At 70.0% G+C, this 85652-nt stretch carries 77 protein-coding genes; 40 read left to right on the top strand and 37 right to left on the bottom strand.

Annotated elements, in window-relative coordinates; genetic code table 11:
- Both ACXJLU_RS09150 and ACXJLU_RS09145 read right to left on the bottom strand, forming a co-directional pair.
- Positions 1-2419 (bottom strand): RHS repeat domain-containing protein (locus ACXJLU_RS09150; RefSeq protein WP_489742079.1); only part of this gene is annotated, 2419 nt, incomplete at its 3' end.
- 213 nt (positions 2420-2632) lie between these two features.
- The gene (locus ACXJLU_RS09145; protein WP_457330108.1) at positions 2633-3631 is read right to left on the bottom strand and encodes an SLAC1 anion channel family protein; all 999 of its coding nucleotides are present in this window, start codon (positions 3629-3631) and stop codon (positions 2633-2635) included.
- 108 nt (positions 3632-3739) lie between these two features.
- On the opposite strand from ACXJLU_RS09145, the gene ACXJLU_RS09140 reads away from it, so the two are divergent.
- Complete coding sequence (locus ACXJLU_RS09140; protein ID WP_457330106.1) at positions 3740-4690, top strand: GlxA family transcriptional regulator; 951 nt, start codon at positions 3740-3742, stop codon at positions 4688-4690.
- Between the two features lie 81 nt (positions 4691-4771).
- Here ACXJLU_RS09140 and ACXJLU_RS09135 read toward each other — a convergent pair whose 3' ends face one another.
- Positions 4772-6283 (bottom strand): glycosyltransferase family 39 protein, encoded by a 1512-nt coding sequence (locus ACXJLU_RS09135; protein ID WP_457330104.1) that lies wholly within the window; start codon positions 6281-6283, stop codon positions 4772-4774.
- Between the two features lie 169 nt (positions 6284-6452).
- Between ACXJLU_RS09135 and ACXJLU_RS09130 the strand changes: the two genes are divergently transcribed.
- Entirely contained in the window at positions 6453-8141 is a 1689-nt protein-coding gene (locus tag ACXJLU_RS09130; RefSeq protein ID WP_457330102.1) for an AMP-binding protein, read from the top strand.
- An 11-nt stretch (positions 8142-8152) separates the two neighbouring features.
- On the opposite strand, the gene ACXJLU_RS09125 is transcribed toward ACXJLU_RS09130, so the two are convergent.
- On the bottom strand, positions 8153-8380 hold the full coding sequence (locus tag ACXJLU_RS09125) for a hypothetical protein (protein WP_457330100.1): 228 nt from the start codon (positions 8378-8380) through the stop codon (positions 8153-8155).
- Complete coding sequence (locus ACXJLU_RS09120; RefSeq protein ID WP_457330098.1) at positions 8367-9959, bottom strand: anti-phage dCTP deaminase; 1593 nt, start codon at positions 9957-9959, stop codon at positions 8367-8369. The genes ACXJLU_RS09125 and ACXJLU_RS09120 overlap by 14 nt, the downstream gene beginning before the upstream one ends.
- 220 nt (positions 9960-10179) lie before the next feature.
- Here ACXJLU_RS09120 and ACXJLU_RS09115 point away from each other — a divergent pair, with 220 nt between their 5' ends.
- From ACXJLU_RS09115 to ACXJLU_RS09085, 7 genes are all read left to right on the top strand, one after another.
- Complete coding sequence (locus tag ACXJLU_RS09115; protein WP_457330096.1) at positions 10180-10695, top strand: hypothetical protein; 516 nt, start codon at positions 10180-10182, stop codon at positions 10693-10695.
- 1 nt (position 10696) lies between these two features.
- Positions 10697-11428 (top strand): hypothetical protein, encoded by a 732-nt coding sequence (locus tag ACXJLU_RS09110; RefSeq protein ID WP_457330094.1) that lies wholly within the window; start codon positions 10697-10699, stop codon positions 11426-11428.
- Positions 11429-11430: 2 nt separating this feature from the next.
- A complete protein-coding gene (locus ACXJLU_RS09105; protein WP_457330092.1) occupies positions 11431-12168 on the top strand; it encodes a hypothetical protein in 738 nt (245 codons plus the stop codon).
- Between the two features lie 43 nt (positions 12169-12211).
- Positions 12212-12622 (top strand): PDZ domain-containing protein, encoded by a 411-nt coding sequence (locus tag ACXJLU_RS09100; RefSeq protein WP_457330091.1) that lies wholly within the window; start codon positions 12212-12214, stop codon positions 12620-12622.
- On the top strand, positions 12619-12843 hold the full coding sequence (locus tag ACXJLU_RS09095) for a DUF167 domain-containing protein (protein WP_457330090.1): 225 nt from the start codon (positions 12619-12621) through the stop codon (positions 12841-12843). The genes ACXJLU_RS09100 and ACXJLU_RS09095 overlap by 4 nt, the downstream gene beginning before the upstream one ends.
- 70 nt (positions 12844-12913) lie before the next feature.
- Positions 12914-15298 (top strand): glycoside hydrolase family 3 N-terminal domain-containing protein, encoded by a 2385-nt coding sequence (locus ACXJLU_RS09090; protein ID WP_457330089.1) that lies wholly within the window; start codon positions 12914-12916, stop codon positions 15296-15298.
- Positions 15299-15349: 51 nt separating this feature from the next.
- Complete coding sequence (locus tag ACXJLU_RS09085) at positions 15350-15925, top strand: GNAT family N-acetyltransferase (RefSeq protein ID WP_073465774.1); 576 nt, start codon at positions 15350-15352, stop codon at positions 15923-15925.
- A gap of 45 nt (positions 15926-15970) precedes the next feature.
- On the opposite strand, the gene ACXJLU_RS09080 is transcribed toward ACXJLU_RS09085, so the two are convergent.
- Positions 15971-17674, bottom strand: a complete 1704-nt coding sequence (locus tag ACXJLU_RS09080) for a SulP family inorganic anion transporter (protein ID WP_457330088.1) — start codon at positions 17672-17674, stop codon at positions 15971-15973.
- Between the two features lie 112 nt (positions 17675-17786).
- Here ACXJLU_RS09080 and ACXJLU_RS09075 point away from each other — a divergent pair, with 112 nt between their 5' ends.
- From ACXJLU_RS09075 to ACXJLU_RS09065, 3 genes are read left to right on the top strand one after another with little or no spacing between them, the layout of a single operon-like run.
- Positions 17787-18071, top strand: coding sequence for a hypothetical protein (locus ACXJLU_RS09075; protein WP_457330087.1), 285 nt, complete (start codon positions 17787-17789; stop codon positions 18069-18071).
- A 47-nt stretch (positions 18072-18118) separates the two neighbouring features.
- Entirely contained in the window at positions 18119-19108 is a 990-nt protein-coding gene (locus tag ACXJLU_RS09070) for a glycosyltransferase family 2 protein (protein ID WP_457330086.1), read from the top strand.
- The gene (locus ACXJLU_RS09065; RefSeq protein ID WP_457330085.1) at positions 19105-19941 is read left to right on the top strand and encodes a ChbG/HpnK family deacetylase; all 837 of its coding nucleotides are present in this window, start codon (positions 19105-19107) and stop codon (positions 19939-19941) included. Before ACXJLU_RS09070 ends, ACXJLU_RS09065 begins: the two co-directional genes overlap by 4 nt.
- Here the strand turns inward: ACXJLU_RS09065 and ACXJLU_RS09060 are convergent.
- Together ACXJLU_RS09060 and ACXJLU_RS09055 are read right to left on the bottom strand one after the other, a co-directional pair.
- On the bottom strand, positions 19934-20320 hold the full coding sequence (locus tag ACXJLU_RS09060) for a GtrA family protein (protein ID WP_457330084.1): 387 nt from the start codon (positions 20318-20320) through the stop codon (positions 19934-19936). The two genes, ACXJLU_RS09065 and ACXJLU_RS09060, sit on opposite strands and share 8 nt — an antisense overlap.
- A gap of 25 nt (positions 20321-20345) precedes the next feature.
- Positions 20346-21347: a Bug family tripartite tricarboxylate transporter substrate binding protein gene (locus tag ACXJLU_RS09055; RefSeq protein WP_457330083.1), complete on the bottom strand. Its 1002-nt coding sequence runs from the start codon at positions 21345-21347 to the stop codon at positions 20346-20348.
- A 156-nt stretch (positions 21348-21503) separates the two neighbouring features.
- Here ACXJLU_RS09055 and ACXJLU_RS09050 point away from each other — a divergent pair, with 156 nt between their 5' ends.
- A complete protein-coding gene (locus ACXJLU_RS09050; protein ID WP_457330082.1) occupies positions 21504-24029 on the top strand; it encodes a PAS domain S-box protein in 2526 nt (841 codons plus the stop codon).
- On the opposite strand, the gene ACXJLU_RS09045 is transcribed toward ACXJLU_RS09050, so the two are convergent.
- The 7 genes from ACXJLU_RS09045 to ACXJLU_RS09015 all read right to left on the bottom strand — a co-directional run bounded on the left by ACXJLU_RS09045 (position 24022) and on the right by ACXJLU_RS09015 (position 32224).
- Positions 24022-26142, bottom strand: a complete 2121-nt coding sequence (locus tag ACXJLU_RS09045; RefSeq protein ID WP_457330081.1) for a diguanylate cyclase domain-containing protein — start codon at positions 26140-26142, stop codon at positions 24022-24024. The genes ACXJLU_RS09050 and ACXJLU_RS09045 overlap by 8 nt on opposite strands.
- The gene (locus ACXJLU_RS09040) at positions 26139-28229 is read right to left on the bottom strand and encodes a GGDEF domain-containing protein (RefSeq protein WP_457330080.1); all 2091 of its coding nucleotides are present in this window, start codon (positions 28227-28229) and stop codon (positions 26139-26141) included. The genes ACXJLU_RS09045 and ACXJLU_RS09040 overlap by 4 nt, the downstream gene beginning before the upstream one ends.
- A 114-nt stretch (positions 28230-28343) precedes the next feature.
- Entirely contained in the window at positions 28344-29627 is a 1284-nt protein-coding gene (locus tag ACXJLU_RS09035) for a solute carrier family 23 protein (protein WP_457330079.1), read from the bottom strand.
- Between the two features lie 233 nt (positions 29628-29860).
- Entirely contained in the window at positions 29861-30037 is a 177-nt protein-coding gene (locus tag ACXJLU_RS09030; protein WP_159445420.1) for a hypothetical protein, read from the bottom strand.
- Between the two features lie 11 nt (positions 30038-30048).
- Positions 30049-30285: a hypothetical protein gene (locus tag ACXJLU_RS09025; RefSeq protein WP_047508562.1), complete on the bottom strand. Its 237-nt coding sequence runs from the start codon at positions 30283-30285 to the stop codon at positions 30049-30051.
- A 276-nt stretch (positions 30286-30561) separates the two neighbouring features.
- Complete coding sequence (locus ACXJLU_RS09020; RefSeq protein ID WP_457330078.1) at positions 30562-31437, bottom strand: alpha/beta fold hydrolase; 876 nt, start codon at positions 31435-31437, stop codon at positions 30562-30564.
- Positions 31438-31621: 184 nt separating this feature from the next.
- A complete protein-coding gene (locus ACXJLU_RS09015) occupies positions 31622-32224 on the bottom strand; it encodes a TetR/AcrR family transcriptional regulator (RefSeq protein WP_457330077.1) in 603 nt (200 codons plus the stop codon).
- Positions 32225-32351: 127 nt separating this feature from the next.
- On the opposite strand from ACXJLU_RS09015, the gene ACXJLU_RS09010 reads away from it, so the two are divergent.
- Positions 32352-34193, top strand: a complete 1842-nt coding sequence (locus ACXJLU_RS09010; protein WP_457330076.1) for a sensor histidine kinase — start codon at positions 32352-32354, stop codon at positions 34191-34193.
- A gap of 19 nt (positions 34194-34212) precedes the next feature.
- On the opposite strand, the gene ACXJLU_RS09005 is transcribed toward ACXJLU_RS09010, so the two are convergent.
- Genes ACXJLU_RS09005 through ACXJLU_RS08995 form a run of 3 tightly spaced genes read right to left on the bottom strand, consistent with a single transcriptional unit; the run spans position 34213 to position 37915 of the window.
- Positions 34213-35937, bottom strand: a complete 1725-nt coding sequence (locus ACXJLU_RS09005; RefSeq protein ID WP_457330075.1) for an ABC transporter ATP-binding protein — start codon at positions 35935-35937, stop codon at positions 34213-34215.
- Entirely contained in the window at positions 35934-36980 is a 1047-nt protein-coding gene (locus ACXJLU_RS09000) for an ABC transporter permease (protein WP_457330074.1), read from the bottom strand. Before ACXJLU_RS09000 ends, ACXJLU_RS09005 begins: the two co-directional genes overlap by 4 nt.
- Positions 36977-37915, bottom strand: coding sequence for an ABC transporter permease (locus ACXJLU_RS08995; RefSeq protein WP_073465795.1), 939 nt, complete (start codon positions 37913-37915; stop codon positions 36977-36979). Before ACXJLU_RS08995 ends, ACXJLU_RS09000 begins: the two co-directional genes overlap by 4 nt.
- Positions 37916-38223: 308 nt before the next feature.
- On the opposite strand from ACXJLU_RS08995, the gene ACXJLU_RS08990 reads away from it, so the two are divergent.
- From ACXJLU_RS08990 to ACXJLU_RS08975, 4 genes are read left to right on the top strand one after another with little or no spacing between them, the layout of a single operon-like run.
- Complete coding sequence (locus ACXJLU_RS08990) at positions 38224-40056, top strand: ABC transporter substrate-binding protein (protein WP_457330073.1); 1833 nt, start codon at positions 38224-38226, stop codon at positions 40054-40056.
- Complete coding sequence (locus ACXJLU_RS08985; RefSeq protein WP_457330072.1) at positions 40053-41888, top strand: ABC transporter substrate-binding protein; 1836 nt, start codon at positions 40053-40055, stop codon at positions 41886-41888. The genes ACXJLU_RS08990 and ACXJLU_RS08985 overlap by 4 nt, the downstream gene beginning before the upstream one ends.
- A gap of 19 nt (positions 41889-41907) precedes the next feature.
- The gene (locus ACXJLU_RS08980) at positions 41908-43683 is read left to right on the top strand and encodes an ABC transporter substrate-binding protein (RefSeq protein ID WP_457330071.1); all 1776 of its coding nucleotides are present in this window, start codon (positions 41908-41910) and stop codon (positions 43681-43683) included.
- 9 nt (positions 43684-43692) lie between these two features.
- Positions 43693-45735: an acetoacetate--CoA ligase gene (locus ACXJLU_RS08975; RefSeq protein ID WP_457330070.1), complete on the top strand. Its 2043-nt coding sequence runs from the start codon at positions 43693-43695 to the stop codon at positions 45733-45735.
- On the opposite strand, the gene ACXJLU_RS08970 is transcribed toward ACXJLU_RS08975, so the two are convergent.
- A complete protein-coding gene (locus ACXJLU_RS08970) occupies positions 45716-46204 on the bottom strand; it encodes a flavin reductase family protein (RefSeq protein WP_457330069.1) in 489 nt (162 codons plus the stop codon). The two genes, ACXJLU_RS08975 and ACXJLU_RS08970, sit on opposite strands and share 20 nt — an antisense overlap.
- Positions 46205-46318: 114 nt before the next feature.
- Between ACXJLU_RS08970 and ACXJLU_RS08965 the strand changes: the two genes are divergently transcribed.
- From ACXJLU_RS08965 to ACXJLU_RS08940, 6 genes are read left to right on the top strand one after another with little or no spacing between them, the layout of a single operon-like run.
- Positions 46319-47188, top strand: a complete 870-nt coding sequence (locus ACXJLU_RS08965) for a M14 family zinc carboxypeptidase (protein ID WP_457330068.1) — start codon at positions 46319-46321, stop codon at positions 47186-47188.
- Between the two features lie 21 nt (positions 47189-47209).
- Entirely contained in the window at positions 47210-47797 is a 588-nt protein-coding gene (locus ACXJLU_RS08960; RefSeq protein ID WP_457330067.1) for a DinB family protein, read from the top strand.
- Positions 47798-47834: 37 nt separating this feature from the next.
- The gene (locus ACXJLU_RS08955) at positions 47835-48368 is read left to right on the top strand and encodes a sigma-70 family RNA polymerase sigma factor (RefSeq protein WP_457330066.1); all 534 of its coding nucleotides are present in this window, start codon (positions 47835-47837) and stop codon (positions 48366-48368) included.
- A 14-nt stretch (positions 48369-48382) separates the two neighbouring features.
- Positions 48383-49246, top strand: coding sequence for an anti-sigma factor family protein (locus ACXJLU_RS08950; protein ID WP_457330065.1), 864 nt, complete (start codon positions 48383-48385; stop codon positions 49244-49246).
- A gap of 44 nt (positions 49247-49290) precedes the next feature.
- Complete coding sequence (locus tag ACXJLU_RS08945) at positions 49291-50892, top strand: AmpG family muropeptide MFS transporter (RefSeq protein ID WP_457330064.1); 1602 nt, start codon at positions 49291-49293, stop codon at positions 50890-50892.
- 40 nt (positions 50893-50932) lie between these two features.
- A complete protein-coding gene (locus ACXJLU_RS08940) occupies positions 50933-51823 on the top strand; it encodes a M48 family metallopeptidase (protein ID WP_457330063.1) in 891 nt (296 codons plus the stop codon).
- 3 nt (positions 51824-51826) lie between these two features.
- Here the strand turns inward: ACXJLU_RS08940 and ACXJLU_RS08935 are convergent, their stop codons facing one another.
- The 6 genes from ACXJLU_RS08935 to ACXJLU_RS08910 form a co-directional block, all read right to left on the bottom strand.
- Positions 51827-52441, bottom strand: coding sequence for a Crp/Fnr family transcriptional regulator (locus ACXJLU_RS08935; protein ID WP_235581127.1), 615 nt, complete (start codon positions 52439-52441; stop codon positions 51827-51829).
- A gap of 172 nt (positions 52442-52613) precedes the next feature.
- A complete protein-coding gene (locus tag ACXJLU_RS08930; RefSeq protein ID WP_457330062.1) occupies positions 52614-53342 on the bottom strand; it encodes a helix-turn-helix transcriptional regulator in 729 nt (242 codons plus the stop codon).
- A gap of 108 nt (positions 53343-53450) precedes the next feature.
- Positions 53451-54137, bottom strand: coding sequence for an alpha/beta hydrolase (locus ACXJLU_RS08925; protein WP_457330061.1), 687 nt, complete (start codon positions 54135-54137; stop codon positions 53451-53453).
- A gap of 35 nt (positions 54138-54172) precedes the next feature.
- The gene (locus ACXJLU_RS08920) at positions 54173-54835 is read right to left on the bottom strand and encodes a hypothetical protein (protein WP_457330060.1); all 663 of its coding nucleotides are present in this window, start codon (positions 54833-54835) and stop codon (positions 54173-54175) included.
- A 274-nt stretch (positions 54836-55109) separates the two neighbouring features.
- Positions 55110-55337 (bottom strand): DUF6364 family protein, encoded by a 228-nt coding sequence (locus ACXJLU_RS08915; protein ID WP_457330059.1) that lies wholly within the window; start codon positions 55335-55337, stop codon positions 55110-55112.
- Positions 55338-55430: 93 nt separating this feature from the next.
- Entirely contained in the window at positions 55431-56216 is a 786-nt protein-coding gene (locus tag ACXJLU_RS08910) for an exodeoxyribonuclease III (protein ID WP_457330058.1), read from the bottom strand.
- A 12-nt stretch (positions 56217-56228) separates the two neighbouring features.
- Here ACXJLU_RS08910 and pyrE point away from each other — a divergent pair, with 12 nt between their 5' ends.
- Both pyrE and ACXJLU_RS08900 read left to right on the top strand, forming a co-directional pair.
- Positions 56229-56900 (top strand): orotate phosphoribosyltransferase, encoded by a 672-nt coding sequence (gene pyrE, locus ACXJLU_RS08905; RefSeq protein WP_457330057.1) that lies wholly within the window; start codon positions 56229-56231, stop codon positions 56898-56900.
- A gap of 51 nt (positions 56901-56951) precedes the next feature.
- Entirely contained in the window at positions 56952-57617 is a 666-nt protein-coding gene (locus ACXJLU_RS08900) for a DUF4124 domain-containing protein (protein ID WP_457330109.1), read from the top strand.
- A 7-nt stretch (positions 57618-57624) separates the two neighbouring features.
- Here ACXJLU_RS08900 and gatB read toward each other — a convergent pair whose 3' ends face one another.
- Genes gatB through gatC form a run of 3 tightly spaced genes read right to left on the bottom strand, consistent with a single transcriptional unit; the run spans position 57625 to position 60859 of the window.
- Positions 57625-59073: an Asp-tRNA(Asn)/Glu-tRNA(Gln) amidotransferase subunit GatB gene (gatB, locus tag ACXJLU_RS08895; protein ID WP_457330056.1), complete on the bottom strand. Its 1449-nt coding sequence runs from the start codon at positions 59071-59073 to the stop codon at positions 57625-57627.
- Between the two features lie 2 nt (positions 59074-59075).
- Positions 59076-60560, bottom strand: coding sequence for an Asp-tRNA(Asn)/Glu-tRNA(Gln) amidotransferase subunit GatA (gene gatA / locus ACXJLU_RS08890; RefSeq protein WP_457330055.1), 1485 nt, complete (start codon positions 60558-60560; stop codon positions 59076-59078).
- Positions 60557-60859: an Asp-tRNA(Asn)/Glu-tRNA(Gln) amidotransferase subunit GatC gene (gatC, locus tag ACXJLU_RS08885; RefSeq protein WP_073465815.1), complete on the bottom strand. Its 303-nt coding sequence runs from the start codon at positions 60857-60859 to the stop codon at positions 60557-60559. The genes gatA and gatC overlap by 4 nt, the downstream gene beginning before the upstream one ends.
- A gap of 225 nt (positions 60860-61084) precedes the next feature.
- On the opposite strand from gatC, the gene ACXJLU_RS08880 reads away from it, so the two are divergent.
- From ACXJLU_RS08880 to ACXJLU_RS08855, 6 genes are all read left to right on the top strand, one after another.
- On the top strand, positions 61085-62128 hold the full coding sequence (locus ACXJLU_RS08880) for a rod shape-determining protein (RefSeq protein ID WP_073465816.1): 1044 nt from the start codon (positions 61085-61087) through the stop codon (positions 62126-62128).
- Between the two features lie 74 nt (positions 62129-62202).
- Positions 62203-63132, top strand: a complete 930-nt coding sequence (gene mreC / locus ACXJLU_RS08875; protein WP_457330054.1) for a rod shape-determining protein MreC — start codon at positions 62203-62205, stop codon at positions 63130-63132.
- Positions 63129-63647, top strand: coding sequence for a rod shape-determining protein MreD (gene mreD, locus ACXJLU_RS08870; protein WP_073465818.1), 519 nt, complete (start codon positions 63129-63131; stop codon positions 63645-63647). Before mreC ends, mreD begins: the two co-directional genes overlap by 4 nt.
- Positions 63648-63662: 15 nt before the next feature.
- Positions 63663-65792, top strand: a complete 2130-nt coding sequence (mrdA, locus tag ACXJLU_RS08865) for a penicillin-binding protein 2 (RefSeq protein WP_457330053.1) — start codon at positions 63663-63665, stop codon at positions 65790-65792.
- Positions 65789-66943, top strand: a complete 1155-nt coding sequence (gene rodA / locus ACXJLU_RS08860; RefSeq protein ID WP_457330052.1) for a rod shape-determining protein RodA — start codon at positions 65789-65791, stop codon at positions 66941-66943. Before mrdA ends, rodA begins: the two co-directional genes overlap by 4 nt.
- Before the next feature lie 30 nt (positions 66944-66973).
- A complete protein-coding gene (locus ACXJLU_RS08855) occupies positions 66974-67879 on the top strand; it encodes an AraC family transcriptional regulator (RefSeq protein ID WP_457330051.1) in 906 nt (301 codons plus the stop codon).
- A gap of 3 nt (positions 67880-67882) precedes the next feature.
- On the opposite strand, the gene ACXJLU_RS08850 is transcribed toward ACXJLU_RS08855, so the two are convergent.
- The 4 genes from ACXJLU_RS08850 to ACXJLU_RS08835 all read right to left on the bottom strand — a co-directional run bounded on the left by ACXJLU_RS08850 (position 67883) and on the right by ACXJLU_RS08835 (position 72755).
- Positions 67883-69289 (bottom strand): MATE family efflux transporter, encoded by a 1407-nt coding sequence (locus tag ACXJLU_RS08850; protein ID WP_457330050.1) that lies wholly within the window; start codon positions 69287-69289, stop codon positions 67883-67885.
- Positions 69290-69378: 89 nt separating this feature from the next.
- On the bottom strand, positions 69379-70467 hold the full coding sequence (locus ACXJLU_RS08845) for a patatin-like phospholipase family protein (RefSeq protein WP_457330049.1): 1089 nt from the start codon (positions 70465-70467) through the stop codon (positions 69379-69381).
- A gap of 31 nt (positions 70468-70498) precedes the next feature.
- Positions 70499-72070 (bottom strand): sensor histidine kinase, encoded by a 1572-nt coding sequence (locus ACXJLU_RS08840; protein ID WP_457330048.1) that lies wholly within the window; start codon positions 72068-72070, stop codon positions 70499-70501.
- 13 nt (positions 72071-72083) lie between these two features.
- Entirely contained in the window at positions 72084-72755 is a 672-nt protein-coding gene (locus tag ACXJLU_RS08835; RefSeq protein ID WP_047508488.1) for a response regulator, read from the bottom strand.
- 116 nt (positions 72756-72871) lie between these two features.
- On the opposite strand from ACXJLU_RS08835, the gene recA reads away from it, so the two are divergent.
- Both recA and ACXJLU_RS08825 read left to right on the top strand, forming a co-directional pair.
- The gene (gene recA, locus ACXJLU_RS08830) at positions 72872-74008 is read left to right on the top strand and encodes a recombinase RecA (protein ID WP_457330047.1); all 1137 of its coding nucleotides are present in this window, start codon (positions 72872-72874) and stop codon (positions 74006-74008) included.
- A gap of 33 nt (positions 74009-74041) precedes the next feature.
- Positions 74042-74569, top strand: a complete 528-nt coding sequence (locus ACXJLU_RS08825; RefSeq protein ID WP_457330046.1) for a RecX family transcriptional regulator — start codon at positions 74042-74044, stop codon at positions 74567-74569.
- A gap of 31 nt (positions 74570-74600) precedes the next feature.
- Here ACXJLU_RS08825 and ACXJLU_RS08820 read toward each other — a convergent pair whose 3' ends face one another.
- Positions 74601-74732: a hypothetical protein gene (locus ACXJLU_RS08820; RefSeq protein ID WP_457330045.1), complete on the bottom strand. Its 132-nt coding sequence runs from the start codon at positions 74730-74732 to the stop codon at positions 74601-74603.
- A gap of 125 nt (positions 74733-74857) precedes the next feature.
- Between ACXJLU_RS08820 and sugE the strand changes: the two genes are divergently transcribed.
- Positions 74858-75178: a quaternary ammonium compound efflux SMR transporter SugE gene (gene sugE, locus ACXJLU_RS08815; protein ID WP_457330044.1), complete on the top strand. Its 321-nt coding sequence runs from the start codon at positions 74858-74860 to the stop codon at positions 75176-75178.
- An 11-nt stretch (positions 75179-75189) separates the two neighbouring features.
- Here sugE and ACXJLU_RS08810 read toward each other — a convergent pair whose 3' ends face one another.
- The gene (locus ACXJLU_RS08810; RefSeq protein ID WP_457330043.1) at positions 75190-75870 is read right to left on the bottom strand and encodes a helix-turn-helix transcriptional regulator; all 681 of its coding nucleotides are present in this window, start codon (positions 75868-75870) and stop codon (positions 75190-75192) included.
- 140 nt (positions 75871-76010) lie between these two features.
- Between ACXJLU_RS08810 and ACXJLU_RS08805 the strand changes: the two genes are divergently transcribed.
- Complete coding sequence (locus ACXJLU_RS08805) at positions 76011-76697, top strand: response regulator (protein WP_457330042.1); 687 nt, start codon at positions 76011-76013, stop codon at positions 76695-76697.
- On the opposite strand, the gene ACXJLU_RS08800 is transcribed toward ACXJLU_RS08805, so the two are convergent.
- Both ACXJLU_RS08800 and ACXJLU_RS08795 read right to left on the bottom strand, forming a co-directional pair.
- Entirely contained in the window at positions 76654-78981 is a 2328-nt protein-coding gene (locus tag ACXJLU_RS08800) for a hybrid sensor histidine kinase/response regulator (protein ID WP_457330041.1), read from the bottom strand. The two genes, ACXJLU_RS08805 and ACXJLU_RS08800, sit on opposite strands and share 44 nt — an antisense overlap.
- A complete protein-coding gene (locus ACXJLU_RS08795; protein WP_457330040.1) occupies positions 78982-79962 on the bottom strand; it encodes an ABC transporter substrate binding protein in 981 nt (326 codons plus the stop codon).
- 70 nt (positions 79963-80032) lie between these two features.
- Here ACXJLU_RS08795 and ACXJLU_RS08790 point away from each other — a divergent pair, with 70 nt between their 5' ends.
- Positions 80033-80539 carry a hypothetical protein gene (locus ACXJLU_RS08790; RefSeq protein ID WP_457330039.1) on the top strand — a complete coding sequence of 169 codons (507 nt, stop codon included), beginning with the start codon at positions 80033-80035 and terminating at the stop codon, positions 80537-80539.
- 22 nt (positions 80540-80561) lie between these two features.
- Positions 80562-81266: a phosphatase PAP2 family protein gene (locus ACXJLU_RS08785; protein ID WP_457330038.1), complete on the top strand. Its 705-nt coding sequence runs from the start codon at positions 80562-80564 to the stop codon at positions 81264-81266.
- A 13-nt stretch (positions 81267-81279) separates the two neighbouring features.
- Here the strand turns inward: ACXJLU_RS08785 and serA are convergent, their stop codons facing one another.
- Positions 81280-82512: a phosphoglycerate dehydrogenase gene (gene serA, locus ACXJLU_RS08780; protein ID WP_457330037.1), complete on the bottom strand. Its 1233-nt coding sequence runs from the start codon at positions 82510-82512 to the stop codon at positions 81280-81282.
- A gap of 123 nt (positions 82513-82635) precedes the next feature.
- Between serA and ACXJLU_RS08775 the strand changes: the two genes are divergently transcribed.
- Positions 82636-84834 (top strand): helicase-related protein, encoded by a 2199-nt coding sequence (locus ACXJLU_RS08775; RefSeq protein ID WP_235002340.1) that lies wholly within the window; start codon positions 82636-82638, stop codon positions 84832-84834.
- Positions 84835-85121: 287 nt separating this feature from the next.
- Positions 85122-85652 (top strand): ProQ/FINO family protein (locus tag ACXJLU_RS08770; RefSeq protein WP_457330036.1); only part of this gene is annotated, 531 nt, incomplete at its 3' end.

Here is an 85652-nt window from a genome sequence, read left to right as displayed (position 1 = left end):
TGCGGTTGCCGCTGTCGTCCGACACCGCCTTCTGTCGGTGGGCGTCGTCGTACTCGTAGGCGATCCAGCTGCCGTCGTGCTGCGTCACCAGGATCAGCTGGCCGACCGGGTCATAGCCATACGTGGTCGTCTCACCGCCCACCGTCGTGGTCAGCAGGCGCTGGCGCAGGTCGTAGGTGTTCACGGTGACCACGCCGTCCGGGTCAGTGCTCTGCAGCAGTTGGCCTGCCCGGGTGTACTTGTCGTACGTGGTCACCTTGCCGGCGGCATCGGTCGTCGTTGCCACGTCGCCCTTGGTGTGGTTGTCGTCCGTGTCGGCGAAGTAGGACGAGCTCGTCGTCAAGGTGACGCCGCCGCGCGTGGTCTTGGTCGTCAACACTTGGCCGGACTCGTTGTACGTCCAGGTGGAGACGCGGATCGCTACACCGGCTTGCAGAGTCGCACCGAACCCGAGGTGCCCATCCGCATCGGTCGTCGCCTGCACCGCCTGCTTGCACAGCACCGCGATCGGCTTGCCGTCCAGCAACGTGGCCGCTGTCTGCGCGCAACCCGCGATGGCGTTGCCATTGAGCGGATCCGGCTGGCCGTTGTAGACGCTCGTCGTGATCTGGTTGGGTTCGGCCACCTTGATCGGCAGGCTCCAGTCCGGGTGCCACTGCGTGCTGGTCTTGCGCGCTCCACTCGGCAGCGCCGCGTTCGCTGGCGTCACCGCCGCGCAGGCCTGGCCCTGGCTCACGCCCGAGACCGATGCCACCTGCAGATTGCGCGTCAGGTCGTTCAGGTAGCAACTGCGCGTGCCGTTGAAATCATCCCGCCGCGCGATGTTCCCGTTCGCGTCATGGCCCACGCTGCTGGTGCTGGCCATGCAGCCCGCACCGGCCGGCTGGCTTCGCGTCAGCTCGCCCGGCCGGCCGTTGACCAGCCCTGCGCCCACTTCCACCGTGCTGCCGTTCGGCTGCGTGATCACCGTGCCCTCCGGCGGCGTCCACTGGTGGTCTCGCCGCACCGTGCCCAGCGCGCTGTCATAGGTTTCCGTCACCATCCACTGCGGCGGCGTCGTGTAGGCAATGTGGTGGTGATACGCGCCACCAGCCCATTGCGTGTCGTTGGCCCGCCCGCGGTCATCGTAGGCATAGGTGGCCAGCCGGTGGCCGTTCTCGTCGATGATCCCCGTGATCGCCCACGGCAGGTCGCCGCGCTCGTGCAGGTACTGACGCGTGCCGATCGGTCCGTTGATCTGCGCCAGCTGCCCTTGGTTGTCGTAGGAGAACGTCCAGCTCTGCCCCGCCACATCCACCACCTGCTTGATGCGTGAAGAAGCGTCGTACTGGAACTGGATCGCATGGCCTTGCGCGTCCGACACCTTGAGGATCAGCTCCGCCCTCGGCGCGATCACCGCCGGCGTGTCCGCGCTGCTGTACTCGTACGCCAGCCGAGAGCCATCGGCCCGCGTGACCGTCTGCAGGTTGCCGTGGCTGTCGTAGAGCTCCTGCGCGTTCGCGGCCGCATCGATGCACAGCCAGCCCGCACCCGACGGGAACAGCCGGTCTCGCACCTCCGCAGCAGCGGCCGCGTAGTTCCCAGCGCCGTCTCTCATGAAACTGATCCAGTCGCCATTCCCACGCGACGCCTGCACCGCCTGCGTCAACCCGTTGGCGTCCGTCTGGCGCTGCACGCGCTTGTGCAGGCTGCTGCCCCACAGCGGGCCGAACGAGGCCGCCTCGCTCATGTCGAACATCAAGTTCGGGTCATCGACCGGGAGTTGCCGGCGCGTGTCGTAGTGCGCCGTCAGGCTCAACGGCCCGCCCAGCAACGGCTCATTCAGAATCTTGGCGCCCGTCAGCGGGTAGATCGGCTGGCCTGCGGGGCACGCATTCGGGGGTCCACCCCCGAGGTAGCGATCGATCGGTGGTCGGCAGGCATGCTTCGCCTTGGACCAGATGAACTCCGGAGGGCAGTAGCACTGGCCGTCTGTGCCGACGGTGGGCAGGTTCTGGTTCAGGCTGTCGGTGCAACCGCCTTGGCCCAGACCCCACTCGCCGCTGCCGCCGTCCACCACCWGGCCGTTCGAGTTCTGCACCACCGTGATGGTGCCGGTGATGCTGAAGGAGGCCGAGGTCCCGCCTGCCGTGTCAGCGGGAATCGGCAGCTTTGGTATGCACACATCGAAGCGCGCCGTAGTAGCCACGTTGGAGTGCGCCCGCGCATACAGCGGGCATGCCCCCACCAATGCGCCCGCCACATCCGTCACGTTGGTCAGCGTGTTGCCGCTACCCATGCCGTCGGATTGGATGAACCAATCCAGAGGGTGCTTCGACGCCGGGTTGCACGGCGTCGTCCCACATTGCGCCATCGCCAACGCCGGCATCAGGCACGCACACGCCAGCAACGCCAGCAGGCGCCACATCTGTGAACTCATTCACGTCCTCCCTGACCGTTCCGTGGGAACCGCCCCTATGCAACGGCCGGGCGGCTTTCAGCGCGTCATCGCAGCTTCTACTGCTGGCTGCATCGATGTCGCGGCCGGCGGATTACACGTGAAAGCCGTGAAGGCAACAAGACGTGCCGGTTGGTCATCGCATTGATGTGGCGCCTGGTTGACACTTGTTCACAGTCGGAAGTTGCCCGTTCCTCAGCCGGCGAGCAGCCTGCCGTCGATCGCGATGCGCACGGTGCGCACCGTCAGCACGGCCAGCACGACCGTCAGGAACGCGAGCAGCGCGATCGCGATCGCCTGCAGCGGCCATGCGGCATGCACCGCGGCATAGTGCAGCGCCGCGTTGCTCAGCGCCGCCAGCGGGAAGCCGATGGCCCACCACGCCGGCGCGAACGGCACGTCGCGGCGGAACACCTTCGGCGCCAGCACGACGAAGATGAACAGCGCGAAGTAGAAGAGCATCGACGCGAAGCGGTCGACCGCGCCGCTCATCGCGGTGTACGCGAGGAAGCCGACCGCGAACGGCCCGATCAGCACCATCAGCGACGGCACCATCGCGCTCGCCAGCGGATCGTGGTGGACCAGCCGCGACAGCACCATCACCAGCAACACCAGCGCGAGCACCGTGCCGAGGGCCATCGCGGCCCAGTTGACCTCGGCCGCCCACGGCATCGGCATCTGCGCGCCGGTGACCGCGATGTCCAGCGTCGCGACGCCGGGGATCACCCAGGCGGGCACCGCGAACTTCGCATCGATGCCGCCGCGCAGCAGGCGCGACACCACCACGCCGCTCAGCGCGAAGGTGGCCACGGTGCCCAGTGACCACACCGCGATCGCCAGGGTGCTGCAGTACGGCTGCAGCACCGCCGACAGCAGCAGCACCGCGATCACGATGGTGCCGAAGAAGTTGCCGGCCACCGGGTGGCGGAACTCGGCGACCACCGCGTCCGGATGCAGCGCGAGCTTCGCCAGGTACGCGGCCGCCAGTACGCCGAACACGGCCAGCGCGAAGGCACCGATCGCTTCGCCGACGAGCGGTGGCGCACCAAACTGGCCGGCCGCCTGGCGCCACGCGAGCGCGAGGCCCGACAAGCCCATCACCGAGGCGAACAGGTTGACCGGCAGGTGGCGCACGCTGGGCGCGCTGCGAAGCGGGATGGCGGGCGGATGAAGGGTCGTCGACGAGCTGGTCATGTGGGCTCCGATGGCTGGAATTGCCGGACCCAGAAGTTTCGGCCACACTGCGGCCGGGCGTGCCGGCGATGCCAGCCGAATCCAGCCAAACATGCGAGAGCCTCCGCCATGCGCATCGGAATCCTTGTCTTTCCCGGCGTCCAGCTGCTGGACGTCGCCGGCCCGGCCGACGTCTTCGTCGAGGCGGCGCGCCAGCTCGGCGACCTGCGGGCCTACCAGGTGCAGGTGATCGGCACCGAAGCCGGCGCGCTGCGTTCCGGCAGCGGCCCGCGCCTGCAGGTCGACGCGACGGTCGCCAGCCACCGCGGCCGCCTCGACACCTTGCTGGTGGCCGGCGGCCCGGACGTGGCGTCGATCACCGGGCGCGACGACGTGCAGCGCTGGCTGCAGCGGCAGGCGAAGGTCGTGCGGCGCATCGGCTCGGTGTGCAGCGGCGCCTTCGTGCTCGCGGCCGCCGGCCTGCTGCAGGGCCGGCGCGTCGCGACGCACTGGAACTCCGTCGACCGCCTCGCCGCCGAGAACCCCGGCGCCAGGGTCGAGCCCGACGCGATCTACGTGAAGGACGGCCCGCTGTACACCTCGGCCGGCGTGACGGCCGGCATGGACCTGGCGCTCGCGATGGTCGAGGAAGACCACGGGCGCGAACTGGCGTTGCGCGTCGCGCGCGAACTGGTGATGTTCCTGAAGCGGCCCGGTGGCCAGAGCCAGTTCAGTGCGCACCTGGCGGCCCAGACCGCCGAGAAGTCGGGGATCCGTGCGTTGCAGGACCACGTGCTCGCGAACCTGCGCGGCGACCTGTCGGTGCCGGCGCTGGCGGCGCGTGCCGGCATGAGCGAGCGCAACTTCGCGCGCGTCTTCAAGGACGAGGCGGGCATGACGCCGGCCGAGTTCGTCGAGGTGGCGCGCATCGACGAGGCACGCCGGCGTCTCGAGGCGAGCGACCTGCCGCTGAAGCGCCTGGCCGACGCGGTGGGCTATGCGAATGCCGATGCGCTGCGGCGCGCGTTCTCGCGGCGCGTGGGCGTCGCGCCGCGCGACTACCGGCGGCAGTTCACTTGATGGGGGGCCGAGCGCCGGGCCGCCCCAAGCCGGCCCGCATCCCCCCGGGGGATCGGGCGATGTACTCATCGACCGAGGGGCTCACTTGCCACAGGCCGGGTCGAGCGGCGGCACGATGGTCCACAGGATGTCGTAGGTCGAGGTCGCCGATCCACCGGGCATGAACGGCAGCGTCTGCAGCGGCGGCGTGCCGGCCGGCGCTTCATCGGCGCTGTGGAAGAGCTGCACCGAGCCGGCCTCGCGCATCGCGGCGAGGTCGACCCACGGCGATTTCAGCGGGTCGCCCGATTCCAGCACCGGCGGGTTGCCGCCGGCGTACACCGACACCATGCCGCCCTCGTAGGTCGGCCCGACCACGAAGCGCAGTGGGCAGGTCGTCGTCTGCCGCCACGCGGTCAGCACGGTGTCGGCCAGGTGCTGCGCCGGGTAGAACTGGTCGGGGCGGCCACGGCCGGCCAGCGTCGACGGGTCGATCACCGAGCGCGCATAGGCGGCCATCAACGCCAGGTGGATCGCCAGCGCCAGCACGCACAGCCGCTGCAGCGTGGCCGTGCCGATGCGCGCGCGCAGCAGCCAGGCGAGCCACAGGCTGATGAACTGCACGCTCTGGAAGCCCCAGTGGTCCTGCAGCCGCACGCCGAACACGAGGCACATCACCACCAGCACCGCGAGCGGGAAGCCGAGCAGCCCGAACAGCCACGCGCGGCGCACGCGCTGCGGCACCGCATCGTCATGCTTGGCGGCCACCGGCGCCGCACGCTGCCAGGCCAGCAGTGCGAGCATCGCCACCAGCACCGGCAACAGCATGCGCAGGTGCACCGCGCTGAACGACAGCAGCTTGTGCACGCGCCCGGCGGCGTCGAGCTGCAGCGCGGTCGTCGATGCGTAGCGCAGCGTCGAGAACTGGTGGTGGAACACCCAGGCGATGTGCGGCGCGAACAGCGCGAGCGAGATCAGCACCGCCAGCGCGAGGCCGATGCGCGCGCGCGTGGTGGCCAGCATGCCGCTCAGGCCCAGCGCGAGGATCAGCCCGGCCAGCCCGACCGCCGACTGGTACTTCGACAACAGCGCGAGACCCGCCAGCACGCCGAGCGCGATCCACCATCCCCAGCCGGCGCGTGGCGCGGCGGCACGCAGCGCGACCCAGGCCGCGGCGGCCAGCAACACCATCATCACCGTGTTGTGGTTGAACAGCTGGCCCTTCCAGCTGAACGCAAAATGCAGCCCCCACAGTACGATGGCCACGCCGGCGAGCCGCTCGCCCAGCAGGCGCCGCGCGACGAGGAAGGTGAACACGGCGGTGCCGGCGACGCACAGCGCGGCCAGCACGTAGGGCCACAGCGGCCAGAAGCCGAACAGGCGGATCGCCGCCGCCAGCATCCAGGTCGGCAGCGGCGGGTGCTTGTGGTAGCCGCCCTCGAAGCTGTGCGACCAGGTGAACTGCTCGAAGTGGTCGCCGGGCTGTCCGGGGTTCAGCAGCGCGCCGAACAGCGCCCAGCCGACGCCGAAGGCCAGCGCGAACAGCAAGGCCGGCGACAGCGGCCAGCGCGAAGCGGCCTGCGGCCGATCGGAGACGGAAGACGAGAGGGCCATGGGTGGGGGAGCCGGGCTGCCGACAGGGCGCCGCAGTTTAATCCCCGCCCCTTCGCTCCCCCGCGCCCGCGGGCGATGCGGGTGCGATCGGTAGTGACCCTCTAGGCGCCGGCGCCGCGCTGCCCCTATCGTCGGCGACCGGCGCCACCGCGCCGATGCTGGAGTCGTCATGCCAGAACCCATCCTGCCGGAACACCTGGCACTGCAGCGCCTGTACCACTGGGAGCGCAGCGCGCCGGACCGCGTCTGCTTCACGCAGCCGCAGGGCGGCGGGGTGCTGCGCGAGTTCACCTGGTCGCAGGTGATGGCCGAAGTGCGGCGCATCGCCGCCCACCTGCGCGAGCGCGGCGTGCGCGACGGCGCGAAGGTGGCACTGCTGTCGAAGAACTGCGCGCACTGGCTGATGGCCGACTGGGCGATCTGGATGGCCGGCGGCGTCTCGGTGCCGCTGTACCCGACGCTCTCGGCGGCGACGATCCGGCAGATCCTGCTGCACAGCGAGGCGCAGCTGCTGTTCGTCGGCAAGCTCGACGGCTGGGAGGCGATGCGCGCCGGCATCCCCGACGGGCTGCCGTGCATCGGCATGCCGCTCGCGCCGGCGAACGTCTACCCGCAGTGGGACGAGCTCGTCGCCCGCACCGCACCGCTGGCCGGCGAGCCGGTGCGCGAGGCCGGCGAGCTGGCGACCCTCATCTACACCTCCGGCACCACCGGCATGCCGAAGGGCGTGATGCAGAGCTTCGGTGCGTTCGCGTGGTCCATCCGCGCGGGGCTGAAGCGGCTCGATGCGATCGACCCCGGCACCCGCATGCTGAGCTACCTGCCGCTGGCCCACGTGGCCGAGCGCGCGCTGGTGGAGCACGGGCAGCTGGTGACCGGCATGCACCTGTTCTTCGCCGAGAGCCTGGAGACCTTCGCGACGGACCTGCAGCGCGCGCGGCCGACGGTGTTCTTCTCGGTGCCGCGGCTGTGGGTCAAGTTCCAGCAGGGTGTGCACGCGAAGATGCCGCCGGCAAAGCTGCAGCGGCTGCTGAAGATCCCGCTGGTCGGCGCACTGGTGCGGCGCAAGATCCTGCGCGCGCTCGGGCTCGACCAGTGCCGCATCGCCGCCTGCGGTGCGGCCCCGCTGCCACCGGAGCTGCGCACCTGGTACCAGGGGCTGGGTGTGGCGATCCTCGATGCCTACGGCATGACCGAGAACTGCGGCGTCTCGCACGCGACGCACCCCGGCCGCGCGAGCCCCGGCACGGTCGGGCCGCCGTACGACGGCGTCGAGTGCCGCATCGCGCCGGCGAACGGCGAGATCCAGATGCGCAGCCCCGGGCTGATGATGGGCTACTACAAGGCGCCCGGGCTGACGCGCGAGGCGATGACCGACGACGGCTGGCTGCACACCGGCGACAAGGGCGAGATCGACGCGCAGGGCAACCTGCGCATCACCGGCCGCGTGAAGGACCTGTTCAAGACTAGCAAGGGCAAGTACGTGTCGCCGGCGCCGATCGAGGACCAGCTGGTGATGCATCCGGCGGTCGAGGCCTGCTGCGTGATCGGCGCGAACCTGGGCCAGCCGATGGGCATCCTGATGCTGTCGCCGGCGGCGGCGCAGGGGGCGGGCAACCCGCTGTCGCGGCAGGAGCTGGAGGTCTCGTTCGAGGCCCACTTGCGCCACGTCAACGAAGGGCTGGACCCGCACGAGCAGCTCGACTGCCTGGTCACGGTGAGCGAGCCGTGGACCGTCGACAACGGCTTCATCACGCCGACCTTCAAGGTCAAGCGCAACCGGATCGAGGAGGCGTACGGGACGCTGTTCGAGGGCTGGTCGCGGGCGGGGCGTGCGGTGCTGTGGCACGCGGGCTGACGCCTCGGCGGTCAGCCGTACGACGAATCCTCGAAGTCGCGACCGGTGGACGCGCGACGCACGTCGATGTGCCGGATGGACTCTCGAATAGCGTCGTAGACGGCGCTCATGCGCTGATCGTGCCTTGCAGCGCGCACCGCACCGAGATTGACGACATCGGCCGATGCGGGTTCGTTCGAATTCGCGCGATCGAACGGGGATGCAGAGAAATTGAGGGGGAGCTGCTCAGGTGTCTTCATGTGCTGCTCCTGCTGGGGAAGGGGCTTGAGAAACCAGCCTGCGCTGGACGAGAGATTCTACGACCAGCGCTTCCAGCGCGGGCAACGCCTCCAGGCTCTTCTCGAGCTTCGGCGTAGCGACATCGGGCCTGACGCGGATCACCTTGCCATTCTTCTTGCGCGAATCCGGCCGCATGCGGAACAGGCTCAGATAGCGGCTGGGCGCCACGCCGTCATAGGGGATCAAGCGAACCTTCGATGCGTCCTGTTCATGTTCACTCAACGCATCGCCATGCAGCTTGATGGCCAAGCTCTTCTGGTAGGGCTCGATGTAGTAGATCTCCCGGATTCCAGCCGCGATGATGTGGCGAGCACATGAATGGCAGGGATAGGTCGTGATGTAGATGCGGCCATCCCGCACCCGGTCGCCCTTCTGTCGCAGCGCCGTCAGGATGGCATGCATCTCCGCGTGGATCGATCTGGAAAACTCGATCAACCCCCGCAGCTTCTTGTTCGTCAGTACTGCGGTGACGGCCTGATCACGCTTTTCCGCAGGGATCAACCCATCGAGCGATGCGATGACATGCTCTGCCAGCAGTGATTTTTCCTCGTCGTTGTAGCACTTGCCGCCGTGATTCCAGCAACGCTTGTCCTGGTCGCCGTTCGGGTCGGCGGCGAGATCGGTCACGTAGAGGTCGCCGAATGCCTTCGGCACATCATTCCAGCCGACGGCCAGAACCTCGCCTGTGGCGTCGGTGACCGCAGCGCCCACTTGCCTCGACAGGCAGGCGGAGTTTCCTGCTGCGGAAGCGGCGGCGTACATGGCGGCTTCCGATCGCGTCGGCGTGATGACTTGCGTGCCGAGGATGAGGTTCAGGAATCGCTCAACTCGCGCACGCAACTGAGTCTCGGTCTGCGAGTCCATTCGCAAGAAGAAGTCGCATTGGGGAAAGGTCTCGGCAACGGTTTGCCCACCCGCCAGCTCTTCACCTGAATCGCGATCCATCAATGCGGCAACAGCAGGGCCGTCGAGTCCATGCGAGCGCAATGCTTCCTCGCGCTGCCATAGCGGTGCGAAGACACCAACGACATACAGCGCCTCGCGGTACACGGTGCGCAGCAACTCCAGCTCTTCCTGGTTCTTGATCGAGTCGATGATGTGGCACACCCGACGGGGCACGTACTGGCCGCTCGTGGGATCTTTTCCCTCCAACTCCCTGTCGATCCGGATTTCATGGACGGCGAGTTCTGCCAACACGCCATGCCCGTACCTTTGCCGCATCTCGTCGCCGAGGCTGATCAGGGCGTGCCTGCGACGGTCTGGTCTTTGATCGATGGACCTGCTGGCTTTCTTCGCGTGGTCCTCGATGAAGCTGCTCAGCTTGATGACCTTGCAGGACGCGTAACCGAATGCCGTCTTGAGCATGTCCTGCAGTTTTGCGGCGACTTCATGGACAGGTGAGCCGATGGGGCCGCACAGGGCGATGACGAGTTCGCGGGTGTGAGTCGACGCCAACAGGTCCGAGGTGGCTGTGCCTTCGAACAGTTCTGCCGAGCGAGCGTGCTTCGGAGAGGCGAGTACGGGGCGAGGTTTGTTCATGTCCCTGAATTCCAGATTCACAGCGGGCGGGCGATGCACTGCTACTTCGGAACTGCCATGGAGCGTCGCCGACGCTGCAATGCGGCGAATTCTGTGCCTCGCCTGCGAGCCCGCCAAGAGGGGAATCGTCAACCACCGTCAACGGCATCCATCATCTGGAGGATGCCGGCTTTGTAGCGCTTGCTTTGGATCGTGCCGTTCCCCACTAGACTGCCACCCCATGACCAAACTCGCCTTGACCTGCCTCGCGCTCGCCCTCACCGCCTGCGCCTCCAACGTTCCCCGCCAGACGGTCACGCAGGCCGGCGAGGCGATGGTCACGCCGCTGAACGACCTGAACCTGATCCGCACCGACATCCCGGTGCCGCTGCAGGCCGCCCAGAAGGCGCCGTACGCGGTGCCGTCGCCGGCCGGCTGCACGGCGCTGGTCGCCGAGGTGCAATCGCTCGACGCGGTGCTCGGCCCCGACCTCGACACGCCGCCGTCGGCCACCAACCCGAGCCTGATCGAGCGCGGTGCCGGCACCGCCAGCGGCATGGCGGTCGGCAACCTGCGCAGCGCCGCCGAAGGCGTGGTGCCGTTCCGCGGCTGGATCCGCAAGCTCAGCGGGGCCGAGCGCTATTCGCGCGATGTGGCCGCCGCCATTGCCGCCGGCACCGTGCGGCGTGCATTCCTGAAGGGCCTGGGCGCCGGCGCATCGTGCGAGATCCCAGTCACGCCGCGCGCCGCGAGCTGAGGTGGCGCGCCTCCACCCCGCCTGGCGAGCCGGGCTGCTCGCCGCGTCGATCGCCATCGCTGGATGCGCCGGTGCCCCCGTCGAGCGCGGCGCGGGCGAATACCAGGCCGCGACACTGCGTCCGTTGACATCTGGAACCCAGGTCGCGCTGCTGCCGGTCAAGGTGCCGCCCACCGACGTCGCGGCCGGCGACCATTTGGTGCTGCAGCAACTGGAGGCCCAGCTGCGCGCCGCCGGCCTGCAGGTCGTGTCGGTGGACGCGGCGCGCTTCGAGGCGATGTGGGCGAACGAGGTGCGTGCCGTCGGTGGCCTGTACGACCCGGCGAGCGGCGCGCTGCGCACCGGTGCCTACGGCACGGCGCTGTCGCAGATGGCACGCCACGTGGCGCGCGAAACGCACGCTGCGATCGTCATCGATCACCGCCTCGTCGTCCGTCACGCCGAGCTGTCGGGCGGCAACGCCCAATGGGACGGCCAGCGCCGCACGCAACCCACGCTGCGCGCCTACGGCAGCGAGAGCCGCTTCGACGGCACCACCACCGCACTGTCGGTGCAGCTGCTGGTGCTGTCCGCCGGTGGAGACTTGCTGCTCAAGAGCTTCGGCGGCACCTCGCTGCCCTATGCTGCCGACGTTCGCGAAGGCCGCTTCGTGTTGCGGCCCGGCCTGTTTGACAACCCTGACGAAACTGCGGACGGCGTGCGCGTGGCGCTGCGCCCCCTTCTCGGATCCTGACCATGACCTCTCGCGTTCGACTGCTCTTCGTCACGCTGCTCGCTGCACTGTTCACCGGCTGCGCCAGCTACATCGCACCCGGCGCCAAGGCCGACCTGCAGGCCCTGGCGCCGGCCGACATCCAGGAGGGCTTCGCCGCCAAGGCGACCGCGCCCTTCCCCGCCAGCATCGCCGCGGTGCGCCTGCAGGCCGGCGGCTATGCCAACTACCACCTGCAGCGCAGCGGCGGCGTCGTCGGCGAAGGGCGCTACGCGGCGATCCTCACGCGCGAGGTCGAGGACGATGCGCAGTTCGACCGCGTCTCGCACCTGCCGCAGGTCGCCGGCCTGGTCGGGCTCAACCGCCTGTTGCTGCCGACCCGCATCGATTCCGACCGCGACATCCGCCTGGCCGCCTCGCGCCTGCAGGCGGACCTGGTGCTGGTCTACACCTTCGACACCGCGTTCTTCGATGTCGACAAGGCCAAGCCGCTGTCGGTCATCACGCTCGGGCTCTCGCCCACGCGCAAGATCACCGCGACGACCACCGCATCGGCCTTGCTGATCGACACCCGCACCGGCTACATCTACAGCGCCTACGAGGCCAGCAGCCAGGCCGAGACACTGGCCACCTCGTGGGGCACCCGCGATGCCGCCGACGAACAGCGCCGCAACTCCGAACGCAGCGCGTTCGGCAAGCTGGTCGACGAGATGGCGAACTCCTGGCCGCGCCTGCTGGAGCGGTACGCGAAGAAGACCTGAGATGGATCGATCGGATCAACGAATCGGCCACCCGCGGTTCCGCATGAAGCGACGCCTGCTGCTGGCGGCAACCGTGGCTGTGCCGTGCCTGCAGGCCTTGCCCGCGGCTGCGGCCGATGCGCCGCCGGCCGGCTACTACGGCATCGGCATCTCGGTGAAGACCGACGGCGGCATGCCGTGGAACCCGAAGCTGCAGAGCGTGACGATTTCGCGCGTCGCGCCGGCGTCGCCTGCGGCGCAGAAAGGCGTCGCGGTCGGCGACCAGGTGATTGCCGCCGACGGCCTGACGATCGCCGGGCGCAAGGCCCGCGAGCTCGAGCCGGTGATGCACAAGACGGTCGGCCAGAGTCTGCGCCTGGCGCTGAAGCGGCCGGACGGCAAGGCCTACGAGGTCACGCTGGTGGCGGTCGCGAAGCCCGCGCCCGCGCCGGCCCCCGCAACACCGGCCCGATGACGACGCTGCAGGTCAAGGTCAAGCCGAACGCCCGCATCCGCCAGCTCGAGGCCCAACCGGACGGCAGCTGGCTCGCGCACCTCAAATCGCCGCCGATAGATGGCAAGGCCAATCAGGAATTGATCGCGCTGATCGCCGAACATTTCGGCTTGCGCAAATCGCAGGTGCAGATCAGGAGCGGGGCGTCCGGCCGGATGAAGCTGGTGCAGTTGGACGGTTGATCGACAGTCGTCCCCGTCCTCCGTCGATCGGCTTGCTTGCGCTTCCCAGAACAGATCCGAGACAAAGCCCATGACCCATCCCTACCAAGACCCGACCCGCCCGGTTCCCGAGCGTGTGGCCGACCTGCTCGCGCGCATGACGCTCGACGAGAAGATCGCGCAGCTGCACGCCTTCTGGCTGCTGCTGTCGGAAGACGGCCAGCACCGGCCGCGCAAGGACAGCTTCACCGGCGGCAGCGACGCCGAGGCCGTGCAGCATGGCCTGCGCCATGGCCTCGGCCAGATCTCGCGACCGCTCGGTAGCCACAGCGTCGATCCGCACGTCGGCGTGCGCGCGCTGAACCGGCTGCAGAAGTTCCTCGTCGAGGAGACCCGGCTTGGCATCCCGGCGATGTCGCACGAGGAATGCCTGGTCGGCCTGATGGGCCGCGGCGCGACGCTGTTCCCGTCGGCGCTGTCGTACGGCGCGACCTGGAACCCCGCGCTGATCGAGCGCGCCGCGCAGGCGATCGGCCGCGAAGCACGCAGCGTCGGCTGCCACCAGGGCCTCGCGCCGGTGCTCGACGTCTCGCGCGACGTGCGCTGGGGCCGCACCGAAGAGACCTTCGGCGAAGACCCTTACCTCGTCGGCGTGCTGGCCACGCGCTACGTGCGCGGGCTGCAGGGGCCGCGCCGCGACCTGCTCGCGACGCTGAAGCACTACGCCGGCCATTCGGCCAGCGAAGGCGCGCGCAACCACGCGCCGGTGAGCCTCGGCTGGCGCGAGCTGAACGATGTGTTCCTGCTGCCGTTCGAGATGGCGGTGAAGCAGGCGAACGCCGGCTCGGTGATGCCGGCGTACCACGACATCGACGGCGAGCCGTCGCATGCATCCCGGCACCTGCTGACCGAGGTGCTGCGCGACCAGTGGGGCTTCGACGGGCTGGTCGTCGCCGACTACGTCGGCATCAGCCTGCTGTACCAGCACCATGGCGTGGCGGCGGACCGCGCCGAGGCTGCGGCGCAGGCCTTCAATGCCGGGCTCGACATCGAGCTGCCGGGCGATGACTGCGCGCCGCAGCTGCGCGAGGCGTTGCAGCGCGGGCTGATCACGATGCAGAAGATCGACGAGATCGTCGCCCGCGTGCTGACCGAGAAGTTCCGGCTCGGGCTGTTCGAGCGGCCGTATGCCGACGAGGCCGGCATCGCGCTGCAGCAGCCCGACACCATCGCGCTGGCGCGCGAGGTGGCGCGGCAATCGGTCGTCGTGCTGCACAACGACGGCACGCTGCCGCTGGACGCCCGCGCCGGCCGGCGCATCGCGGTGATCGGCCCGACCGCCGACGACCCGATGGCGCTGCTCGGCGGCTACAGCTTCCCGGTGCACCTCATCCTCAACGACCAGACCGAAGGCACCTCGCAGATCGTCACGCCGCTCGCGGCCCTGAAGGCGGCGTTCGGCGACGCGAACGTGCGCTATGCCCAAGGTTGCCCGATCCTCGAAGGGCGCAGCGCCGGCGCGCCGGTGTTCCCCGGTGATGTGGCCGAGGCGGTGAACGGCGAGCGGGTCTCGCGCGTCTCGCAGCGCCGCGACGGCATCGCTGACGCGGTGGCGTGTGCGAAGGATGCCGATGTCGCGATCGTCTGCGTCGGCGATCTGGCGGGGCTGTTCCAGACCGGCACCGTCGGCGAGGGCTCGGATGCCGATTCGCTCGCGCTGCCCGGCATGCAGCAGGCGCTGCTCGATGCGGTGCTCGACAGCGGCACGCCGACCATCGTCGTGCTGACCGGCGGCCGGCCGTACACGCTGGGCGGGCGCGAGCACGAGCTGGCCGCGCTGGTGATGGCCTTCGCCGGTGGGCAGGAGGGCGGCACCGCGATCGCCGAGGTGCTGGGCGGCGCGGTCGAGCCGTCGGGCCGGCTGACGCTGTCGGTGCCGAAGAGCGCCGGCGCGATGCCGTACTTCTACAACCACAAGCTGAAGAGCGCCGGCACGCCGATCGCGCTGCATTTCGGCAGCCGCTACCCGTTCGGCCACGGGCTGTCGTACACCTCGTTCGCGTACGACGAGCTGCAACTCGCGCAGGCGAGTGTCGACATCGAGCGGGGCGAGATCGAGTTGTCGTGCCGCATCACCAACGCCGGCACGCGCGCCGGCGTCGAGGTGCCGCAGCTGTACGTGCGGGACCTGCTGGCGTCGGCGGTGCGGCCGGTCAAGGAGCTGAAGGGCTTCGCGCGCGTCGCGCTCGCGCCGGGCGAGTCGGCCCGCGTGAGCTTCCACCTGCCGGTCGACATGCTGAACTTCACCGGCGCGGCCGGCGCCCGCATCGTCGAGCCCGGCGAGTTCGAGCTGCAGCTCGGTGCGTCGAGTGCCGACATCCGGCTGCGCACCCGTGTACAGGTCACCGGCGCGGTGCGCACGCTGGGGCGCGACTGGCGCATGGAAAGCCGCGTCACCTGTCAGATGCAAGGCTAGCGCAGACGTAGACTCGGCGGACCGCCCTCACCGGGGTCTTGCAGGTCCGCCATGTCCGAGCCGCCGAGCCGTTTCCCCGTCCTCGAGACGCCGCGCCTGCTGCTGCGCGAAACCTCGCTGGCCGATGCGCCGGTGCTGTTCGCGATCCATGCGGATGCCGATGCGATGCGCTGGTTCGGCACCGAGCCGCTGCCGGACGAGCAGGCGGCGCAGAAGGTGATCGAGGGCTGGGCGACGGCGCGCACCCTGGCCAACCCCGGCATCCGCTGGGGGATCGAGCGGCGCGAAGACGGCCGGCTGATCGGCACTTGCGGCATGTTCCGCTGGAACCGCCACTGGCGCGCCTGCATGGTCGGCTACGAGCTGGCGCGCGACGCCTGGGGCCAGGGCTACATGCGCGAGACGCTGCTCGCGGTGCTGGGTTTCGGCTTCGTGCAGATGCAGCTGAACCGCGTCGAGGCGCAGGTGCATCCCGACAACATCGCCTCGCTGAAGCTGGTCGAGCGCCTCGGCTTCGTGCGCGAGGGCCTGCTGCGCGAAGCCGGCTGGTGGAACGGGCAGGCGCAGGACCTGCTGCAGTTCTCGCTGCTGCGGCGCGAGCAGCGGGTGGTGGTGCTGGCGGAGTGAACTCGCGGTCAGGCATTCCATTCACGTTTCCGGAAACGTGAAAACCTAGGCCGGCGCAGCGGTTCCGGCTCCTGCCATCACCCCCTGGTGCACGCTCAGGAACAGCTCCCCCTTGAACCACTGCTGCCACCCACCGGCGCGCAGCCCGTCCATCACCGGCCCTTTCACCTCCGAAAGATCCAGCCGCATGCCGCGCGCGGCCAACATGTCCTGCAGTGCCCGCAGCGCCTCCAGGCCGCTCAGGTCGATGCGGTTCACCGGCGCCATCTGCAGCAGCACGCGGCGCGTGTCCGGGTGCGTGGCCAGGTGCTGCGCGACCACGTCCTCCAGCTGGCGGGCGTTGGTGAACAGCAGGCTCTCGTCGATGCGCAGCGCGAGCACGCCCGGCGTCAGCTCGACCTGGTAGCGGTCGATGTTGCGGTAGTGCTCGGTGCCCGGCACGCGGCCGATCAGCGCCACGTGCGGCCGCGCGGTGCGCTGCAGCAGCAGCGCGATCGACGCCGCGACGCCGATCCCCAGCGACCAGCCGGCGCCGAACAGCAGCATCAGCACCGCCACCGTGACCATCACCACCCATTCGCTGCGCGCGTAGTGCCAGGCCTCGCGGAACGGCCCGAGCGCCAGGCCCGACAGCACCGCCACCAGGATGGTCGCGGCCAGCACCGGCGTCGGCAGCCACGCGAGCGGCTGCGCCAGCAGCAGCATCGCCAGCACCATCAGGATCGCGGTGAACACCCCCGCCATGCGGGTGCGGCTGCCCGCCTCCAGGCTGACGATGCTGCGCGAGAAGCTCGCGCTGACCGGCATGCCGCCCGTCAGCGCCGCCGCCACGTTCGCCGCGCCCAGCCCCGCCAGCTCGCGCCGCGGATCGACGCGCTGGCCGAGCCGGCGTGCCAGCGATTCGGCCACCACCAGGCTGCTGACGTAGGTGACCAGCGCGATCAGCAGCGCCTGCGGCAGCAGCGACCACCACAGCGTGGCATCGAGCAGCGGCAGCGCGAGCGTCGGTGACAGCGTCGGCAGCGCGCCGACCAGCGTCACGCCGTGCCGATCGGCCCCGGTCAGCATCGCGATCGCCATCGCGCCGACCAGCACCGCCAGCGGCACCAGCCGGCCGACCAGCACCGCCCGCGGCCGGCCGAAGCGCGCCGTGAGCCAGGGCTGCGCATGGCGGCGCGTGAACCACAGCAAGGCGACGGCGCCGAGGCCATAGGCGGCCGTCATCGGCGCCCACGGCCTCACCGCCTGCCACCAGCTGTGCAGCACCTGCACCGCATCGGCGCCGCGGGCCGACGAGCCGAGCAGCACCGGCAGTTGGCTGAGCGCGATCGACAGCGTCGCGCCGGTCTCGAAACCGTGCAGCACCGGCACGCTGAGCAGCGCGGCCAGCGCATCGAGTCGCAGCCAGGCCGCCGCCAGCAGCAGCAGCCCGACCTCGGCCGCCAGCACCAGCGCGACCGCCGGGGCCTCGACGCCGGGCGGGGCCTGGCCGATCGCCTGCGCGATCATCAGCGCCAGCACCGCGGCGGGCCCGACGCCGAGCACCGGGCTGGAGCCGAGGGCGGCATAGGCCACCAGCGGCAGCAGGCTCGCATACAGCCCGACCTGCGCCGGCAGCCCGGCGAGCAGCGCATAGGCCAGGCTCTGCGGGATCAGCAGCACGCTGATGACGAAGGCGGCGACCAGGTCGTCGCGCAGGGCCTCGCGGCGGTAGTTGCCGAGGCCGGCGCGCCAATCGGGGAAATGCATGGGCCCGATTGTCCGTCGAGTGCAACCCCCAAAGCAGCGGATGGCCGTCGCCCCCGGCCGGCCCGACACTCGCCGGGCGAGGCCGCCGACCGCGGCCAGGGAGGCGACAACCATGTGGTGGCTCAACTTCAACCCGCAGTTCAACTGGCCCTTCAGCGGCTCGGTCGTGCAGGACATCCACCCCTCGCTGCTGGCCCGCGCCGGCAACGAAGCGACCGAGCTGCGTGTGCTGCGCGAGGTGGCGTCGTACGGCAAGCAGATCGGCGTGCTCAGCGACCTGGTGCTCGGGCTGGCGAAGCAGCTGCCGGCCGGCGCCCTCGACGACGAGGCCCGCCATGCGCTCGCGCAACTCGAGGAGATGGCCCGCCGGATCGAGCGCATCAAAGATCAACGCTGAGTTTCCCGGCGTAAAGTCGCGGGCTGCTTTCGGTGATCAGCCCGCCCATGCGTTCCACAGTCGACTCCTCCGTTCCCGCGCGACCGACCCGCCCCGCCATCAGCTGCGTGATGCCGGCCTACAACGAGGCCGCCAACCTGCCGGTGCTGCTGCCGCAATTGAGCGCGCACCTCGCCGGGCTGACCGACCGCTGGGAGGTCGTCGTGGTCGACGACGGCAGCACCGACGGCACCGCGCTCGCGGTCGCGCCCTTCCTCACGACGCCCGGCGTGCGCTACGTGCGGCTGTCGCGCAACTTCGGCAAGGAACAGGCGCTGACCGCCGGCATCGACCTGGCCCGAGGCGAGGTCGTCGTGCTGATGGATTCCGACCTGCAGCACCCGGTCGACCTGATCGACCGCATGGTGCAGGCCTGGGTGGGCGGGGCCGACATGGTCTGCGCGGCCCGCGCCTCGCGCGCCGACGAGACCTGGGCCAAGCGCCTGGGCACCTGGGCGTTCTACCGGCTCGTCAACACGAAGCACTCGGTGCACATCCCGGTCGATGCCGGCGATTTCCGGCTGATGGACCGCCGCGTGGTCGATGCGCTGAAGTCGCTGCCCGAGCGCAACCGCTTCATGAAGGGGCTGTACGCCTGGGTGGGCTTTCGCACCGAGATCATCGACTACACGCCGGCCGAGCGGCATGCCGGCACCAGCAGCTTCTCGATGCGCAGCCTGGTGCGGCTCGCGCTGACCGGCGTCACCGCGTTCTCGAACGTGCCGCTGCGGCTGTGGAGCGCGCTCGGCGCGCTGATCGCGTTCGGCGGCATGGGCTTCGGACTGTTGGTGATCGCGCAGCACTTCATCTACGGCCACGACGTGCCGGGCTGGGCGACGCTGGTGTGCAGCCTGATGTTCTTCAGCGGCGTGCAGCTGCTGTCGATCGGCATCCTCGGCGAGTACGTCGGCCGCATCTTCGACGAGGTCAAGCGCCGGCCGATCTACCTGGTGGCGAGCGAAGCCGGCCAGGGCCTGGTGGAGGCCGACGCCCGATGACCGGCGCGCCGCGCACCCTCGGCCTGTGCGCCGACGATTTCGGGCTGTGGCCGTCGGTCTCGCGCGGCATCGCGCGGCTGGCGCGCGCGCAGCGGCTGACCGTGGTGTCGTGCATCACGAGCGGCGATGCGTGGCGGGCCAGCGCGCCGCTGCTGGCCGATGTGCCCGACAGCGTCGAGATCGGCCTGCACTTCAACCTGACCGAAGGGCTGCCGCTGAGCACCGAGCTGGCACGTGTGTGGCCGGTGCTGCCGCCGCTGCCGACGCTGATCGTGCAGGCGCACCTGCGGCGGCTGCCGGTCGACGCGCTGCGGGCCGAATGGCAGGCCCAGGTGGCGGCGTTCAGCGAGGCCACTGGCCGCGTGCCGCAGACCATCGACGGCCACCAGCATGTGCACCACCTGCCGCAGGTGCGCGAGCTGCTGCTGCAGGGCATCGAGCAGTTGCTGCCGGCACCGGCGGTGCGCGACACCGGCGTGCTGCCGGGGCCGGGCTTCGCGATCAAGCGCCAGCTGATCGCCGGCACGGGCGGGCGCTGGCTGCACCGCGAGTTGCTGCACCGCGGCTGGCTGCACAACCCGGCGCTGCTCGGCGTCTACGATTTCGTCGACACCGACTACCGCGGGTGGATGCAGCGCTGGCTGCGGGCCTTGCCCGATGCCGGCGGGCTGGTGTTCTGCCACCCCGGCGAGATCGACGCGCAGTCGGCCGGCGACGCGATCGCCGGGGCGCGGCAGCGCGAGCTGGCCTACCTGGAGAGCGGGGCGTTCGCCGACGACCTGGCGGCGGCGAACGTCAAACTCGGGCGGGTGTGGCGGCGCGGAGCTACGTGAACGTCCAGCGCCTGTTGATCAGGAAGGTCAGCACGAGCCCCGTCAACGTCGCGACGACCTGCGCCAGCAAGTAGTGCCACCCGAGCGCAACCCCACCCGCGACGATCGCCATCCCGACCAGCGCCCCGATCAGCGCGGTCCCCTGGAACTTGAGCCAAGCCGGGCCGAGCGCACCGCGGTGGTCGAACGTGAAGCGCCGGTTGCCGAAGAACGCGACCTGCGCGCCGAGCGCCGCACCGAGGCCTGACGCGATCCACGCTGGCACGTGTGCCCACTCCACCAGCGCCGCCAGCAGCGCATAGTGCGCCGCCGTTGCGAGCGCGCCCACCAGGCCGTAGCGGATGAATCGGTGCAACAGATTGGTCAGCGAAGCGGCCATGGCCGCGCATTAGAACGCACCGGCTTCAGTCGACCTTCGCGCCAGAGACCTTCACCACCTGCGCCCACTTCTTCGTCTCCGCCGCGATGTACGCCGCGAACTCCGCCGGCGGCATGCCGCTCGGGATCGCGCCTTGCGCCAGCAGCCGCTCCTTCAGCGCCGGCGTGCCCAGTGCCTTCGCACTCTCCTGCTGCAGCTTGTTGACGATCTCCGCCGGCGTGCCCGCAGGCGCCAGCAGCCCGAACCACGAACTCGCGTCGAAGCCCTTCACCGGCCCGGCCTCGGCGATCGTCGGCACGTCCGGCAGCGCCGCGCTCCGCTGCGCGCTGGTCACGGCCAGCGCCTTCAGCTTGCCGGCCTTGATCTGCGGCATCGCCGACGGCAGGTTGTCGAACATCAGGTCCATCGTGCCGCCGATCAGGTCGAGCAGCGCCGGGCCCGATCCGCGGTACGGGAAGTGCAGCATGAAGGTGCCGGTCATGCTCTTGAACAGCTCGCCGCTCAGGTGGATCGAGGTGCCGTTGCCGCTGGACGCCATGTTCAGCTTGCCCGGGTGCGCCTTCGCGTAGCGGATCAGGTCGGCCACGTTGTTGATCTTCTCGGCCTCGGCCTTCGCCGGGTTCATCACCAGCACGTTCGGCACGCCGGCCACCAGCGTGACCGGCGCGAAATCCTTGATCGGGTCGAACGGCAGCTTCGGGTACAGCGACTGGTTGATGCCGTGCGTGCCGACCGTGCCCATCAGCAGCGTGTAGCCATCGGGTGCCGACTTGGCCACCTGCTCGGCCCCGACATTGCCGCCGGCGCCCGGCTTGTTGTCGACGATGAACTGCTGGCCGAACACCCGGCTCAGCTCCGGCGCGAGCGCGCGCGCCAGGATGTCGGTGGTGCCGCCGGGCGCGAACGGCACGACGATGCGCACCGGCTTGGTGGGCCAGGCGCCCTGGGCGCGGACGGGGAAGGCCAAGGCGGCGGTGGTGGCGGCCGCTGCGGTGGCCAGCACCTGGCGGCGTGTCGGACAGGTCATCGCGAACTCCGGAGTTCTCAAACAAGGGGATGCACCGAGTGTGCGGCAGTGCCACCCTGCCCCGTACCCGCGCTCGCCCTACTTCTCACCACCCGGGCGCTGTGCCACGATCCACCTGCGTCCAGCACGCTCTCGTGCCCACCGGAACCGACGACCGTGCCCCCACCGTTCCCGCCTGCCGACGACCTCGGCGCGATCATCGCGCGGGTCCAGTCCCGCTACATCCGGGCCGCGCCGCCGCGCGAGATGCTGTCGCCGCTGCTGACCGACCTGCTCGAGAGCACCGCCTGCGAGTACGGCTTCATCGCCGAGGTGCTGCACGACGGCGACGGCGCGCCCTACCTGCGCTTCTACGTGCTGACCGACATCTCGTGGGACGACGCGACGCGCGCGCTGTACGAGCGCCACATGCACGGCGGGCCGGAGCACACGATCGAGTTCCACAACATGCGCACGCTGTTCGGTGCCGCCATCACCAGCGCTGCGCCGGTCATCAGCAACGACCCCGAGGCCGACCCGCGGCGCGGCGGCCTGCCGCCCGGCCACCCGGCGATGCGCTCCTTCCTGGGCGTGCCGCTGTTCCACGGCGGCGAGATGCTCGGCATGGTGGGCCTGGCGAACCGGCCGGGCGGCTTCGACGAGGCGCTGGTCGAGCGGCTGCAGCCGCTCTTCACCAGCGTCGGCGCGATCCTCGGCGCGGTCTGCAACGACCGCGAGCGGCGCGAGGTCGAGAACGCGCTGCGCGCGAGCGAGACCCAGCTGCGCGCGGTGCTCGAGATGGCCGGCGCCGGCATCGTGCAGATCGGGCTCGACGGCTTTCCGCTGTTCCTGAACCAGCAGCTGTGCGACATGCTCGGCCGCAGCCGCGCCGAGCTGCTCGCGCTCAGCACCGAAGACGTCACGCACCCCGACGACCTGGCCGGCGAGCGCCGCCGGCGCCGCCAGTTGCTGGCCGGCGAGATCCCGCGCTACCGCGCCGACAAGCGCTACCTGCATGCCGACGGCCGCGTGGTGTGGGCGACCATCAACGTCACGCTGGTGCGCAAGCCCGACGGCCACCCCGACTACCTGATCGGCGTGGTGCAGGACATCACCGATCGCAAGCTGGCCGAGGCCGAGCTGCGCTCGAGCCGGCAGCGCTTCGTCGACCTGCTGAACTCGGTCGACGGCATCTTCTGGGAGGGCGACCCGCGCACCGAGAGCTTCACCTTCGTCAGCGACAAGGCCAAGCAGCTGCTCGGCTACCCGCTGGCCGACTGGATGCAGCCGCGCTTCTGGGCGCTGCACCTGCACCCGGACGACCGCGACCGCGCGCTGCGCGAGGTGACCGATTCGCAGATGACCGGCTCGGTCAGCGCGATCGAGTACCGCTTCTACGCGGCCGACCGCAGCGTGCGCTGGATGAGCAGCTGGGTCACGGTGTTCCGCCCCGAAGGCGGCCACCGGCTGCTGCGCGGGCTGATGATCGACATCACCGAGCGCAAGCGCGTCGAGGAGGCGGTGCTCGCGGCCGAATCGGCGCAGCGCGCCAACGCCGCCAAGACCGAGTTCCTGTCGCGCATGAGCCACGAGCTGCGCACGCCGCTGAACGCGGTGCTCGGCTTCGCGCAGCTGCTGGAGCTCGACAGCCAGCAGCCGCTGAACGCCGCGCAGCAGACGCGGGTGCAGCACATCACGCAGGCCGGCACGCACCTGCTGGCGATGATCAACGACGTGCTCGACCTGTCGCGCATCGAGAGCGGCGGTATCACGCTGCTGTCGGGCAGCGTGGTGCTGCGGCGCGTCGTCGACGAGGCGCTGGCGATGGTCGCGCCGTCTGCGGCCGAGGCCGGCGTGCAGCTGCTGATCGACCGGGCCGCGACCCACTCGGCCGACCCGCGCACCTGCGTGCAGGCCGACCACCTGCGGCTGCGGCAGGTGCTGGTCAACCTGCTGAGCAACGCGATCAAGTACAACCGCCGCGGCGGCCAGGTGGTGCTGCGCTGGCCGGCCGACGAAGGCGTCGGGCTGGTGCACCTGCAGGTGCGCGACACCGGCGTGGGGCTCGCGCCGGCGCAGATCGCGCGCCTGTTCGAGCCGTTCAACCGGCTCGGCGCCGAGCGCAGCGGTGTCGAGGGCACCGGCATCGGCCTGGTGATCACGCAGCGCCTGGTGCAGCTGATGAACGGCCGGTTGTCGGTCGAGAGCGAGCCGGGCGTCGGCAGCGTGTTCACCGCGAGCCTGCCGTGGGTGCCGGTGGCCAGCGGCCTCGAAGAAGCGGGCTTCGAGCCGACCGAGGAACTGGACGATGCCACGCCGGCCGCGCCGTACACGGTGCTGTACGCCGAAGACAACCCGATGAACGTCGAGCTGGTGCGCCAGGTGATGAAGATGCGGCCCGACTGGCGGCTGCTGATCGCGGCGAACGGGCGCCAGGCGGTCGAGATCGCGCTGCAGCAGCGGCCCGACCTGCTGCTGCTGGACATGCACCTGGGGGACATGAGCGGGGTCGAGGTGTCGCGTGCGCTGGGGTCTGCGCTGGCCTGTCCGCGCATCGCGCTGTCGGCCGATGCGACGCCGGAGCGGGCGCAGGCGGCCGAGGCGGCGGGTTTCATCGCCTACCTGACCAAGCCGATCAACGTGGCGCAGCTGCTGCGCTGCCTGGACGAGCAGCAGGCGGCCGCGCGCGGCGGCGTCAGCTGAACAGGTCCGGCTGCGGCCCCGGTTGCTCGTGCAGCCGCACGCGGCCGTCGCGCCAGGCGCTGTCGAAGTCGCCCTCGATCGCCTTCAGCTCGTCCGGCGAGCGCAGCTGTGCGCCGATCACGCCGATCGCGCGGTTGCGGCCCTGGCCCTTCGCGGTGTAGAGCGCCATGTCGGCCAGGTTGACCGCCTGCTCCCAAGGCACCGGCAGGTCGTCGGGCGGCAGCGGAAAACGCACATAGCCGATCGACGCGGTGACGCGCAGCACGTCGTCGTCGCCGCCCTCGGTGCCGCTCGCGATCGGCTCGCGGCCGATCTGCTCCAGCACCCGCGCGGCGAGTTGCTCGGCCTGCTCGGCACTGACCTCGGGCGCAAGGATCAGGAATTCTTCGCCGCCCCAGCGCACCACCAGGTCGTTCTCGCGCACGCAGCCGGCCAGCCGCCGTGCGACCTCGACCAGCACCGCGTCGCCCACCGAATGCCCGTGGCCGTCGTTGACATGCTTGAAGTGGTCGATGTCGACCAGCAGCAGCGCGCCTTCGATGCCCCGTTCGCAGCCGCGCGCCATCGCGGCCTGGAACTGGCGGCGGTTGGCCAGGCCGGTCAGCGGATCGCGCTCGCTCTGCAGCCGCAGGTTCGCGTGGCTCGCCTGCAGCCGGCGGTTGACCTCGCGCACCCGCAGGTACAGCAGCGCCGCGACGCCGACCGACAGCGCCATCACCGCCGCCATCAGCGCCCAGACCCGCTGCTGCAGCTCGCGGTTCGCGAGCGCCGCGGTCTTCAGCGCGTTGTCGCGGCTCACCAGTTCGATCTCGCGCTGCTTGCTCTCGGTGTCGTAGCGCTGCTGCACGTCCTTCAGCGCGCCGGCGCGGTTGGCCTTCATGACCTCGGCGCTGAGCTTGCGTTCGCGGTGGAACAGCTCCAGCGCGCCGCGCGGGTCGCCGGCGGCCGCCAGCGCCTCGCCGAACTCGCGCAGCGATTGCGCCTCGCTGCCCGGGGCGCCGCTCTGCCGCCACAGCTCGGCCAGGCGGGCCAGGTCGAGCTTGCCTTCGGCGATGCGGCCGAGGCCGATCTTCGCCAGCCCGGCGTTGTTGATCAGCACCCGCTCGGCGCGCTGGTCGCCGTGGCGGCGCACCACCGGCAACGCGGCCTCGGCGGCGCGCAGCGCGTCGGCCGGGCGGTTCTGCCGTGCGTACAGGTCGCTGAGGTTGGCGTTGACCAGCGATTCGAGCCGCGGCGAATCGGCCTTGCGGGCGATCGGCATTGCCTCCTCGGCCAGCCGCAGCGACTGCTGGGGCTCGCCGCGCAGGTCGGCCAGGCGGGCTTCGTGCAGCCGCAGCCGCACCTGGACGTCGGGATCGTCGAGCGGGGCCGCCACGCGCTGCGCCTGCTGCAGCATGCGCACCGCGCCGGCCATGTCGCCCTGGCGCGCGATGTCGAGCGCCAGCAGGCCCAGCACCAGCGCCTGGCGGTAGCTGTCGTGCTGCGCCTCGGCCAGTTGCGCGGCGACGCGCAGGTGGCGCGCGCCCTCGGCCCATTGCGCGCGGCTTTGCGCATGGCGCTCCAGCACCTGCAGCGCGCGCCACGCGGCGCGGTAGTCGCAGCCGGGGGCGGTGGTCGCCGGCGCGYCGTCCGGCCCCGGGCAATCCTGCTGCAGCGACGGCAGCGCCGCCTGCGCCAGCGCGGCGGCCACGTCGAGCTGGCCGTTGTTCTCGGCGACCAGCGCGCGGACCAGGTTGGCGCGCGCGGTGCTGTCGGCCTCGTCGGCTGCGTTGCCGGCCAGGCCGCTGCCGACGCCGGCGCGGATGTCCTCGGCCAGCATGCCGGCCTCGGCGATGCGGCCGTTCTGCGCCAGCACGATCGCGCGTGCGAGCTGCAAGCGACGGATCGTCTGCGCCGGCCGCGGTGTCAGGGCCTCCTGCTCGCGTTGCAGCTGCAGCAGCGCCTGCAGGGCGGGCGCCGGGCGGTCGTAACCCTCGCGCACCAGGTGGTCGGACTGCTCGATGACGCCGGCCGAGCCGGCCGCAGCCGCCGCGCCGGCGATGCCGCTGATCGCTGCTGCAGCGAGCAGCAGCCCCGCCAAGCGCGCGAAGACGAACGCGCGCACGGCCTTCATGCGCGGCCCTCGTGCACCGGCCCGCGCAGCAGGGTCAGCGTGACCTGGCCGTCGCGCCACGCGGATTCCAGCGAGGCGGTGATCGCCTGCAGCCCCTGCACCGTCTGCGCATGCATCAGCCCGACCCCGTAGGCCCGGTTGCGCCCGTGTGCCTTGGCGAGATAGAGGGCGGTGTCGACCAGGTTGATCGCCGGCTCCCACGCGACCGCCAGGCCGGTCGGCTCGATCGGGAAGCTCGCATAGCCGATCGAGCCGGTCACCGCGATCTCGCGGCCCTGCCATGCGACCGGCGCCTGTCCGACCGCATCGAGCAGCCGCTGGGCCAGTGCATCGACCTGCTCGCGCGACAGCGACTGCACCACGACCAGGAACTCCTCGCCGCCCCAGCGCACGACCAGGTCGGGCTCGCGCAGCGCATCGGCCAGGCGCTGCGCCATCGCGACCAGCACCGCGTCGCCGGCCGCGTGGCCGTGCTCGTCGTTGATGCGCTTGAAGTGGTCGATGTCGAGCAGGTACACGGTGCCGGCCAGCTGGCCGTCGACCGACATCTGCTTCATCGCCGCCTGGAAGTAGCGCCGGTTCGCCAGGCCGGTCAGCGGATCGCGCTCGCTCTGCACCTTCAGCTGCGCATTGCTGTGCGCGAGCGCCTGGTTGGTGCGGCGCACGCGGCGCATCATCAGCAGCACCACCGCGAACGACAGCAGGAAGGTCGCGGCCAGCAGCCACCACAGCCGCTGCTGCAGGTCGCGGCGCTGCAGCTGGGTGCTCTTGATCGCGTTGTCGCTGTTCAGCAGCGCGAGCGCGCGGCCGCGCCGGTCGCTGTCGAACTGCTCCTGCAGCTCGAGGATGGCCTTCTGCTGGTCGCGCTGCACCAGCTTGTCGGCGATCGCCCGGTGGCGGTGCAGCGCCTGCACCGCGCCGGCCACGTCGCCGGCCTTCTCGAGCGCGGTGCCGAACTCGAGCAGCACGTCGGACACCAGCGGCGCATCGCCGCGGTGCTCGGCCATCGACAGCGCCAGTTCGACGTGCCGCTTGCCGTCGGCCACGTCGCCGAGCCCGATGTGGGCCAGGCCCATGTTCCACAGCGCGATGATCTCGCTGCTGGTGTCGCGCACCTCGCGCGTCAGCGGCAGCGCCTCCTGCGCGCGGCGCAGCGCGGTGCGGTAGTCGCCGCGCTGCAGGAAGAAATCCGACATGTTGGCCAGCAGCAGCGCCTCGTCGAGCTTGGCGCCGGCCTCGTGCGCATAGTTGATCGCCGACTGCATCGAATGCAGCTCGTCCGCGACCTCGGTCGGCCCGTCGAGCAGGATGCCCTGGATGTTGTGCACCCGGGCCAGCGAGATCTTGTCGGCGGCCGCCGTCGCGATCGCCAGCGCCTCGGCATTGATGCTGCGCGCGCGCTCCGGCTGCTGGGCCTTGTAGAGCGAGTAGGCGGCGCGCGTGCGGGCCTCGGCGCGGCGCCACGCGATGCCGAGCTGGTCGGCGAGGTCGATCTCCTGCAGGTGCAGCCGCACCGCGTCGTCGAGCTTGCCGGCGCGCTGCCGGGCCTTCGCATGCGCGGCCAGGAAGCGCAGGCGGCTGGTGGCCGGTGTCGACGCCGGCAGCTCGGCCATGGCCGCGTTCAGCAGCTTGTCGGCCTCGTGCGCATTGCCGCTCTTCAGCGCCATGCTGGCCTGGATCAGGCGCGCGGCCGCGTCGGTGGTGGCCGTCGACTGCTCCTGCAGCCGGCGGGCGCAGTCGGTGGCGGCCTCGAACTCCGACGCCTCGGTGTGGAGCAGGCCCTGCAGCGTCAGCGCATCGACCCAGTCGGCGCTGCCGATCGCGAGCAGGCCGACGCGCGTGCGCAGCGCGGCCGCGCTGTCGGATGGATGGGCGCGGCCGGTCGATTCGAAATCGGCCAGCTCGGCGGCGATGGYGGCGTCGGATGCGGCGGCTGGTGCGGAAACCGCAGGTGCTGCGCCGGCCGCGCCCGAGGCCGGCGCGGCGCGCACGCCGCCCCACGCCAGCGCGGCCAGCAGCACGCAGCTCAGGCGCAGGCCGCTGAGGCGCAGCGCGGCTGCCACGGGAACACGCGAAATCGGACGCATCGGTGGATATCGACCAGCAAGTGGCGGACCTGAGGCGCTGGCCGCACGCGGCAGCATCTCACGCCGGCCCGCCGTGCACCATGGCCACGTGCATCGGCGGGCGGCACCGGCCGCTCAACGGCCGGGCCGGCGGCGCAGCAGCGCGTGCAGCGCGATCGCACCGAAGGTCGCGGTGCCGATGCCGCCGAGCGTCAGGCCGCCGAACTTCAGCGTGTAGTCGCCGGTGCCGAGGATCAGCGTGACCGCGGCGACGATCAGGTTGGTGTTGTCACCGAAGTCGACCCGGTTGTCGACCCAGATCTTGGCGCCGGCCACCGCGATCAGCCCGAACACGACGATGCTGACGCCGCCCATCACCGCCAGCGGGATCGCCTGGATCAGCGCGCCGAACTTCGGGCTGAAGCCGAGCACGATCGCGATCAGCGCGGCCACCACGAACATCGCGGTCGAGTAGATTTTGGTGGCGGCCATCACGCCGATGTTCTCGGCATAGGTGGTCACGCCGGTGCCACCGCTCGCGCCGCTGACCATCGTCGCGAGCCCGTCGCCGATGAAGGCGCGGCCCATCAGCGCGTCGAGCGGCTTGCCGGTCATTGCGCCCACCGCCTTCAGGTGACCGAGGTTCTCGGCCGCCAGGATCACCGCGACCGGCGCGATCAGCAGCAACGCGTCGGCCTGGAACACCGGCGTGGCGAAGCCGGGCAGCCCGAACCACGCGGCCGCGGCGACGCCCGACAGGTCGAGCGGCTTGCCCAGCCCGAGGCCGTTGGCCAGCACGGCATAGATGACGCTCGCGACCAGCAGGCCGACCAGGATCAGCAGCCGCTGCGTCATGCCGCGGGTGTACACCGCGACCACGCCGACGCTCAGGAAGGTGACGGCCTGCATCCACGCGTCGAACGGCGTCGGCGCCATGTTCTTGATCGGCACGCCGGCCAGGTTCAGGCCGATCACCGCGACCACCGCGCCGGTGACGACCGGCGGCATCAGCGATTCGATCCACGCGGTGCCGGCGGCCGTCACCGCCAGCCCGATCAGCAGCACGACGGCCCCGCAGGCGACGATGCCGCCGAGCGCCGCGCCCAGGTTGGCATTCGGCCCGTGGCCACCGTAGCCGCTGGCGGCGATGACGACCCCGATGAACGCGAAGCTCGAGCCCAGGTAGCTCGGCACCTTGCCGCCGACGACCACGAAGAAGATCAGCGTGCCGATGCCGCTCATCAGGATCGCGACGTTCGGGTCGAACCCCATCAGCAGCGGCGCCAGCACGGTGGCGCCGAACATCGCGATCACGTGCTGCACGCCCATCGCGAAGGTCTGCGGCCACGGCAGCCGCTCGTCGGGCGCGACGACCACGCCGGGTTGGGCGCTTCGAACGCGCCAGGTGGGAAGGGACATCGCGTTGCTCCTGTGTTCTTCTGATCGATCACACCCGGGGCGGTGCGCGACGCAGTGTAGGAGCGCGGCGGAAACGAGTCACCCGGGCCGGCACCGATGGTCGGCGCCGCCCGGGTGGCGGTGGAAGGTCGGACGATGTGAAAAAAAGAGGGGAAACGGGACAGGTGCCGGGGGCTCGCTCTCATCCACCCCGGCTTGCCCGTTCCCCCTTGGACGTCACATACGTCGAGAAATCAACGCGCGGCGCGGACGCTGCCGGGCGGCGGGAACAGTGAAAGCTGCGCCGGAGCGCGGTTCGATTGCAGGACCTTGAACGACCGGTCGGTGCTGTTGCCGGCCTGCGGTGTGATGCGTGTCACGCTCGGCGTCGTCGCCGGGCGGACCATCAGGTGTTCGGTGCGCGGTGCCATCGCAGGCCCCTTCAGTGGCCGACCAGCCACTGGCTGGGCGCGAACTCGCTGGGGCGCACGGTGACCATCTCGGCCGCAGCCGGCGACAGCACGTTGGCGGCGCGTGCCAGCCAGTGCCGCACGTTGCCGCCGCCCTGTCCGGTGGCCGGCTGGGCCAGGCGCAGCAGCGACGAGGCGCCACCGCGGCAGCTCGGGGTCGCCGGGCGGGCCCGGCGGGATGAAGGGGTACGACGATGAAACAGCGACATGGCAACGACGTCCTTGTGTTGGAGCTGCTGCCGGCGTGTAGCGGGAGAGTCACCGGACTGGCAGTCTGTACGCACTCAAGCGCAGCTTCCATGCCAGCCTGGTTTGCCGGGTTGCAAGCCCTCTGCGGACGAAAAATGCCGTGCGGCGCCCTGCCCACCGTCCGAATTTGGGCCAGACGGTAAGGTCGCGGTTACAGACTTGACCGGATTCGTCGATCCGCCGTACTAAATTCAAGAGGGTCGGTGACCGCTCGGGGTTCCTGTCGCGCCACTCATCTATTTGGCACGGACGTGCTCGACGACGGCCGCGATGCCTTGGGCATCCGACAGCACCCGCCGGTGGCCGAGGCCGCGGGTCGTCGCCAGCCGGGCATCGGGCAACGCCTGTTGCAGCGCCTGGCTGCCGGCCAGCGGCGCGACGCGGTCGCCCTCGTCGTGCAGCAGCAGCGTCGGCTGGGCCAGCCGCTCGCCCAGCCAGGCGGGCTCGAACTGCTGCAGCGGCACGCCTTCGCGGCGCTCGATGGCGGCGCGCATCCGCTCGGCCAGGCCGGCGCCCAGGCCGAAGCTGCCGCTGAACCAGTCCAGGAAGAGGCTGGGCGGCGGCGACGGCGCGATCAGCGCCAGGCGTTTCACCGGCAGGCCGCTGGCGGCTGCGTGGCTGGCCGCCAGTGCGCCGAGCGAATGCCCGACCACCGCGTGCAGCGGACCGAGCCGGGCCGAAGCCGCCCACAGCGCGCGCACGAACTGCGGCAGCGTCGAACGCCACGCGGCGCTGCGACCGTGCGCCGGGAAATCCAGCAACACCGGCGCGAAGCCGGCCGCTGCCAGCGCGTCGCCGAGCGGCTGCATCTGCAGCGCGTCGCCCGCCCAGCCGTGCACCAGCAGCACGGTCGGCAGCCCGGCCGGCAGGTCGGCCCGGCGGTAGACCGCGACCGTGCCGTGCTCGAACGGCCAGTGCGACAGCAGCCAGCCGGCCGGCACGGCGCGCCGCCGCGCGGCGAGCTTCAGCGGCAGCGGCGTGAAGAACAGCCGCAGCGCGAGCCGCGTGCCCAGCCGGGGCGACAGCGTCTGCATGCCGCGCAGCGCGCTGCCGAGCCAGCGGGTGCTGCGGTTGGCGGCGTAGAAGGTGGTGGCGGGGTTGGGCGTGCTCATCAGAAGCAACCGAAATCGGCGTTGCTGCGCGGCACCGCGGCGACCACGCGCCACAACGACAGCGCGCCGCGCAGCAGCACACCAACGACCAGGGCGGACAGGGCAATCATCAGCATGGCAATCTCCTTGATTTCGCACGTGCGTGCGAAATTGGTCGACGAGAAAAGGGAACGGTGGCAGTCATTCAGGGCTGAAGTGATCGGATGATTCGTTCGTAGGCCGACCAGCAGCGGTCGGCGGCGCGTGGTTCGCGCAGGAAGCGGGCTTCGCGCATCAGCGCGACGAACAGGCCGTCCATCTCGAACACGAGTTGGTCGGCGTCGGTGCAGGCGCGCAGGTGGCCGGCGTCGATGGCCTGGATCACGGTGCGCTTGAGCGCACTGCGCCAGCGCATCACGTGGTCGAGCAGCAGGTCGCGCAGCGGGCCCTCGCGGTCGTCGAACTCGAACGCGCCGGCGCAGTACAGGCAGCCGGTGCGGATCTCGACATCGCGGGCGCGCTGCAGCCACAGCCGCATGATCGCGTTCAGCCGCGGCAGGCCGCGCGGCTCGCGCATCGCCGGGACGAAGACGTCCTGCAGGAAGCGGCGGTCGTATTCGTCGATCACCGCGATCTGCAGCGCCTCGCGCGAACCGACGCGCGAGAACACGCCGCTTTTCGACAGCCCGAGGCGCTTGGCGACCTCGCCGATCGTCAGGCTGTCGAGCCCGTCGGAGGCGGCCATGCCGAGCGCGGTGTCGAGGATGGCGGCAAGCGTGAGCCCGCTGCGTTCCGTTCGGGTTTCCATCGGCGCAATTTAGCACGGTCGTGCGAAGTGTCAAGCCCCCGTCGACAGGTGCTGTGGGGCCGTGGTACACCGCGTGGCGGTGCACGCGACGGAGGTGGCGCACTGTTCGAGGGAGAGGAGCCGATCGATGGCGCTGCCTGATGACGGATCGCGCATGCGCTGGCTGGTGGTCGGCCTGTGGCTGGTCGTGGTCGCCCTGCTGGCGGGGCTGAGCGCGTTCAGCGCCGACACGCTGTCGGCCGCTCGCGCGTACGTGGGTGGCGAGAGCCAGTGGTCCAAGGGCCAGAAGGATGCCATCTACCACCTCTTCCGCTACACCGAATCGCATGCCGAGGCCGACTACCAGCGCCACCTGGCGGCGCTCTCGGTGCCGCAGGGCGACCGGATGGCGCGGCTCGAACTCGACAAGCCCGAGCCCGACATGGCGGTGGTGCGCAGCGGCTTCCTGCAAGGCGGCAACCACCCGGACGACATCGACGCGCTGGCCCGCCTCTACCGGCGCTTTCGCCATGTCGGCTTCATGGCCGAGGCGATCGCCGCCTGGGTCGAGGGCGATGCGCAGATCGACGAGCTGAGCGCGCTCGGCCGCGAGATGCATGCCCGCATCCAGGCCGGGGACACGGGCTCGCCGGAGCTGCGTTTGCTGATCGGGCGGATCCCGTCATTGAGCGAGCGCCTGACCGAACTGGCCATGCGCTTCTCGGGCTCGCTGGGCGAGGCTTCACGCATCACGCGCCGGCTGGTGACCACGGCGACGCTGCTGCTCGGCGCACTGCTGGCCGGTGCCGGCGTGTGGCTGACGATGCGCATGCACCATGCCCAGCGGCGCGCCGAGCACGCGCTGCGCGAGAGCAACGAGCGGCTCGCGACGGCGGCCGAGGGTGCGCACATCGGCGTGTTCGACTGGGATGTCGACCACGACCGCGTGCAGCTCGATGCGCGCGCGGCGGCGCACTACGGGCTCGACGACGAGGCCGGTCCGCGCGACGGTGCCCGGCTGTCGTGCGAGCGGGTCGACCCCGAGGACTTGCCCGCGCTGCGCGCCGCGCTGGCGCGGGCGGTGCATGGCGACGAGCTGGTCGCGCTGCGCTACCGCGTGCTGCTGCCCGATGGCCGGGTGCGCCACCTCGAGATGAACGCGCGGCGCCGCGAGCAGGTCGATGGCCGGCGCGTGGTCGGGCTGCTGTGGGACGTCAGCGACGACGTGGAAGCCGAGCAGCTGCGGCTGGACAAGCAGGCCGCCGACCGTGCGAACCAGGCCAAGACGCAATTCCTGTCGCGCGTGAGCCATGAGCTGCGCACGCCGTTGAACGCGGTGCTGGGCTTTGCGCAGCTGCTGCAGACCGACGGCCGCGAGCCGCTGACGAGCCGGCAGGGAGCCCGGCTGCAGCACGTGCTCGACAGCGGCCAGCATCTGCTGGAGCTGATCAACGAGTTGCTGGACCTGACGAGCATCGAGGACGGCGCGCTCGCGCTGTCGAGCCGCGACATCCCGCTCGCGCCGGTGCTGGGCGCGAGCCTGCGGCAGGTCGAGCCGCTCGCGCTGTCGATGGGCGTCACGCTGGCGATCGACGGCGCGCAGGCGCTGGCGGTGCACGCCGATCCGCGGCGGCTGGAGCAGGTGTTCTCGAACCTGCTGTCGAACGCGGTCAAGTACAACCGTGCCGGCGGCCGGGCCTGGGTGCATTGCGCGCAGGACGGCGCGCACGCAGTGGTGACGGTGCATGACACCGGCATCGGCATCGACGCCGGCAAGCTCGCGCAGCTCTACCAGCCGTTCAATCGATTGGGCGCGGAGAACACGCCGGTGCCGGGCAGCGGGCTCGGCCTCGTGATCACGCGTCAGCTGCTGCAGCGCATGGGCGCGACGATGAGCGTCGAGAGCGAGCCGGGCAGCGGCACGCGGGTGCGGGTGAGCCTGCCGCTGGCGCGGGTGAAGCGGGCGGAACCGGTGCTGGAGGAGCGGTGAGTGCCGACCCGGGGCCGCCTTACGCCTGAAGCGCCGCCCCCACCCGATACCCCCGCGGAATCGCCCCCAGCAACCGCTTCGTGTACTCCTGCTGAGGCTGCTCCAATATCTGCGCGACGCTCGCCTGCTCGACCACCTCGCCGTCCTTCATCACCAGCACCTCGTCGGCCATGAAGCGCACCACCGCCAGGTCGTGGCTGATGAAGATGTAGGCGAGGCCCAGCTCGTCCTGCAGGTCCTTCAGCAGATTCAGCACCTGCGCCTGCACCGACACGTCGAGCGCGCTGACCGCCTCGTCCAGCACCAGCACCTCCGGGTCCAGCGTCAGGCAGCGCGCGATCGCGACGCGCTGGCGCTGGCCGCCCGAGAACTCGTGCGGGTACTTGTGCATCGCGCTGTCGTCCAGCCCGACCTTGTTCAACAGCGCCCGCGCCCGCTGCTCGCGCTCTGCACCATCGGCACCGATGCCGTGGATCGCCATCGGCTCGGTCAGCGTCTGCCCGATCGTGAAGCGCGGGTTCAGCGACGCATACGGGTTCTGGAACACCACCTGGATGCGCCGGCGCATCGGCAGCAGCTCGCGACGGCTCAAGCGCAGCAGGTCTTGCCCGTCGAACATCACCTTGCCGCCGACCGGCCCGCCGTTCACCTCGTGCAGGCGCAGCAGCGTCAGCCCCATCGTCGTCTTGCCCGAGCCCGATTCGCCGACCACGCCCAGCGTGTGCCCGCGCCGCAGCGTGAAGCTCGCGCCCTTCACCGCGCGGAACTCCTTGCGGCCGAACACGCCGCTGCGCAGCCAGAAACTCTTCGTCAGGTCGCTCGCGTCGATCACGATCGGCGCCAGCGCATCCTTCGGCGCCGGCGGTGCCGCCGCCGCACGGCCGGCGATGTGATCGTCGATCACCATCAGCCGCGCGCCGCGCTGCACCAGCGTCGGCCGGCAGGCCAGCAGCGCCTTCGTGTACGCATCGCGCGGCGCGCTGAAGATGCCGGCTACCGGCCCCTGCTCGCGCACCGTGCCCTGGCGCACCACCACCACCTGGTCGGCGATCTCGCCGACCACGCCCAGGTCGTGCGTGATGAACAGCATGCTCATGCGGTGCTGCGTCTTCAGCTTCGCGAGCAGCTCCAGGATCTGGCGCTGGATCGTCACGTCGAGCGCAGTCGTCGGCTCGTCGGCGATCAGCAGCTTCGGCTCGCACGACAGCGCCATCGCGATCATCACGCGCTGCTGCTGCCCGCCCGACAGCTCGTGCGGGTAGGCCGCCAACCGCCGCTTCGGCTCCGGCAGCCCCACCTCGACCAGCAGCGCCTCGGCGCGCACCATCGCCTGCTTGCGCGTCAGCCCGAGGTGGCGCATCAGCGGCTCCACCAGCTGCTGGCCGACGGTGAACACCGGGTTCAGCGAACTCATCGGGTCCTGGAACACGCAGGCGATGTCCTTGCCGCGCAGCGCCTGCAGCTCGGGCAGCGTCGCGGCCAGCAGGTCGCGGCCCTGGAAGCTGATCGCGCCCTGCCGCTCGGCATTGCTCGGCAGCAGGTTCAGGATCGACATCGCGGTCACGCTCTTGCCCGAGCCCGACTCGCCGACCAGCGCCACCGTGGTGTTCTCCGGCACGTCGAAGCTGACGCCGACCGACTGCCCGTCGATGTCGCGGCCCACCGCCTGCGTGCGCTGCACCACGCCACCGTCGTTGCCCACGCGGAACGACACGCGCAGGTCCTTGATCGTCAACAAGCTCATTCGAGTCCCCGCAGCTTCGGATCCAGCGCATCGCGCAATGCATCGGCGAACAGCGAGAACGCCGTCACGAACACCGCCATGAAGGCGGTCGCCGCCACCAGCTGCCACCAGTAGCCGAGGATCAGCTCGCTCTGCGCCTCGGCCAGCATCGTGCCCCATGACACGTCGTCGACGCCGACGCCCAGCCCGAGGTACGACAGGATCACCTCGAACTTGATGAAGCCCACCACCAGCAGCGACATGCGCACCAGGATCACGTGGCTGATGTTCGGCAGGATGTGGCGGAACATGCGCGACGCCGCCGACGCACCGATCGCCTCGGCCGAACGCACGTACTCGCGCACCGAATGCTTCAGGAACTCGGCGCGCACCTGCCGGTACATGCCGGTCCAGCCGACCAGTGCGAGGATGATCGCAACGCTGCTGATGCCGCGGCCGAACAGCACCGCGAACGACAGGATCAGCAGAATGTCCGGGATCGACGTGAACACGCTGTACAGCCACTCGAGGAAATCGCCGACCTTGCCGCCGAAGAAGCCGGCCAGCGCGCCCAGCAGCGTGCCGATCACGGTGGCCGCGACGGCCGCCAGCAGCCCGACGAACACCGAGGTCTGCGTGCCCTTCAGCGCCTTGGTCAGCACGTCGCGCCCGATGCGGTCGCCACCGAACGGCAGCGTCTCGCGCTTGATGCTRTCTTCGGTCTTGAACTTGGCGGCGCGCTCGTCCCATTCCTTGTAGCGCGGCGCCAGCGGGTCCACCGCAGTGAGGTCGACGTTCGGCCCCTTCGGCACCGGGATCGCGCTCTGCTCCACGGCGGCTGCCGGCCCCATGAAGGTCGGCGGTGCATTCGGCACGCCCACTTCCTTCTGCCAGCCGCGCGCCAGCAGCCCGACCGAACCCAGCACCACCAGCAGCGCGAACGCCGCCACCACCACCATCGACACCATGCCGACGCGGTCGGCCTTCAGCCGCTTCCACGCGGCCTGCCAGACGCCCATCGATTGCCGCGCGGGCAGCGCCGCAGGAGCAAGCACCGCGCTCATTTGAGGACCACCCGCGGGTCGATCAGCTTGTAGAGGATGTCCGCGCCCAGGTTCACCAGCATCGTCAGCATCGCCAGGTAGATGGTGACCGCCTGGATCACCGGGTAATCGCTGCGGTTCACCGCCAGGATGATCTCGCGCCCCAACCCCGGGATCGAGAAGAACACCTCGATCAGGAACGAGCCGACGAACACGCCCGGCAGCGCCAGCGCGATGTTGGTGACGATCGGGATCATCGCGTTGCGCAGCACGTGCTTGAACAGCACCGTGCCCTCGGTCATGCCCTTGGCGCGCGCGGTGCGCACGTAGTCGTGGCCGAGCTCGTCGAGGAAGAAGGTGCGGTACAGCCGCGTCTGCGGCGCGAGGCCCACCAGCAGCGCCAGCAGCACCGGCAGCGGCACGAAGACCGCAAGGTTGGTCAATGTGCTGTCGCTCCAGCCCTGCACCGGGAACCAGCCGAGCTGGAAGCCGAACACGTACTGGCCGACGATGATGTAGACCAGGAACGAGATCGACAGCGCGACGGTGGAGATCACCATGATGCTGCGGTCGGCCAGCGAGCCGCGGCGGTAGGCCACCCACATCGCGATCGGCAGCGCGAGCAGCGTGTCGAGCACGAGGATCGGCAACATCACCGTCAGCGTGGCCGGCGCGCGTGTCGCGAAGATGCTGCTCACGGCCTCCTGGGTGGCCCAGCTGTGGCCCCAGTCCAGCGTCACGATGCTGCGGAAGTAGATCAGCAGCTGCTGCCACACCGGCTTGTTCAGCCCGAGCTGCTCGCGGATCGCGTCGACCTGCTGCGCCGTGGCGTTCAGGCCGCCGAGGATTTCGGCCGGGTCGCCGCCAAAGTACTTGAAGAGGAAGAACACCAGCAGCACCACCCCGATCAAGGTCGGGATCATTTGCCACAGGCGCCGTATCAGGTAGGCCGCCATATCGTCGTGAGCGTCTCGGGTCGAGAAAAGAGGACCGGCCCGCCCCGCCGGCCCGGGTCGGGGGGCGGCGCGTGCCGGAATCTGGGCAGGCGCGAGTCTAAGGCCCGGCCCGAACCCCCCTGCCCCGCGTTTGCCCTCAGGAACTTCGCAGCGCACGCAACTTGCATGCCGGTGCGAAAGTTCCCGCGTGCAGGCCCGGGGCAAGCCCGGAGGACACCCGCGCCGGGCAGGCCCTAGACTTCGCGCCTTCGGCATGCCGCCGCGCCACGAGCGTCGGCGGCGTACCCTCCCACCAGGAGTCCGTGACCATGATCCGACGCGGTGCAGCCGGGCTGCTCGCCTTCTTCGCCCTCTGCTGTTCGGCAGCGCCACCGGCGCCCGCCGCGCAGCCCGCGGCGCCGCTGAAAGTGCTGAGGTATGCCTTCCCGGTGGCCGAGACCGGGTTCGACCCGGTGCAGCTCAGCGATCTCTATTCGCGCACCGTCACCGCCGGCATCTTCGAGGCGCCGCTGACCTTCGACTACCTCGCGCGGCCGATCCGCATGAAGCCGAACACCGCGGCGGCGATGCCGGAGATCTCGGACGACTTCAAGACCTTCACGTTCCGGTTGAAGCCCGGCACGTATTTCCAGGACGACCCGGCCTTCAAGGGGCAGCGCCGCGAGCTGGTCGCGCAGGACTACGTCTACACGCTGAAGCGCCACTACGACCCGCAGTGGAAGAGCCCCAACCTCTACCTGCTCGAGAACTCGAAGCTGCTCGGGCTGTCGGAATTGCGCCGCCAGGTGGTGGCTTCGAAGCAGCCCTTCCCGTACGACCGCGAGGTCGACGGCCTGCGCGCGCTCGACCGCTACACCTTCCAGGTGCGGCTGGCCGAGCCGTCGCCGCGCTTTCACCAGCAGATCATGACCGACCCCGGGGCCTTCGGCGCGATGGCGCGCGAGGTGGTCGAGTTCTATGGCGACAAGATCATGGCGCACCCGGTGGGCACTGGTCCGTTCCGGCTCGCCGACTGGCGCCGCAGCTCGCTGATCGTGCTCGAGCGCAACGCCGGCTACCGCGAGCAGCTCTACGAGGAAGAGGCACCGGCCGACGCCCCGCGTTCGCAGGCCATCGCGCGCGCGATGAAGGGCAAGCGCATCCCGATGCTCGACCGCATCGAGATCTCGATCATCGAGGAGGCGCAGCCGCGCTGGCTGAGCTTCCTGAACGGCCAGAGCGATTTCCTCGAGCGCCTGCCGCCCGAGTTCTCGGGCATCGCGATCCCGCGCAACCGGCTCGCGCCGAACCTGGCCAAGCGCGGCATCCAGATGGACCAGGCGCCGCTGGTCGACGCGGTGATCGCCGGCTTCTTCAACCACGAGAACCCGGTGGTCGGCGGCTACACGCCCGAGAAGGTGGCGCTGCGGCGCGCGATCTCGCTGGCCTACAACACGCCGGCCGAGCTGCAGCTCGCGCGCAAGAACCAGGCGGTGCCGGCGCAGACCGCGATCGCGCCCGCGGTGTACGGCTACGACCCGACGGTCAAGACCGAGATGAGCGACTACGACCCCGACCGGGCGCGCGCGCTGCTCGACACCTACGGGTATGTCGACCGCGACGGCGACGGCTGGCGCGACCTGCCCGACGGCAGCCCGCTGCTGATCGAATACTCGACGCAGCCCGACCAGCTGAGCCGCCAGCTCGTCGAGCTGTGGGACAAGAGCATGCGCGCGGTCGGCATCCACATGGTCTTCAGGACCGCGAAGTGGCCGGAGAACCTGAAGTCCTCGCGCGCCGGCAAGCTGATGATGTGGGGCGTGGGCTGGGCCGCGACGACACCGGATGCCGACACCTTCCTCGCGCTCGCGTACGGCCCGAACAAGGGCGGTGCCAACCATTCGCGCTTCGACCTGCCGGCCTTCAATGTGCTGTTCGAGAAGCAGGGCCGCATGCCCGACGGGCCGGAGCGCGAGGCCGTGCTGCGCGAGGGGAGCAAGCTGATGGTGGCCTACATGCCGTACAAGATCAGCGGGCACCGCATCGCCACCGACCTGATGCACCCGTGGGTGCTGGGCTACCGGCGCAATCCGTTCGTCCGCGAGTTCTGGAAATTCCTCGACATCGACACCGCGCTCGAGCAAGCGCGCACCGCCCCATGATCCGACGCTTCTTCCTGATCGCCGGTACCGCGCTGGCCACCCTCGCCACCGCAGCGGGCAACGCTGCGGCGCAATCGCAGGCCGCCTCTCAGGCCGCCGCCTCTCCCGGGCTCAAGACCTTCCGCTGGGCCCTTCTGTCTGCCGAGACCGGCTTCGACCCGGTGAAGATCAGCGACCTGTACTCGCGCTACGTCACGACGCACCTGTTCGAGGCGCTGGTCCGCTACGACTACCTGGCCCGCCCGTTCAAGGTGCGGGCGGAGGCAGCGGCCGCGATGCCCGAGGTGTCGGCCGATTTCCGCACGTACACCTTCCGCATCCGCCCCGGCGTGTACTTCCAGGACGACCCGGCGTTCAAGGGCCAGCGCCGCGAGCTGGTCGCGCAAGACTTCGTCTACGCGATCAAGCGCTTCTTCGACCCGGCCAACGCGAGCCCGAACTACGCGGAGATGAACGACCAGGGCTTCATCGGCCTGGACGAGCTGCGCCAGCAGGCGCTCGCGAAGAAGACACCGTTCGACTACGACAAGCCGGTCGAAGGCCTGCGCGCGCTGGACCGCCACACGCTGCAGATCAAGCTGGAGAGCCCACGCCCGCGCCTGCTCTTCACGCTGGCCGACAGCAGCCTGTACGGCGCCGTCGCGCGCGAGGTCGTCGAGTTCTACGGCGACAAGACGATGGAGCACCCGGTGGGCACCGGGCCGTTCCGGCTCGCCACCTGGCGGCGCAGTTCRCAGATCGTGCTGGAGCGCAACCCTGGCTTCCACGAGGCCTTCTACGATGCCGAGCCGAATGCCGACGATGCCGAAGGCCAGGCGCTGCTGCAGCGCTTCAAGGGGCGCCGGCTGCCGATGATCGACCGCGTCGAGATCTCGATCATCGAGGAGAGCCAGCCACGCTGGCTGGCCTTCCTGAACGGCGAGACCGATCTCGTCACGGTGCCGCTGGAGTTCGCGAACCAGGCGGTGCCCAACGGCAAGCTGGCGCCGAACCTGGCGAAGCGCGGCATCCAGATGCAGCGCGTCGTCAACCCGGACCGCACGCTGTACTACTTCAACATGGAAGACCCGACCGTCGGCGGCTACACCGCCGACAAGGTCGCGCTGCGCCGCGCGATCCGGCTGGCCATCGACGTGACGCGCGAGATCAACGGCGTGCGACGCGGCCAGGCCATCCCGGCGCAGAGCATGGTGGCGCCCGGCACCTTCGGCTACGACCCGAACTACAAGACCGAGAACAGCGACTACAACGTTCCGCGCGCGAAGGCGCTGCTCGACATGTACGGCTACGTCGACCGCAACGGCGACGGCTGGCGCGAGATGCCCGACGGCAGTCCGCTGGTGATCCAGTACGCCACCTCGCCGGACAGCCTGCAGCGCCAGTTCGACGAGCTGTGGAAGAGGAACATGGATGCGATCGGCGTGCGCGTCGAGTTCAAGCCCGCCCAGTGGCCCGAGAACCTGAAGGCGGCGCGCGCCGGCCAGCTGATGGTGTGGCAGCTCGGCTACACCGCGTCGACCCCCGACGTGCAGGACGCGATGCAGCTGCTCTACGGCCCGGGCGCCGGCGGCCAGAACCTCGGACGGTTCAGAAACGAGCGCTTCGATGCGATCTACGACCGCATGCGCAGCATCCCCGACGGCCCGGAACGCCTCGCGCTGCTCGACGAGGCCAACCGCATCGCGACGGCGTTCGCGCCGCACAAGTACAACGTGCACCGCATCGTGACCGACCTGGCCCAGCCGTGGATCGTCGGCTACCGGCGGCCCGTCTTCGTCAGCCGCTTCTGGCAGTACCTGGACATCGACGAGAGTCGCCGGGTCCGGCACTGACCGGCGCTGCGCAGCAGGCATGGAGCTGACGCGCCGCACCTGGCTTGCCGCCTCGGCCGCGCTGTCGTGCGGTGCACCCGGCCTGGCGGACGCGGCCGACAAGACGCTGCACCTGGCCTTCAGCGTCGCCGAGACCGGCTTCGATCCGTGCCAGATCTCAGACGTCAATTCGGCGCAGGTAGTGTCGGCGATCTTCGACGCGCCGCTCACCTACGACTACCTCGCGCGCCCGGTGAAGCTGCGCCCGAACACGACGGCGCTGCCCGAGATCAGCGACGACTTCAAGACCTTCACGTTCCGCCTGCGCCCCGGCATCTTCTTCGCCGACGACCCGGCCTTCGGCGGCAAGCCGCGCGAGCTGGTCGCGCAGGACTACGTCTACAGCGTCAAGCGCTTCTACGACCCGCGCCTGAACTGCGAGAACATCTACGTGTTCGAGAACGCGAAGCTGCGCGACCTGACCGAGCTGCGCGCGCAGGCCGGCAAAAGCGGCAAGCCCTTCGACTACGACCGCGAGGTGGAAGGCATCCGCGCGCTCGACCGCTACACCTTCCGCATCCGGCTGGCCGAGCCGAGCCCGCGCTTCCACCATTGGTTCACGCAGGGCGCGCTGGTGGGGGCGGTCGCGCGCGAGGTGGTCGAGCATTACGGCGCCGAGATCGCCGCGCACCCGGTGGGCACCGGCCCGTTCATGCTCGCGAGCTGGCGCCGCGCATCGCGCATCGAACTCGTGCGCAACCCGCGCTTTCGCGAGCTGCACTTCGAGGCCGAGCCCGCGCCCGACGATGCGCCGGCCCAGGAGATCGCGCGCCAGCTGGCCGGCCGGCGCCTGCCAGTGGCCGAGCGCATCGAGGTCAGCGTGATCGTCGAGGCGCAGCCGCAGTGGCTCGCCTTCGTCAACGGCGCGCTCGACGTGCTGGAGCTGCCGGTGGAGTTCACGCCGATCGCGGCGCCGGGCAACCGCATCGCGCCGCACCTCGCGCGCCAGGGCGTGCGGCTGCAGCGCAGCGCGAAGGCCGACATGGTGCTGACCTACTTCAACATGGACGACCCGGTGGTCGGTGGCAACACGCCGGACAAGGTCGCGCTGCGCCGCGCGATCTGCCTGGCCTACGACAACCGGCAGGACCTGGAGGACCTGCGCCACGGCCAGGGCATCCCGGCGCAGTCGGTGGTCGCGCCGTTCACCTCGGGCTACGAAGAGGACTACCGCAGCACGATGAGCGAGACCAGCATCGCCCGCGCGACCGCGCTGCTCGACCTGTGCGGTTTTGTCGACCGCGACGGCGACGGCTGGCGGGAGATGCCCGACGGCAGCCCGCTGGTGCTGCGGCTCGCGTCGCGGCCGGACCAGCGGCAGCGCCAGTTCAACGAGCTGTGGCGCAAGTGCATGACGACGGTCGGGCTGCGCATCGAGTTCGAGATCGCGAGCTGGCCCGACCTGCTGAAGCGCGGGCGCGCCGGCAAGCTGATGATGTGGGGCTTCAGCTGGGTGGCGGGCACGCCCGACGGCGGCTTCTTCCTCGGCATCGGCTACGGGCCGAACGCCAACGAATCGAACGATGCACACTTCGCGCTGCCGGCCTACGATCGGTTGTTCGAGCGGCAGAACGTGCTGCCCGACGGGCCGGAGCGCGCGGCGCTGATGCGCGAGGCGAAGAACATCCTGGTGGCGTACATGCCGTACAAGGCGCATGTGCACACCGTCGTCAGCGACGTGCTGCACCGGCGCGTGATCGGGCACCTGAGGCATCCGTTCATGCGCGACACCTGGCAGTTCATCGGCATCGAATAGAGGCATGTGATGGCAGTCCCGAGACCGCAGATCCTGCGCTACACCGACTGGCTGGCCCGCGAGCGCGGCCTGCAGTTCGACGCGACCACGCACGAAGGCTACGACACGCTGTGGCGCTGGTCGGTCATCGATCTCGACGCGTTCTGGCGCTCGATCTGGGACTTCTACGGCCTGCGGTCGCCGACCCCGTTCACGCAGGTGCTCGCCGACGACCGCATGCCCGGTGCGCGCTGGTTCGACGGCGCGCAGCTGAACTACGCGCAGCAGGTGTTCCGCCACGCCGACGCGGCGCATGCGGCCGGGCACCCGGCGGTGGTGTTCCAGGACGAGCGCCTGCGCGACTGTGCCAGCCTGCTCGAATGGAGCTGGCCGAAGCTGCGCCGCCAGGTGGCGCAGCTGGCGGCGCACTACCGGCGGCTCGGCGTCGTGCGCGGCGACCGCATCTGCGCCTTCATGCCGAACACGCCGCAGACGCTGGTCGCCTTCCTCGCCGCCGCGAGTCTCGGCGCGGTGTGGTCGGTGTGTTCGCCCGACATGGGGCCGGTCGCGGTCCTCGATCGCTTCCGCCAGATCGAGCCGACGCTGCTGGTCGGCTGCGACGGCTATGTGCATGGCGGCACCGCGCACGAGCGGCTCGCGCTGCTGCAGGACCTGGTGAAGGAGCTGCCGACGCTGAAGCACGTGCTGTTGTGGCGCAACCTCGGCGGCGCGCTGCCGGCCGGCTGGCACGACTTCGACGGGCTGCTGTGCGGCGACCTGCCGCTGCAGATCGATCCGCTGCCGTTCGACCATCCGCTGTGGATCGTCTATTCGAGCGGCACGACCGGGCTGCCGAAGGCGATCGTGCACGGCCATGGCGGCGTCGTGCTCGAGCACCTGAAGTTCATGGGGCTGCACAACGACCTTGGCCCGAGCGCCGAGGGCGGCGACCGCTTCCACTGGTACAGCGCGACCGGCTGGATCATGTGGAACTGCCAGATCGCCGGGCTGCTGAACGGCACGACGATCTGCCTGTACGACGGCAGCCCGTCCGGGCGCAGCGGGCAGCCCGACTGGGGCACGCTGTGGCGCTTCGTCGCCGACTCCGGCAGCACCTTCTTCGGCGCCGGCGCGGCGTTCTTCGCGAGCTGCATGAAGGCCGGCCTGGAGCCCGCGCGGATGCCGGGGCTGGCGCGGCTGCGCGCGCTCGGCAGCACCGGCTCGCCGCTGTCGGCCGACGTGTACCGCTGGGCGGCGCAGCAGCTGCCGCGCGTCGACGACCGGCCGATGTGGCTGACCTCGCTGTCGGGCGGCACCGATTTCGCCGGGGCCTTCGTGGCCGGGTTGCCGACGCTGCCGGTGGTCGAGGGCGAGATGCAGTGCCGCTGCCTCGGGGCCGCGGTCGAGGCCTGGAGCGAGCCCGATCCGGCGACCGGCCGCGGGCAGGCGCTGGTCGACGAGGTGGGCGAGCTGGTGTGCACGCGGCCGATGCCGTCGATGCCGCTGTATTTCTGGGGCGATGCGGACGGGCGGCGATACCGCGAGAGCTACTTCGACATGTACCCCGATGGAAATGGAAGACCTGCGGTCTGGCGCCACGGCGACTGGCTGCGCATCACGCCACGTGGCGGCGCGGTAATCTACGGCCGCAGCGACGCAACCATCAACCGCCACGGCATCCGCATGGGCACGGCCGAGCTGTATCGCGCGGTCGAGGCGTTGCCCGAGGTGCTGGACAGCCTGGTCGTCGACCTGGAGTACCTGGGCCGCGAGAGCTGGATGCCGCTGTTCATCGTGCTGCGCGAAGGCCGCGTGCTCGACGACGCGCTGGTCGCGCGGCTGAAGCAGGAGATCCGCGGCGCGTTGTCGGCGCGGCATGTGCCGAACGAGATCTTCCAGGTGGACGCGATCCCGCGCACGCTGTCGGGCAAGAAGATGGAGCTGCCGGTCAAGAAGCTGCTGATGGGCACGCCGGCCGAGCAGGTGTTCAAGCTTGATGCGATGGCGAATGCGGGCAGCGTCGCGTGGTTCGTCGCGTTCGCGCGCCTCCGGGCTACAAAGGCAATTCGGTGAAGTAGCGCCCGCCGTGATAGATCAGCGGCTGCGCGCCCTCGCGCCGCTCGCAACGCTCCACCTCGCCGACGAAGATCACGTGGTCACCCTCTTCGTACTGGCTGCGGTTGAAGCATTCGAACACCGCCGCCACCCCTTCGAGCACCGGCGCGCCGCCGACCCCTTCGCGAAAGCGCAGCCCGGCGAAGCGGTCCACGTCCTTCGATGCGAAGCGTTCGGCCAGCGGGCGCTGGTCGGCGGCGAGGATGTTGATCGCGTAGTGCGAGCCGCGCGTGAACGCCGGCATCGACCCGGCGCGCCGCGACAGGCTCCACAGCACCAGCGGCGGCGACAGCGACACCGAGTTGAACGAATTGGCGGTCAGGCCGACCGGCTTGCCCTGCAGGTCGCACGCGGTGACGATCGTGACGCCGGTGGCGAACATCCCGAGCGCAACGCGGAACTCCTGGGCCGAGAAACTGGGTGCCATGGGGCGCAGCATTGCATTCATGCCGGAATTGTGGAGGGCGACTGCGGGGCCGCCAACTCCCATTTGAGGGGGTCTGGCAGCTCCTTACACTCGTGCAGCATGACACGATACCCGATGATTCGACGGGCGCTGCGTGGCGCGGCCTTGGTCTCGGCTGCCCTGCTGGCCGCTGCGCTTTCACAGCCGGTGCAGGCCGCCGGCCCGTGCTCCGAGCTGGTCCGCCGCCTGCCGAACCTGAGCCCCGCGCTGTGCGAGCGCGCCACGTTGAAGCCTTCCGGCGCCGCGTCGGTGAAAGGCGTGGCGCTGTACCAGCGCGACGTGCCGGCGCCGCAGCCGCTGCTGCTGCCCGACGACAAGCCGCCGCCCGTGCCGCGCCGCGTGCTGGTGCTGGGCGGCATCCATGGCGACGAGCTGTCGTCGAGCGCCCTGGCCTTCCACTGGATCGGCCACGCGGTGGACACCGGTGCCGGCATGGACTGGCGCTTCGTTCCGGTGCTGAACCCCGACGGCCTGCTGCTGGCGCGGCCGACGCGCACCAACGCGCACGGCGTCGACCTGAACCGCAATTTCCCGACGCCGCACTGGGACCGTGACGCCCCGGTCTACTGGACCCAGCGCACGAAGAAGGACCCGCGCCGCTGGCCCGGCCCGAGCGCGCTGTCGGAGCCGGAGAGCCGCTTCGTGACCGACACGATCGAGAGCTGGAAGCCGGACGTGATCGTCACCGTGCACGCGCCCTACGGCGTGCTCGATTTCGACGGCCCGAGCGTGCCGCCGCAGCGGCTCGGCCGGCTCTACCTCGACCGGGTCGGCATCTTCCCCGGCTCGCTCGGCCACTACGGCGGCGTGCACAAGGGCGTGCCGGTGGTGACGATCGAGCTGCCGAGCGCGATCCGCACGCCGACCGATGCCGAGATGCGCCAGATGTGGATCGACCTGCTGCGCTGGCTGGACGAACGCCTCGCGCTGCGGGAACATCGCTGACCGCTGCCTGCCCCCGCCGCCATGACCTCGTTCGCCCGCCACCTGTACGCCAGCGCCCACAACAATGCCTGGGCCAACCACCGCCTGCTGCAGGCCTGCGGGCGGCTGACGCAGGAGGAGTTCAGCGCGCCGCGCACCGGCTTCTTCCCGTCGATCCGCGCGACGCTGAACCACAATGTGACGGTCGACGACTACTACCTCGACGCGATCGAGCGCAGCCTGCGCGGTGATGCGCCGCACCCCGATCCGCGCTCGTTCTTCGACCCCGAGGAACCGTGCGCGACCTGCGCCGAACTGACCGCGGCCCAGCAGCGCATGGACCAGCGCCTGCTCGCCGTCGCCCACGCGCTGCTCGCCGACACCGCGTTGCTGGAGCGCGTGATCGCGGTGCCGCGCACGCAGCGCATCGACCGCGAGCCGCTGCACCGCCTGCTGGCCCACCTCTACCAGCACCAGGTGCACCACCGCGGCCAGGCGCATTCGATGCTGTCGGGCACCTCGGTGGCGCCGCCGCAGCTCGACGAGTTCTTCTGCGTCAACGACCTGGAGCGGCGCGAGGATGATTTTCGGGCGCTGGGCGTGACGGAAGCCGCGATCTGGAATGGATGAGCGGGAATAGCCGCGCTCTGCCCCGCGTAGACATCAGGTGAGCATCCCCACCAGCTTCCGCCAGCAGCTGCTCGGCGCGATCCCGCGGCTGCGGCGCTATGCGCGCTCGCTGGTGATCGATGCCGCCGCAGCCGACGACCTGGTGCAGACCGCACTGGAGCGCGCGCTGTCGCACTGGCACCAGTTCGACCAGCAGCGCGACCTCCTGGTGTGGGTGATCAGCATCGCGCACAACGCCCACATGGACACGCTGCGCCGCAGCGGCCGCTTGGCCATCGTCGACCCGCACGAGCTGCAGGCCGAGCAGGACCTGCGCGGCAGCGACCCTGGCGCCGATGTCGGCCTGCGCATGGACCTGGTCGCCGCGCTGCGGCGCCTGCCGGTCGAGCAGCGCGAGCCGCTGCTGCTGGTGTCGGTCGAGGAACTGTCTTACGCCGAATGCGCCGAGGTGCTGCGCATCCCGATCGGCACCGTGATGTCGCGCATCTCGCGCGGGCGCGTCGCGCTGCGTGCGCTGCTTGACGGCCGCGCGCCGACGCCGGCGGTGCAGCCCTTGCGGCGCGTGGTCTGAACCGGATGTCGATGATGGCCGCCCCCCTCTTCTCCTCCCCCGACGAACGCGACGACACGCTGAGCGCGTGGCTCGACGACGAACTCCCGCCCGGGCGCCGTGCCGAGGTCGACGCCTGGCTGCAGGCCAACCCCGAAGAGGCGGCGCGCGTGCGGCTGTGGGCCGCCGACCGCGATGCGTTGCGCGCCCGCCTGGTCTCCGCGGCGAGCGAACCGGTGCCGGATCGGCTGCAGCAGCTCGTCTGGCAGCACGCGCCGGAGGCGGCGACGCCGTGGTGGCAAGGCCGCGGCCAGTGGGCGGCCGCGCTGGCGATCTTCGCGCTCGGCGGCTTGATCGGTGCCGGTGCCGTGTGGCGGGCGCAGCCGGCCCGCGCGCTCGTGGCCCAGGCGTCGGCTGGCAGCTGGGTGCAGCGGGCGGCGCTCGCGCACAGCGTCTACGTGCCCGAGCAGCGCCACCCGGTCGAGGTGGCGGTCGCCGGCAAGACGGCCGAGGAGAGCCGCGCCCAGGAAGAGCACCTGTCGCGCTGGCTGACGCGGCGCCTGAACGTGCCGGTCAAGCTGTTCGACCTGCGCGAGCAGGGCTACGAGCTGGTCGGCGGGCGATTGCTGCCTGACGGGGCCGGCGCCGGCCCTGGCGCGCAGCTGATGTACCAGGCCACCGGCGGCACGGCCCGCGTGACCGTCTACCTGCGCAAGCCCAATGAAGCCGCGCCGGCCGCGTTCCGCTTCGAACGCGACGGCGACGTGAACCTCTTCTACTGGGTCGAGGCCGGCACCGGCTACGCGCTGGCCGGCAGCCTGCCGCGCGAGCAACTGCTGGCGCTGGCCGAGGCGATCTACCGGCAGCAGCCGGTTCCGGCCGCATCCGCGCCGAAGTGAACCGGGGCGCGGGACAGCGCCTCTTGCTTCCCTAGAATCGGGCGATGTCCGATTCCGCTCCCGTGCAGCCCGTGCCCGCACTGTCCTCCTCCCGGGCCGCCGTCGCATTCCGGCTGCTGGTCGTCTGCGTGCTCGGCTTCGCGTCCGGGCTGCCGCTCGCGCTGACCGGCCAGGCGATGCAGGCCTGGCTCAGCGTCGAGGGCATCGACATGGCGACCATCGGCTTCCTGAGCCTGGTCGGCCTGCCCTACACCTTCAAGTTCCTGTGGGCGCCGCTGATGGACCGCTTCGAGCTGCCCTGGCTCGGCCGGCGCCGCGGCTGGCTGGTGCTGACGCAGCTTGCGCTGGCCGGCGCCTTGATGCTGATGGCCACCACCTCGCCCGGCACCGCGACGCGCAGCTTCGCGCTGCTGGCGGTGCTGGTCGCTTTCGTCTCGGCGTCGCAGGACGTGGTCGTCGACGCCTACCGCACCGACCTGCTGCCGGCGCGCGAGCGCGGGCTCGGCTCGTCGCTGTACGTGCTGGGCTACCGGCTCGCGATGATCCTGTCGGGCGGCGTCGCGCTGATCTGGGTCGATCCGACGCAGGGCGGCGGCTGGTCCTGGCCCGACGTCTACCGCGTGATGGCCGGGCTGATGGTCGGCGCGGCGGTGCTGTCGGCGGTCGCGTTGCCGCGGCTGCCGCTGGCGCTGCGGCCGTCGTCGGTCGCGCGCCAGGACGTGCTCGGCTTCGTCGCGGTGCTGGGCGCGGTCGCGGTGGGGTTCGTGCTGAGCGAGCGCTTCGGGCCGCCGATCGCCACGGCCGTGCTGGCGCCGTGGTGGGCCGGCAGCAGCCTGCCGGCCGCGCTGCAGCAGCGCTGGACCGAGCTGCTGGCGCTGCTGCTGGGCATCGCGTTCACGCTGCCGCTGGCCGCCTGGGCGGCGCGGGCGGCGCGCTTCGAGACGCTGCTCGGCGGGCTGCGCAGCTACTTCGCGCAGCCGGGCGCCGGCGCCTTCCTCGCATTCATCGTGCTCTACAAGCTGGGCGATGCGTTCGCCGGCTCGCTGATGACGCCGTTCCTGCTGAAGGCGATGCAGTTCGGCCCGGCCGAGGTCGGCGTCGCGAACAAGCTGATCGGCCTGTGGCTGACGATCGGCGGCGCGCTGCTCGGCGGCGCGCTGATGTTCCGGCTCGGCCTGTGGCGCGCGCTGCTGCTGTTCGGCGTGCTGCAGATGCTCAGCAACCTCGGCTTCTGGTGGCTGGCCGGGCATGGCCACGGTCTGCTGCCGGGCGTCACGATCCCGGCCTTCGACTGGACGGTGGTCTGGCTGAAGCAGGCGACGCCGGTCGACGGCGGGCTGCTGATGGTCATCGCGCTCGAGAACATCACCGGCGGCATGGGCACGACCGCGTTCGTCGCGTTCCTGATGAGCCTGTGCAACCAGCGCTTCACCGCGACGCAGTACGCGCTGCTGAGCGCGTTCGCGTCGGTCGGCCGCGTCTGGGTCGGGCCGGTGGCCGGCGTCACTGCCGAGACCATCGGCTGGCCGAGCTTCTTCCTGCTGTCGACGGTGCTGGCCTTGCCGGCGTTGTTGATGCTCGTGTGGCTGCGCGCGCCGGTGCAGGCGCTCGAGGTCGATCCGACAACGCTGGTCACCGATGATTGAGCTTTGGAACCCACGCCCCCATCTCCGGTCTGAACCCGCCATGAACCACGACGCCGACCTCCCCTCGTTCACCTGCGGCTGCGCCTTCCACGCGCGGCGCCGTTTCGCCGCGACGCTCGCGGCCGCCGGCGCGTCGCTGGCCGTGCCGGCCTGGGCGCGCGACGGCGTCGACGTGGGCAGCGAATCGCGCTTCACGAAGCTGGTGTCGGCCGACCAGATCGAGCAGGCCGCCGCGCAGCAGTACGCGCAGATGAAGCAGCAGGCCGCGCAGCAGCGCGCGCTCGGCCCCGACAGCCACCCGCAGGTGGTGCGGCTGCGCGCGATCTCGCAGCGCATCATCCCGTTCAGTTCCGAGTGGAACGAGCGGGCGAGCCGCTGGAAGTGGGAGGTCAACCTGATCGGCTCGAAGCAGATCAATGCCTTCTGCATGCCCGGCGGCAAGATCGCGTTCTACACCGGCATCCTCGAGCAGCTGCAGCTGACCGACGACGAGGTCGCGATGGTGATGGGCCATGAGGTCGCGCATGCGCTGCGCGAGCATGCGCGCGAGCGCATGGGCAAGAACATGGCCACGCAGGGCGCGATCGGGCTCGGTGCTGCGATCCTCGGGCTGGGCAGCATCGGGCGCTCGGTGGCCGACATGGGTGGGCAGCTGCTGACGCTGAAGTTCGGCCGGGAGGACGAATCCGAGGCCGACCTCGTCGGGATGGAGCTGGCGGCGCGCGCCGGCTACGACCCGCGGGCCGGTGTCAGCTTGTGGAACAAGATGGCGCAGGCCAGCAAGGGCGCGCCGCCGCAGTTCCTGTCGACCCACCCGTCCGGGCCGACGCGCATCCGCGACATCGAGGCGAACCTGCCGCGGGTGGAGGGGCTGTATGCGAAGGCGGCCAAGCCGCCGCAGCGCTTCGAGCCGCCGGTCAAGAAGCCCTGAGGTTCACCAGCGTGCCGGCAGCGGCCGCTTCAGCACGATCTGCGTGCGGCTGACGGCGATGTGCCCACCCGCATCCAGGTCCTTCAGCAAGCGGCTGACCATCTCGCGCGAGCAGCCGACGCGGCTCGCGATCTCCTGGTGCGTCAGCCGTTCGCGGATCACCCGCGTGCCGTCGGGTTCGGTCACCGCGAGGTCGGTCAGCAGCTGCGCGACGCGGCCGTAGACGTCGAGCAGCGCCAGACTGCGCGCGCTGTGCGTCGCCAGCCGTGCCCGGTGGATCACGCGCGAGATCAGCTCGAACGCGAACTCCGGCCGCTCGGCGATGTGCTGGCGCAGCGTGTGCCGCGTGACGACCGAGCACACCGTGGGTTCGAGCGTGATGATCGACGCCGAGCGCGGGCCGCCATCGAGCGACATCTCGCCGAGGTATTCGCCCGGGCCGTAGACGCCGTAGACGATCTCGCGGTCGCGGTCGTCCATCGAGAACGCCTTCACGCGGCCGGACAGCAGGATGAACAAGGTGTCGCCGTGATCGCCTTCCTGGATCAGCAGCACGCCCTTGCGGTAGCGGCGTTGTTCGCCCCGGGCCGAGAGCAGGCCCAGGGATTCGGACAGCACGGGAGCGGATGCTGGGCCGGTGGCGGCGTCCATGAAGAAGCGGCGGCGAATGGGAAAGCCCGGGCGGTGGCCCGGGAACCCATCGAATCTAGCACGCCGCCCTGGCGCGTCCGTGACGGTGGACGACGGCCCGCGTGACGGAAGTCAGCGCCGGCCGGTGCGCGTCGACACCTCAGTGCGACAGCGCCGTCTTCATCGCCGGCGTGATCGGCGGTAGCACCGCCACGCGGTTCAGCAGGTCGCCGATGCTGGCGGTCTGCGTCTTGATGCGGATGCTGCTGATCTGCGAGCGCACCGTCGAGACGGCGACGCTGAAGGTGCGTGCCACTTCCTTCGGGCGCTGGCCGTCGCACAGCGCGCGCAGCACCTTGGTCTCGGCGGCCGTCAGGCTGTGGGTGCGGGCAAAGAAATCGAGCGTCAGCGATTCGCAGCGGTGGCGCTTGCCGAGCACCAGCATCGCGAGGCCGTCGTCGTCGGGCGACGACATCGGCACGAAGGCGACCGGCATCGCGCCGTCGTCGCGGCTCAGGTTCAGCATGCGGCGCCGGCCGCCGCAGGCACCGAGCAGCGCACCGAGGAAGCCCGACAGTTCTTCCGCATGGCGCGGCAGCACCTGGCCCTTGACGACACGCAGGCCGTCGCCGGCCTGCAGCGATTGCCAGCCGAGCTGGTTGGCATGGCGCAGGCCGCAGCTCGCGTCGACCAGCAGCAGGCCGTGGTCCATCTCGTCGAGCATCATCGTCAGCCAGCGGGCCATCGCGGAGGGGCCGTGGCGGCGCTCCGGTCCGGGGTACGGCGGCTGGATGGTTTCAACGGCGGGGTGGATCGCGGCGGGGGCGGGCCGCAGGTTCAGGTGGGCGGTCGGGCGGGTGTCCGGGGGTGAGAGCAGTTCATCCAACATGGCGCTGTCCTTCTGATGGCAGGCGCAGCAGCACCGCTGTGCACCTTGTTACAGCGTAGGGGCGTCGGATGCCGGCAGGTGGTGAAAACCACCGGGGCCGTTTGTGATTTATTCACCTCGGCCGGTGGCCGGGCCGAGCAGCGTGGTCAGCCAGCGTGTCAGGTCGGCGATCTCGGGGCCGCACACCGAATGCGGCATCGGGTACTCGTGCCACTCGACCGGGTGCTCGAACGCCAGCAGCGCGTCGCGCGACGCGAGCGCACGGGCGATCGGGATCACCGGGTCCTGGCGGCCATGCGCCAGGAAGATTGGCACGCCGTGGTTCGCGCCGTGGCGCTCGGCCGTGGTCTGCGCTGCCAGCGGCAGGTAGCCCGACAGGCCGACCAAGCCGGCCAGCCGCTCGGGGTGGCGCAGCCCCGTCAGCAGCGTCATCGCGCAGCCCTGCGAGAAGCCGCCGAGCACGATGCGCGACGCGGGGATGCCGCGTTCGTGCTCGCGGGCGATCAGCGCCTGCACCAGCGCCTGCGATTCGCGCAGGCCGGCCTCGTCCTCGCGCCGCACCAGGTCGGCACCGAGGATGTCGTACCAGGCGCGCATCACGTAGCCGCCGTTGACCGTGACCGGCCGCGTCGGGGCGTGCGGAAAGATGAAGCGCAGCGGGCCGGCGGCGGCGAGGTCGAGCTCCTGCGCGAACGGCGCGAAGCCGTTCCCGCTGTCGCCCAGCCCGTGCAGGAAGATGATGGTGGCCGTCGGATTCGCGCCGGTCTCGGTTTCGATGGTGTCGAGGAGCTGCATGCCGCGATGCTAGCCCGACACGGCCCGGACCCGGGTCAGAACCGGTAGTTCACGCCCAGGCTCAGCTGCGGGATCGCGCGGATCTTGCCGACGCCGTCGCGCAGCTCCTGCGTTTCCTTGTCGACATCGGCGTTCAACTGGGCGCGCTGGGTCGCGTCCATGCTGTCGAAGGTGGGTCCGCTCGCGGCCGACTCGACCTTCGCGCGGCCGATGCTCGCGCCGAGGTCGAAGTGGAAGCCCCAGGCGCCCTCGGTGCCGGCCTGGTGGCCGTAGCCGAAGCCGAGGAACGGCGTCGTCTTCGGGAACTTCACGTGCGCGTCGAAGCGGTCGCCGTCCTGCGTCGCGTAGGTGGTGTTGCCGATCGTGATCTGGTTGTTGGTCGGGCGGCCGGCCAGGTCGAGCTTGATCGCGTTGAAGGTCACGCCGCCGGTCAGGCGCCAGCCGCCGGTGAAGAACCAGTCGGCGAACACGCCGCCGCGGCTGAGCTTCAGGTCGGCGTCGTAGTGGATGCTGTTTTCGGTCTTCGTCGTGCTGTGCGAGCCGAGCGAGGCGACGTCGCCGCGCAGCGTCACCGACGGCGCGACCGGTTGCGCGTAGCCGAGCATCACGCCGTGCGTGCCGATGCCGGTGTAGACCTCGCCGGCGTGGGCGGTGGCGGCCAGCGCCAGGGCGGCCGATGCGGCCAGCGTCTTGATCATGGGAAGCTCCTCGTACTGCATCTGAATGAAAGCGGACCCGCGGGTGCGGGTGAGTGCTCATTCTTCAGTGAGGAGGGGCCGGGACAAGGGCCGAACAACGTGGGCCGGGCGGCGTTGTTCGGCGCTTCGGGCGCCGGCTCAGAGCGTGAAGTCCGTGACGAAGAGGTTTTCGATGCGCACTTCTCCAAGCACTGCGCCGTGTTGCATGTCTTCGCTCAACACCCTCTCACGTCCGCCAACGATGGCAGCCTGCATGACGCTCGTGTCCAGCAGGCTACGCTCGGCGATTGGCCTCTTCGCGATCGAAGTGCCCGCCCCCCAGCCTTCCCGGTGTGGCCCGAGCGGATTGCTCGAAGGCCTGCAACTCGTTCGCCAGCTGCTGGCTTCCCGCCAACTGCTCCAGGTAGTCTCGAACGGCTTGGTTCAGACTTTTGCCCATCGTGGCGGCGGCAGCACGAGCCTGCTCCGCGATGCGCTCGTCCACGGAAAAGGTGATGTTCATGACTTCCCCTTATGCCCGCACATATTAGGTGTTGCAGTCACTGTGCCGCATGCTGCTGCACAAGGGAATTTGAAGCCCCTGGGTGGACGATGCTCAGAGCGTGAAGTCGTAGTCGATGACCAGCGGCGCGTGGTCCGAGAAGCGCTGCTCGAGGTAGATGTGCTCACGCAGCGCCTTGGCGGCCAGTGCCGGCGTGGCCAGGTGGTAGTCGAGCCGCCAGCCGACGTTCTTCGCCCAGGCCTGGCCGCGATTGCTCCACCAGGTGTATTGCTCGGGTTTCGGGTTCAGCGTGCGGAACACGTCGACCAGGCCCAGCTCGTCCAGCGTGTGCGTCATCCAGGCCCGCTCTTCCGGCAGGAAGCCGCTGTTCTTCTGGTTGCTGCGCCAGTTCTTCAGGTCGATCTCCTTGTGCGCGATGTTCACGTCGCCCACCAGGATGAACTCGCGCTCGGCCTTCAGCTGCTGCAGGTAGGGCGTCATCAGCGCGAGGAAGCGGAACTTCGCGAGCTGCCGCTCCTCGCCGCTGGAGCCGCTCGGGAAGTAGCAGCTGATGATGCTGAGCTTGCGCTGCGGGGTGTCGAAGCGCAGCTCGACGTAGCGGCCCTCGGCGTCGAATTCGGGCGAGCCGAAGCCGATCACCACGTCGCTCGGCGTCTTGCGGCTGTACACGCCGACGCCCGAGTAGCCCTTCTTCTCGGCGAAGTGGAAATGGCCGTGCATGTCGTGCAGGCGCTCGAAGCGGCCGGCGATGTCGGCGGCCTGGGCCTTCACCTCCTGCACCCCCATACAATCGGCGCCAATGCTTTCCGCCCACGGCAGAAGGCCCTTCGTGGCAGCCGAGCGGATGCCGTTCAGATTCAAAGACACCAGACGGAACACGAAAGACCTCCGATGAGCCCCACCGCTGACACCTTGGCCAAAGACTTCGTCAGCTTCTCGGTGGAAGCCGGCGTGTTGCGGTTCGGGGAGTTCAAGACCAAGGCCGGGCGGCTGTCGCCCTATTTCTTCAATTCCGGCCTGTTCGACGACGGCGCCAAGCTGGGCCGTCTCGCGGAATTCTATGCGCGCCGCCTGCTCGCCTCGGGCATCGGGTTCGACATGCTGTTCGGCCCGGCCTACAAGGGCATCACGCTCGCATCGGCCACCGCGGTGACGCTGGCGGGCCTGGGCCGCAACGTGCCCTTCTGCCACAACCGCAAGGAAGCCAAGGACCATGGCGAAGGCGGCCTGATGGTCGGCGCGCCGCTGAAGGGGCGCGTCGTCATCATCGACGACGTGATCACCGACGGCGCCTCCAAGCGCGAATCGGTCGAGATGATCCGCGCCGCCGGGGCGGAACCGGTTTCGGTGCTGATCGCGATGGACCGCATGGAACGCAAGGGTTCCGATGACAACCTGAGCGCCCGTTCCTCCGTTGAGGAGTTCGAAGCGGCGTATGGCATGCCGGTGCTTGCCATTGCGACGCTGGCTGACTTGCTGCAGTATCTGCAGACGAATGACGATCCGGCCCTGCGCAGCCACCTGGCGCGCGTGGCCGCCTACCGGGACCGTTACGGGGTGTAAATGACGAGCCTGCTTGTGGTGAATCGATCCGTGGTGAATCGATCGGTGGGAATGTGGCGCTGCCTCGCGGTGCTGGCGGGATTCGTGGCCGCCTCGTCGGCCCACGCTGCCATCTACAGCTGCGTCGACGGCAGCGGCCGGCGCCTGACCTCCGACCGCCCGATCGTCGAATGCGCGACGCGCGAGCAGCGCATGCTCAACACCGACGGTTCGGTGCGCCAGATCGTGCCGCCGACGATGACGCCCGATGAGCGCGCCGAGGCCGACGCGAAGGAGCGGCAGGCCGCCGCCGACCGCGTCGCGCAACAGGATGCGATGCGCCGCGACCGCAACCTGGTGAACCGCTTTCCCAACGATGCCGCCCACATGAAGGCGCGCGAGGCCGCGCTCGACGACGTCCGCAAGGGCGTCGCGTTCTCGCAGGGGCGTCTGGCCGAACTCGAGCGCGAGCGCAAGCCGCTGATCGACGAGCAGGAGTTCTACAAGGGCCGCAAGCTGCCGGCGAAACTGCGCCAGCAGCTCGACGCGAACGACGCCGCGGTGGCCGCGCAGAAATCGCTGGTGCAGAACCAGGAAGACGAGATCGTGCGCATCAACAACCTGTACGACGTCGAACTCGAACGGCTGAAGAAGCTGTGGGCCGGCGCGTCGCCCGGGTCGATGGGGGCGCTGCCGGCGGCCTCGGCACCTCCCCAGCGCAAGGCGGCGGGGAAGTAAAAGCTCGTTAGCTGAGTTTTTTCTTCAGAAGCTCGTTCACCTGCGACGGGTTCGCCTTGCCCTTGGTGGCCTTCATCGCCTGGCCGACCAGCGCGTTGAACGCCTTGTCCTTGCCGGCGCGGAATTCCTCGACCGACTTGGCGTTCGCTGCCAGCACCTCGTCGAGGATGCGCTCCAGCTCGCTGCTGTCGCTCATCTGCTTCAGGCCCTTGGCCTCGATGATCGCGTCGATCTGGCCGCCTTCGGACCACAGCTGATCGAACACCTGGCGGGCGCCGTTGTTCGAGACCGTGCCGTCGGCAATGCGCCCGATCAGCGCGGCCAGCGTCGCGGCACTCACCGGGCTGTCCGCGATGCCCTTCTCTTCGGCATTCAGCCGCCGCGACACCTCGCCCATCAGCCAGTTCGCCGCCAGCTTCGGCTGGCCGCAGGCCTTCGCGGTCTCCTCGAAGAACGCGCCGAAGGCCTTGCCCTGCGTCATCATCGACGCGTCGTAGGCCGGCAGCCCATAGTCCTTCTGGAAGCGCTCGGCCATCAGGCGCGGCAGCTCCGGCATCGCGGCGCGCACCTGCTCGATCCATTCGGGCGCGATCACCAGCGGCGGCAGGTCCGGGTCGGGGAAGTAGCGGTAGTCGTGCGCGTCTTCCTTGCTGCGCATCTCGCGCGTCTCGCCGGTGTCGGGGTTGAACAGCACCGTGGCCTGCTTGACCTTGCCGCCGTCCTCGATCAGGTCGATCTGCCACTGGATCTCGAAGTCGATCGCCTGCTGCAGGTACTTGAAGCTGTTCAGGTTCTTGATCTCGCGGCGCGTGCCGTACTCGGCACCCGGCCGGCGCACCGACACGTTGGCATCGCAGCGGAAGCTGCCTTCCTGCATGTTGCCGTCGCAGATCTCGAGCCACACCACCAGCGAATGCAGCGCCTTCGCGTACTCCACCGCCTCGGTGCTCGCGCGCATGTCGGGCTCGGTGACGATCTCCAGCAGCGGCGTGCCGGCGCGGTTCAGGTCGATGCCGGTCTGGCCGGCATAGTCCTCGTGCAGCGACTTGCCGGCGTCTTCTTCCAGGTGCGCGCGCGTCAGCTGCACCTTGTGCTTCGCGTCGCCGACGAAGAACTCCACCGAGCCGCCCTGCACCACCGGCGTCTCGTACTGGCTGATCTGGTAGCCCTTCGGCAGGTCGGGGTAGAAGTAGTTCTTGCGCGCGAAGATCGACAGCGGCGCCACCGTCGCGCCGACCGCGAGCCCGAAGCGGATCGCGCGCTCGACCGCGCCGCGGTTCATCACCGGCAGCGTGCCGGGCAGCGCCAGGTCGACCGGCGAGGCCTGCGTGTTCGGCGCGGCGCCGAACTGCGTGCTGGAGCCGCTGAAGATCTTGCTGCGCGTGGACAGCTGGGCGTGCGTCTCGAGGCCGATGACGACCTCGTAGCCGCGGATCAGTTTGGGGGTGCTTGGCATGGTCAGATCGCGGGGGCGCGGGCGTGCCAGTCGGTCGCCTGCTGGAAGGCATGGGCCGCGTGCAACAGCGTGCCCTCCTGGAAGTAGTTGCCGATCAGCTGCAGGCCGACCGGCATGCCGCCTTCGCCGGTGCCGGCCGGCAGGCTCATGCCCGGCAGGCCGGCCAGGCTGGCCGGCAGCGTGAAGATGTCGGCCAGGTAGTTCGCGACCGGGTCGTCGCTCTTGTCGCCCAGCTTCCAGGCCACCGTCGGCGCCACCGGGCCGGCGATCACGTCGCACTGCGTGAAGCAGTGCTGGAAGTCGTCGGCGATCATGCGCCGCAGCTTCTGCGCCTGCAGGTAGTAGGCGTCGTAGTAGCCGTGGCTCAGCACGTAGGTGCCGATCATGATGCGGCGCTTGACCTCGGCGCCGAAGGCCTCGGCGCGGCTCTTCTTGTACATGTCGAGCAGGTCGGTGTACTTGTCGGCCCGGTGCCCGAAGCGCACGCCGTCGAAGCGGCTCAGGTTCGAGCTGGCCTCGGCCGGCGCGATGATGTAGTACACCGGAATCGACAGCTCGGTGCGCGGCAGGCTCACGTCGACCAGCGTTGCACCCAGCTTCTGCAGCTCGGCCAGCGCGGCACGCACCGCGCCGTCGACGTCGGCGGCGAGCGCTGCGGGGAAGAACTCGGTCGGCAGGCCGATGCGCAGGCCCTTCAGCGGTTGCGCGGCGCTGGCGCCGGCGCGCGCCGCGGTGAGCGCCGCGGCGTAGTCCTGCGGCGGGCGCTGCGCGCTGGTGGCGTCGCGCTCGTCGAAGCCGCTCATCGCCGACAGCATCAGCGCGCAATCTTCGGCGCTGCGGCCGAACGGGCCGGCCTGGTCCAGGCTGGACGCGAACGCGATCATCCCGTAGCGCGAGCACACGCCGTAGGTCGGCTTGATGCCGGTGATGCCGGTGAAGCTGGCGGGTTGCCGGATCGAGCCGCCGGTGTCGGTGCCGGTGGCCACCGGCACGAGGCGGGCCGCCACCGCGGCGGCCGAGCCGCCCGACGAGCCGCCCGGCACGCGCGCCGCATTCCACGGATTCTTCACCGGGCCGAAGGCCGAGTTCTCGTTGCTCGAGCCCATCGCGAACTCGTCGCAGTTCAGCTTGCCCAGCGTCACGGTGCCGGCCGCGGCCAGCCGGGTGACCACGGTGGCGTCGAACGGGCTGCGGTAGCCGGCCAGCATCTTCGAGCCGGCGGTGGTCGGCAGCGCCTCGGTGACGAAGATGTCCTTGTGCGCGAGCGGCACGCCCAGCAGTGCGCCGGTCTCGCCGGTGGCGCGGCGCGCATCGGCCTGCGCCGCCTGGCGCAGCGCGCCCTCGGCGTCGACGCACAGGAAGGCGCCCAGGTGCGCGTGCGCGGCAACGCGTGCAAGCAGATGTGTCGTCGCCTCGACGCTGGACACCTGCCGCGCGTCGAGTGCGCGCGACAGCTCGGCCGCGCCCAGTTGATGCAGGTCCTTCATGCTTCGATCACCTTCGGCACCAGGAACAGGCCGTCCTCGACGGCGGGGGCGCTGCGCTGGTTGGCCTCGCGGTGGTCGGTTTCGGTGACGACGTCGTCGCGCAGCCGCAGCGCCACCTCCTGCACCGCCGACAGCGGCGTGTACAGCGGTTCGACGCCGCTGGTGTCGACTGCGCTCATCTGCTCGACGATCGAGAAGAATCCGTTGAGTTGCTGCAGCATCGCCGCCTCTTCGGCGGGCTTCAGTTCGAGGCGCGCGAGGTTCGCGATGCGGCTCACGTCTTGGGAGTCCAGTGCCATTGGAATTTGAGGGGAGATGAGGGTGCCGACGGGGCTGAAAATCAGGGGGGTTGGGGTATTATCCCCGGTTATCCACAAGCCTCTTTCGGCGTGCAAATTCAAGGGTTTGCAGGACTTTCGAGCGGCTCGCGGACCCTGCCCGGCTCCCCATTCGCGATTGCGTCGATTCGTCCCATCCGTCCGCTCCCCCCGGGCCGATCGACGCCAACAAGAACTCTCCCGCACATGTTTGCATCCCTGCGCCGCTACTTCTCCACCGACCTGGCCATCGACCTCGGCACCGCCAACACGCTGATCTACGTGCGTGGCAAGGGCATCGTGCTGGACGAGCCTTCGGTCGTCGCGATCCGCCATGAGGGCGGTCCCAACGGCAAGAAGACCATCCAGGCGGTCGGCACCGAGGCCAAGGCCATGCTTGGCAAGGTGCCCGGCAACATCGAAGCCATCCGGCCGATGAAAGACGGCGTGATCGCCGACTTCACCGTGACCGAGCAGATGCTCAAGCAGTTCATCCGCATGGTCCACGACTCGCGCATGCTCAGGCCGAGCCCGCGCATCATCATCTGCGTGCCCTGCGGCTCCACGCAGGTCGAGCGCCGGGCCATCCGCGAATCGGCGCTCGGCGCCGGCGCGAGCGAGGTCTACCTGATCGAGGAGCCGATGGCCGCGGCGATCGGCGCCGGCCTGCCGGTCAGCGAGGCCAGCGGCTCGATGGTGGTCGACATCGGCGGCGGCACCACCGAGGTCGGCGTGATCTCGCTGGGCGGCATGGTCTACAAGGGCAGCGTGCGGGTCGGCGGCGACAAGTTCGACGAAGCCATCATCAACTACATCCGACGCAACTACGGCATGCTGATCGGCGAGCCCACCGCCGAATCCATCAAGAAGAACATCGGCTCGGCCTTCCCCGGCTCCGAGGTCAAGGAGATGGAAGTCAAGGGCCGCAACCTCTCCGAAGGCGTGCCGCGCAGCTTCACGATCAGCAGCAACGAGATCCTCGAGGCGCTGACCGACCCGCTCAACCAGATCGTCTCCAGCGTCAAGAACGCGCTCGAACAAACGCCGCCCGAGCTGGGCGCCGACATCGCCGAGCGCGGCATGATGCTGACCGGCGGCGGCGCGCTGCTGCGCGACCTCGACCGCCTGCTCGCCGAAGAAACCGGCCTGCCGGTGCTGGTCGCCGAAGACCCGCTGACCTGCGTCGTGCGCGGCTGCGGGATGGCGCTGGAGCGCATGGAACGGCTGGGCTCGATCTTCACCTCCGAGTGAACGTGATCTTTCTCACACGGCCGGCGCGTCGCTGACGCGGCCGGCCTTTTGACTTCAAAGTTCGCTCCACAGACATGCCGCTCGGCACCCTCGACCGAACCCCACCACCCTTCTTCCGGCAGGGGCCGTCGGCGCTCACGCGGCTGATGTTCTTCTCGGCGCTCGCGCTGTTCCTGATGGTGGCCGACACCCGCTTCAGGCTGACGCAGCCGGTGCGCGCGGTGCTGGCGACCGCGCTGAACCCGGTTGAGCGGGCGCTGCGGGCGCCGGTCGACGTGGTGAGCGCCGCCGGCGATTACGCGATGGGGCTGCAGGGCGCGCTGTCGGCCGAGGCCCGCGCCCGGCGCGAGCTGGCCGAGCAGGCGGCGCGCTCGGCCCGCGTCGAGCTGCTGGAGCAGGAGAACCTGCGGCTGCGCGCGCTGCTCGAGCTGCGCCCGGGCCTGTCGGTGCGCTCGCAGACGGCCGAGGTGCTGTACGACGCGCCCGACCCGTACTCGCGCAAGGTCATCATCGACCGCGGCACGCAGCAGGGCATCGCCGTCGCGTCGCCGGTCATCAACGAGGCCGGCGTGCTCGGCCAGGTGACACGGGCCTTCCCGTACAGCGCCGAGGTCACGCTGCTGACCGACAAGGACGCCGCGATCCCGGTGCTCAACCTGCGCACCCAGGTGCGCAGCGCTGCGTTCGGCAACTCGGCCGGCGCCGGGCTGGAGCTGCGCTTCATGGCCGGCAATGCCGACGTGCAGGTCGGCGACGTGCTCGCGACCTCGGGCGTCGACGGCGTCTACCCGTCGGGCATCCCGGTCGCGAAGGTGGTCAGCGTCGACCGGCGCGTCGACACCGGCTTCGCCCGCATCGCGCTCGCGCCGATCGCGCAGCCCGACGCGGTGCGCCACGTGCTGGTGCTGGAGCCGCTGGGCGTGCAGATGCAGCCCAAGCCCGAGCCGGCGGTCGATCCGAACGCCAAGCCCGGTTCCGGTGGACGCAGGGGGAACCGCAAATGATGCCGCGTGGCTCCGACCAGCTGCTGCTGCCGGTGAACCCGTGGTTCATCTGGAGTTCGCTGCTGCTGGCCTTCCTGTTCAACCTGGTGCCGTTCGGCCGCATCCCGGCCATTCCCGACCTGCTCGCGCTCGCGCTCGCGTTCTGGAACGTGCACCAGCCGCGGCGCATCGGCGTCGGCATCGCGTTCATGTTCGGGCTGCTGATGGACGTGCACGACAGCGCGGTGCTGGGCCAGCATGCGCTGGCCTACACGCTGCTGAGCTTCTTCGCGATCACGATCCACCGGCGCCTGCTGTGGTTCGGGCTGCCGCAGCAGGCGCTGCAGATCCTGCCGCTGTTTGTCGCGGCGCACGCGGTGTCGCTGATCGTGCGAATGTTGGTGGGCGGCATGCTGCCGGGCTGGGAACTGATGCTCGCGCCGGTGTTCGAAAGCCTGCTGTGGCCGGTGGCATCGTGGGTGCTGCTCGCGCCGCAGCGTCGGCCGCCTGACCCCGATCAGAACCGACCCCTCTGACGCAGCGGTCGCGACATGACAGAACTGAAAAACGTCGAGCAGGAGCTGGGGCGGTTTCGCACCCGGCTGCTCGCGGCCGCGCTGTTCGTGCTGTTCGCGTTCGGCCTGCTGGTGTTCCGCCTCGTCGTGCTGCAGGTGATGCGCCACGACGAGCTCGCGACCCAGGCCGAGAACAACCGCATCGCCGTGGTGCCGATCGTGCCCAACCGCGGGCTGATCGTCGACCGCAACGGCGTCGTGCTGGCCAACAACTACTCGGCCTACACGCTCGAGATCACCCCGACCAAGGTCGACGACCTCGACGCCGTGATCGACCAGCTGTCGCAGGTGGTCGAGGTGCAGCCGCGCGACCGCAAGCGCTTCAAGCGCCTGATGGAAGAAACCAAGAGCAGCTTCGAATCGCTGCCGATCCGCACCAAGCTGACCGATGAAGAGGTCGCCCGCTTCACCGCGCAGCGCTTCCGTTTCCCCGGCGTCGACATCAAGGCCCGGCTGTTCCGCAACTACCCGCTGGGCGAGGTCGGCAGCCACCTGATCGGCTACATCGGCCGCATCAACCAGTCCGAGAAAGAGAAGATCGAGGAGTCGGAAGACGAATCGAACTACCGCGGCACCGAGTACATCGGCAAGCTCGGCATCGAGCAGGCCTACGAGGAGCAACTGCACGGCGCGACCGGCTTCGAAGAGGTCGAGACCAGCGCCGGCGGGCGCGCGGTGCGGCAGCTCAAGAGCAACCCGGCGACGCCCGGCAACACGCTGGTGCTGTCGATCGACATCCGGCTGCAGGCGCTGGTCGAGCAGCTGTTCGGCGACCGGCGCGGCGCGCTGGTGGCGATCGACCCGCGCAACGGCGAGGTGCTGGCCTTCGTCAGCAAGCCCAACTTCGACCCCAACCTGTTCGTCGACGGCATCGACGCCGAGAACTGGAAGGCGCTGAACGAGTCCGAGGACAAGCCGCTGCTGAACCGCGCACTGCGCGGCGCCTACCCGCCCGGCTCCACCTACAAGCCGCTGATGGCGCTGGCCGCGCTGACACTGGGCAAGCGCACGCCGCAGCAGTCGATCAGCGACCCCGGCTTCTTCTGGTTCGGCAACCACAAGTTCCGCGACGACAAGGAAGGCGGGCATGGCGTCGTCGACATGTACCGCTCGATCGTGCAGTCGTGCGACACCTACTACTACATCCTCGCCAACGACCTGGGCGTCGATGCGATCCACGATTTCATGGCGCCGCTCGGGCTCGGCCAGATGACCGGCATCGACATGCAGGGCGAGCTGCGCGGCACGCTGCCGTCCACCGAGTGGAAGCGCAACAACTACAAGCGCAAGGAAATGCAGAAGTGGTACCCCGGCGAGACCATCTCGCTGGGCATCGGCCAGGGCTACAACACCTTCACGATGCTGCAACTCGCGCAAGCCGAGGCGACGCTCGCGGCCGGCGGCAAGCGCTTCAAGCCGCACCTGGTGCGCGCGATCGAGAACGTCGAGACGCGCAGCCAGCAGACGCTGTCGGGCGACCGGCTGGAGCCGCTTGCCTGGAGCCCCGACCACGTCGCGGTGATCCACCAGGCGCTGTACGGCGTTACGCAGGAGGGCACGGCGGCGCGCGCGTTCCAGGGCTCGCTGTACCGCTCCGGCGGCAAGACCGGCACGGCCCAGGTGATCCAGATCAAGCAGAACGAGAAGTACGACGCCAGCAAGATCGACGAGCGGCACCGCGACCATGCGCTGTTCACCGCGTTCGCGCCGCTCGAGGAGCCGCACATCGCGCTGGCGCTGGTGGTCGAGAACGCCGGCTTCGGCGCCGGCGCGGCGGCCCCGATCGCGCGCCGGGTGTTCGACTTCGTGCTCGAAGGCCAGTACCCGAGCGAGGAAGACATCCTCGCGACGCGCGGCGGCCAGACCTATGCGCCGATCGGCAAGCCGCGGCCGGTCGCGAGCGTGCCGCTGCAGGGCGTGTCGATCAACAACGTCGCGGCGGCGCCCACCGATATACCGCCGCCGCTGGTGGTGCCGGTGGCCGCTTCGGCACCGTCGCTGCTGATCACGCCGCCGGCGGCGTCGGCAGCGGCAGCCGCATCAGCCACATCGGCGCCCTCCCCCACGGCCTCGGCGGCCTCCAGGCCGGCCCGCCGCGCCCCATGAGCATCGTCTTCGAGAAGCCCTCGGTCTGGCAGCGGCTGAAGCCGGTCTTCACCGGCTTCGACGCGCCGCTGGTGATCGGCGTGCTGCTGCTCGGCGCGGCCGGGTTGGTGACGATGTACTCGGCCGGCTTCGACAACGGCTCGCGCTTCGTCGACCACGGCCGCAACATGGTGCTCGCGCTGATCATCCTGTTCATCGTCGCGCAGGTGCCGCCGCAGCGGCTGATGCGGCTGGCGGTGCCGCTGTACACCGTGGGCGTCGCGCTGCTGATCGCCACCGCGGTGATCGGCGTCACCAAGAAGGGTGCGACGCGCTGGCTCAACGTGGGCATCGTGATCCAGCCGAGCGAGATCATGAAGATCGCGATGCCGCTGATGCTGGCTTGGTGGTTCCAGCGCCGCGAGGGCCAGCTGCGCGTGCTCGACTTCATCGTCGCGCTCGGGCTGCTGGCGGTGCCGGTCGGCATGATCGTCAAGCAGCCCGACCTGGGCACCGCGATCCTGGTGCTGTCGGCGGGGCTGTACGTGATCTTCTTCGCCGGGCTGTCGTGGAAGCTGATCGTGCCGGTGCTGGTGATCGGCGGCGCGGCGATCACCGCGGTGGTGGTGTCGGAGGATCGCATCTGCCAGCCCGACGTGGTGTGGCCGATGATGCGCGACTACCAGAAGAACCGCGTCTGCACGCTGCTCGACCCGACCACCGACCCGCTCGGCAAGGGCTTCCACATCATCCAGGGGATGATCGCGATCGGCTCCGGCGGCATCGAGGGCAAGGGCTTCATGAAGGGCACGCAGACCCACCTGGAGTTCATCCCCGAGCGCACCACCGACTTCATCTTCGCGGCCTTCTCCGAGGAGTTCGGGCTGGTCGGCTGCGTGTCGCTGATTCTCGGCTTCACGTTCCTGATCTTCCGCGGGCTGGTCATCGCGGCCGATGCGCCGACGGTGTTCACCCGGCTGCTGGCCGGGGCGGTGACGCTGAGCTGGTTCACCTACGCCTTCGTCAACATGGGCATGGTCAGCGGCATCCTGCCGGTGGTGGGCGTGCCGCTGCCCTTCATCAGCTACGGCGGCACCGCGATGCTGACGCTCGGGCTCGGGCTCGGCATCCTGATGTCGATCTCGAAGAGCCGGCGGCTGATGCAGCGCTGAGGCGCTCGACGAACTGCGGCGGCAAGCACGTTGACCACGCGACGCACGCCTCCTCCCCATGGGCCCGACGCGCCCGAGGCGCCCGAGGCACACCTGCGGCGCATGAACCGCGTGCTCGACCACATCGACGCGCACCTCGCCGACGACCTGCGGCTGGAAGCGCTGGCCGAGGTGGCGGCGTTCTCGCCCTTCCATTTCCACCGGGTGTTCCGCGCCTGGACCGGCGAGACCCTGCTCGACTTCGTGCGCCGGCGCCGGCTCGAGGCCGCCGGCGGGCGCCTGCGGCATGCGCCGCGCGACAGCATCACGACCATCGCGTTCGCGGTCGGCTTCGAATCGGGCGAGGCGTTCTCGCGGGCGTTCAAGCAGCACTTCGGCATGACGCCGACCGCCTGGCGGCGCGGCGGGCAGCTGCTGTGGGAGCGCCGGCAACGCATGGTGCGCACCCGGCAGCCGGTGAGCCAGCGCTACCCGGTGGTGCTCAAGCAGCTGCCCGAGTGCGAGGTGCTGTACTGGCGGGTGCAGGGCCGCTACGACACGATGGTCTCGCAGGCCTGGGCCGCGTTCATGCCGCACATCGAGGCGCTGGGGCTGGCCGGGCAGATGCGGCTGGGCATGGGGCTGGACGATCCGGACATCGCGCCGGTGTCGCGCTGCCGCTTCGACGCCTGCGTGGTGCTGCCGCCGAATTGGCACGAACCGGTCAGCGGGCGGATGTCGCGCAAGCGCGTGGCCGGCGGCCTGCACGCCTGCCTGGCCTACGAGGGGACGGGCCCCTCGATGCAGCACGCGTGGCGGCAGTTGCTCAACGACTGGCTCCCGACCTCGGGGCTGCTGGTCGGGGACGTGCCATTCTTCGAGACCTACCCGGTGGGGCAGCCCCTGCCGCCCGAAGACCGGGTGATCTGCGAACTCTGCATGCCGGTCCAGCGCTGACGGCTACGCGGGGGCCAATCCGTGCCGCTGGCGCACCACGCGCCGGTGCGTCGCCCGCGCCGACGGCACCCAGCCCTGCCGGTACCAGCGCGCCGCCATCGTCAGCCCGCGCAGCCATTCGTCGGCCGCATACGCGATCCACACGCCGACCAGCCCGAGCCCGAAGTACACGCCCAGCAGCCACGCGCCGCCGGCCATCACGAACACCATCGACGCGGCACCGGCCATCACCGGGAACTTCGCGTCGCCGGTCGCGCGCAGCGCGTTGATCACGACCAGGTTGAAGGTGCGGCCCGGCTCCAGCAGCACCGTGATCCACAGCAGCGTGGTCGCGGCCTGGATGATGTGCGGGTCGTGCGTGAAGAGCTGCATCGTCCAGCGCGCCGTCAGCGCACCGACCAGCGCGAGGCTGGTCGACACCACCAGCCCCCAGCGCAGGCTCTTGCGCACCAGCCGGTGCGCCGCATGCAGCTGGCCGGCACCGATCAGGTGGCCGACCAGGATCTCGCTGGCGAAGCCGATCGCGAGACCGAACACCAGGATGAAATACATGATCTGCATCGTGTAGCTGTGCACCGCGAGCTCGGCCGCGCCCATGCGCGCCACCAGCGCGATCGTCACCAGCAGCGCGAGCCGGTAGGCCACGTTCTCGGCCGCGCCCGGCAGCCCGATGTGCAGCACCGGCCCGAGCCGGCGCCAGCGCATCACCCACCAGTCGCGCGCGCTCGGCACCAGGTCGAGCCGGCGCTGCCACAGCCACAGGTGGAAGCCGACGCCGAAGGCGCGGCTCAGCGCCATCGCGAGCGCGAAGCCCGGAAGACCCAGCCCCGGCACCGGACCGAAGCCGGTCATCAGCGGCGTGCAGATCAGCAGGTGCAGGCTGTGCATCGCCAGCATGTTCATCAGCGTGTCGCGCGCATGCAGGTGGGCACGCATCACCGACGACATGCTGGCGTTGAACGCGTCGAGCGCGAGCGCGACGGCCAGCACCCGCAGGTAGGGCCCGGCGATCGGCAGCACGTCGGCCGGCGCGTTCAGCACCGAGAGCAGCGGGTTCGCGCAGGCCGCGACCACCAGCCCGGCGCCCAGGCCCAGCCAGGTGCTCGCGCCGAGCGCGGCGCGCGCGGTCTCGTCGGCGCCCTTGCGGTTGCCGGCGCCCAGGTTCTGCGTGATCACCACGCTGACGCCCATGCTGATGATGCGGAACAGCAGGAAGAACGAGGCCTGCACGTTGTTCGCGAGCGCGAACGCGCCGGACGCGGTGTCCGATTGCCGCGACGCGAGCCACAACCCCGTCAGCCCGACCAGCAGCCCGAGCACCAGCTCGGCCAGCAGCGGCCAGGTGAGCGCGATCAGGCTCGGGCGGGGCGCGGCGGGGGCGGTGGGGATGGAGCGGATGGGGGCCGGCATGAGGACAGGATTCGCGAAACCGCCATCATGGCCGCAATCGGTTGCGCGTGTCTGCGCTATCTTGCTGCGGACCTTGCTGCGGACCGTGCTCAGGCTGGCTTGTGCTTCTTCGGCCCGCGCAGGAACTCGCGGTCGACGTCGAGCGTCGACTTCACGCCGATGTCGGCCCGGTGCTTCTTCAGCCAGCTCGTCGCCGCGGTGCGACCGAGCGCGAACAGGTCTTCGAGGAACGCGCGGTCGGTGTTGAACTTGCTGTTCGCGCCATACGGCCCGAGGCCCTCGTCGTCGGCCACCATGTGCAGCCGCAGGTCCTTGTAGCGCCCCGGGTCGAGCTTGCCCTCGCGCACCAGCCGCGAGACGAACGAGATCGCGCGCATCTCCGACATCAGGCTCGCGTTGAAGGTGATCTCGCTGAGCCGGTCCATGATCTCCTCGCTGCGCGTCGGCGTGCCTTCGCGCACCAGCGGGTTGATGCGCACCAGCAGGATGTCGAGCGCCGCGGTCTGGTAGATCAGCGGGTAGATGGCCGGGTTGCCGGTGTAGCCGCCGTCCCAGTAGGGCTCGCCGTCGATGTGCACCGCCTGGAACAGGAACGGCAGGCAGGCCGACGCGAGCAGCACGTCGACCGTGATGTCGCGGCCGGTGAAAACGCGCGCCTGGCCGGTCGTCACGCTGGTCGCGGTGATGAACAGCCGCAGCCCGCTCGCATGCACCGCGTCTTCATCGACGTGGCGGCGCAGCACGTCGCGCAGCGGGTTCAGGTTGAGCGGGTTGAATTCGTAGGGGCTGAACGAGCGGAAGAACGAACTCATCCACTGGTAGCCCGGCAGCTTGTCGAGCTTGAAGTTGTCGCTCAGCGAATGGGCCTGGCCGGCCGAGAACGGCGAGAAGATCGAACCCGAGCGGCTGACGTCGCGCCAGAACTCGGTCAGCGCCGCGCGTGCGCCGTCGCGACCGCCCTTCTTGTAGCCGCTGGCCATCACCGCGGCATTCAGCGCGCCGGCGCTGGTGCCCGAGACGCCGCTGAAGTGCAGCCCGTCGTCTTCGAGCAGCCGGTCGAGCACGCCCCAGGTGAAGGCGCCGTGCGAGCCGCCGCCCTGCAGCGCGAGGTCGAGGCCGAGCGTGGCCGGGGCGTCGCCACCGCTCTTCGGGTGGGAGATCGTTTCGTGTACTGCCATCGGGATGCACCTCGGGTTAACCCGGGGCAGTCTAAGTCGGATGGGATTCGCCCGTGTTTCCGTCGGTCACCGTGCCGGAACCGGCCGGGGGCTCGACCGGCACCTGCGCCGGCAACTGCACCGGAAAGCGCACCGTGAAGCGCGCCCCGGGCCCGAAGGCCACGCCGCCCTGCTCGCTCAGGCCCGGGCGGTGCCGCAGGTTGGCGTCTTCCAGCGTGATCTCGGCGCCGTGCTGCTGCGCGATCTCGCGCACGATCGCGAGCCCGAGCCCCGAGCCGTCGACGTTGGTGCCCAGCGAGCGGTAGAACGGCTGGAACACCTTGTCGCGCTCGCCGGCCGGGATGCCCGGGCCGGAGTCTTCCACCTGCACCACGACCACCTGGCCGAACGGGTCGTCGACGGCCCGCACCGTGACCGTGCCGCCTTCGGGCGTGTACTGCAGCGCGTTGTCGACCAGGTTGCGGATCAGCTCGCGCAGCAGCACCGGCTGGCCGGAGACCGACAACCCGGCCGCGCCGCGCCGCGTGGTCTCGGGGCCTTCGTAGCCGAGGTCGATGCGCTTCTCGAGCGCGCGCGGCACGAAATCGTGCACCGCCTCGGCCGCCAGCCGCGCCAGGTTGACCGGCTGGTGCTGCAGCGCCTGCGAGGCGTCCTCGGCGCGTGCCATCGCGAGCAGCTGGTTGACCATGCGCGCGGCGCGCTGGCTGGCGCGCGCGATCTGCTGCAGCGATTTCTTCAGCGCCTGCGGGTCGCGCTCGCCGGCATCGATCTCGCGCTGCGCCAGCTCGGCCTGCGTGCGCAGCCCGGCCAGCGGCGTCTTCAGCTGGTGCGCCGCGTCGGCCAGGAAGTGCTTCTGCGCGCCGATGCTGCGGTCCAGCCGGGCCAGCAGGTCGTTGATCGCGCGCACCAGCGGCGAAACCTCCTCGGGCGCGTCGCGCTCGTCGATCGGGCTCAGGTCGTGGCTTTCGCGGCGGCGGATGCGCTGCTGCAGCTCGTTCAGCGGCGCAATGCCGCGCGCGAGCGCCAGCCACACCAGCAGCACCGCCAGCGGCAGGATCACGAACTGCGGCAGCATCACGCCCTTGATGATCTCGGTGGCCAGCCGCGAGCGCTTGCCCAGCGTCTCGGCCACCTGCACGATCGGCGCCTCGACGCCGGCCGCCATGCTGCCCGGCAACCCGATGCGCACGTAGGCGATGCGCACCGGCTCGCGGTTGATCTCGTCGTCGCGGTAGCGCACCACGCCGGGCGCGGCGCGCTCTTCGTCGTTGGGCATCGGCAGTGCGCGGTCGCCGCTCAGGTACTGGCCGTCGAGGCCGAGCACTTGGTAATACAGCGTGTCGGTCTCGTCGGTGTGCAGCAGCTCGGCGGCGCTGGCCGGCAGCGCGAAGCTGGCCGACGGCAGCGTGCCGCCGCCGGCGTCCTGCACTGTGACCTGCTGCGACAGCACGCGGGCCATCTCGCCGAGCTGGCGGTCGAACGGCTTGTTGGCGATGCCCTGCGCGACCAGCCAGGTCAGCACCACGCTCATCGGCCACAGCAGCAGCAGCGGCGCGAGCATCCAGTCGAGGATCTCGCCGAACAGCGAGCGCTGCTCTTTCATCCGGCCACTTTCATCAGGCTGCGATCTTCTCCAGGCAGTAGCCCAGCCCGCGCACCGTCGCGATCCGCACCGGGCCCTGCTCGATCTTCTTGCGCAGCCGGTGGATGTAGACCTCGATCGCGTTGTTGCTGACCTCTTCGCCCCATTCGCACAGCCGCTCGACCAACTGGTCCTTGCTGACCAGCCGGCCGGCGCGCTGCAGCAGCACCTCGAGCAGGCTCAGCTCGCGCGCCGACAGCTCGACCATCTGGTCGTTCAGGTAGGCCACGCGGCCGGTCGCGTCGAAGGTCAGCGGCCCGTGCCGGATCACGCTCGACGCGGTGCCCAGCCCGCGCCGCGTCAGCGCACGCACGCGGGCCTCGAGTTCCTGCAGCGAGAACGGCTTGGCCATGTAGTCGTCGGCGCCGAGGTCGAGGCCCTGCACGCGCTGCTCGACGCTGTCGGCCGCGGTCAGGATCAGCACCGGCACCGCCGAGCCGCGGGCGCGCAGCTTGCGCAGCACCTCGAGCCCGTGCAGCTTCGGCAGGCCGAGGTCGAGGATCAGCAGGTCGAACTCATGGGCCGACAGGGCCGCGTCGGCCTCGGTGCCGCTCGCCACGTGGTCGACCGCATAGCCCCCATTGCGCAGCGAGCGCAGCAGCCCGTCGGCCAACACCTGGTCGTCTTCGGCGATCAACACGCGCATGGCTGCCTCCTGTGCGGCTCGTGACCCGGCCGCTGCGGGATTGTAGGGAACCCCAGAAAAGACTGTACAAACATCCAGCCTTTGCCATAATCCGCGCAACTCTAGGAGATCGCCCCATGGATGCCCCCGTCAAAGCCGCCACCCTCAACACCGAAAAGGCCAAGGCCCTGCAAGCTGCGCTGGCGCAGATCGAAAAGCAGTTCGGCAAGGGCTCGATCATGCGGCTCGGCGAAGGCGAGGTGATCGAAGACATCGAGGTCGTCTCCACCGGTTCGCTCGGCCTCGATGCCGCGCTGGGCGTGGGCGGCCTGCCGCGCGGCCGGGTGGTCGAGATCTACGGCCCCGAATCGTCGGGCAAGACCACGCTGACGCTGCAGGTCATCTCCGAAATGCAGAAGCTCGGCGGCACCTGCGCCTTCATCGATGCCGAGCACGCGCTCGACACCGCCTATGCCCAGAAGCTGGGCGTCAACCTGCAAGAGCTGCTGATCAGCCAGCCCGACACCGGCGAGCAGGCGCTCGAGATCGTCGACGCGCTGGTGCGCTCCGGCTCGGTCGACCTGGTGGTGATCGACTCGGTCGCGGCGCTGACGCCCAAGGCCGAAATCGAAGGCGAGATGGGCGATTCGCTGCCCGGCCTGCAGGCCCGCCTGATGAGCCAGGCGCTGCGCAAGCTCACCGGCACCATCAAGAAGACCAACACGATGGTCATCTTCATCAACCAGATCCGCATGAAGATCGGCGTGATGTTCGGCAGCCCCGAAACCACCACCGGCGGCAATGCGCTGAAGTTCTACGCGTCGGTGCGGCTCGACATCCGCCGCATCGGCAGCATCAAGAAGGGCGAAGAAGTCATCGGCAACGAGACCAAGGTCAAGGTCGTCAAGAACAAGGTGTCGCCGCCGTTCAAGACCGCCGAGTTCGACATCCTCTACGGCCAGGGCATCAGCCGCGAAGGCGAGGTGATCGACATGGGCGTCGAGGCCAAGGTGCTCGAGAAGTCGGGTGCCTGGTACGCCTACAACGGCGAGAAGATCGGCCAGGGCAAGGACAACGCCCGCGAGTTCCTGCGCGAGAACCCCGACCTGTCGATCGAGATCGAGAACAAGGTGCGCGAGGCGATGGGCATTCCGCTGCTGCCGACCAATGGTGGCGCGGCAGCGGTGGCCGATGAGGCCAAGCCGTCGAAGAAGGCTGCCAAAGAGTCGAAAGAGCCGAAGGAATTGAAAGAACCGAAGGAAGCCCGCGAGTAATCGCGGGAGCGCAGCAACCGTCCGGCGGTGGCGATGAAACGGCGGCTGTCGCTGCGCGGGCGCGGCGTGCAGCTGCTGTCACAGCGCGAGCACAGCCGGCAGGAGCTGCGGCGCAAGCTGCTGCAGCATCTGCGGAAGCTGCACAGCGAGGCGGAGTCCGGGCTCACCGAGCCCGCCGAGCCCGCCGAGCCCACCGAACCCATTGATGCCGACCAGCAGGTCGACGACGTGCTGACGTGGCTGCAGGACAAGGGCTACTTCAGCGAGCAACGCTTCGTCGAGAGCCGGGTCCATGTGCGCGAGGGCCGCTACGGCAACCTGCGCATTCGCCTGGAACTGGCGCAGCACGGTGTCGCGCTCGATGCCGGCACTGCGGCAAGACTCAAGGACAGTGAACTCGCGCGCGCCCACGAGGTGTGGCTGCGCAAATTCGGCGCGCCGGCCGCGGATGCCGCCGGGCGCGCCAAACAGATGCGGTTCCTGTCGAGCCGCGGGTTCTCACCCGAGGTGATCCGCCGCGTCGTCAAAGGCGGGGCCGAGGTCGAGGGTGACGACGGCTGACGCCTGAGGTGGCGCCCGAACCGGTGCCCGATCAGGCGGCCTTGGTGGCCTGCTTCGTTGCCGACCCAGCCGCTGCTTCACGCAGTTGGCGGGTTTCCTTCTTGACATGCTTCGCGCGCTTTTGCTTTTGCCTGCGAATGGCGCGGTCCTTGTCGGCGCTCATGGCGTTCTCCGGTGTGTTGGTTGAAAGACCCGCGGTTGTACCACTGTTGGCGCACGCCCCGCCGCGCCGGGCGCCGGTTGCGGGTACAACCGCTCACTCATTCCCGACCCCGACAAGGCAAACCCATGAACTGGATCATCCTGGTGGCCGCAGGCCTCTTCGAAATCGGCTGGGCGATCGGCCTGAAGTACACCGAAGGCTTCACGCGCCTGTGGCCCTCGATCGGCACGGTGGCGGCGATGGTCATCAGCGTGTGCCTGCTGGGCTATGCGATGAAGTCGCTGCCGGTCGGCACGGCCTACGCGGTGTGGGTCGGCGTCGGTGCGGTCGGCACCGCGATCCTCGGCATCGTGCTGTTCGGCGAACCGGCCTCCGCGGCGAGGCTCGCGAGCCTCGCGCTGATCGTGGCCGGCATCGTCGGGCTGAAGCTGGCGAGCCCGGCCTAGACACGCGCAGCTCAGTTCAGCGCCGGCACGATCGGTGGAAGCGCCGTCACCATCCGCACCAGGTCGCCGATGTTGCGTGCGCCGGTCTTCATCCGCAGGCTGCCGATGTGGGTGCGCACGGTGCACACCGCTACGCCCAACGCGCGCGCCTGCTCGCCCGCCGACTGGCCCTGGCACAGAGCGAGCAGCACGGTCTTCTCGGCGGTCGTCACCTTGTGGACACGTGCGAAGAAGTCGACGCTGAGCGGCTGGCAGACCTGGCTGCGGCCCAACATCAGCAGCACACCGGACTCCTCACCACGACCGCCTGCGCCGCCGAGGGGCAGCACGGCGATCGACCAAGGCGGCGCGTCGGCCCGCGCCGGCATCGGCACCAGGCTGCGCCTGCCGACGCAGGCGCCCGCGATGGCCTCGCGAAGGTGGCGGCAGGTCGCCTCGTCGGCACCGGCCACGCACCCGCCGACGACACGCAGGCGGCCAGGCACGCCGCATTCGCGTCGAGCGATGCGATTGGCCCAGACCAGCGCGCCGCCGCCCGTCAGCAGCATCAGCCCGTAGTCGACGGCATCCAGCACTCGCAGCAGCGTCTGCTCGGCTGGTCCGCATTCCGGTTCGTCCGTGCCGTCGCGGAAGGCGTCGCCCACGCAGGCCGTTTGCGCGCCGTGCTGCGGAAGTGAAGTCGTGAGATCCATGCGAGCTCCCGAGGTGTGGACCCGATTGCAGCACCGGGCGAACGGCGCCCCCATCAGCCATGCGGCTCAGCCCGATGGATGAGGGGCTTCCCGCGCCGGCGCCACGATGCCTCGCTAAGATGCCCCGAGGAGGCGACGGGATGAACGTCCTGCTGATCGATGACCATGCCTTGTTTCGAGAGGGCATCGCCTTGCTGCTGCGCCCGCTGGTGGAGCCGCTGACGGTCTGGGAGGCGGGCAGCTGCGAAGAGGGCCTGGCGACGCTCGCGCGGCAGCCCTCGATCGACCTGGTGCTGATCGACCTCGCGCTGCCGGGCATGCCCGGGCTCGAAGGCATCGCGCTGATCCGAGAACGCCACCCGGCGACACCGGTGGTCGCGCTGTCCTCCTCCGACGACAAGGACACCGTGCTGCGTGCGCTCGACGCCGGTGCGATGGGCTTCATCCCGAAGAGTTCGACCTCGGTCGTGTTCGGCGGCGCGCTGCAATTGATCATGGCGCGCGGGATCTACCTGCCGCCGTCGGTCTTCCTCGCCGGACGCCATGCCGGTGCCGAGCGCCATGCGCCGGCGCCGGCCGGCGAGGCCGTGCCCGCCGTGCCGGCCGGCCGGCACCCCGAGGAACTCGGCATCACGCCGCGCCAGGCCGAGGTGCTCTACCTGATCCTGCAGGGCAAGTCCGCGAAGCTGATCTGCCGCGAGCTCGACCTGGCCCCGGGGACGGTGAAGTCCCACACCTCGGCAGTGCTGCGGGCGCTCAACGTCACCACCCGCACGCAGGCGGTCATTGCGGCGGGCAAGCTGGGGCTGCGCTTCGATCGGCCGTAGCCGCGGCGTCTTCACGCGAGCGCAGTGCCGCGCTGACGGCGCGCAGCAACCGATCGGCGCCGACCGGCTTGTGCAGCAGCACGGCACCGGCCGCGGCAACGCGCTGCTGCAGGCCGGACGCGACGTCGGCCGTCACCACGATCGCCGGGATCGCCTCCAGCGTCAGCGCGCGGATGCGCTCGATCGCATCGACGCCGTCATGGCCTTGGGCGATCCGGAAGTCGGTGATCAGCAGGTCGGGCGCACGCAGGTGCTGCGCCAGCTGCCGCACCCCGTCGTCGACCGAGGCCACCGCGAGCACGCTGCACCCCCAATGCACGCACAGCGCGTCGAGTGCATCGCGGTTGCGCTCGTCGTCGTCGATCACCATCACGAAGGCGCCGCTCAGCGCGCTGCGGTCCACGCCGTCCAGCAGCGGCATCGCCTGTTGCGACGGCAGGTTGTCGACGCGCGGCACCTCGATCTCGAAGGTCGAACCCCGGCCCTGCACCGAGTGCACGCGCAATGGATGGCCCAGGATTTCGGCACTGCGCTTGACGATCGACAGGCCGAGCCCCAAACCCTTCTCCTCGTCGAGCGACAGTCCGTCGAGGCGGAAGAACTCGTCGAAGATGTCGTCCAGGTGGGTCGCCGGGATGCCGATGCCGGTGTCGACGACCTGGATGCACAGCGCCGCGCCGCGCCGCCGGCATCCCACCAGCACGCCGCCACGCCGCGTGTAGCGGATCGCGTTCGCGACCAGGTTGCCGAGGATGCGCTCCAGCATCGCCGCATCGCTGCGCACCACGCCGCGGCAACGCGCCACCGTCAGCGACAGTCCACGCGCCGCGGCCAGCGGCCCGTAAGCGTGGGCGAGCTGCGCCAGCACGCTGTCGACCGCGATCGGCTGAACGTCGGGATGCACCGCCCCGGCATCGAGCTTCGAGATGTCGAGCAGGCTGGAGAAAAGATGTTCCATCACCGCCACCGACAGCAGCACCTTGTCGGCCAGCACCGCCTGCTGCGGGTCGACCAGCCGGTCGCGCAGCACGCTGACGAGCAGGCTGATCGAGTGCATCGGCTGGCGCAGGTCGTGGCTCGCGGCGGCCAGGAAGCGCGTCTTCGCGGCATTGGCCCGCTCGGCCTCTTCCTTGCGCACCGCGAGCTCGGCGGTGCGCTGCGTCACCTTGGCCTCCAGGCCGCGGTACGACTCCAGCAGCTGGCGCGCCATGCGGTTGAAGTCGTCGCCCAGTTGCTCGATCTCGTCACCGGTGTCGAGCTCGATGCGGTGCGCCAGGTCGCCGGCCGCGATGCGGCGCGTCGCCTGGCGCAGCCGGATGATCGGTGCCGCCATGCGGCGCGAGAACAGCATGCTGGCGGCCAGCGCCAGCACGCCGCCGACGGCGATCAGCAGCAGCGTGCGGGTCAGCGTGGCGAGCGCCGGCTCCAGTGCCTCGGAGCGCGGCTGCTCGACGAACACCATCCAGTCGGGTGACTGCAGCTGGCGCGCCGTCACGATGACCGGGCGGCCCTCCAGGTCGTCGTGGTCCTCGGCGGCCAGCAGCGGCGCCGGGCCTGACCGGGAGCGAGCCACCTGCACGGGTGCGAACTGCGTCAGGTCGAGCTGGCGCAGCACGTGGGTGGCGCGCGGGTGGGCGATCAGCCGGTTCGACGCGTCGACCACGAAGATGCGCCCGTTCTCGCCCACCTTCAGCCCGGACACGACCTCGCCGAGGAAGCGCAGGTTCAGCGTCGCGACCGTCCAGCTGCGCGTGCGCGCGACGTGGGGCGCCACCAGCCGCACATACGGCTCGGCGCCCTCGCGGTAGAAGGTGGCGCCATAGTGGGGCGCCTCCACGGTCGCGTTCAGCAGCGCCGGCTCGGCCGGCGGCGCGCCGGAGTCGATCCGGTCTGCCTCGCTCCTGGAGACGTACAGCGTCTCGCGGCCGCCGGCATCGACTTCCTGCAACTCGACGATGGCCGGGAACAGCACCATCAGCCGGTAGAACTCCTCGCGCTTCTGCTGCCAGCCGAACGCGCGGTCGCCCCAGGGCAGCTTGGCGGTGTCGCGCAGGCCGTCCTCGATGTTGCGCAGGTACTGCGTGATCTCGCGCGCGGCGGCCTCGGCCTGCACGGCCTGCACGCCCGCGATCTGCTGGCGCGCCTCGCGGTAGCCGAACAGCATCTCCAGCCCGCTCGATGCGAGCAGCAGCGAGCCGCTGATCACACCGACATGCACCGCATAGCGCCGCGCGATCGAGCGGCGCGGGGCCCGGGGGCTGTCGGTGCGGCGGCGCCCCGTCATTCAGAAGACCAGGTCGGCGCGCCGGATGATCGTGCTCGTCACCGGTGTCGCCTCGGTGCCGGGCCCGGTGCGCACCGCGAGCACGAAGCGCTTGGGCCGCTCGACCGGGATCGAGCCCGGGTCTTCGCCGTCCAGCACGCGCACGACCAAGTCGACCAGCGTGTCCCAGACGAAGGAGGTGTCCTGCGCGTAGCCGATCAGCCCGCCGGCGCGCACCTCGTTCGTCGTCGCGAAGAGACCATAGCGGCCGAGCCGGCGGATGTGGTCGATGATGCGCTGCTCGGCGACATAGGCCACGTAGGTCGGCATCACGTACCAGGCGTCGAAGCGGGAGGCGTCGGTGCGGGTCATCAGCGCGTCGACCTCGGCCTCGTCGCGGGCGTACAGGATCGTCGCCGTCATGCCGAGGCGAGCCGCATCGGCCTGCACGCGGGCCTCGCCGCCGTAGTAGCTGGACCAGGACGGATCGGTCAGCACGGCCACCGTGCGCACCTGCGGCGCGGCATCGCGCAGGATTTCCAGCCGCTTGCCATCCAGCGTGTCGGCCAGAGAAATGCCGGTCATGTTGGCGCCGGGCCGGCTCATCGATTGGACGATGCCGGCGCGCAGCGGGTCGACGTAGCACGAGAACACGACCGGCAGCGCGAGCCGCGCGCGGTAGGCGGCACGCGCCGAGTCGCCGGTGGGCGCGACCATCACGTCGGGCCGGCGCAGCGCGGCCGCGGCCACGGCGCGTTGCAGTACCGCGTCGTCCAGGGGCGCCTCGACGTACTCGAACACCGCGTTGGCGCCGACGTCCGGGTGGCGCCTGCGCATGGCCTCGACGAAACGCTGGAAGGCCCGGTCGGTGCCGGCGGTCCAGTGGCCAATGTAGGCGATCACCGGCCGACGCGGCGCGGCAGCGGTGTCCGATGCCACGGCGCAGGCGATCGAGATCGCGGCCATCAGCCCCAGGGCATAGGACAAGTGGTTGATGCTCATCGCGCCCCCCATCACTAAGCTGCGTTGGCACATCGAGTGATGCGCAACCAACCTCCTGGAGTACACCACGATGACCCCGATCATTCAGAACTTCTTGTGGATCAAGTTGATGAAGGTGGCCGCAGGCGGCGGAACTGCGGTCGCAGAAGAGGGCTCGAGCGTCCGATGGCAGCCTGACGATCCGGACCTTCAGGTCCATGAACTGCTGGAGAAGCGGCTACCGGCGCCACTGCTCAAGCTGGAGAAAACCTTCCGCGCGGTCGAGCAGATCCATGCAGCGCCGCGGCCTGCGGCAAACGTGGAGATGCTGTCCGGCGGCCGCCCGCCCGGCGTGTTCGGGGGCACCGTGACGCGGGCGGGTTGGTGGACGTTCGACTGTGACTACGGCGGCGACCCCGCTTCCGACGTTCAGATCGTCATTCATCCCTTCGTCGGCACGAGAGCCCAGGCCGTGGCCTGGCTCACGGAGAGTGCCGAGGGAAAGGCCTGGCTGCGGAAGGAGACTGACCCGCCGCTGAACCACGTGCTCCTGAACTACGTGCTCCTGAGCTTCGATCAATACCAATGGACGTCGTGAACGGCGACAAGGAAACACCATCATGTGTGACGAACCGACTTTCAGTGCGGCATGCCAGTTCCCCGAGGATGGCTGGACCGGACACTGGTGCCTGTGCAGCCGCCAGGCCTCGCCGAACCTGCGAGCGGACTGGAAACAACGGGTAGAACTCGACCCGCCGCCGCTGCATCACAGCGCGGAATGCGCCACGCTCGACCAGCTGCGGCAACAGGAGCGCGCGAGCCATGCCAAGGACATCCTCGCCCAGGCCCAGACCGAACGTGCCGCGATCTGGCCGGTGCAGCGGGTCCTCGGATCGGCCGATCTGCCGACGCATCCGCAGACGAAGGCCTTGCACCGCCTCCTGCTCGACAACATCCTCGGACCGATCTTCCACTTCAAGGAGCAGTTCAACCGCGGGCGCCCGTACCACTGCTGCGCCGAGAACCTGGACCCGATGTTCGCGGACAAGGCCGACCCGCTGCACCCCGGCCACCCGGCCTACCCGAGCGGGCACTCGACGCAGGCGCATGCGCTGGCCTACCTGCTGGCGTCATGGTTCCCGCAGCGGGAGGACGAATTCCTGCTGGCGGCCGGCAAGGTGGCGAAGAACCGCGAGATCGCCGGCCTGCACTACCCGAGTGACTCGCTGGCGGGGAAGAAGCTGGCCCGCCAGCTGGTCGTGCTGCTGCTGCAGAACCCCGGGTTCAAGGCCGCGGCCGACCTCGCCCGCCTCGAATGGCCTTGAGCGAGGGGTCGCGTCAGTACAGGATGCGGCAGCGGATCGTGTCCGGCAACGACGCCAGGTCGGCCAGCGCCGCCTCTGGCGCCGCCGTGTCGACGTCGATGACGACATAGCCCACCTCGTCGCGCGTGCTCAGGTACTGCGCCGCGACGTTGATGCCCGCCTTCGACAGCCGCTCGTTCACGCGCGCGATCACGCCCGGCACGTTGCGGTGGATGTGCAGCAGCCGGCTGCGGCCGGTGTGCTCCGGCAACGCCACCTCGGGGAAGTTGACCGCCGAGGTCGTCGACCCGTTGTTGCTGTAGCGCACCAGCTTCGCGGCGACCTCCTTGCCGATGTTGGCTTGCGCCTCCAGCGTCGAGCCGCCGATGTGCGGCGTCAGGATCACGTTGTCCATGCCGACCAGCGGCGATTCGAAGCGCGCGTCGTTGCCCTGCGGCTCCTCCGGAAACACGTCGATCGCGGCGCCGAGCAGGTGGCCGTCTCTCAGCGCCTCGGCCAGCGCATCGATGTCGACCACCGTGCCGCGCGACGCATTGATCAGGTGCGCACCACGCTTCATCGCGCGGATCTGCGCGCGCCCGATCAGGCCCTTGGTCGACGGCAGCTCCGGCAGGTGCAGCGTGACCACGTCGGAGGCGGCGAGCACCTCGTCGAGGCTGTCCAGCGCGCGGGCATTGCCCAGCGGCAGCTTGGCCTCGATGTCGTGGAACACCACGGCCATGCCGAGCTGCTCGGCCAGCACGCCGATCTGCGTGCCGATGTGGCCGTAGCCGACGATGCCGAGCGTCTTGCCGCGCACCTCGAACGAGTTCTCGGCGCTCTTGGTCCAGCCGTTGCGATGCAGGATCGCGCTCTTCGCCGGAATGCCGCGCATCAGCATGATGATCTCGGCCAGCACCAGCTCGGCCACGCTGCGGGTGTTCGAGAACGGCGCGTTGAACACCGGCACGCCCAGGTCCATCGCGGCGCGCAGGTCGACCTGGTTGGTGCCGATGCAGAAGCAGCCGACGGCCGCCAGCTTCGGCGCGGCCTTCAGCACCTCGGCCGTCAGCTGGGTGCGCGAGCGGATGCCGAGGAAGTGCGCATCGGCGATCGCGTCGTGCAACGCGCCGCCCGCAAGCGCCTTCGCATGGGTGACGACCTGCGAGTAGCCGTCGCGCTTCAACACGTCGACGGCCGAGGCATGAATGCCTTCGAGCAGCACGAACTTGAGCTTGTCCTTCGGGACCGAGAGTCTGTGGTTCATTGCCCGATTGTTGAACAGCCGAATCGGCCCCATTCGGCGGAAGGGCATGCACCGGTTAGAGTCCCGGGGCAGCGCCTGCTGTCGTCCGTGTTGTATTTCCTGTCCGTGAGTGCCTCCCCCACCGTGAATCTTCCGAACCCGCGCCATGCAGCGCGCGTGCCCGCGCACGTCTCGCCCGAGCAGCTCGCCCGCATCCGCCAGGCCGCCTACGCGCTGCCGCAGGTGGTCAAGCCTGCCGACTATTTCGACGAACATGCCTCGGGGCTGGACGAGCGCCTCGACAAGCTCGGCCTCGTGCTGCTGCAGAAGGCGGTGGCCGGCGCCCGGCCGAGCCGCTGGATCGCGCCCGACGTGATGGACTCGGCGCTGCAGCACCTCGACGCGGTCGGCAACGGCCCCGAAGTGCGCACCGTGATGCTGGACCGCATGGCCGCGCTCGATGCGCTGGGCATCGTGCGCGAGGGCGGCCGCTGGACGCGCCTGATCAGCCAGCCGCTGCAGCTCGCCGACGTGAACTGGCGCGTGCCGGTGATGTTCCGCATCCCGATCGCGTCCGAGCCGGTGTGGGCGTTCTTCCGCGACGGCGACAAGCCGGCGTTGCTGGCCGCGCTCGGGCCGATCGAAGCCTGGCCGCATGCCGGCGAGGTGCAGGCCGCGCTCGAAGCGCTGGTGCAGCGCAGCCGCGCGCACAACCCGCGCCACCTCGACATGCTGCTGCCGCGCCTGCTCGCCGAATGCGCCACGCCGCAGCCGGTGGCCGACCTGCGCGCCGCTTGCGTGCGCGCCCAGGAGCGCTGGGAGCACCAGGTGTCCGAACTCGACACGCTGGCCGGGCTGAACAGCGAACTCGCGTTCCAGGGCTACCCGGACACCTTCGTGAAGGCGCGCCGCCTGCAGCGCAACGTGACGCTCTACGTCGGCCCGCCCAACAGCGGCAAGACCTACGCCGCGTTCGAGCAGTTGGCGAAGGCGAAGGACGGCGCCTACCTGGCCCCGCTGCGCCTGCTGGCGCTCGAAGGCCGCGACCGGCTGGTCGGCCGCGGCGTGGCCTGCTCGCTGCTGACCGGCGAAGAGAACGTGCCGGCCGAAGGCGCCGGGCTGGTGTCGAGCACCATCGAGATGGTCAACACCAACAAGGTGGTCGACACCGCGGTGATCGACGAGGCCCAGATGATCTTCGACCCGTACCGCGGCTGGGCGTGGACGCAGGCGATCGTCGCGGTGCCGGCCAGCGAGGTGATCATCATCTGCTCGGCCTACGCGGCGCCGGCGATCGAGAACCTGCTGGGCCTGTGCGGCGAGCGCTGCAGCGTGCGGCATTTCGAGCGCAAGCAGCATGTGCAGCTGCTCGAGGCGCCGGTGCCGATCGGCGCGCTGACGAAGGGCGATGCGGTGGTGGCCTTCAGCCGGCGTGACGTGCTGACGCTGCGCGACCAGATCGCGGCCGGCGGCCACCCGGTGTCGGTGATCTACGGCGCGTTGCCGCCCGAGGTGCGGCGGCGCGAGGCCGAGCGCTTCGCGCAGGGCGAATCGCATGTGCTGGTCGCGACCGACGCGATCGGCATGGGCCTGAACCTGCCGATCCGGCGCGTGCTGTTCAGCACCATGAGCAAGTTCGACGGCCAGGGCGACCGGCCGCTGGACGAATCCGAGGTGCACCAGATCGGCGGCCGCGCCGGCCGCTTCGGCATGCATGAAGAGGGCTTCGTCGGCGTGCTGAAAGAGGCCGAGCCGCAGGCGCTGCGCATGCTGAAGGAACGCCTGCCGCGCACCCCGCGCGCGCCGCGCGACTTCAAGGCGCCGGTGGCACCGAACGGCTGGCATGTCGACACCATCGCCTCACGGCTGCACAAGACGCAGCTGCGCGAGGTGCTGGGCGTGTTCATGGAGCAGTTGAAGCTCGACAACGCGCACTTCGCGGTGGCCGAGCTGGAGCAGATGCTGGAGCTGGCCGAGCAACTCGACCGCAGCGCCGCCAAGCTGACGCTGAAGGAGCGCTTCATCTACGCGCAGGCGCCGGTCGACACGCGCACCGTCTCGCAGGTGCAGGAGTTCCTCGACTGGAGCAGCAGCCATGCGCTGACCGGCCGCGCCGGCTCGCCGTGGTTCCTGCAGGACGTGGACGGCCACAGCCGGCTCGATCGCATGGAGCAGGCGCTGCGCTCGTGCACGCTGTGGCTGTGGCTCGACCTGCGCTTCCCCGGCGTCTACGGCAAGGTCGACGAGGTGACGGCGCTGCGCAGCCAGTTGAACGACGGCATCGAGCGGCAACTGAAGGGCAAGCGGCCGCTGGCGCAGGTGCGGCACCGCACGCGGCGCTGAGCGCTGACCCCCTGACACACCGACTTCGCCGCACGGCGTCACAATCCCCTCCTTTCCCGCTTGTCGCTTTCCCCATGAGTTCAACGCCCCCTTCCCCGGCCACGCCCGCAGAGCTGCCTGTCGACGACACCTCCGTTGCCGATGCATCTGCCGCCGATACGCCTGTCGAGGCGCCTGCAGAAGTGTCGGCAGAAGTGACAGCCGACGCGCCCGCCGATGTGTCTGCAGAAGCGACAGCCGATACGCCTGGGGAGGTGACTGCGAAGGCGCCCGCCAAGGCGCCGGGCATGAGCCCCGCGGCCTGCGCGCAGGAGCTGCGCCAGCGCTTCCCGGCGCTGTTCGACGGCCCGCCGAAGCCGCTGAAGCTGCGCACGCACGTCGACATCGAGGCGCGTGCGCCGGGCGTGTTCAGCAAGCAGGTGCTGACGGCATTCTTCCGCCGCTACACCGGCAGCACCTCGTACCTGTTGTCGGTGGCCCGCGGCCGCCAGCGTTTCGACCTGGACGGCAAGCCCGGCGGCGAGATCAGCGACGAGCACCGCCAGATCGCGGTCGACGAACTGACGCGGCGCGGCGTCGGCCTGCAATCGCGGCGCGAGCTCGAAGAGCAGCAGCGGCGCAACCGGGCCGGCCTGCTGTTCGACTACGAGCGCACCACGCTGACGCGGGCGAACTTCTGCGTGCTGAAGCAGGTGGCCGAGGAAGAACTCGACGGCCTGCTGGAGATCGCCCGTGCCGAAGCGGCGCAGCAGGCACAGCAGCAGCCGCGGCGCCCGCCGGCCGATGCTCGCCCGCCGGGCCGGCCGCCCGGCCCGCGC

The organism is Rhizobacter sp. P5_C2, from assembly GCF_054049715.1.
This window is presented reverse-complemented; position numbering and strand designations above follow the sequence as displayed.

Bases quoted from the DNA above. Each gene is read 5' to 3' on its own strand.
- ACXJLU_RS09145 (WP_457330108.1), bottom strand. From the start codon at position 3,631: ATGACCAGCTCGTCGACGACCCTTCATCCGCCCGCCATCCCGCTTCGC.
- ACXJLU_RS09140 (WP_457330106.1), top strand. From the start codon at position 3,740: ATGCGCATCGGAATCCTTGTCTTTCCCGGCGTCCAGCTGCTGGACGTC.
- ACXJLU_RS09135 (WP_457330104.1), bottom strand. From the start codon at position 6,283: ATGGCCCTCTCGTCTTCCGTCTCCGATCGGCCGCAGGCCGCTTCGCGC.
- ACXJLU_RS09130 (WP_457330102.1), top strand. From the start codon at position 6,453: ATGCCAGAACCCATCCTGCCGGAACACCTGGCACTGCAGCGCCTGTAC.
- ACXJLU_RS09125 (WP_457330100.1), bottom strand. From the start codon at position 8,380: ATGAAGACACCTGAGCAGCTCCCCCTCAATTTCTCTGCATCCCCGTTC.
- ACXJLU_RS09120 (WP_457330098.1), bottom strand. From the start codon at position 9,959: ATGAACAAACCTCGCCCCGTACTCGCCTCTCCGAAGCACGCTCGCTCG.
- ACXJLU_RS09115 (WP_457330096.1), top strand. From the start codon at position 10,180: ATGACCAAACTCGCCTTGACCTGCCTCGCGCTCGCCCTCACCGCCTGC.
- ACXJLU_RS09105 (WP_457330092.1), top strand. From the start codon at position 11,431: ATGACCTCTCGCGTTCGACTGCTCTTCGTCACGCTGCTCGCTGCACTG.
- ACXJLU_RS09100 (WP_457330091.1), top strand. From the start codon at position 12,212: ATGAAGCGACGCCTGCTGCTGGCGGCAACCGTGGCTGTGCCGTGCCTG.
- ACXJLU_RS09095 (WP_457330090.1), top strand. From the start codon at position 12,619: ATGACGACGCTGCAGGTCAAGGTCAAGCCGAACGCCCGCATCCGCCAG.
- ACXJLU_RS09090 (WP_457330089.1), top strand. From the start codon at position 12,914: ATGACCCATCCCTACCAAGACCCGACCCGCCCGGTTCCCGAGCGTGTG.
- ACXJLU_RS09085 (WP_073465774.1), top strand. From the start codon at position 15,350: ATGTCCGAGCCGCCGAGCCGTTTCCCCGTCCTCGAGACGCCGCGCCTG.
- ACXJLU_RS09080 (WP_457330088.1), bottom strand. From the start codon at position 17,674: ATGCATTTCCCCGATTGGCGCGCCGGCCTCGGCAACTACCGCCGCGAG.
- ACXJLU_RS09075 (WP_457330087.1), top strand. From the start codon at position 17,787: ATGTGGTGGCTCAACTTCAACCCGCAGTTCAACTGGCCCTTCAGCGGC.
- ACXJLU_RS09070 (WP_457330086.1), top strand. From the start codon at position 18,119: ATGCGTTCCACAGTCGACTCCTCCGTTCCCGCGCGACCGACCCGCCCC.
- ACXJLU_RS09065 (WP_457330085.1), top strand. From the start codon at position 19,105: ATGACCGGCGCGCCGCGCACCCTCGGCCTGTGCGCCGACGATTTCGGG.
- ACXJLU_RS09060 (WP_457330084.1), bottom strand. From the start codon at position 20,320: ATGGCCGCTTCGCTGACCAATCTGTTGCACCGATTCATCCGCTACGGC.
- ACXJLU_RS09055 (WP_457330083.1), bottom strand. From the start codon at position 21,347: ATGACCTGTCCGACACGCCGCCAGGTGCTGGCCACCGCAGCGGCCGCC.
- ACXJLU_RS09035 (WP_457330079.1), bottom strand. From the start codon at position 29,627: ATGTCCCTTCCCACCTGGCGCGTTCGAAGCGCCCAACCCGGCGTGGTC.
- ACXJLU_RS09030 (WP_159445420.1), bottom strand. From the start codon at position 30,037: ATGGCACCGCGCACCGAACACCTGATGGTCCGCCCGGCGACGACGCCG.
- ACXJLU_RS09025 (WP_047508562.1), bottom strand. From the start codon at position 30,285: ATGTCGCTGTTTCATCGTCGTACCCCTTCATCCCGCCGGGCCCGCCCG.
- ACXJLU_RS09020 (WP_457330078.1), bottom strand. From the start codon at position 31,437: ATGAGCACGCCCAACCCCGCCACCACCTTCTACGCCGCCAACCGCAGC.
- ACXJLU_RS09015 (WP_457330077.1), bottom strand. From the start codon at position 32,224: ATGGAAACCCGAACGGAACGCAGCGGGCTCACGCTTGCCGCCATCCTC.
- ACXJLU_RS09010 (WP_457330076.1), top strand. From the start codon at position 32,352: ATGGCGCTGCCTGATGACGGATCGCGCATGCGCTGGCTGGTGGTCGGC.
- ACXJLU_RS09005 (WP_457330075.1), bottom strand. From the start codon at position 35,937: ATGAGCTTGTTGACGATCAAGGACCTGCGCGTGTCGTTCCGCGTGGGC.
- ACXJLU_RS08995 (WP_073465795.1), bottom strand. From the start codon at position 37,915: ATGGCGGCCTACCTGATACGGCGCCTGTGGCAAATGATCCCGACCTTG.
- ACXJLU_RS08990 (WP_457330073.1), top strand. From the start codon at position 38,224: ATGATCCGACGCGGTGCAGCCGGGCTGCTCGCCTTCTTCGCCCTCTGC.
- ACXJLU_RS08980 (WP_457330071.1), top strand. From the start codon at position 41,908: ATGGAGCTGACGCGCCGCACCTGGCTTGCCGCCTCGGCCGCGCTGTCG.
- ACXJLU_RS08975 (WP_457330070.1), top strand. From the start codon at position 43,693: ATGGCAGTCCCGAGACCGCAGATCCTGCGCTACACCGACTGGCTGGCC.
- ACXJLU_RS08970 (WP_457330069.1), bottom strand. From the start codon at position 46,204: ATGGCACCCAGTTTCTCGGCCCAGGAGTTCCGCGTTGCGCTCGGGATG.
- ACXJLU_RS08965 (WP_457330068.1), top strand. From the start codon at position 46,319: ATGATTCGACGGGCGCTGCGTGGCGCGGCCTTGGTCTCGGCTGCCCTG.
- ACXJLU_RS08960 (WP_457330067.1), top strand. From the start codon at position 47,210: ATGACCTCGTTCGCCCGCCACCTGTACGCCAGCGCCCACAACAATGCC.
- ACXJLU_RS08950 (WP_457330065.1), top strand. From the start codon at position 48,383: ATGGCCGCCCCCCTCTTCTCCTCCCCCGACGAACGCGACGACACGCTG.
- ACXJLU_RS08945 (WP_457330064.1), top strand. From the start codon at position 49,291: ATGTCCGATTCCGCTCCCGTGCAGCCCGTGCCCGCACTGTCCTCCTCC.
- ACXJLU_RS08940 (WP_457330063.1), top strand. From the start codon at position 50,933: ATGAACCACGACGCCGACCTCCCCTCGTTCACCTGCGGCTGCGCCTTC.
- ACXJLU_RS08930 (WP_457330062.1), bottom strand. From the start codon at position 53,342: ATGTTGGATGAACTGCTCTCACCCCCGGACACCCGCCCGACCGCCCAC.
- ACXJLU_RS08925 (WP_457330061.1), bottom strand. From the start codon at position 54,137: ATGCAGCTCCTCGACACCATCGAAACCGAGACCGGCGCGAATCCGACG.
- ACXJLU_RS08920 (WP_457330060.1), bottom strand. From the start codon at position 54,835: ATGATCAAGACGCTGGCCGCATCGGCCGCCCTGGCGCTGGCCGCCACC.
- ACXJLU_RS08915 (WP_457330059.1), bottom strand. From the start codon at position 55,337: ATGAACATCACCTTTTCCGTGGACGAGCGCATCGCGGAGCAGGCTCGT.
- pyrE (WP_457330057.1), top strand. From the start codon at position 56,229: ATGAGCCCCACCGCTGACACCTTGGCCAAAGACTTCGTCAGCTTCTCG.
- ACXJLU_RS08900 (WP_457330109.1), top strand. From the start codon at position 56,952: ATGTGGCGCTGCCTCGCGGTGCTGGCGGGATTCGTGGCCGCCTCGTCG.
- gatB (WP_457330056.1), bottom strand. From the start codon at position 59,073: ATGCCAAGCACCCCCAAACTGATCCGCGGCTACGAGGTCGTCATCGGC.
- gatA (WP_457330055.1), bottom strand. From the start codon at position 60,560: ATGAAGGACCTGCATCAACTGGGCGCGGCCGAGCTGTCGCGCGCACTC.
- gatC (WP_073465815.1), bottom strand. From the start codon at position 60,859: ATGGCACTGGACTCCCAAGACGTGAGCCGCATCGCGAACCTCGCGCGC.
- ACXJLU_RS08880 (WP_073465816.1), top strand. From the start codon at position 61,085: ATGTTTGCATCCCTGCGCCGCTACTTCTCCACCGACCTGGCCATCGAC.
- mreC (WP_457330054.1), top strand. From the start codon at position 62,203: ATGCCGCTCGGCACCCTCGACCGAACCCCACCACCCTTCTTCCGGCAG.
- mreD (WP_073465818.1), top strand. From the start codon at position 63,129: ATGATGCCGCGTGGCTCCGACCAGCTGCTGCTGCCGGTGAACCCGTGG.
- mrdA (WP_457330053.1), top strand. From the start codon at position 63,663: ATGACAGAACTGAAAAACGTCGAGCAGGAGCTGGGGCGGTTTCGCACC.
- rodA (WP_457330052.1), top strand. From the start codon at position 65,789: ATGAGCATCGTCTTCGAGAAGCCCTCGGTCTGGCAGCGGCTGAAGCCG.
- ACXJLU_RS08850 (WP_457330050.1), bottom strand. From the start codon at position 69,289: ATGCCGGCCCCCATCCGCTCCATCCCCACCGCCCCCGCCGCGCCCCGC.
- ACXJLU_RS08845 (WP_457330049.1), bottom strand. From the start codon at position 70,467: ATGGCAGTACACGAAACGATCTCCCACCCGAAGAGCGGTGGCGACGCC.
- ACXJLU_RS08840 (WP_457330048.1), bottom strand. From the start codon at position 72,070: ATGAAAGAGCAGCGCTCGCTGTTCGGCGAGATCCTCGACTGGATGCTC.
- ACXJLU_RS08835 (WP_047508488.1), bottom strand. From the start codon at position 72,755: ATGCGCGTGTTGATCGCCGAAGACGACCAGGTGTTGGCCGACGGGCTG.
- recA (WP_457330047.1), top strand. From the start codon at position 72,872: ATGGATGCCCCCGTCAAAGCCGCCACCCTCAACACCGAAAAGGCCAAG.
- ACXJLU_RS08825 (WP_457330046.1), top strand. From the start codon at position 74,042: ATGAAACGGCGGCTGTCGCTGCGCGGGCGCGGCGTGCAGCTGCTGTCA.
- ACXJLU_RS08820 (WP_457330045.1), bottom strand. From the start codon at position 74,732: ATGAGCGCCGACAAGGACCGCGCCATTCGCAGGCAAAAGCAAAAGCGC.
- sugE (WP_457330044.1), top strand. From the start codon at position 74,858: ATGAACTGGATCATCCTGGTGGCCGCAGGCCTCTTCGAAATCGGCTGG.
- ACXJLU_RS08810 (WP_457330043.1), bottom strand. From the start codon at position 75,870: ATGGATCTCACGACTTCACTTCCGCAGCACGGCGCGCAAACGGCCTGC.
- ACXJLU_RS08805 (WP_457330042.1), top strand. From the start codon at position 76,011: ATGAACGTCCTGCTGATCGATGACCATGCCTTGTTTCGAGAGGGCATC.
- ACXJLU_RS08800 (WP_457330041.1), bottom strand. From the start codon at position 78,981: ATGACGGGGCGCCGCCGCACCGACAGCCCCCGGGCCCCGCGCCGCTCG.
- ACXJLU_RS08795 (WP_457330040.1), bottom strand. From the start codon at position 79,962: ATGAGCATCAACCACTTGTCCTATGCCCTGGGGCTGATGGCCGCGATC.
- ACXJLU_RS08790 (WP_457330039.1), top strand. From the start codon at position 80,033: ATGACCCCGATCATTCAGAACTTCTTGTGGATCAAGTTGATGAAGGTG.
- ACXJLU_RS08785 (WP_457330038.1), top strand. From the start codon at position 80,562: ATGTGTGACGAACCGACTTTCAGTGCGGCATGCCAGTTCCCCGAGGAT.
- serA (WP_457330037.1), bottom strand. From the start codon at position 82,512: ATGAACCACAGACTCTCGGTCCCGAAGGACAAGCTCAAGTTCGTGCTG.